Raw genomic sequence first — 115,343 nt, forward strand, 5'->3', positions numbered from 1 at the left:
CGTACCAAGAGTTTTCAGTTCGTTAGTTGCTTTGGCGTAAGGAAAGTTCAGGGAAACGAAGTGTCCGTTATACCAGATAGGGTAATCGTACTGATGCTCTTTATCCGCATTTGCTTGCAGCACATCCAGGATTAACGGGAATTGCAGGAAAGGGGTAGTCACGTAAGCCAGTGTACGTTTCATCTCTATTCCGGGATAGGCATTGGTGTCTTTCGCCACCATTACCTGAAAATGTCCGCCGTTGAAATCATGGTAGATGATGTCTGAATGATAACGGGAAGAGACTTTTATATCTCCGGCAAAGTGGGATGTTTCGTCCACGACCAATGTATTGTGCGCAATTGTCTGTTTGGCAAACGATTGGTTTTCGCGGGTATAATGACCTTTATACTTGGCTTCGATATTCAGGAAGCGGGAAGCACCGTAGTCGGGCAGAATCTCGTTCCCATTGTCGTAATAAGCCATTGTCAGTTTATCAAAATGTCCGTGGCTCAAGCCGTGTGAGGTAGCTTTCAGTGTCAAGGCGCTATTCAGATTAGAATCTGTGGAGCGGATTACGGCTATGCCGCCTTCATCCCCCTTGCGTCCGTCACGGAATACACTGCTGCGATAGGTAATCGGGGCAGCTTCTCCGCGGGCAATATCACGGGCTACTTTGAAACCGCCGATAGTAGGGAGATAGGTATGCTGGTATTTATTTGCAACGGACAATAATGATTTATCCGAAGGATTAACATTATATAATATGTTTACCGCATATACCAGTTCCTGTGCGGAAAGCCCTTTCAGCAAGGCATCATTAATATGGAAGAATTCGCCTTCATAAGAAAGTTGTATCAATGTGGAGAGGGCTTTTGAAAGAATGCTATCCCGGTAGTTGAAGATTTTCAAGTCCGGCAGTTTATTCTCGATGCATTGGGCGAAGATGACGAAAGGCCAGATGGCATAACGTTGATAGTAGGCTCCTTCCGTGAAGTAACCGTCGGGAGAGAACAGGTAATCCATCTGGCGGATAAAGCCACCCCGTTTGCCTGTTCCGTCGGAGCCGTAAAGTGCCTTCTTTACGTAATCTTCACGATTCATCGCAAAGCCAATCATACCGACGGCGGCCGTAGCCCATGTAGCATGGTTGTGCATTTTATTGAATGTCTTGTTATTTGCATGGTTGTCTCCCATACCGTCCATGATGAAGTCCGCCATCGGAACGAAGAGATTCTTCTCGATAGTGGCACGCTGCTTGGGTGAGAGTGTGTTATAGATACAGTCATAAGCAACCGCTGTATGCACCAGCCATACACTTTCATTCAGTGTCTGCCAAAACAGACGTCCCGGGACGGGGGAAAGTTGCAGGGGGTGGAACCCTAAAGTAGGGTATAGTTTTGCATAGGCTTCCAACATATCGCCCACGTAGGCGGCATATTTCTTATCCCCTGTCAACTGATAGGCAACTCCACAATGGAACATGGCATAGTAATTGGATTTATGCTGTTCGTGTACCACACCGCCACCGCCATCTACGGGAACCGGAACGGAGACAGGAGAGTTTACTGCTGCATCGGCTGCGGCCAACACTTCCGAAAGAGATTTGTCGAATGCGGGTACTGTCCCCTTTCCTGCCCTCATCTCGTTCACTTCTTCCTGTGTGAAAAGAAGGGACGGATGTTGGGCAAATGAAAAGAGGTATCCACCTAAAACCATGAATATGCAAATAATAAGTTTTCTCATCTTACATCATTTTCTATTTCAATAATAGTATCGTATGACAACTATTCTACTTCTTTTTCAAGCCGATAGAGAGTTTTTCCAGTTCGCTACCCTCAACCGGAGTATAATCGTATGCTTCGGCATTGATATATGCGGGACGGATATTGTACATCTTTCCCCGTATTGCCTGGGGAGTGGTAGTCATCATTCTACCGGAGTTCCACAGATTACAGTTTGCAATGCGTACCTTTTCCCAAGTCGCCTCATCCAGGCGGATAGTTGCCCCGCCGCGTCCGCTATTATCAAAATTGCAGTTCTCTACTGTCAGTACTTGCGGGCCAATCAGGCGCATGACACTTCCACGTTCTTTGTTGCAACAGTCTACAAAAGTACAATGTCTGACAGTAATATAAGGTCCTGCCGTACTTTCATCGCTTCCGCCACGATAAATATTAATAGGTAAACCCAACAGACGGTAGAAAGAGCAGTTTTCAATCAACATGTCGTCAGCATTATAACGTCCTATATCATCTTTCTCTGCCGCATAGTTGATAGCATCTCCCGACAAATCGCGGAAAAGACAGTTGCGGATGGTAACGCTTTCGGCAAAAGTAGCTTTGGTTCCTTTGATGGCAAAGAATCCGCCTTCTCCGAAGTTCTGGAACTCGCAGCCATCTACTGTCAGTGTATAAGGTTGTATCATATCAAAGGCAGTAGAGATTCCTACTTTAGCCAGCGCTTTTCCGGGCTCCAATACGCCATCGAATGTGATATTCTCAATGACCAGTTCGCCACCATCGGCAATAGTTACCATATTATCCGGCTTATCTCCGTTGAAACGGACAAGCGGCTTGTTGGCTGCGTCGGCTGCACGGATAGTCAACGGTTTGTCAATGAATATAGCACGTTGGATAGAATATGTGCCTTTCGCCAAAATAATGACGCCACCCGGTTCTGCCGAATGAATGACTTCGGACAAGTTCGTACCCGGAGACACATTGTATTCCTTATGAACATTCGCTGCAGGGTGTACCACTTGGTTCTTAAACCAGGAAGCGCCTTTATCCCTACGTATCGCAGCATCGTCGGGCAACTGGGGAGCTTTTACTTTTTCCGTAGTAAATCCCGGAGCCGAGTAGTTCTTTGCCAATTGCACTTTGTTATCTTTGAACTGGATACCCGCTACGTCGTCAACGGCTATATAAGGTTGGTCGAGTTCTTTATTGATGATGATATTATCCATGAATGAGACTTTTTCCGGTGCAAGAGTACGTTCCATATCCTTGCCTGTACCAAACTCTATATTCGTGCAATCTACGAATGTGTTACGGTACATCTTGACATCAACAACTTGACAATATCTATTAGGTAACGAATTGGGTACGGCATCCATAACTCCCAAAGCTGAGAAGAAACGGGTACCTGCCAAGCCGACCAATACATTATCGTAGATCTGATGTCCGGCATTGACGACACGGATACCGCCGGTATTACGACGTCCGTTACCGATAAACAAGTTATCATTCACCGTATTGCGGTCACCGTGACGCAGTGCTACCACTCCTTCACATTCCAACAGCGTATTGTTGCGGATGATGTTATCACTGGATTTAATAGAAATTACTTCCACTTCACCGGAGCAACGTTCGAACAAGTTGTTCTCAATCACCGTATTTGAAGAACTGTAAGCTTGCTGGGAAGTTCCTACACGCATTGTCTCGGCGCCGTTCGAGCCATACACGGGCCTTTCTCCAAAGTAGTTATGGTCAATCCGGTGATGATTCTCCAGGCAGCGTTTGTCGTTGAGGATGACAATCAATGTCACCCCCAAGTTTAGTTTTCCTGTCAACGAACAATGGTCTACTCTGTTGTGACGACCATAAAGCAATATATAGCTGTAAGCCTGGTCCCGGCGGGACGGATTGAATTTGTCTATCACACAATTCGTCAGACGACAGTGATTAGCCAGTTCTTGTCCGTTACGGAATTCTATTACGGAACCTTTGGGAGCATATCCGTCAGTGAAATGCAATCCGCTGACAGATAGCCACTCGCCCGCTATCCGCAAGGTAGAGCCACCTTCTATCTTTACTTTTCCGGGATTCAAGGCTTCTATCGTAATAGGAGATTTCTCCGTTCCTTTGCCTATCCATTTCAACTGCATATCTTTGTATTGGCCATCCTTGATGTAAATCCGGTCGCCCGGTTGGGCAGTTCTTAAGCAGGAAGCTACTTCGGGGAGCGCTACATCGTATCTTTTTGCAAAAGAGACTGACGGTAGCCCGACAAGCAGGAGCGCTATAATTGCCTTATGTATATTTCGTGTCATCATTAATTATTGAACTTTTGAGTAATCGTAATCTTGTTTCTGCCAGTACATATCAAATTCAATAGAACTGGACGAAGGTGCATTCGTGTTATTATACAACTTAAAGTCAACTGTTTTTATGTGTAAAACTCCGATACGTTTTATATTATCAGCAACATTATCGACTGATCCTTTTACATTATAATAGAATACAAGCAAAACAGCATCTACATTGGCAACCTTTTCTTCACCTACCTTAAATATATCTGGTGCCCAAACATCTGTATTAGGCGAAGCCTTTGCACTTGCAATACTAAAACCACGACAAGTTTTAGCTTCCACATCTATTGGGAAAGTAGTCTCATCAATCTTTGATAATGTACCGTTCTTCACTTCATCAATCAGAGTTTTATAGCCTGATTTAGATGGGTCAAGCCATAAGAAAGTTAATGCCGGTGTACCATAACAATCTATTTTTCCTCCTGTCACTTGCGAACTGGAATTTGTTGTAGAATAGAAGTTTCTCAATTGTGTTTTTGAGTTTGCCGGACTATTAATCTGTAATTGCCCTGCAGAAGCTCCTGAGAAGAAAAAATAGGGATTTACTGAATTATATTCGCTCTCTGAAACCGCCGGTTTATTATTAGCAGAACAAGTAGCAGCTTTATATTTCATAGAAACCGGATCTACTACAGTACTCCAATCACTATTTGCATAGACCAATCCCGTTTCTGGAGAGAAGAAAGAAGATAGCTGTCCCTCAATACGTCCCTGACCATATACTTTTCTATTCTCCCAGAAATAAATGAAAGGCACTTTCACCACAAACACATCCGTCAAGGTGTGCACTTCGCGTCCGTCGAAATAGGAAATCTTCAGTACCACCGTATTATCTCCATCTACATAGTTCTCAGATGAAGGTACAACAAACTTCAATTCAGTTTCAGTCTGCAACGTAATAGTACACTCAATATCACCTAACAGCACTTTATCAATCTTATTTAGATATGCTCCCTCCAGCACTACCATATCTCCCACGTTGGCTGGTTCAAACACAGTAGTTGTAACCTCAGGCTGATAACGTTTCACCGTTAACTTGGGTGCGGACGAACTTGACGTCTCCACTTCTTTTGTTCCATTAAAATATTTAAATGTTACAATAGCCTTGTCACTTTCCACATAAGGAACCTTTACTACTATCTCATTCTCACTTTGTGAGATGATCTCTGCCTCATTTCCTTCTGTCCCCCCTTCGGCAGTGAAAAGAACAGCACTCACCACATTCATGGAACTACCGGAAAGCAACAAATTATTGCCCATTTCAACTTCCGAGGGCATCCCGGTCTGTGAAACGACAGGAGCCGGATATTCAAGGGTAAAATCTCCTTCGGACACACCCTCACCTATCGAATTTACCAATACAATTTTACCACTGCGTGCCTGATTTGTCACTTTCAAAGACAAACGCCGGTTGGACACTTTCTGTAGGATAACGGCTTTTCCACCACCGATAGTAGCACTTACCACATCATCCAAATATTCTCCGGTAACAACAATCTCACTACCTATGCTTCCACTCTCGGGCGAGAAAGAAAGGATTTCCGGTGAACTAACCGCCACATCCTTCATCGATGTAGAATCACAACCACACAAAAAGAATAAACAGACAAACAATGATGCCAGACTCCATTTTCTATATTGTTTCATATTCGTAAGCATTTAAAAGATTAATAACCCGTATTCTGTGCTATCTCTGGATTAATGTCAATCACACTCACCGGAATAGGCAGAAATGTTTGCCAATCTTCTATATCATTCACCGTATAAGAATATTCCGTATAAAGAAGCTCGCTGTTCAAGTAGTTGTTTACTATCTGAGTAGCGATACCCCAACGAAGAAGATCAAACCAACGCTGGTTCTCAAAAGCCAGTTCAAGCCTGCGCTCATTACGTACAGCCTTTCTAAAATCATAAAGACCAGGCAGGTCGGTCAGTGTATACGTAGAAACACCGGCACGTTCACAAACCATATTCAAATACTTCAGATTGTCTGCCGAAGGCCCCGAGATTTCATTTGTCAATTCAGCATAAAGTAAAGCAATATCAGCCACACGAATCACAGGCCAGTCACTTTCGCCATCATACTGTGTAGTTACAGGATTTACATACTTCTTACAGTAACGGCAATTACCTTCCGTCACCCACGTCTGAGTAGTTGTATTGAAATATTTCTGGGCGATATTCACATCCAGACGTTTATCAGCTCCCGCACCTCTTTGCTCGTAAGCTGCAATAATGTTGTCAGTGGGAGTATTATAACCGGAAGAAGTACCGATAATCACATTTGCACCATTATTGACCGGAGCAAACATATTGCCGAACGGCGAACCGATACCGGCATTTCCCGAAAGGTAACGAACCGCAAAGATTATCTCCTTATTCATCTCATTGCCAATATCAAAAACCTTATCATAAGCCACAAGATCACTACCCGATTGCGGATTTCCTACAGATTCACTTTCGAGTACTTCCTTACACAGTCGGGCGGCACGGGCATATTTCTCGTCACCCGCCCGGTAGTGCGTAGCATATACTTTGGCAAGCAGCGCTTTTGCCGCGTTCAGGTCAGCACGTCCCAAGTCACCGTCCACCATCTTGCCGGGCAACAGTTCATTATTGACAATATTCTCCAAGTCTCCTTCAATAAGCGCATATACTTCATCCACCGTAGAGCGTTGCATATCACGGGCCACTTCAGAAGGAACCTTGGAAGTAACGATAAATACCGGTCCCCATAAACGGACCAGATTGAAATACTCCAATGAACGAAGAAAAAGTACTTCTCCCTCATATTGGTTCCGCAATGTCTCGTCCGTCACTACATCAAGGTAAGATATAACATTGTTTACCCGTGCAATTGTGGCATAACAGGCATTCCAATACGTTTCCACCCATTCGTTTTCCGGTACGATAGTACCCTGGTCGAGCTGTTCCACCAGTCGTGTAGTATTCGAAGAAGAACCTGCAGCATACATACGTCCGTTATCCGAGCGCAATTCTGTCATGGCCCATTCGTAATACATCACATCATGCAGGGAATTATAACAACCCAGCACCAGATTATTTACCGACGAAGCATCTTTCACATACTTATCTGCCGCCACTTCCGAATAAGGATATTGATCCAAATCACAAGCGGAAAATACCATGACGACTAACAATAATCCTATATAATTTATTTTTTTCATCGTTTTCCTCCATTAAAAATTAATATCAAAACCGGCAGAAATGGTAGAAGTCAACGGGAACCCACCACGCTGATACCCCGAAATCATTGCACTGGAATAATTACCGGATGTTATACGCGACTCCGGATTAATGCCTTTATAGCCACTTCCCCAAATATAGAGCAAGTTACTGCCCGACACATAAAAACGCACACCTGATAACTTAATCTTGCGGGCAGCAGTTGCCGGCAAGGTATATCCCACTGTAAAGTTACGCAGACAAGCATAAGAAGCATTTTGCAAAGGATAATCAGTAAGCATGAGATCATGCCCCGTTTTCACATTCTGATAAGGCGTTTTTCCGTCACCCGGATGTTCTGCACTTACCCAACGGTTCTTTGTGTACTTCTTGTTCCACTTCTTTGTTTCATTATAATATACATCACCATTAAGCACTGTGATGCCCTGTACACCCTGAATAAGGAATGAGATGTCGAAATCTTTAATTTGGAAAGTATTGGTGATGCCCCATGTGAAATCCGGGTAAGGAGTGCCCAACGCAACCCGGTCTTCAGGAGTCAAAGAACCGTCATTATTGGTATCGACAATGCGTATTCCCCCCGGTGCATCGTCTGAAAAATGAGGATTAGCTGCAATCTCTTCCGCACTATTCCATACACCACACGTTTTGTATCCATAGAATTGAATCAACGGCTCACCCACTTTAGCAAGATAACCCTCATTTCTTTCACCCAAAGAAATCATTTGTTGTTCACCGCCTAACTCCAATAATTTATTACGCGAAAGTGAGAAATTTATATTAGTATCCCATGAAAACTTACGGCTTTTCATATTATGCGTATCAAGCTGGATTTCCAAACCTGAGTTACGGACTTTTCCTATATTATTCCAATAGTGTGTGTAACCGGTAAACGATTGCGTCGGTTGTTCGAACAATAACGCACGTGTCACTGAATAGTAAGCATCTATCGCCAGATTGATACGGTTGTTGAAAAGTCCCAAATCCAGACCATAGTTAAACTCATCAGTCTGCTCCCATGTAATATTAGAATTAGCCAGCGAAGAAGAGATATTCGCAGAACCATTAACCAATGAACCCGTACCTTTGCCGGTCACGTAATTCGCACTGTTCAATACCTCGAGGGCTGCATTATAACTGATACGGTTATTTCCTGTCACACCATACGATGCACGAAGTTTCAAGTTAGAAATAGCCTTGATACCCTTCATGAATTTCTCTTCACTCACGCGCCAACCCAGTGATACGGAAGGGAACCAGGCATTACGGTTTCCTTTGGAAAAGAGCGATGAACGGTCCAGACGTAGAGAGGTAGACAACAAATAGCGCCCCAGATAACTATAATTGACACGTCCCAGATAAGATTCCAATACAACATCCGGATATCTGAAAGTTCCCGTACCCGCTGTATTTCCATTACCCTCACTAGCCAACTCGTAAACGGTGGCAGCATTCAAAGTATGGATGTCATCCGTAGCAAATCCCGTCGCAGCCATAGCCACCCGCTGATTCCGTGTCTTTTCTACAGTATATCCCAATAAAGCGTCAAGACTATGGTCTTTATTCTTTCCAAAGTCCAAATGGTAACTCAAGGTATTCTCACTCAACAAATCAATATAAAGTGCACTGGAATAAGTAGCACGGCTTGCTTCCTTGTCTTTCGTAGCGTCCTTATTTGCATAATAATAAGAAGGGGCAAAACGAACATTCAAGCCGTTGGATGTCTTAAACTGCAATCCTTTACAAAGATCAAGCGTGAGATACATGCTGGCCAATCCTTGCATAGTCTCGCTCCAACGGAAAGTATTAGTCATTACGCTCGCCGGATTATTATTGGCAGAGCTAAATGGAGACGATTTTTCCAATACACGGTTACCGTCGGCATCCAACAACGGATTTCCATCGGCATCCACGGCAGTCGGTGTCATAATATTGTTAAAATGGCTACCCCTTGCAAATCCGGTATATCCGGTCAGGTCTGTGCTATATGCATTGTGATAGACCGGTAAAAAAGAGGGAGTACGATAGAAATCAATAAAGTTATTTTTCGGACGTTCCGTCTTGCTATACGTACCGGATATATTAACACCCACCATAGCTATCTTTGAGAGTTTGGTATCCACTTTAGTACGGAAATTCAGTTTGTCCAATGAATTGTTGAGCATCACTCCCTGGTCTTTAGTATAGGCCGCTGAAATAAAATATTTCGTCTCCTTACGTCCGCCCGAAACACTCATCTGCACATTCGTGATACCTGCCATATCACGCAAGCCCTCTTTCTGCCAGTCGGTAGTCCCCATCTGGCTTTCCAAATAAGCAGCCCCGCGAGCAGCACTCGGTACTTTCGGACCACCTAAGGCAGCTTCTTCTTCCAATAAACCCAACCATTCGGAAGAAGTCATCATATCATGCAACTGATAAGCGTATTTAAACCCCTGATAGAACTTAAAAGAATATTTCGGTTTGTCCGGCGTACCGCTCTTTGTCGTCACCATAATCACTCCATTGGCAGCACGTGAACCATAAATAGCAGCCGAAGCCGCATCTTTCAAAATTTCAATAGACTTCACATCCGCAGCATTGATAGACGACAAACCACCGGATACGGGAAATCCATCTATGATAACCAACGGTTCACTATCTGCGGAAATGGAACCCGTACCGCGTACCCGGATAGAAGGAGTCACACCCACTTCCGATGTCTCATTAGAAACCGTCAATCCAGTCATAGCACCTTGCAAGGCAGTAGTGACATCACTCACCGGAGCATTAATCAATTTCTCGCCTTCCAACTTTGAAATCGAACCTGTCAAATGAGATTTCGCCTGTGTACCGTAACCGATTACCACAACATCATCCAACATCTTCGAATCTTCTTCCAACGTCACATTCACAACTGTACGTTTGCCAACCGCTTCCGCCTTATCAACGTAACCGATATACGAATAAACCAAAATTGTCTTGGAATTAGGAACCTTAATGGAGTATTTACCTTCAGCGTCCGTCACAGTACCGGTAGGAACGGCAGCGTCTTTCACTGTCACCGAAGCTCCAATCAACGGACCCTGTTCATCTATCACCTTACCAGTAACTACATGCTGGGAGTAAACGTTCAATGTCCCTACCAACAACAGGAACATCATCACGACTTTTTTTAAAATACAGGAGTTGTTCATAGATTAGTGTTTTAATTTCTGTGACAAACGTAAGGATTAAAATTGGTAAACCAAAATTTTGGTCTACCAATTAATATTTATTAATAATTAGATATAAACCGCTTATAAATAACACGTTACGTGTACCTATATATAAAAGGACAGGAGAATATTTTTACTAGAAAGCTTTACTTTGAAAGATAATATTCGTACTTTTACAGCCGAAACGGAAAAGGTCATCTTTTTAGAATATTTATATCTTATGAAAGACGAAATCAATTCGCAACCAGTTAAGCATGTAATAGAACACATAAAAAAACAAATATCAGAACGTCAGATTTTACCGGGAGAGCGTCTCCCTTCTGAGCGTAAATTATCCGAACTTTTGAAAGTCAGTCGGTCACATGTTCGCGAGGCATTGCAGAAACTGGAATTATACGGTATTGTAAAAACATATCCTCAGAGTGGAACAGTGGTATCCGAATTCTCCAAAGACCAGTTGGATACTATGATTACCGATGCATTGAAAATCAGCAGATATGATTTTTCAAGCTTGGTTTATGTACGTGTACTTCTGGAAATAGAGGTCTGCAAATTATGCGCAGTAAACCGCACAGAAGAGGATTTGAAGAATATCGAAAACACGCTTGTCGAACTGGAAGAAAAGTTTGATACAGACCTTCGTGTCGAAAAAGATTTTGCCTTTCACCAGGCCATTGCGCAAGGCGGACATAATCCGGTTATCAGTTCACTCCTGCTTATTATTACTCCTGATATTTTAAAATATTATCAAAAATACAAAGTTTGTGCCGTTCCTCAAAAAACGGTTCATGCGGAACATAGGGAAATGTTACAGAAGATAAAAGATAGGGACAAAGAAGGAATGAAAGAACTGGTGCTCCGCCACTTGGCCAATCTGATTGATTTTGCTAAAATGTCCGCGAAAGGCGATATCCCGGAATTCGAATACGGACATATCTAAGATACGTAAAAGAATAGATTTAATTAGTTGTATGCGAGAAACTATCCAGTCTCTTGCATACAACTAATTTCGTTTATACATAAAATTAATCATCTGACTATAGTTATTCTTTCGTCTGACTATAGTTAGACGAAAAGTCAACAGTAGTCAGACGAAAGTTCAACTATAGTCAGACGAATAAATTTATTCGATTGAAGAGTTAGTTTTGTGCATACGGAAGGCTAATTGGTAGCAAACTGGCTATTAATCTTATTTGATAAGATAAGTAGCCACTACCGGATAATGGTCTGATTCCTTATCCGCCCAATAACAAACATTATACGCCTTTACCGTAAAAGCCTCGTTTGGCGCATAAATCAACCAGTCACATGCGTAAGCCGGACTTGGAACGGGTACTGTCCATGGAGCACCATCACTCAAACAATTTACGGTGAAATACTTTTGAAAAGCAGCCATGGTAGCAGAACCACGGCGGGAATTCAAATCTCCCCCCAAGATAACAGGTTTATCCAGTTGCTCCACACACGCAAGAATTTCATCAACCTGTTTCAGACGGGTAGCATCTTCGTATTTATGGTCCAGATGTGTCGTAGCGAAATAGAATTCTTTGCCTTCCTTCGCAACTTTCACATAGCCGAAAGAACGGACATAATCGCCTTCTTTCAGTACACTCAACTTAAAACTCTTTTCCTCGGAAACCGGATATTTGGAAAGAATCACATTTCCGTAATCTCCGCCAGTCGGAATATCGAGCGCATGGGCAAAATAATAATATTTCATTCCCGTTAGTTCCGACAGTTTTTTCGGAGTATCCCAAGGGTTAATCTCCGTGTTTCTTTCTATTTCCTGGAGTGAAACGATATCCGGGTTCTCTTTCTTAATGACTTCGGCAATCTTATCAAGTCCTTGTTTACGACCGCTATACGTGTTGTAAGTCATGGCTTTTACTGTGACCTCTTTCGGTTTTTTCACAGGTTTCTGTGCCATTGAAGGTTGTAACAAACAACACAATAGAAACAATGAAATGCATATTCTAAAATTCATATACGACCAATTAATAAGTAAATGTTATCCTGAAAAACAATCTTTCCTACCTGATATAAAATTAATCCTTTTCTATCTTACGAATCTTATGATTCCAATAATCTGAAACGTACAATGCTCCGTCCGGACCAAACTGCACACCTTCCGGATGGTTGAATTGCGCTTTATCCAACGGGCCGTCCGTCGTACCGGAAGTGCCCGTACCTGTGTAATTTATCAACATGCCGTCAGGGGTGATTTTCGCTATACGATGTTTTTTACGGACTGCTACATAAATATTTCCCTCTTCATCCAAATCCATCTGACAAGGCTCTTCCAGTTTGGCTTCATTTCCCTGACCTTCTGTAAAACCTGCTTTCTCATACTGCCCTACCCAGACATGGAGATTAGAAAATTCGCCTGTCGATATATCATAATCCCCTTTATAAATCACATCTTTTTCCTGTGAACTCATATACACGGTAGTCCCTGCCTTGTCAAAAAGGATACAGCGGATTTTCACTTTTGACGCATTTTTACCTTCTGCATCGGGAAGTTGCACACCGGTTGCCACCATCGTATTCTGCTCCGGGTCATATTTGTAAATCATGGCATTTCCATGAGCTACGGAGAAAACCTCTCCCGTGACAGGATGCACACCTACATTAGTGACGCCATTCCCCAAAGAAGGAGTGATTGACCATATTGCAGACAGATTAGCAGCATCATACTGATGCGTAACATTGTTCCATGGCATCGTTGCAATATGTGCATTGCCCGTAGCGTTGGCATCATTGGATAAGAATAAAGTATTGCCATCCGATGAGAAAGCGACATTCATCATCCTGAATACAGTTCCACCGGTTCCATCTCCGCGTAAGAAAGTAGCGACCTGATTGTTTTTCGCGATACGGATATCACGGTCATCATCTTCCACGATATACAAAGCACCTTCCTTGTCGAAAGCGATAGAACCCGGTTTCCAAAGAACCGCTTCCATGAGGGTCCCCTCTTTCTTCTCCGTTTTTGCGGAAGGAACATAACTGCCGATATAAGTACTTACAATAGGAGACTGAGAATACTCAAACTCCGTTTTATATGTCAGTTCCTGCGCAGCTTCTCCCTGACCGAGATACACTTTCACCGGACCGGAGCCGGAACCCCTCTGCACATTGGCAGTAATAATATTCCCCAACGCACCCGTCACTTCGGCATCCACCCCGTTGACTGTCACGCGGATATTATCCAAATCCGTGCCGAAATGCGTACCGTATAAAGTCAGGCTTGTAGACTTCCCGCCGGCTGTCGGCGTGTACATAGTGATTTTGGGAGTAGCTTCGCCCTCGCCGATTTCAGGTGTCATATCCTGCCGGTTCTCATCCTCGCATGCGACAAAGCCGATTGACGCAAACATCAGAGAATAGATAGAAAACCGTTTCAAATGATGTATCAATGTTTTCATGTTTCTGTCTTTTTAGGTTAATCGTTTATACTGAACGTAGCTACCACCGGAAAGTGGTCTGATTCTACATAAGCATCATAATACACATCATAGGCTTTCGGAGACATTCCTTCATCCGGAGTGTACAATACGAAATCAATCGCTTTCACCGGAACGGGCGTTCCCGTTGTCAGTCCATAGTTCCCGTTCAGGCAACCGATTTCAAAACGTTCATACAATATCTTCATCGGGCCGGAGTCGGCTAAAGCATTGAAATCACCAGTCAATATCATTGGCTCATCCAAGCCCTTTGTCTTTTCGATAATCGTTGTAGTCTGGTTGATACGGTTAGTTTCGTTGCCCACATGAGACAGGTGCGTCACTCCGAAATAGAAACCCTTTCCATCTTTTTCTGTTTTCACTACTCCCATCGAACGCGGGTAGACATCTTCCACTGTCTCTATTCTCGGCAAATCATAATTCACTTCATCACTTATCGGATACTTCGAGAGAATCAGGTTTCCATACTCGCCGCCATCCACATCACGGGTTTTGACAAAGAAAGCATAAGGCATTCCGGTCACTTCTTTCATCAGGGCGATAATATCCGCTTTCTCCACCTTGTTAGTCTTCGTCTCAAACTCCTGCAAACCTGCCAAGTCCGGATTTATCTTTTTAATCACTTGGGCAATCGCTTCCATTCCCTTTTTCCCGGAATAAGCTTTCTGCCCGCTATATATATTGTAAGACATGACTTTTACCAATACCCCGTCCTTTTCGTCCGGCGGGGTCACACCGTCATCGTCCGAACTGCAACCGGCAAACAAACCGCCCACCAACAGTACCAGTAATAAATAGAATTTATGTTTCATTGTTACCTTCTTTTTTATCGTTTATCTTATATCATTCACAGTTACTTCCACTACCCGGCTGTAGTTCACGTACGGTTTGCTTTCTGCTGTCACCGTAGCCGCAACACGTACATACACCCTGTTCTTGTTGGAAACAATCTTATAATGATTCTCTATAAATTCAGTATCACTCATCAGGTCGATGACGTGCGTGCCACTGGCCTTTGTCCCCAGTGAAGAGAGGGTGGCATGGTTTGCATTGTTCACATCCACTCCCGGAGCATAATTCCATATCACGGAAACATCCGTCAGTTGCAATGTCTCGTTCGATGTTTTCGCATCATAGGTCAGTGTCAGCTTATTATCAGCCGATACAGCCACATCAAGGCTGATACGCGAGAACGGGATTGTGTACAAATCAACCTGCGTTTGTCCGTTCACGGTGACATACCCTTCACATACCCCGACAAAAGGGCCATCCTTTGCCTGAATACGATAGCTGCCATTGAACACCTTCGTATGCTCAAACGTTCCATCCTGGCGGGCACGGAAATCAACAGAGGCGGTAGCCCCCGTATTCTGCTCGTACAAACTCATCATCACACCGCTACTTCCCGGCACAGGCATAGGAACCGGTTCATTCGTTTCCTTATCATAGATAGTGCCATACACGCCACCGTTCGGTGCATCATAATTATCGATGTCATTTTCGCATGCCGCCACGAAACAGGCGAATAATGCAGTCAATCCTATGTTTATTATTTTATTCATATCGTTTCTTCTTTAAACTTACAATTGGACGTATCAATTACCGTAACCCGGATTCTGTACCATCAACGGATTCGTACTCAAGTCCTCGGCACGGAACACCGTATAGTAGTTCTTTTCAAGGAAAAGACGCTTTCTCTTTTCGGGCACACCGGTTTCAAAGGTGTACTTGCCGCTCTTAACATTGTAATACGGACAGAGAGCCGTGCCGCGGAAATTGGTCAAACCACCTTTGCTTACATCCAGATGAGCCAGGCGCCAACGTTTCAAATCCCAGTAACGATGCTTCTCAAAAGCAAGTTCCACTTTCCGTTCATGGCGCACTTTATCCAGCGTCAGGTTACCGGCAGTCAATAGTTTGATGCCTGCCCTGCCGCGAATCTCATTGATATCTTTCAATGCCACGTCCAGGTGTTGATTCAATTCCATGCAAGCCTCTGCACGATTCAGATAGATTTCTGCCAGACGGAAAACCACCCAGGGAGTAGAAGAACGTTTTGCGTCGATGTCCGTATAGTCCGTCAGACTTTCATCCAGGAATTTACGCTGATAGAAACCCGTCTTGCTGGCGTCACCTACACTTAATGAACCACCGTCTTTTCCCGAAGTATTATAAGTCTGTCCGTCTATTACAACTTTGTTCTCCTTATCCGGTTGGGCGGAAGCTTCATACTTGGTTCCTATCCCATCCTGTCCGTTGATGACACCGCGTATCCATTCGATTTTACCGCCGCCGTATCCTTTATAATCAGCACCGGGCAGGTAAACCGAACCTAATAAACGAGGGTCTTTATTCTTAAAGATATCATACGGGCTATCATAGCTGATAGCTTTTCCACCGCTGTCTTTCATCTTCAGCTTCCCTTCCGTACCGTCAATATATTCAAATTCCTCTACCATTTCCAGTACCGGAGACATGCCGCATCCCCAACCGTCGCCACGATAAGAGAAAGGAACATTCAGTTTATCCCACATATGTCCTTTACCGGCAGCCACATTATACTGTTTCTGGAAAATATATTCTCCGTTATCCCCATTCACTGCTTTGGAGAAGAGATTGTAAAAGTTCTGCGCCAGCTCTTCCGCTTCCGTACCGGTCGATTTATACAAGCTATACACACGGGGAACCATTTCATCCAGAATCTTCGATGAAGCAGTGTAACATTCGTCAAAGTAACGTTCCGCTTCTGTCTCGGGAATATACACATATCCTTTGGAAACAGCCTCGCCTGTCAGAGTCAGCGTTTTGGAATACTTGGCGATAGTACCGGCATACAGTGCGGCACGTGACCACAAGGCAAGCACCGTTCCACGATTTGCGCGGTATTTGGCATCACTGCTGCGTACTTCCGGCAATGATTCATAGATAGCTTTACATTCATTGATAATGAAATCATAGGTCGCGGCTTCCGTATCACGAGCCTGGTAAAGAGCTTCTGTATTTCCTGCGGTATATTCTTGCGGAACAGTCTGCAAAGGAACGCCCCCATAACGTTTCACCAGTCCGAAGTACTGCATAGCACGGATAAAACGGGCTTCTGCTCCGAGTTCTTCTTTCTCATCCTCACTCAATACGGAAGTTTTCTCAATATTCAGCAGGAAGTTGTTTACAATGCGGATTTGCTTGTAGCGGGTCACCATGTCGTCGTTGAATACATAGTCGCCATAAGAATAAGTAGAGTTCGACTTGTCGAATGCGCTCTCTTTCTGATAACTGGCGGTAGCCTCATCCGAAAGGCTGGTCTGATTCGCCAGGTTCGCCTTCTTGCTTCCATACCAGTCGTCGAACTCATCCAGTTTCAGTCCCGAGTCATACATATCCGCCAATACGGCTGTGATTGCTTTCGGATTTTGCCAAATCAAATCCGGTGTGTTGACACCGCTGGTACTCTCACGGTTCAGATAATCATCGCATCCCGTCCATACGAAGATGGATGCCCCGCCTATCAATATATATTTCAGATAATTCCTATTCATTGTCTTTACTGGTTTTAGAAGGTTACATTTACGCCAAAGTTATACGTCTTCATCTGCGGATAATAGCGTATTCCGCTGGAATTGCTTTCGGGGTCGACGTTCTTCATCAGTCCGTCACGCTTGGTGAAAGTCAGCAGATTGTTGCAGTTGATATAGAAACGCACCCGGTCGATAGCCGCCTTTTTTGTCAAGACTTTAGGAAGCGTGTATCCCAGTTCCAAGGTTTTCAGGCGCAGGTAACTTGCGTTGTGCAATGACCACGAGTTACTGGAACGGTTATCGGCGACACCTGCCACGCGTGCGGCAGGCATATATCCCGGAATCCATTTGCTATAAGGGTCGGTCGGGTCTTCCCGGTGCCAGCGGTCGGTCATGATAGCCAGCCCATTACCTAAACCTTGCTGGATAAACGGGTCGAGAATATCCCCGCTAACATAAATATCGTGTCCGGCAGCTCCCTGGAAGAAGACAGTCAGGTCGAATCCTTTGTATTCTCCGGACATATTCAAGCCATAGTACATACGGGGTGTGGCACCGTGTCCGAGTGGTTGCGTATCGTTATCATCAATAATACCGTCACCATTGTAGTCTTCGAATTTCAAATCACCCGGCATCAGCGAACGGTTACCGTCCTTATCCTGAACCGGTGAGTTCAAAATTTCCTCGAAAGAAGTAAACTGCCCGATTACTTTCTTTCCCCAACGGATATCCTTGTAACGCCCGTTGGTGTTATTACGCCAATCATCATACATATTGGTGGAAGCCGCCCGCTCTACATAATCATACTTAATCCGGGTAGTAGAGAAGTTGGCCGACACATTATAATTAAAATTGCCAATCCGGTTTTTATGCCCGACTACAATCTCGAATCCGGTGTTAATATCAGAATTCAGGTTCTCCTGCGGCATTGATTCACCGAAGATAGTAGGCAATGAGCCTACACGGGTGGCAGGCAGACCGGAACGGTTTCTGCGGAACCAGTCGAACTCCACAGAAATCAGTCCCCTGTGGTAAGACGCCTCAAAGCCGATGTTCATAATCTTCGATTCATACCAAGTCAGCCACGGGTTTGCCATACCTACCGTAGTCATGCCCGAAGTCACTCCGTTGCTGCCCATGATATAGCTTCCGTGAGACGTATATCCATCCAGATACTGGAACGCGTCGAAATCCCCTTCATCGCCCACTTTGGCGTACGAAGCACGGATTTTCAGGTTATCCATATCGGGCAACAGTTTCTTGAAAAAAGCCTCTTCGGAAACACGCCATCCCAATGAAACACCCGGAAAGAATCCCCAACGATTACCTGCACGGAATTTATAAGTTCCGTCATAGCGGAAATTGAATTCCACCAGATAACGGTTGGAGAAATCATAGTTCAGACGTCCCACCAAGCCGGTGTGAGCCGTTTCCTGTGTCTTGCCGGAAGCTTCCTGATTCGTTTTATCCCCATAGTCCAGGTCAGGAATCAGCCCGATAGCAAAGTCACGTGTCCCGGTCACCCAGTTCTTCTTGTCATTATACATTTCCCATACGAGCATGGCACCGATATTATGCTTTTTAGCAAACGTATTGTTGTAGTTCATAGAGAACTGATAGGTCGGTTTGTCATAGTTTTCCAGCTTCGATTCCAGATGCGCGGTATTAACCACTTTCTCTATATACTCTTCATTCGCATAATCATACGTATATTCCGAGAGGTCTTTCCGCCACGTTTTCCATTCTTTGTTCGTATAGTCGTAGGCAACCAATGCTTTCGCCATCAGTCCTTTCACCCAGGGAAGTTGCCAGGTGATAGCCAACGAGCTGTTAAATTCGCGACGCAGGCGGTCTTCATAACCACTGTCGTCCGAATCGGAAACATGCACGGGGTTCGCCATATCTCCTACGGCTCCCCAATAATCCGGGTTGTCATTGGCATACATGGAGTAAGTCGGGATAGCCATTTGTGCCGAACGGAACAGGTTATCGCCATTGTAAGGCTTTTTGCGGTTGTCGAAGCGTCCGCTCAAACGCAGTTCCACGTTCAGTCCCTTAGCCACTTCCACGCTCAGGTTGGAACGGACGTTGTAACGTTGGTAATTCCAGTCGCCCGAACGGATAATACCGCCCTGGTCCATATATCCGATAGACATATAATATTTCACTTTTTCCGTACCGCCTGTCAGGCTCAAGTTATGTGAAGTCTGGGGAGCGGTGCTACGCATCGTCTCACTCCACCAGTCCGTACCTGCCGTACCATTCCGGTAAGCTTCCAGTTGTTCTTGCGAGTAAGCGGAAGCTCCGCGCCACGGGTTGGCATTGTGAATCGCTTCATTGTAAAGAGAGGCATACTCATAAGCATTCATCATCTCCGGATAGCGGGTCACTTTCTGAAAGCCTACATAGCCGTTATATTCTATCTTTACCTTCTGTTCCGTCCCTTTCTTGGTAGTAACCAGCAGAACACCGTTTGAACCTTTAAAACCGTAGACCGCTGCGGCGGCATCTTTCAGGATAGAGATGGACTCGATATCATTTGGGTCGAGCTGCGTATAATCACGCTCGATACCGTCCACAATCACCAGCATGCTTCCATATCCGCGAATATCAACGGAAGCTCCATCATCACCGGGGCTTCCGCTACGCTGTACGGCACGCAAACCCGGCAAACGTCCGGCGAGCATATTCGTCACACTGGGAGCTTTTACTTCCATCAACTTATCCGAAGAGATGGCAGCGACCGAACCGGTCACGGAAGCCTTCTTCTGAATGCCGTAACCCACCACCACTACCTCGTCCAGCGTCTCGGTATCTTCCTGCAAAGTTACTTTCAGTCCAGCTTGCCCGTTCACCCGCACTTCTGTTGTTTTATATCCTATATAGGAAATCTGTAACACTCCATTAGCGGGAACCGGCAAGGTAAACTTACCGTCCACATCGGTAATCGTCCCCACACCGGCAGCACCTTTCAGTTGCACCGAAGCTCCGATAACCGGTTCTCCGCCGGCATCAGCAACCACACCTTTCACCGTGATATTCCGAACGGTCTGTTCGATACCCGATACCGAAGGGCTTTCCGCATATACCGTAAACGGCACGCACAGGAAAGTCCCTGCCATTAAAGCTGAAACAGTAGCTATCTTCAGCCGGTCGTTGAACGACTTTAAGACAACCGTGTTCATTTTACAAACATGTTTCATAGATTAAATTAGTTATGTGTTTTAAGTTTCGAATCTATATTATCATCACATATCGCTACTGCAACCTGCGAATCGGCACAGCCATAATAGAGATATAATTTGTTTTTAAAGTAAGCCAGCCCTTCGATAAACACTGTTCCGTCCTTGTACTGACCGCTCTTCTCGAAAGCGGCTTCGGGCACAAAGAAAGGTTTATCCAAGCGGTCGAGTACTTTATAAGGGTCGTTGGCGTCAAACAGGAACTGCCCTGCACAATAAGCGCCTGCGGGGTATGCCGGGTCCCTTTCTTCCTTGTATCCGTTCTTGCCATTGTATAATAATACAATACCGTTCACGGTCTTGATAGCCGGCGGCCCGCACTCAGTCAGGCGGCTGTCGAAATACCCGTTGCGGGGTTTGGCTATCTCCCTTAGTTCGTTGTTTTCGTTCAGTATCGGAGTCCAGTCGGTCAGGTTATCGGAAGTTGCGGCACATACCGAATTCTCCCCCCAATACATAAAGTATTTGCCAGCCACTTTCTCAATGACCAGTCTGCCGTCTTTCACTCCGGTGACAATAGAAGCCGATTTGCTTGCTATATTGGCAAAACGCCCGTTGTACGCTTTCGCAAAAGCGAGTCCGTGTTTCGTCCAGTTTTTCAAGTCTCTGGAAGTAGCCACCGCCAAGCGGGGAAGATTGCGGTTCCAGGCTGTATAAAGCATGACGTACAATCCGTCTTCCGTCATTGCCACACGCGGGTCTTCGCAACCACCTTCCCATTCTATTTCTTTAAAATCGTCTTCGGAAGGAAAGAGTACCGGTGCGTCCGCTTGGCTCATCGTCACTCCGTCCGCACTTTCCGCATAGCCAATGCGGGATGTTCTCTTTCCGATGCCTTGCGCCGAGTTGTCTTCCGCACGGTAGAGTACCACAATCTTCCCGTCTTTGACGGTTGCCGCCGGATTGAAAGTGTCACTCTCTTCCCATCTTACCGGCTGCTTGCGCATCGGGCATTGGAAAGTAGTCGGTTGCGGAGAAATCACCGGATTCACCCCTTCCGGGCGGACAAAAGGGCCGAGTATCCATTGTCCGCTCTGTTCTTCGACAGCTACGGATGCCTGTTTCTGCCCGGAGCATCCGGCTAGTGTCATCATACTGATTAAATAGATTACAGATTTTAGTTTTATCATACGTCGTTTTTTTAGTTTTCCCGAATCGGTCGTTCATCGTTTTTCTGCCAGCAAAACTATCGTACCCCGCAGAAAATAGAGTGTACTATATTCTCAAAAGGGTATATAGGTGCTGTACAACATAATAATTCATCCGTTTGCAATGGCAGCTTAATGGTTTTGAAATATTAGCGAACCGTTTGGTTCTGTTTGATGATGTTCCGGGCCAACGGGTAGGCTATCAACTGCAAGGCTCCTACCAGTATCAATGCGTACTTCAATGCAAAATCCTGTGATATGGCAAAGGCAAGTGCCATAAAAAGGATGAGCCCGAAAGCACGCCCCAGGAATAGTCCGAATTCGTGGCTTAAAATATAAGTGTATTCATTTCTTTTCTCGATTTTAACTACTGCGTCGATGGTTTGCATCATAATGGGATAGTAAGGCAAGTCAAACAAGGGCTGAAAGATTACCTTACAGAGGACAAAGATAATCACTCCGGTGGCTGAAAACAAGACTCCGTTGAACAGAGTACCGATAAAAAAGACGAGTAACCCGGCAATAAATATCTTCGGGCGGTCTTCGGGTTTGGCAATACGCCCCAGTACATAGACCAGTATAGCCGTCAGCGTACCGCTAATTCCCTGTATCAAGCCTAATGTCCCTTCATCACCGACCAGTTTCAGAACCAGGATGGCGGGGGCAGTCACCAGGAATCCCTGTACCATTCCTTTCAGGGAAGCCAGCAACAGCATTTTCTTCCACAGTGTACAGAACCGGAAATACAGAAAGTTCTTCTGTACCGGATTGGCAAACTTACCACGCCACAAGACAGCTACGGCAAACAGGGTCACGACTATGACTCCGACTGTGACCAAACGATAGGCACCATTTATATCAATCAGGCATCCCATGATTTCTTTGCCATCTATCTGGCTGATGAATGCACCAATCAATAAAGGAACAGTTATCGAAGTGATGGAGAAAAAGAAAGATTCCAGTCCGAAAAAGTAGTTCCGGCTACTATCGGTCGTGTTGTTGAGAGTCAATAGATAGCGGTTGGTCCAAAAGAAACCCGATGCGGCTCCAAGGACAAAACCTGCTATGCCTAACTCTACAAAGCCCAATGACTTCACCAGCATCATGGCAAACATCGACAGCCCGCTAACTAATATCCCGCCTGCATACAGTACTTTCACGCTGACATGCCGCAACAGGAAGCCGTTGACAAAAGAGGTCGCAATGATGCCGATATACATAAAAAGTTGATAGAAAGCTACGGAAACAGGCTCGCTCGTGTGACGCATCACATAAGCGCCTACAAATATCTCCACCACAGGAAGCACGAACGCATAGAGCAGGTTAGTCATCAGCAGTACACGTACATTGGGAGTCTGCTGCTTGAAGAATTGATATTCTCTTTTCAATTTATTCATTCTATACCTTTATATATGTCATGACTTTAATGAACGAAGAATCTCTCCTATGGAGAACTCCGCTCCGCAGATTACTTCATCACTCGCACCATAGTAAACAGTCACCGTATCCCCTTCTACCAGATGCCCGTTCGTGAAGACTACATTCCCGAAGAATCCGGTTTGCTCGTAAGGAGCAGTCGGTTCCATTATAGGAGCTTTGCTTCGGGCGATTACCTTTGAGGGGTCGTTCAAGTCAAGCAGAAGGGCTCCCAGGCAATAGCGGTTCTGATAGTCTGCACCATGATAAATCTCCAGCCAGCCTTCCTCTGTACGGATAGGCGCGGCGCCCGCACCCACACGGGCACAGTCCCAGCTATCGGGGCGAGTGGTCGCAACGCAACGGTGGTTACCCCAGTGCAACCGGTCGGGTGATTCGGCAAGCCAGATATAGTTGCCGCCCAGTTCGGGACTACTCGGACGATGCAAGGCGAAATATTTGCCGTTTATTTTCTCTTCGAACAAGGCACAATCTTTATTATGAGGGGGGAAAATCATGCCGTGACGAGTGTAACTCTTCCAGTCACGGGTATGAATCAGCCCTACACCGACGGCAACGGAAGAGACTTCGGTAAACGTCAGGTAATAACCGTCGGCAGTAGTTGCCACCCGGCAGTCCTCGATGCCGAAAGCCTCTAATGCCCCTTTGCCGAAAATAGGCGGATAATCCGGTTCTTCCTTAAAATGGATGCCGTCCTCGCTCGATACCAACCGGAGATAAGACATGGTAGTCAGATAATCCTGTCCCGCATATCCTATCACACGAGGGTCGGAAGCGTCCAGCTCCGGGTCATTCTCGTCGAAAGAAAGCACTTTTATCTTCCCTTCCTTATTATATACGGGGAAACTAATCACTCCCTGTTTCTGTACGGGGCGTTCGGCTACCCGCAGTAATAACCAGGTTTTTCCGTCGAAGCGGAATACGCCGGGATTCAGGAAACAGGTGATTTCCATACCTTCTATTCCCGGTTGTAAATCGGATGGTTTCAATAATGGGTTCTGATGAAATCGTTTTGCAATATCCATTTTCTAATCATTAAATAAGTGTTGTTTTTATTTCTCGTGGCAAAGCTACCCCACACGACGACGGGAAGAGTGTACTATATTCTCAAAAGGGTATACAGGTGTTGTACAGCATATTTTTATCTTTGTTTTCTTATTTTTCCTCTCTATCTTTGCGACATGATTCTACGAAAACACTCCTATTTCCGTTGCATCTGCATCCTTATTTGTTCATGCCTGATGCCTGCTTTATTACATTCGCAGAATGTAGTAAAACAGATTTCCAATGCGGATGGATTATCCAATAATTCGGTGAATTGTTTCCTCGAAGATTCGGAACATACGCTTTGGGTAGGGACATGGGACGGATTAAATGCATATAACGGTCGTAGCTTCAAGACCTATTCTTATAATAAAAAAGATGCAGGGTCTATCAGCAATAATCTCATCTGGCAGATTATCGAGCAGAGCGACTCTATCCTATGGGTATCTACGGACTATGGGGTGAACCGGTGGAAGCGTTCTACTCAACAATTTACTCCTTATTATCTAGGTACACAGAATAATCCGCCGAAACAGGAGAAGTCATTTCTGCTGGGTATCACTTCCAGCAAGCATATTATCTGTTATGTGAAAGAGCAGGGTCTATTCTGTTTCGATGACCGGAGACAGGAGTTTGTATCCTTGAAAAATGACCTGCCCGATGATATCAGGAACTTCGTCATTGATTCCAAAGACCGGATATTCTTTCTCACAGGACATGGACAATTATTGCACTATCAACTGACCGTCCGCAACTCCTGTCCCGAACTCTCGTTCAAAGAAGAAATCAGGCACTGTGCCCCCGTTTCCAATATTTATCTTTCCCAAGACTGCCTCATCATTAACGATGACAGGACGCTGACTGTTTCACAAGATAACCGTATATTGGACAGTATAAATATTCCGGAGAACAAGACTGTATCACAAGCTATCTGCCACGGTGAATATCTCCTTATCAGCTTTATCGAGGGGGGATGCATCAGATATAATCTTGAAAATGGGACTTCAACGGAATTACTCCAATTGCCGGAGAAAGCTTCCATTTTCACTATTTATATCGGCTCGCAGAATATCCTTTGGGTAGGTACGGACGGACAAGGGATATTGGAAGTCTATGAACACAGTTCGCCTTTCCATACCGTAAAAACGAATTATCCTGTCCGCTGTTTTTGTGAGGAAGACAATGGCAATATACTCGTAGGAACAAAAGGAGAAGGTATCCTGCTGCTTGACAAGCAGGAACGGGGAGTCACCCCCTATCTTTCAACAGGCAACGGGTTAATCTCCAACTCCGTTTATACTATCCGCAAAAATATGTCCGGGGATATATTCATCGGAACCGAAGGGGCGGGTATCAATTATATTCCACTCAATGGCAGCCAGGTGAAGAAACTGGGTATTCCCGCTGAATTTCCAGCTTTCAGGGCAGTTTACAGTATCCTTTTCACCCATAATGATTCACTTTTATGGTTGGGAACTTCCGGCTACGGACTTATCAAGCTGAGCCTGCAAAGGGAAGGAAAAAGTTATAGAGTAACGGACATGAAACAATATAAATCTCCCGGCCCTTCTTCGCCAAGCAATAATATCATTTATTCGGTTATTGCCGGATACGATGAGAATGAACTTTGGCTAGGCACGCGAGGGGGCGGAATTAATAAGTTCGATATCGCGTCCGAACGTTTCCGGCAGATGAATGAGATAGACCCCGGCTTGTCCCTGACTAACAATGACGTGATTTATCTGACTAAAGGAGATTCTGCCAGTATTTGGATAGGTACCAGTTATGGTCTTAACCGGTTGTTCCCGACAGCCACACCGCCTTCCATCACCGAATATACGGATAATAACGGATTGCCCAATAATACGATTCACGGCATCCTGAAAGATGAGAACGGGAATATTTGGGCAAGCACCAATCAAGGCATTTCCTTTATCGACTTGCCCTCGGGAAAAATTACCAATTATTCCTCAAGAAACGGGCTTCAAAACGACGAATTTTCTGATGGGGCTATTTTTAAGGACAAAGCCGGATGGTTGTATTTCGGCGGAGTCAGCGGGTTGAACTATTTCGACGAAAATAAGATACGCTTACGGGAACATATCGCATCATTAAGCCTGAACAGCCTGAAGATAAACAATACAAGCCGGAATATCTACGAACGTATCCGTAACCATACACTCCGATTGGACTATGACGAGCCTTATATTACTTTGGGATTTGCCGCACATGATTTTATCAACAATGAGAATTGTGAGTTCAGCTACCGCATTATCGACTTTGCCGACGAATGGATTTACAATGAGAATAACCCGAATATCGTTATCACCAAACTACCGCCGGGAAAATATAAACTGGAAGTAAAATGCACCAATGGCGACCGGGTATGGAGCAACGAAATCTATTCCCTCAATTTGGACATCGCTTACCCCTGGTGGCTCAGTACCACCGCTTTTATTATTTATTTTATCCTGATTGCCATTGCTATCTATATCACGCAATCCGTCATCAAGAATAGAATCCGGCTAAACCGTCAGATTCTACTGGAACATATCGAAAAACAAAACCAGCAACGTATCCATGAATCGAAGTTGAACTTCTTCACGAATGTGGCACACGAGTTTTTCACTCCGTTGACACTGATATACGGCCCGGCACAGCACTTGTTGGAAAAGGCAGACCTCGACAGTTATACAAAAAGATATATCTACATCATCAAGAACAATGCCGACCGGATGCAGAAGCTTATCAACGAACTGATGGAGTTCCGGAAAGCAGAAGCGGGACATACGGCTATCTATGCTGAAAAAGTGGATATTCAGTTGCTCGTCGACTATGTATCGGACAACTATACCGAAATTGCCGAAGAAAACAAGATAGACTTCAGCTTCAAAAGCAAAGAAGTATCATCCTTTACAACAGACCGGAATGCACTGGAAAAAATAATATTCAATTTGCTTTCCAACGCCTTCAAATATACGCCGTCCGGCGGATATATCCGTGCTGAAATACGAGAGAATGTTACTGACGGGACATTGCATTTCCGAATCCGCAACTCGGGCAAGGGGCTGACTGAGAAACAAATGAGTGAGATATTCAGCCGGTTCAAGATTTTTGAGAGCAGTAACCTAAAACATGCGGGAAGCACCGGAGTCGGCCTGAATCTGACCAAGAGCCTGACGGAGTTATTGGGTGGAGAAATCACCGTAGGAAGTGTATTGGGAGAGTATGTAGAATTCAATGTGTCTCTACCGTCCATGCACGTGAATTCCGGAAAAGAAAGTCAGCCGGCAGAAGAAGAGGCAGAAGCCGGTGAAATGCTTTTTGTCCCTAAACAAAAGGAAATTAGTATATTGATTGTAGAAGATGAAAAGAATATCCGCGAACTTCTGAAAGATATCCTGCTTCCTTACTACCAGGTTCGGGAAGCAGCCGACGGGGAAGAGGCGCTGAAAGAGGTAGAACAGAAACAGCCGGATATTATTATCAGCGATGTATTGATGCCCAGGCTGGACGGCATCACTCTGACGGATATATTGAAAGCCAACGAGCGGACTGCCCACATTCCGATTATCCATATCTCCGCCAAGAACTCCATCGAAGACCAGATTAACGCTTACAATCATGGAACGGACTTATATATCCCCAAACCTTTCCATCCGAGACATGTATTGAGTGCGGTAGAGAATATGATTAATAAATACTCTCTGATGAAAGAGTATTTCAAATCCGGTCGTTCCTCTCTCATCGTAAGGGATGGAATCACTATGCATAAAGAGGATGAGCTGTTACTGGACAAGATTATCAAATTCATCGAAGATAATATTGACGACGAATCCATAAACCCGGATTCTCTCGCAGACTTTATAGGAGTAAGCAAAGCGGGATTGTATCGTAAACTCAAAGAATTGACGGAAAAGACACCAAGCGAATTTGTCCGTACCATCCGCCTGGAATATGCAGCAGGCCTATTAAAGACTACCAAGCTTACCGTTACCGAGATTATGTATAAATCGGGCTTCTCAAACAAGTCTTATTTCTACCGGGAGTTTGCCAAGTTATACAACACTTCTCCCAAAGAATACAGGAGCGGACAGACAGAAGAAAAGGATACTTAATAACCATCTAACAATAAAAAACAATGAGAAAACTTTTTATTGTATTGGCGCTCTGCAGTGTGTCAATACTGAATGCGCAGCAACTGAATGTCGCTTCTTATAATGTACGAAACAGTAACCCGAACGATGCCAAAGCCGGAAACGGCTGGGAACAGCGTTGCCCGGTACTCACCCAGTTAATCACCTTTCATGACTTCGATATATTCGGAGCACAGGAAGTGAAACATAACCAACTGGAAGATATGTTGAATGCCCTGCCGCAATACAGCTATATAGGCGTAGGACGGGATGACGGGAAAACGAAAGGGGAATATGCGCCTGTCTTCTACCGGAAGGATAAATTCAAGCTACTCAAATCCGGGAATTTTTGGTTATCGGAAGATACCTCGAAGCCGAATAAAGGATGGGATGCAGCCTATACCCGCATCTGTACATGGGGAGAATTCAAGGATATTACAAGCAAGTTCAGATTCTGGTTCTTTAACCTGCACATGGACCATATCGGAGTAGTGGCACGTCGCGAAAGTGCCAAGCTGGTTATCAGCAAGATTAAAGAGATGTGTGGCAAAGACCCCGTCATACTCACTGGAGATTTCAATGTAGACCAAACCAGCGAAAGCTATCAAGTACTTCATGAATCCGGAATATTATCAGACTCTTATGAGGTCGCGCAACTGAGATATGCAACTAATGGAACATGTGCGGGATGGAATCCGAACACATATACTCCCAACCGTATCGACCATATCTTCGTTACTAAAAACTTCGCTGTTGAGAAGTACGGAGTGCTGACAGATACTTACCGAATTAAAAACGAAGCCACCGGAAAGTATGAAGCACGCATTCCTTCAGACCATTTTCCGGTGAAGGCGGTATTGAAATATACCAAGTAAACAAAGCAGAATTCGAAATGATAATATAAACCTGTCAATGTTCTATTTTTAATATTCTGTTGGGAAATAGCTAGTTAGAAAATAACGAACCAGAAAATAAACTGCATAAATAAATGCATGAGCATACAAAAAATAGCCTAATATTGCATAAAACCAAACAAGATATGCATCTTTCTCTATTCGGAAACTGTTCATTGCTTTAAAACCAACGAGGTGTTCCTCGGTGTGCATCGACTTGTTCCTCACCGGGGAAGCTATCGTTTCCCGGTGAGGAATATAAAAATGGGTTATTAAGAAGCTTTTTCTCTCTAGTTTATCATAATATATCGGAAAGAGAAAAACAATAAAATGATTAATTATTCGGATATATTCTCTCCGAATAACTAAAATAATCAAGAATCTATCACACTTTGAATAGAATATTCTCAAAACAGCAGAAAGAGAGAGTCACGTAATTACAAATGCTTGGCATCTTCCTGCTTTTCCTTATCAAACTGCGATTTACGTCCTTCTCCGATGATTAAATATTCCGTTTTTAAGAATCATCGTTTTTTCAGTAACCGAACTATTTAACAAAAAAGTGCCGGTAACCTTTTACCTTATCCCATCCTCCACGGGTAAAATCGGGAACTGCTACCGGAGCCGAACCGTTTTCTATGGAAATGCGTGTGAGTTCCGCCATGCAACACCATTCTGCTAAGTCATAAACATCCATGTCCAGCGGCAGGCCATTCCGCAGACAGTATACGAGCCGATAATCCATGATATAATCCATTCCACCATGTCCGCCTACCTTTTTAGCTCTCTCTTCCAGTTCTTTATGAATAGGATGTTTATATTTATCCATCAAAACTTTCTTTACTTCTTTTGCGACTGCCCGATGTGTATTTAGATTTTCATGATTAGGAATATCCTCTGAATTAACTTGAGAAGGTCTTAAACAATACTCCTCAATCGGATACTTGCTGGCATATCCATCCGTCCCTACTACCTGATACATCCGACTATAAGGACGGGGAGTCATCACGTTATGCTGAATCAAAATCGTTTTACCATTCTCCGTACGGATAAAGGTAGATGTCTGGTCTCCGTTCTGAAAGTCTTCAACCTCTTTGCCCGTTTGCTTTTTGATATATGCCGGACCACTCACAGCTTTTGTATCCATCGAAACCAAGGTTTTCATGCGATCTCCCCGATGGATATTAAGTATCTGGCATACAGGGCCTATGCCATGAGTAGCATATATATCTCCCCGATGTTTTCGGTTGTAATCCATACGCCAGTTATTCCAATAGCGTCGCCATACATTCTCCAAATTATGAATATAAGCCCCTTCTACATGTAAAACTTCACCAAATACACCTTGTTGTGCCATATTGAGAGTAGTTAATTCAAAAAAGTCGTATATGCAATTTTCTAATTGCATACAGTGTTTACGAGTTCTTTCTGAAGTATTAACAAGTTTCCATATTTCATCCAAAGTCATTGCAGCAGGAACCTCGATAGCCACATGTTTTCCATGCTCCATTGCATATACACCCATTTCGGCATGATGTTCCCAATCTGTTGCTATATAAATAAGGTCGATATCTTTGCGTTTACATAATTTTTTCCATGCATCTTCCGAACCGACATAAGATACTGCTGCCGGCAGACCGGCTTTTCTCAGAACTTTTTGTGATTTCTCTACACGTTCGGGAAGAAGATCGCACAAGGCAATAATTTGTATCCCCGGAATGTGTGTCCAGCGCGCTATTGCACTGGAACCACGCATACCCAATCCGATGAAACCCACACGTACCGTATCAATTTTGGGGGCGGTAAGTTGAATCACATCCAGTTGCCCTGCCGGACGAACAGGTATTTCTGTTTGAATAGGCAACCGGACAACTTTGCTTTTTTGTGCATAACCATCTATACTTGTCAACAAAAATAAGCCGACAATGATAATCAATAATATCTTTCTCATAATTATCTACTAGAAAATAAGTATACCTATAACAGATGCAGATAAACACTTGAAATACAAGTCATACTTACCTGCACCTGAAAATGTAGGGCTTGACAACCTATCAGAAACTTTACTTGTTAGTAGCCGGGGTTTTGAACCCACTGCGGACACTTGTTAATTTCCGGTTGCGGGATAGGCATCAGATATTGTGCTTCTTTGAAAGTACGGATTACGTTCAGTTCCTTCACTTGGAAAAAGTCTTCTTCTGTCTTGCCATAAATGTTCAGCCCCTTGACTTTTTCTCCTAATATTTCAGCTTGTTTCCAACGACGTAAATCCCAGAAACGGTGATTCTCGAGATAGAACTCAATCTGACGTTCACGACGTACAATTTCCCGTAACCCGTCTTGTGTATTGGCTTTTTCCGGATGCGCAGCCTTCTCCCAGGCAACATCAATTGTAGGAATACCAAGAGGAGATATTGACCTGTTGTTTATCGAAGGTGCCGTAAACGACCATACCAACGGGTTCTCTCCACGCGACCAAATCCGGGGAATGGAAGGGGTAGTCCGCCATGCACTGACAGCAAATCCTCATACCGACATTATCATGCTGCACTTTGTATACGAGCCTTTCCTTCAGATGTTCCCCAAAGGGCAGACACCGGATGTTATTCTGAACCACGAAAGGGTTGCCAATCATTATCTGATTCCTTCCATTAATTGTGCACAAGAAGTTTCAGAGCGGATAGAAGATAAAGAATTCACCTGGAAAGAATTCGGCGGTGTACATCCTAAATGGTTCGGACACAAGTTTTATGCAGCCGACATACAAGCACTATGGGACGAAATGTGGTCATTGCCGGAGAATTGCACACGCCAGCCGCACGAAATACCTGCAAAGGCTTTGGACAAATACAGCTACACCAACGGAAAGTTTGTCGACTTGAAAGAAGCCCGGATTGAGAAAGGCTGGAGCATCCTCTCTTCCTGGCAACCGAAAGAGAAAACAGGTACACGAAAAGGGTTTGTCAATGTCCCGATGCTGTACTCCGACACTCCGGGAGCAACTTTCACGTATTCCTTCAAAGGAAAAGCAGTAGGTTTGTTCATGGCTTGCGGTCCCTATTCGGGAATCATCGAATATAGCATTGACGGCAAGGAATTCCGCAAACTGGATACATTTACCAAATGGAGCAAGGGACTCTATCTTCCCTGGCTGTATGTACTGGAGTCGGAACTGGATTCCCAAAAGACGCACAAACTAACCGTACGTATCTCCAAAGATAAAAATGCGAAGAGTAAGGGTATGGAATGTGTAATCCGCAATCTTGTGATTAACGAATAAGAATTGACTTAAATCAAAATTTTTCATACCAAACTCATCCTGGCTGATTTTGTTTTACCTTTGCACCCGCAAAAAAGAAAAGGTAAAAAGTAACAGGTATCAGGTTGAGTTTGGTATGAAGAAAAGTCTTATCGCTTTGGCGTTCGGCACCCTGGGATTAGGTATTGCCGAATTTGTAATGATGGGTATTTTGCCCGACGTGGCAAAAGATTTGGGTATCAGTATCCCTATGGCGGGACATTTCATTTCTGCGTACGCATTGGGCGTTTGTGTTGGTGCTCCCGTACTGACGTTAGCTCGCAAATATCCATTAAAACATATCCTGCTGGTATTAGTCACCCTGATTATGATAGGTAATATCTGTGCGGCAATGGCTCCCAATTACTGGGTATTGCTTGCTGCACGCTTTATCTCCGGACTGCCGCATGGAGCATATTTCGGCGTGGGTTCCATTGTTGCCGAAAGATTGGCTGACAAAGGAAAAGGCTCGGAAGCCGTTTCGATTATGATTGCCGGAATGACTATTGCCAACCTCTTCGGTGTCCCACTGGGAACCTCATTAAGTACCATGCTTTCCTGGCGTGCCACTTTCCTGCTGGTCGGTATTTGGGGAGTCGTTATTCTATATTACATCTGGCGTTGGGTTCCTCACGTAGAAGGTCTGCAAGATACCGGCTTCAAAGGACAGTTCCGTTTCCTGAAAACTCCGGCTCCATGGTTGATTCTCGGTGCTACGGCATTAGGCAATGGCGGTGTATTCTGCTGGTATAGTTATATCAACCCGATGCTGACGAATATTTCCGGTTTTTCCGCCGAAAGTATTACTCCACTGATGATTCTTGCCGGATTCGGCATGGTCATGGGGAATCTTGTCAGCGGACGCCTCTCCGACCGTTATACACCGGGAAAGGTGGGAACTGCCGCGCAAGCATTAATCTGCCTTATGCTATTGCTTATCTTCTTTCTTTCACCCTACAAATGGATGGCTGCCATATTGATGTGCCTTTGCACAGCAGGCTTGTTTGCTGTATCCAGTCCCGAACAAATATTGATTATCCGTGTATCGAAAGGTGGTGAGATGCTGGGGGCTGCCTGCGTACAAGTTGCATTCAATCTCGGAAATGCTATCGGGGCTTATGCAGGCGGATTGGCTGTCAGTGAAGGCTATCGTTATCCTGCCCTCACGGGTGTTCCTTTCGCGCTGATTGGGTTTGTTTTGTTCCTGGTCTTTTATAAGAAATACCAAGTCAAATACTAATATTCTTGAAGGTGTTGCTACTTGCTTTTACAGAATTCTATCAAGGCTTAGCGAGACCCGAAGGGGAGCAAACGGATTTATCCGGCTGTTCCCCTTATTTTTGTAAATCCCATTGGAAACGAGATTGAGTACACTTTAATCCAGCCTGTTCCTCTCTAGCTGAAAGATTCATTTTTAATTAGGAATGAATGAATTCTTTTCGGTAGGGTTATGAATGAAATGATAATTTAGAGTTCATTTCTGTGCAGTTATTTGTTATAAAAAACAAAAATCAAGTAGGGAGAAAACTTCTAGACTTTTCTCCCTACCCCCTATTATCAACTAATTGAAATACCAAAGTTCTATTTATAGCTTACTCATGATGCGTATCTTGGACTATTTTTCTTGATAGTTCTTTTATAAAGCTGTCTCTGTCATTACAACTAAGTAGATAGCTTTTGCCTGTAGTTAAGATAAGAACTTGTTGTTTCGCATTTTTTACATAAGAATAATATCTGCCGTATTGCGTACTCCCCATTACCCCTATATATCCAAGGAAACCATTACTCCCAAAGTAACGAATATCATTCTGTACCTCATTATAGGGAATCACCTTTTTGATAGAAGAATACATAATACTTTTCTTATTGAAAGCCCTTTTTATGAAAAGTTGTTTCTCCCCCAAATAAATAGCCTGTGGAATTACAACTAACATATACACAAAAATTGAGAGCAAAGTTATAGCCAACAATAGACTTAGTAGCTTATCAGACACAGACTGCATCAGATACGATTTCGCTAAGAACACCAAACCGGCTACTAATAAAATAGCTTTCAGCCAGAATTCCATACGCTTCATTACAGGTTGATAATCTGATTTATACATAATAATCACAAATTTAATGCATTCTGAACTAACTCAACAAGTTCCTTATCAGTATATTGTTCTTTGACTTCCGGATGCTTTTCTTTTACTAAAGACACAACATCTTGAATATACAGGTTGTTATATTCATCAGCTAACTTATACACACTTCCATCCTGCGTTTGAGCATCCCATACTTGTAATGCAGTTTCGCTATTAATAGTATTAGTAGCGGCCATGACAGGACCACTAGGACCACCAATTGCATTATATTCAAGCCCTACTCCTGCATACGCAACTCCAATCAAAATCCATTCACCAATCCACCAAAACCCCATTGAAACATCTGTATCTGGTCTTGAAACTCTAGTCATACTATTCTTCAAAAGATTTACATTAGAAGATACTGCATTCTTGAATACATCATTATCTTCACATAAAGTAACAAATCGGCGAATATCTCTCTTCTCAATTGCATCTCTAAATTCAGGCTGACAAATTGCTAATAAGAAACGTACAGTTCCGTCATCTACATTTATCTCTGTCTTCAATCCCAAAGATTGAGCATATCCTACAGGGTCTTTATAAAAAGAATCAGCGGCAGTGGTTTCATTCAAAATCAATTGAGATAGTAACCCCATATCCTGAATATAGTTTCTTTCATACTCTGACAGATTTTTCATTGAAATAGCAGTAACATCAGGATTTACAACCTCATTTTTAGGTAAGTCCACATTCAATATTCCATCTGAATTACTGCAAGATTGCAGCGAAGTAACAGCTATCGCTGCTCCAACACCAATTGACAAAATTTTACTTTTCATTTTTTTTCAGTGTTTTTTTGTTTAACATTATACTTTAATATCACATTGGACGCATATTTGTGTATGTTTTTTCTCACATATTCTATCTTATCACAATCATTAAATAGAGCGAGACAAGCCTCACAATTATGCATATCTACATTAATTTCAATATTTTCATTCCTGTCCTCGGCTATTTTCTTTAAAATAAATTTTGGTCCATCAACATATGCCCATACTTTCAAAAAATCATCAAATTGTTCTGCATATATTTCTTGAATACTTTTGGAATTAATATTACCTAATTTTAAATATTTAACCCTTTTACATGCTAATCCACAGCAAGCATATACATACCCTTCCATATCAATAGGAATACTCTCAAATAAACTACTACATCCATAGGGTACAACAGGACGTTGCAAACATCTACATTGAAGCAATTCATTATAATTTATATCTCGTTTAATTTTATCTTCAGAATTAAATGGAATCCATATACCAGAAGAAAAAGCGACCTTATTATTTTTAATACACTCCTTCAATTCTTCGTGTTCACGAAAATTTCTTTCATTAAAAGTTGAATTGGAGTTTGTTTCAATATTTACCAAACAAACTAAATCTAATTCTGCAGATGCCTTAATTGCATTAACTATATTATTGAAAGGAACCCAAACTTGATGATCATCACCAGTACTCAGATTCAGCTCATTCAAACCTAATGCCTTCATTTTTCTTAATATAGAGTATGCTTTATCATAACTGGAAGCCCAATAACCATTGGAAACAACTCTAGTCATAAGACCTCTTTCATTTGCAAATTGCACGGCATGATATAGATCATCTTTTAAAGAAAAACATTCTCCACCACTAAAGACTACCAATTGTATTGTAGGGAAGGCTTCTGTACATTTATTAATATACATCTTTATTTGTTCAAAAGACATTTTACCTTTACGGTCTTGATTACACTCAAAACAACAGTTTTTACAAGCAGCCGTACAATAATAAGTTGTTAGTAAAGATATTGTTCTTGGAGAAATTTGTTTAATTAGTTCCATTTATTATAATATTTAATGTTGTTATCAACAAGTTCAAGATAGATTAAACTCCACTGACATTATACGACTTTTTGTTTTGAATTTTCAGATATTAGTAGCAACTCATATTTTTTATAGAATGTTCTCAACCCTTCAGAAGAAGAATATATTGGAATAGTGTCAGAACCAAGATATACACACCCTCTGCCAAGTGTTTTTACATCAATAGATAACATTCTCATAATTCGCAATAATTTACTATCCGATTCAGCCAACATATAACTATTGGTGTGACTAACAATTGGATGAATGGCAAGCATCATTAACTGCTTAAAAAGGATCAATGATGAGGCATTGCAACATGAATGAACAGCAAATCTTCCAACATGCCAGAACGAGAATTGATTTGAATTATGAAGTTCTTTAAGAGGATCAATATCAAATATTTTCTGTATCGGAAGTATAGAATGGCGATCTCATGCCATTACTCGAATGCACCCTATCAAATCACCTTGAGCATCTTCTGCTACAAAAAGATATGATGAAGACACATATCTCATTTCCTCTTCATATATATATTGAATTTCTTGCTCAAAATTCACTAAACAAGTATCCCCTATATGGTGTTTATAATTTTCGCGAACTATAAAATTAGCGATTTTATACAAATAAGATCTATCAACCTGAAAGATATTATAATTAGTATTTGTTATTAAAAGTCTTTTCATATTCATTATTTTTTGACTGCATAAAATTAATATGCCACAAAACAAAATCAACTACACAAAAGTGTATAACATGATAAAATCACATAAATAATATACTTTTGTGTAGTAAATAGACACATTTAAAGATTAAAATTTATACTTTTGTAAAAACAATAAATTATGGCTATAATAGAAGATTTCCTTATATCAACAAAACATATAGAGAACATTTCAGAAAAGGAGTATGATAAAGTTAAATCACTATTAGTTATATTAGACGCTATAGCACGCACAACTTATCAAAGCTTTTATATAATAGATTATTTCCGAAACGATTTCCTATATGTTTCAGAAAATCAATTACTATTATGTGGACATACCGCTGATGAAATAAAAGAAATGGGATTCATGTTCTATATAAAACATGTGCCAAATGAGGAACAAAAAATGCTAGTAGAACTAAATAAAAGTGGATTTAATTTTTATGAAAGATTGCCAATAAAAGAACGTATGAGTTACAGCATATCGTATGACTTTCATATTATATCAAACAAGAAGAAAACCCTCATTAATCATAAACTGACACCAATCGCCCTAAGCAAAGATAATAGAATTTGGCTGGCGGTCTGTGTCGTATCGCTATCCGCCCATGAATCACCTGGTCACATTGAAATACGAAAACAAGGACAAACATCATTCTGGGAATATGTATTAGATAATCACAAGTGGATAGAAAATTCAGGAATAATTCTAACTGAAAAAGAAAAGGATATTTTATTATTATCAGCACGAGGATATACCATGAATGACATAGCTGATTATTTATGCGTAGCAATAGATACAGTAAAATTCTACAAACGAAAATTATTTCAGAAATTGAATGTTAAAAACATTGCCGAAGCCATATCTTTTGCTACAAATTACAAATTATTATAGCTTAATGATTATCATAAAAAATAGAAGACAAATAAAATTTCGGGAAAAACTTAAGTTCTCTGCCTGTCGCTAAATTATATAAAGCGTGAACACAATGCCCAGCGGCAATCCAGGATCCTACAGAAAGCTGCGGAACTGGTGAAATACCATATTCTTTTTGATACGTGTCTATTACTTGTTCAAGCCAGTTTTTGGGCATATTCCAAAAATTACCATAATGAGTAACATATTTCGCTACCTCCAAATCAAATCTTTCTGGCGTGCTTGCCAACTGCGATAATTTAATTCCATCAGGCTTAACTATCGTCAAAAATCCAGCCCATCCAAAATTATACGGATGCAACACAGATATATTATATTTCTCACAAATATTATCAAATACGAATGGTATATCAGATGTAAAATCCAGCGCATTAATTGCAACATCGTGATCCCTAATCAAGCTTTCTACATTATCTTTATTAATAAAACAATTATGATAATTAATACTCGCAGACGGATTGATATTCAATAGTCTTTTGGATAGACATTCAGCTTTATATTTCCCAACATCTAACATATCATAATTCTGTCTATTCAAATTACTAAGTTCAACCCTATCCCCGTCAACAATAGTAATAGACTCAAATCCAAACCTTATGGCACATTCAGCAATAATACTTCCAATACCGGCTCCGCCTAATATTATGCGATATTTTTTAAGCAAATTCTGTTCCGCTTCACTTACATAAATCCAATTACGGCTATATCTTTCTTCCATAAAAACACTACTTTGTGTAAAGATAAGGCTTAACTTTAATTTTATTACTACACAAAAGTGTAAAATTTGATTTAAGATAAAGAACAACGCATACAATCCAACGAATAAGAATCCAATTAGCAACAAAATAAAGAAAGCAGAAATGAGATAATCAGTACTCAGCCTGCCCCAATTCAAAAACTACCCGGTGGGAATCGTCGTACAAGCTTATCTGCCGAACGCATACGACTTTCAAACCGAACTGTTTGAATTCGCCAAAGCCCGCGTAACCGAATGCGATATTCTCTTGTCTTAACTTTCCTATTGGAAGTAGTCAGGAATAAGGAGAAAAGACAGAAAGTGCACCAAATTTCCTTTATTAGTTCAAAAATGATTATCTTTGCAAACTTAAATGAGCAACTTGGTAATAAAAGTAATAATAGATTAATATGGCATTGCAATGTGGTATTGTCGGACTACCGAACGTGGGTAAGTCGACACTTTTCAACTGTTTGTCGAACGCGAAAGCACAGGCGGCAAACTTCCCTTTCTGTACAATTGAACCCAATGTAGGTGTAATCACCGTTCCCGACGAACGTCTGAATGCACTGGCAGAATTGGTGCATCCCCAACGAATTGTCCCTACAACCGTAGAAATCGTAGATATAGCCGGACTGGTGAAAGGCGCAAGCAAAGGTGAAGGACTGGGAAATAAGTTCCTTGCCAATATCCGTGAGACAGACGCAATTATCCACGTACTCCGTTGCTTCGACGATGAGAACGTGACACACGTAGACGGAAGCGTAAATCCCGTCCGCGACAAAGAAATCATCGACTACGAACTTCAACTGAAAGACTTGGAAACCATCGAAAGCCGTATCCAGAAAGTGCAGAAACAGGCACAGACAGGTGGCGACAAAGCTGCAAAACAGGCTTACGATGTGTTGGTTCAATATAAAGACGCACTGGAACAGGGAAAATCTGCACGTACCGTTACTTTCGAAACCAAAGACGAACAGAAGATTGCCCGTGAACTGTTCCTGCTGACCAGCAAACCGGTAATGTACGTTTGTAACGTTGATGAAGCAAGCGCGGTAAACGGTAATAAATACGTAGATATGGTACGCGAAGCCGTAAAAGACGAGAATGCTCAAATCCTGATTGTCGCAGCCAAAACAGAAGCGGACATCGCCGAACTGGAAACGTACGAAGACCGTCAGATGTTCCTTGCCGAAGTAGGCTTGGAAGAATCGGGCGTAGCACGTCTTATCAAATCGGCTTATAAACTCCTGAACCTCGAAACTTACTTCACAGCCGGCGTACAGGAAGTACGTGCCTGGACTTACGAAAAGGGATGGAAAGCTCCGCAATGCGCTGGTGTTATCCACACCGATTTTGAAAAAGGCTTTATCCGCGCGGAAGTTATCAAGTACGAAGATTATATCCAGTACGGTTCGGAAGCAGCCGTGAAAGAAGCCGGAAAACTGGGTGTGGAAGGAAAAGAATATGTCGTACAGGATGGCGACATCATGCATTTCCGTTTCAACGTGTGATTATCGGCAATCACCGACGACTTATTAATTACTAATTCGCTAACAATATGAAATATCTCATTGCAGGAACGGGAGGTGTAGGCGGCAGTATCGCAGGATTCTTGTCGCTGGCAGGCAAAGATGTAACCTGTATTGCCCGTGGAGCTCATTTGCAGTCGATTCAAACGGACGGTTTGACACTGAAGTCGGATTTGAAGGGCGAACATACGCTCCGGATTCCGGCAACTACCGCTGAAGAATTCAATGGAAAAGCAGATGTGATATTTGTATGCGTAAAAGGTTATTCGGTCGATTCTATCGTAGAACTGATTAAAAGAGCAGCGCACAAAGACACGGTTGTCATCCCTATTCTGAATGTATACGGCACAGGACCACGCATACAGAAACTGGTTCCGGGAGTCACGGTTCTCGATGGATGCATCTATATCGTAGGTTTCGTATCCAGCACAGGAGAAATCACCCAAATGGGAACAATATTCCGTCTGGTATATGGTGCTCACCACGGCACGGTTGTGAAACCCGGATTACTGGAAGCTATCCGCCAAGACTTGCAGGAAGCAGGCATAAAGGTAGACCTCTCACCGAACATCAACCGGGATACGTTCATCAAATGGTCGTTTATCTCCGCAATGGCTGTGACGGGTGCTTACTACGACGTTCCGATGGGAGAAGTGCAAAAACCGGGAAAGATACGGGATACATTTATCGGACTTTCCACGGAAAGCGCCGCCTTAGGAAAGAAACTGGGCGTCGAATTTCCCGAAGACCCAGTCAGCTACAACCTGAAAGTGATTGACAAGCTCGCCCCCGAAAGTACCGCTTCTATGCAGAAAGACCTGGCACGCGGACACGACTCGGAAATACAGGGATTGCTCTTCGACATGATTGCGGCAGCCGAGGAACAAGGAATAGACATACCGACCTATCGGATGGTTGCGGAGAAATTCAAAGAATCTAATCATTAACATTAATCCAATATAGAATGAATACCATGCTATTATCCATCAACTGGAACCCGAATCCCGAACTATTCAACCTGTTCGGCATTTCTATCCGTTATTACGGATTACTATGGGCAGTAGGAATATTCTTTGCTTATATGGTTGTTCACTACCAGTACCGGGATAAAAAGATAGAAGAAAAGAAGTTTGACCCGCTTTTCTTTTACTGTTTCTTTGGTATTCTGATCGGTGCGCGCCTGGGACACTGCTTGTTCTATGCCCCGGGATATTACCTGTCTCATTTCTGGGAAATGATTCTTCCCATCAAGTTCATGCCGGACGGAAACTGGAAATTCACCGGATATGAAGGACTTGCCAGCCACGGCGGTACATTGGGATTGATAATCGCCCTTTGGCTGTATTGCCGCAAGACGAAGCTTCATTATATGGACGTGCTGGATATGATTGCCGTAGCTACTCCTATCACTGCCTGCTTCATCCGCCTTGCCAACCTGATGAACTCCGAAATCATCGGCAAACCGTCTGATGTGCCCTGGGCGTTTGTTTTCGAGCGTGTGAAAGAATATGGAGCAAACGGTGAAATACTTCCGGCAATCCCCCGCCATCCGGGACAACTCTACGAAGCCATCGCTTATCTCATCCTGTTCTTCATCATGATTTACCTGTATAAGAATTACAGCAAGAAACTGCACCGCGGCTTCTTCTTCGGGTTTTGCCTGACTTACATATTCACTTTCCGCTTCTTTATCGAATTCCTGAAAGAAAACCAGGAAGATTTTGAAAACAGCATGATGCTCAATATGGGACAATGGTTAAGCGTTCCGTTTATCATCATAGGCGTCTATTTTATGTTCTTCTATGACAAGAAGAAAAAGAAAATAGCTTAAGGCAACAAAAAAGGGATTAGCGACTCAAATATCGCTAATCCCTTTTTTCTTATTTCATTTTTCAGCTCTTCTTATTTCCCCCTGACTATCTTCTTAATATCATTCAGCTTATTCAATGCTTCAATAGGAGTGAGATTATTCACATCAAGATTCAATATCTCATCACGAATCTGACAAAGAATCGGGTCATCTAACTGGAAGAAGCTCAACTGCATACCACCACGGTTCTCGCCCACTTCCGCCAATGGCTTGCCTGCTATTCCCTGTTGGCGATTATCAGATTCAAGCTGTTTCAATATCTCATTCGCACGCTTCACGATGCTTTTCGGCATACCCGCCATCTTTGCCACATGGATACCGAAAGAGTGTTCACTACCACCACGTTCCAGTTTACGAAGGAAGATTACCTTGTTATCCACTTCTTTCACCGATACATTATAGTTCTTGATACGCTTGAAGGATTTCTCCATCTCATTCAATTCATGGTAGTGCGTAGCAAATAAAGTACGTGCTTTTGCTTTCGGATGCTCATGGATATATTCTACAATTGCCCAGGCAATGGAAATACCATCATAAGTAGAAGTACCACGACCCAACTCGTCAAATAATACCAGACTCCGGGAAGAAACATTATTCAGAATATCCGCTGCTTCATTCATCTCTACCATGAATGTAGATTCGCCCACAGAGATATTATCACTTGCTCCTACACGGGTGAATATCTTATCCACCAGTCCGATATGCGCACTTTCCGCAGGAACAAACGAGCCGATTTGTGCGAGTAACGTAATCAACGCCGTCTGACGCAGGAGTGCTGACTTACCGGCCATATTGGGACCGGTTATAATGATAATCTGCTGCGTAGTACTGTCCAGCATTACATCATTGGCAATATACTTCTCACCGATAGGAAGCTGCTTCTCAATCACCGGGTGACGCCCCTGACGAATATCCAGTACGTCATTATCCTCAATGACCGGACGGATATAATGATTCTCACGAGCCACATTGGCGAATGACAACAGACAGTCCAGGCGGGCAATCTGATTCGCGTTAATCTGTATCTGCGGAATAAACTCCATCAATGCCTGTACCAAATCCGTATATAGCTGCGTTTCCAGCACCAGAATCTTATCTTCCGCCCCTAAAATCTTCTCTTCATACTCTTTCAATTCCTGCGTGATATAACGCTCTGCATTGACCAACGTCTGTTTGCGAATCCATTCGGGTGGAACCTTATCCTTATGTACATTACGGACTTCAATATAATAACCGAATACGTTATTGTAAGCCACTTTCAAACTCGGAATACCCGTCCGTTCACTTTCGCGCTGCTGTATCTGAAGCAGATAATCCTTTCCCGAATATGAAATCCGGCGTAGTTCGTCCAAATCTGCATTCACCCCGTCTTGAATCACTCCTCCCTTATTAACAGCCAACGGCGGGTCATTCTTAATCTCTTTGGCAATCCGGTCGCGAATAGTGACACAGAGGTTCAACTGCTCCCCTATCCAGTTCAGACTTGCGTTATCTGCCTGGATACATGCCAACTTTATCGGCTCGATAGCCTGCAGAGCCACCTTTAGCTGCACCACCTCACGAGGTGATACACGCCCAACGGCCACTTTGGAAATGATACGCTCCAAATCCCCTATCAGATGCAACTGCTCTTCAATCAATTCCTTAAAATCCGGTTGACGGAAGAAATACTCCACCACATTCAACCGTTCATCAATCGGCTTCTTATCCTTCAAAGGAAAGACCATCCAACGTTTCAGCAGACGTGCCCCCATCGGGCTGATAGTCCGGTCGATGACATTGAGCAAACTGCTTCCGCCATCATTCATATTGCCAATCAACTCAAGGCTGCGCACCGTAAACTTATCCAGGCGGACGTATTTGTCTTCCTCAATACGGGCCAGAGAGGTGATATGCCCAATCTGCGTATGCTGCGTCATCGTCAGGTATTGCAGGATGGCACCGGAAGCAATGATACCATTCTTCAAATGCTCCACGCCGAAACCTTTCAGATTCTTCGTTTCAAAATGCTTCAGCAACTTCTCACGGGCAGTAGTCTCCGTAAATACCCAGTCGTCCAACTCGAAGGTAAAGAACTTGCTGCCGAAATTTCCCTCAAACATCAGGCGTTTGCCACGTTCGAAAAGAATCTCTTTCGGAGCGAAGTTATTCAACAGTTTGTCCACATAGTCAAAAGGACCTTCCGCAGTAAGAAATTCGCCGGTAGATATATCGAGAAAGGCAACTCCACAGGAAGACTTTCCGAAATGGACGGCAGCCAGGAAGTTGTTCTCCTTATAATTTAATACATTGTCATTGATGGAAACACCCGGAGTCACCAGTTCGGTAATCCCCCGTTTCACTAATTTCTTGGTCATTTTCGGGTCTTCCAACTGGTCGCAGATAGCGACACGTTTTCCGGCACGAACCAGTTTCGGAAGATATGTATCGAGAGCATGATGCGGGAAACCCGCCATCTCAATAGTTTTTCCTTTTCCGTTGGCACGTTTTGTCAGTGTGATTCCTAAAATTTCGGATGCGACGATGGCATCCGTAGAATATGTTTCATAAAAGTCGCCGCAACGAAACAGCATCACTGCATCCGGATGTTTTGCTTTCAAATCCAGAAACTGTTTCATCATCGGGGTGAGGACGATTTCTTCTTCGTTCACGGTTCTCTCCTTTTCTTTTTATTGAGTATATACTGCGATTATCGGAGCAAAGATAACGGTTTTTCGGCAGAGAATCAACGCTATCCCCCGTTTCAATTTTCAAAATAAGTGTTGCATAGATTTAAAAAGGAGCTGCATTTTTCTTAACAAACTAGAGAAAATTATTAAAACGTGTTATAAAACATACTATTTTACTTGGATAATTTGCTATTTTCACAAAAGTACGTACCTTTGCAATGTGTTTTTCATAGTATTAGATTTAAGGTTAACAAAGGTTGGAGCAAGGCGTTGCTCCTTTTTTTATGCCCGTACGCTTCCTATCAGAACGGTTATCCTTAAAATCCACAGTTTTTTTGGACTGCCCCCCCTTTACAACAGCTCGTTTTTGCACGGTTTTTAGTTAAATGAGAATTTAATACAGACGGAAGAACATAAGAACAAAAAATAAAATAGCAGTTCAATAAGCAACAGGAATAAGTGTTAAAGCGCAGCATTTATGTTCTTTTGTTCTTATGTCTAAAAATAAATGATCATTTGGTTCATTTCAGTACAGAAATGAATCAAATCTCCAATTATCTGTATCCAAACCAGCTAAAAACTCTCTTACTGATTTTTTATGCTATAATCCGGTTTCAGCCGTTTCAGTTTTATTCGCAAACGCCTTGGCAAAAGGGAATAGTGGCTGAAGGCGGAAAAAAACACCCCCTGCGAGAATAGGTTGTAGCCAGGGGGGAGTGCTTTCAGCGCATTCAGCTTTTTCAGACTTGACAGTGGAGCTATATATTCACCGTGGTAGGTATATATACTCACCATACTGAATCTATATGCCCACCACGCGGGGTATATAGATCCATCACCCGGATAAAAGTGGGTGGCACGTGGTTAAGTTATACACTTTTGCATTCAGGGGTGACTTCAGCCAAAAACACCGATGAAAAGGGACTTTTTTGAAGAACTGAAAGCTGAAAGCGGTTTTTTACTTTTTATATTTGGTAGGAGATTTAGCTGTAACAAGTAGGAGACTTGACTGCAACAAGTACTACACTTAATGAAATGATATAGGAGACTTGAGTAAGTCAAGTACATGGTTCGGCTTACTTCAGTACTGCTTTGATTCATCCCCGTACTGTTATGAGTGAAATGATAAATAGTCGTCCCTTAAAAAGTATTCTATTTTTTCTCCGCCAGATAAACGCCCCAAATGATACAGCCCGCTCCCATTAAAGTAATCCACGTAATTTGTTCGTGGAGAATGAGTACCGACGCCACCATTGTAACCAGCGGGTTCAAATAGATATAGTTGGAAGCCTTCATCGTCCCCAACTGTTTCAATACTACATTCCAAAGGATATAGCAGATTAAGGAAGCAAGAACTGCCAGGAACAGTAGATTGGACGAATGATAATTCATCGGGGAGTCTAAAAGGGAATTTATATCTCTATAAAATAAACGGCTTATAGTTATTAGTCTAATAATTTTACCATATTAGAGAATAAAATGAAACATATTAACTCCGTCAATATTTCTTCTTTACACTTTATCTCCGATATTGCATAAACCGGCTTCAAGTTTATAATAAATAATGAAACAGTTTATTATAAACGGGTCTCAAGTTTATTATAAACTATATTTTAGACGCTTCCGATAGCTGAAATAGAATTTTCGCAACAAAAATAGGCAAGAACCTTCACAGTCTCTTGCCTATTCGTTATCCTTATAGTGCATTACGCACCCCTAACCTATTGAATTCATGTAATAATATTTATATATTTCATCTTTTATTTTCTGTTTTAATTTCTCCAAATATACGAAATAAAAACGAGAAAGTCAATAGAGAAAGCGTGGTTATCTGAAAATAAACACGTAAATTTGTGCCTAAAATCAGATATAACTGTATAAATCACTATAAATAAAAACTTTATCACTATGGAGTACAATTTCAGAGAAATTGAAAAGAAGTGGCAGAAAAGGTGGGTGGAAGAGAAAACCTACCAGGTTACGGAAGACGATTCGAAGCAAAAATTTTATGTACTAAACATGTTCCCTTATCCATCAGGAGCCGGCCTACACGTAGGACACCCGCTGGGATACATCGCTTCGGATATTTACGCCCGTTACAAACGACTGCAGGGCTTCAATGTACTCAACCCGATGGGATATGACGCTTACGGTCTGCCGGCAGAACAGTATGCCATCCAAACCGGACAGCATCCTGCCATCACTACCGTCAACAATATCAACCGCTACCGCGAACAATTGGATAAGATAGGTTTCTCTTTCGACTGGAACCGTGAAATCCGTACGTGCGACCCGGAATATTACCACTGGACACAATGGGCTTTCCTGAAAATGTTCAACAGCTATTATTGCAACGATGAACAGAAAGCCCGTCCTATCGAAGAACTGGAAAAAGCCTTCGCCATCTACGGAAACGAAGGACTCAATGCCGCTTGCAGCGAAGAAATCAGCTTTACCGCCGACGAATGGAACGCAAAGAATGAAAAGGAAAAGCAGGAAATCCTGATGAACTACCGTATCGCCTATCTGGGTGAGACAATGGTAAACTGGTGTGCCGAATTAGGAACGGTATTGGCGAACGACGAAGTGGTGGATGGTGTCAGCGAACGCGGCGGTTTCCCCGTTATTCAGAAGAAGATGCGCCAGTGGTGTCTGCGTGTATCAGCTTACGCCCAACGCCTGCTCGACGGACTGGATACCATCGACTGGACAGATTCTCTGAAAGAAACTCAAAGAAACTGGATAGGACGTTCGGAAGGTGCTGAAGTTCAATTCAAGGTGAAAGACAGTGATATCGAATTTACTATCTTTACTACCCGTGCAGACACGATGTTCGGTGTCACCTTTATGGTATTGGCGCCTGAAAGCGAACTGGTGGCACAATTAACCACTCCCGAACAGAAAGCGGAAGTAGACGCTTATCTCGACCGCACCAAAAAACGTACGGAACGCGAACGTATCGCAGACCGCAGCGTTACAGGTGTATTCAGCGGCTCATATGCTATCAACCCGTTCACAGGCGAAGCAGTGCCCATCTGGATTAGCGACTACGTACTGGCAGGATACGGAACAGGAGCCATCATGGCTGTACCTGCCCATGATAGCCGTGACTATGCATTTGCCAAGCATTTCGGACTTGAAATCCGCCCGTTGGTAGAAGGTTGTGATGTCAGCGAAGAAAGTTTCGATGCCAAAGAAGGTATCGTCTGCAACTCTCCGCGTCAGGGCGTCACTCCCTACTGTGACCTTTCCCTGAACGGACTGACTATCAAAGAAGCGATTGAAACAACCAAGAAATATGTGAAAGAACATAACCTGGGACGTGTAAAGGTGAACTACCGCCTGCGCGATGCCATCTTCTCACGTCAACGCTATTGGGGCGAGCCGTTCCCTGTGTATTACAAGGACGGAATGCCTTACATGATTGATGAAAGCTGCCTGCCGCTGGAACTTCCCGAAGTTGCCAAATTCCTGCCTACCGAGACGGGGGAACCGCCATTGGGACATGCCACTAAGTGGGCTTGGGATACAGTGAACAAATGTATCGCAGACAACGAGAAAATCGACAACGTGACTATCTTCCCGCTGGAACTGAACACGATGCCGGGATTCGCCGGTTCTTCCGCTTATTACCTGCGTTATATGGACCCACGCAATCATAAGGCATTGATCGACCCGAAAGTAGACCAGTACTGGAAAAACGTAGACCTCTACGTAGGTGGTACGGAACATGCTACCGGACACTTGATTTACTCCCGTTTCTGGAATAAATTCCTGTACGACCTAAATGTGTCTGTTATGGAAGAACCATTCCAGAAGTTAGTAAACCAGGGTATGATTCAAGGTCGCAGTAACTTTGTATATCGTATCAAAGATACCAATACATTTGTTTCACTGAATTTGAAAGACCAGTACGAGGTTACTCCTATCCACGTAGACGTAAACATCGTATCCAACGACATACTGGATTTGGAAGCATTCAAAGCATGGCGTCCCGAATACAAGACAGCGGAGTTCGTTCTCGAAGACGGAAAATACATCTGCGGATGGGCTGTTGAAAAGATGAGCAAGTCCATGTTCAACGTTGTCAACCCGGATATGATTGTCGAGAAATACGGTGCGGATACACTTCGTATGTACGAAATGTTCCTCGGCCCGGTAGAACAATCCAAACCTTGGGATACGAACGGTATCGACGGTGTACACCGCTTTATCCGTAAATTCTGGTCGCTGTTCTACAGCCGCACGGACGAGTACCTGGTAAAGGACGAACCGGCAACGAAAGAAGAATTGAAGAGCCTTCACAAACTGATTAAGAAAGTGACGGGAGACATCGAACAGTTCTCTTACAACACTTCTGTCAGCGCATTCATGATTTGTGTGAACGAACTATTCAACCTGAAATGCAACAAGAAAGAAGTACTCGAACAACTTGTTATCGTGCTCGCTCCTTTCGCTCCGCACGTTTGCGAAGAGTTGTGGGATGTACTCGGACACAAGACTTCCGTATGTGATGCCGGGTGGCCTGCATACAACGAAGAATATCTGAAAGAAGATACCATCAACTACACCATCTCTTTCAACGGAAAGGCACGCTTCAACATGGAGTTTGCAGCGGACGAAGCTTCGGAAGCTATCCAGGCAGCAGTACTGGCGGACGAACGTTCACAGAAATGGATTGAAGGCAAGACTCCGAAGAAGATTATCGTTGTTCCGAAGAAGATTGTAAACGTTGTAGTATAAAACAAATGAGGCACGAATTACGCGGATAGCACGGTTTGGAATTAATCAGAACCGCGAAACCCGTGTAATCCGTGCCTTAACAAATTATAAACCCTATGCATAAACTGGCAAAAGCAGAAATAATGAGAGAAGTGAAAGACTATCTCTACATCACTCTCGGATTGATTAGTTATTCTTTGGGATGGGCGGCATTCCTTTTACCCTATCAGATAACTACCGGAGGAACTACCGGTATCAGCGCTATCATTTACTATTCTACCGGATTTCCCATCCAATGGTCATATTTCATTATCAATGCTGTTCTGATGACGTTTGCTTTCCGAATATTGGGTCCACGGTTCAGCATCAAAACGACATACGCCATCTTCAGCCTTACTTTCCTGCTTTGGTTATTCCAACTGTTGGTCAACAATTACGTCGTGGCGCCGGACATGACTCCCGAAGGTCAACCGTTGCTACTCGGACCGGGACAGGACTTCATGGCGTGCATCATCGGTGCAGTCATGTGTGGCATAGGACTGGGTATTGTATTCAACTATAACGGAAGTACCGGCGGAACGGATATCATCGCTGCCATCGTCAACAAATACAAAGACGTGACGTTAGGACGTATGATTATGCTGTGCGATATTATCATCATTACTTCCTGCTACTTCATATTCCACGACTGGCGCCGTGTCATCTTTGGTTTTGTCACGCTGTTTATCATCGGCATCGTGCTCGACTGGATTATCAACAGTGCCCGGCAATCGGTTCAGTTTCTCATCTTCTCCAAGAAATATGATGAAATAGCCGATAGCATCATCAAAGACGCCGACCGTGGGGTGACGGTGCTCGACGGAACGGGATGGTACAGCAAGAAAGACGTAAAAGTACTTGTCGTATTGGCGAAGAAACGCCAGTCACTCGACATCTTCCGCCTGGTGAAACGCATCGACCCGAATGCCTTTATCTCACAAAGTTCCGTCATCGGAGTATATGGGGAAGGTTTCGACAAACTGAAAGTGAAATAACTGATTGGAATAACTATCGGATAACTTTGCTAAAAAAAGAAATAGAATGATGAAACGCAAACTTGTATTTGCTACCAATAATGCTCATAAACTGGAAGAAGTGGCCACTATCCTGGGAGATCAAGTGGAATTACTAAGCCTGAATGATATCGACTGTCATACGGACATTCCCGAAACGGCTGCCACGCTGGAAGGAAACGCCCTGCTGAAATCTTCCTTTATCTTCAAAAACTACGGTTTGGATTGCTTTGCCGATGACACCGGTCTGGAAGTAGAGGCACTGGACGGAGCTCCCGGAGTTTATTCCGCACGCTACGCAGGTGGAGAAGGACACGACTCACAAGCCAATATGCTTAAACTACTCCGTGACCTTGAAGGAAAGGAAAACCGCAAAGCGCAATTCCGCACCGCCATTTCATTGATACTCGATGGAAAAGAATATCTCTTTGAAGGAGTGATAAAAGGCGAAATTATCAAGGAAAAACGGGGTGATTCGGGCTTTGGTTACGACCCCATATTCAAACCGGAAGGTTACGACAAGACTTTCGCCGAACTGGGAAATGATATAAAGAATAAAATTAGTCACCGTGCGCTGGCTGTGCAGAAGCTCTGCGAATTCTTGCAACGCTGATTATACGTACTCTTTAAAACATAAAACGCAATGAAGAAAATTACTCTATTTACTCTACTTACCCTCTTATTATGCACTTCATGTGTAACAAAAAAGAAGTTCATGCTTGCAGAAATGGCGGCTACCGCAAGTAAAGATAGTCTGCAAGGGTTATTGACCGACTGCCGCCATACAAACGCCCAAATGTCGGCACAAATCAAGAATCTTTTGCGTGATACGACAAAGATGGGAAACAGTATCCGCCAGTATCAAAGCATGCTGAACGTGAACATGAGCGAACAGGAGAAACTGAATGCCCTGTTAAACCAGAAAAAGAATGAACTGAACGAAAGAGAACGCACCATCAACGAACTGCAACAGATGATTAATGCTCAGAATGAGAAAGTACAGAAACTGTTGAGCAGCGTAAAAGATGCGCTATTAGGATTCAGCAGTGATGAACTGACCGTTCGCGAGAAAGACGGAAAGGTATATGTAGCAATGTCGGACAAGTTGCTGTTCCAGTCGGGAAGTGCCCGTTTGGACAAACGTGGTGAAGAAGCGCTTGGCAAGTTAGCCGAGGTTTTGAACAAGCAGACGGATATCGACGTATTTATTGAAGGGCATACGGATAACAAACCTATCAATACGGTACAGTTTAAGGATAACTGGGATTTGAGCGTGATTCGCGCCACCTCTGTTGTCCGTATCCTGATTAAGAATTATCATGTGAATCCGTTGCAGATACAGCCTAGCGGACGCGGTGAATATATGCCTGTCGATGATAATGAAACAGCCGAAGGCAGAAGCAAGAACCGGCGTACGGAGATTATCATGGCTCCGAAACTGGATAAGTTGTTCCAGATGTTGCAGAGTTCGGAAGAAGCCCATTAAGAAAAAATTACTATTTCTTAGCTGTATTTCTAAGGAATAATAATAAACAAAATAAAAAAGAGAAGTACGGAATCCTTTCGAGTTCCGTACTTCTCTTTTTTATTTAATATCCGAATGGAAACTACAATCCCAACTTCGATGAAATATCCAGCATCCGCTGAATCGGCTTCACCGCCTTTTCCGCTACTTCAGAATCTACCGTAATTTCCGGTGCTTCATTTTTCAGACACTCATAGAGCTTCTCTAACGTATTCAACCGCATAAAGCTGCACTCGTTACATCCGCACGTACTGTCGTTCGGGGGAGCAGGAATAAATGTTGTCTGCGGACACTTCTTCTGCATCTCATGCAAGATACCCGATTCGGTAGCCACGATATACGTATTTTCCGGATGGTTCACAGCATACTTCAACAGAGCAGCCGTAGAGCCTACTACGTCAGCCAGTTTCAATACCGTGCTCTTACACTCGGGATGAGCCAACACCAATGCTTCGGGATGCTGCGCTTTCAGTTCCACAATCTTTTCAACCGAGAACTGTTCATGCACATGGCAGGCTCCGTCCCAAAGAAGCATATTCCTGTTCGTAACTGAGTTGATATAATTACCCAGATTCCTATCCGGTCCGAAGATTATTTTCTCATCTTTGGGGAAACTTTCCACGATTTGCTTCGCATTAGTAGAAGTCACCACCACATCTGTCACAGCTTTCACCGCAGCCGTCGTGTTGACGTACGAAATAACAGTATGTCCCGGATGCTCTTTGACAAACTGCGCAAACTTGTCCGCCGGACAACTGTCTGCCAACGAACATCCTGCCGCCATGTCGGGAACCAGTACTTTCTTTCCCGGGCAAAGCACCTTCGCCGTCTCACCCATAAAATGAACGCCGCACATCACAATAATGTCCGCTTCCGTTTTCGCTGCCCATTGAGCCAATGCCAAACTATCACCAACGTAATCGGCGATGTCTTGTATTTCACCCTTCTGGTAGTAGTGCCCCAGAATGATTGCATTCTTTTCTTTCTTCAGCTCGTTTATAGCTTTTATTAGTTCATTCATTATAATATTCTTTTTTCCTTCTTTTAAAAAAAATCCTTTGTTAGTGATGATAGCCTGTTAATAATGTTAGCAAATAAATACGATTTTTCTTGTCGGATAAGTTATTAGTCCATACTCTCGCTTTATGAGTCGGTTATGAACTGATGTAAAAGACAAGATAGCCTATCCTACTCGCTTCATTATCAATGAAAGCACCGTCAAATGCCATCAAATGGAAGTTTGCTATTAACTCCCTGTTGATAAAGTGCAAAGTTAAAAACTTTATGGATATAAACAGGCAGATAAGTGCTGAAAAATATGTTTATGTCTGTGTAGAAAGTTTAGGGTTAGTTTTTTGGAATGTTCATAACGAAGGCCTCTTATACCTTCTTTTGAATAATGCAAGGATTATTTTTCAAAATCTTTGCCGATAGTTTTGACAGGTTTTAAACCGTTATCAACACCTCTGTTAACAGAAAAGGATTACCTTTGCACACAAGAACAATCTAAAAGAAAAGACGCATGCGTAAACTGAAAATAACAGAGCTGAACCGTATCAGCGCCGAGGAGTTCAAACAGGTTGAAAAACTGCCCCTGGTGGTAGTGTTGGACGATATTCGTAGTTTGCACAATATAGGTTCCGTGTTCCGTACATCGGATGCATTCCGTATAGAATGTATCTACCTATGTGGCATTACGGCCACCCCGCCACACCCCGAAATGCATAAGACTGCTTTAGGTGCTGAGTTCACTGTCGATTGGAAGTATGTTAATAACGCAGTTGATGCTGTTGATAACCTCAAAAATGAAGGGTATATCGTTTATTCCGTAGAACAGGCGGAAGGAAGCATTATGCTGGATGAACTCGAACTGGATAAGACAAAGAAATACGCCATCGTAATGGGAAACGAAGTGAAAGGGGTGCAACAAGAGGTTATTGACCATTCGGACGGCTGCATAGAGATTCCCCAATATGGAACCAAGCATTCTTTGAATGTTTCCGTAACTACCGGTATTGTGATTTGGGATTTGTTCAAAAAGCTACGTTAACAGGCATAAACAGGATTGGTTAATAAGTTGTTTATAATGAGTTAATATCTTAGTTAATTCACTAGTAATCAATAGTTATGTGTTGTTTATAACTATACAAGTTCATGTAGATTCAATAGCTGTTGGGTAGTTATTATTATAGTTGTTAATAGCCCGTTTCTTGGCTGTTAATACTTGAGTTTTCAACTATTAATACTTATCATGTAGGCTATTAATACCTGACAACTCAAGTATTAACTTCTGAGAAAGCAGAAATTAACACCTTGCGGAAAGCCTGTTAACGCTTGAAATGATAACCAATATGGTTTGAGTAGTTGATAAATAGGTTTGTATAGTATTGATAAACTTATAAATCCTTGTCTATTTTAGATTTGTCCATTCTCCACTAGCAGTACGACGCGTTCCGTTAGTTTATCCTCACCTTCAGGGTCATACTCCTTTTTCAAACTGGCACCGAACAGCGCAGCGAATGTCTGATAGAATCCCGCTTTGAAAGGTCCCATAAATGCTTTTACCAGTTCATAACTGGTAGAATTACTTTGTCGGTCTATTAATTTAATCAACAGTTTTCCCTGTGTAAAAGAGAGTTTTTTCATTCGGGGAGTATATTGTTCTTTCAGACCTTTTTCCACCCGTTTGATATGTTTCTGACGAGCCTTTTCATTAGGTAGAGTTTGCAGGTACTCGTAAGTTTCAATAATAGCCTGGTTAATTTCTTTTGATATGGGATATACCTTTTTTACATTCCGTACCAGTCGGTAGTATTCTTGGCGTTCCTTTTCGTTCTTGAACTTTAGCGGGCGGAAGATATATACAGTTCTTAACTGGACACATGGAATCGTATCTCCATTATAGATACACATCGGAACCAAGTATCCATTAATGCTTTGCTTTTCCTGAGCCTGTACATGCAGTGTACAGCAAACAATAGCAAACAGCGTCATTATTACTATGTTAAGCCTTCTTTTCACGATACAAAAATAGGATTAAAATTTTATTATTTGGTCTTTTCACAAAGATGTTAACCTATTTAAAGTATCTTTGCGCCCTTGCTCGTAAAAAAGCAAGAAGATAATACACATTATATTGATGAAAACGACTCAATTAATCTGGTTGATAAGTATTATAAACAGCCTGTTCATAATTCCTGCTTGTAGTGCTCAAAACCCTTCTGAAAGTCTTTTAGAAGATATTCTTGAAGATTTGTCTGTTAATAACGATATTGATAACTCTGTTAATACCTTGAATTGGGAAAATGAACTGGAAGAACTTTCCACCCGTCTGCAAGAACCGGTTAATCTGAATACCGCCACCCGTGCACAACTGGAACAATTTCCTTTTTTGAGCGATATTCAAATAGAGCACTTATTGGCGTACATCTATATACACGGACAGATGCAGACTATTTATGAACTTCAGTTAATAGAGGACATGGATAGGCAGACTATCCAGTATTTATTGCCTTTTGTCTGTATAAAAGCTATTAACAATGAACCTGCATTTCGGTGGAAAACTATGTTGAAAAGCGCAGCGAAGTATGGTAAGAATGAAGTGCTAACTCGCATGGATATACCTTTTTATAAGCAAATAGGTTATGAACATACCTATCTGGGCCCTGCTGTTTATAACTCAGTGAAATATAGCTTTCGATATAGTGACCGGCTTTACGCTGGAGTCGTTGCCGAGAAAGATGCGGGAGAGCCTTTCGCCGCTTTGCACAATCGTTACGGATACGATTATTATTCCTTTTATTTGTTATTGAAAAACTGTGGACGGTTGAAAGCATTGGCTGTTGGTAACTATCGGCTCAGTTTTGGTCAGGGGTTGGTGATTAGTACAGATTATCTGATGGGAAAGACAATTTATGCTTCTTCTTTCAACAATCGCAGCAGTGGGATAAAGAAACACTCTTCTACGGATGAATACAATTATTTCCGGGGAGTGGCGGCTACTGTTGTTTTAACAAAGCATTGGGACGTATCCGGCTTTTATTCACACCGTTCCCTGGATGGTGTGATAACGGATGGAGAAATCACTTCTATCTACAAAACCGGACTACACCGGAGCCGGAAAGAAGCGGATAAAAAGAACTTGTTCACATTGCAGTTAACAGGTGGAAACGTAAGTTATCAACAGAACCGTATCAGACTGGGTATCACCGGTATTTACTATGTTTTCAACCGACCTTATGAACCGGAATTAACAGGTTATTCCAAATACAATCTTCATGGAAATAATTTCTATAATCTTGGAGTGGACTATGCATATCGCTGGCATCGTTTTTCTTTTCAGGGAGAGACAGCCATAGGAAAACAAGGTTGGGCTTCTTTGAACCGTCTGCAATATTCGCCGATTCAAGATGTTCATCTTATGTTGATACACCGGTTCTATTCTTATGATTATTGGGCAATGTTCGCCCATTCCTTTGGAGAAGGAAGCACAGTTCAGAATGAACATGGATATTATTTAGGAATGGAAACCTCTCCCTTTGCTTATTGGAAATTCTTCGCTTCATTTGACTTGTTTTCTTTTCCCTGGAAAAGATACCGGGTCAGTAAATCTTCCCGTGGAATAGACGGACTGCTCCAAGCTACTTTTACCCCGCGCACTAATCTCTCAATGGATTTGAAATATCGTTATAAACAAAAAGAGCGTGACCTGACAGGAAGTAAAGAAACGCTAACGCTTCCTATTTTTCATCACCAATTACGTTATCGTTTGAACTATTCTTTTAAAGATGTGTTTAGCAGTCGTACAACTTTAGATTATAATCATTTTCATTCTCAGGACAGAGCTGCTGACATAGGATATCAGGTTACACAGATGATATCCTCCCAACTGCCTTGGACCAGGCTGTTTGCTGACGTTCAAGGCAGTTACTTTTCTACAGACAGTTATGACTCTCGTATATATGCATCCGAAAAAGGATTGCTTTATACATTCTATACCCCGTCATTCCAAGGTCGCGGATTCCGGTGTAGCATCCGTTTAAGATATGAACTGAATAAACACTGGTTGTTCATCACCAAGTTCGGGGAAACCGTTTATTTGGACCGTAATGAAATAGGTTCCGGCAATGATTTAATTCATGGGAATAAAAAAGCGGATATACAAATGCAACTGCGTATTAAGTTTTAATGTATATTTGTCTGCTGAAAAAAATTAAAAGAATACGATATTAAATGGATGACAGAGCGGCTTTTGACAAAATGTTTAATGAATGGTATGCACAGTTTGTATATTTTGCATACTATTTCATAAATGACGCTGAGGTATGCAGGGATATCGTAAGTGATGCTTTTGAGTATTTATGGCGTAATTATGAAAAGATAGAAGAATCCACAGCTAAAACTTATCTTTATACAATCATCCGTACACGTTGCATTGACTATATGCGCAAGCAAAATATCCATGAAGAATATGTAGAGTTTACTTCGCAATTAACCGATAAAATGATAGAAGTCGATTCGCAACATCTTGATTCCCGTATTCTGCGTATTCGTGAAGCTATGAAAAAGTTGACTCCTTATAATTATCGTATACTGGAAGCATGCTATATTCATCATAAGAAATATAAAGAAGTGGCCGAAGAACTGAATGTGAGTGTTGCGGCCATCCATAAGAATATAGTGAAAGCTTTGCGTATTCTTCGCGAAGAATTGGGGCAAAAGGGTAACCGGAACAGACTTTAAATCGTAAATATATATATTGAATACATTATTTATGGATGAAAAGAATATAAATATAAGCAAGTCGGAAGAAGAACTCCTGGAGATTATGGAGAATCGTTCGCATATAACTGCTGACCAATTGCATCATTTGAAAGAAGATGAGGAATGCTTGCAAGCATGTGCTGATTTGGCAGAGGCTGTGATAGAAATGCAGAAAGAGAAAAATTTACTGGCAATTGATGTTCGGAAAGAGTTATCAGATTTTCGTAAAAAGCATTCTCAAAACGACAGGAGAAAAAATACGCGTATACTGTGGACTAGTGTTGCAGGTATAGCGGCAACTGTTGTCGTAATATTGGTTTTACGTGCAATGATGATTTCATCACAACCGGAAACCATTAAAGTGTTTCAAGCCGATCACATTGCTCAAGAAATCACTTTACAAGTGAATGATGAGGAGGAAATAAAGCCGTTAAAAGAAGTAATAGAATCTCTTTCGCCTTCCTCTACTGCACAGTTGTCTTCTAAAGAAATAGATTATAGCCGTGCTCTTCTTCAGACAGAAATCAAGGAAGTGGGAAAGCAGAAAGCACAGATACATAGATTAAGTATTCCTAGAGGCGAAACATTCAAAGTTGTTTTATCCGAGGGGACTGAGGTTTTCTTGAATTCAGACAGCCGTTTGGCGTATCCTACAGTTTTTAAAGGAGAAGAAAGAGTCGTTTCTTTGGAAGGTGAAGCTTATTTTAAAGTTGCTAAAGATACAGAACATCCTTTTATTGTGAAAAGTGGAAATCTGCAGGTTCGTGTATTGGGGACGGAATTTAATGTGCGTAGCTACTCTCCAACTGATGTCCGTGTTACGCTCATTACAGGAAAAGTAGCAGTTAGCGATACTTGTGGGGTTCATAGTGTTGAAATGAAACCGGGACAAAGTGCACAACTTTCTTCTAACGGAACATTTGTAGTGGATGAAGTGGATATTGAATCATTCTTGTATTGGAAGGAAGGATTTTTCTATTTTGATGATGTGACCCTAGTTGACATGATGAAAGAAATAGGACGTTGGTATAATATAGATATAGAGTTCCGTAGTAGCAAAATCATGGATCTTCGTATGCATTTCTTTGCAAATCGTCATCAAGACATCTTTCACTTGGTTGAATTATTAAACCGAATGGAGAGAGTTCATGCCTATTTTGAAACAGGAAAACTAGTTATCGAATAAAAAGCAAGCAAAAAGTCATAAATCTGGATGGAAATATATATTTCTGAAAAAAAATCTTTTTAAGGGTAACCATTCTTTTTTAAACTTCGTATACAATTAAAAGAATGAAATATTATTTAACTATTCAGGTTTATGAAAAAGAATCAAGCACAAAAGTTCATTGTCTTATTCTTGTTTTTCCTTTTTGCCTATTCATGGCGTGCTGAAGCACAAACAGGTAAGGAAAAGCAAATAACAATGGAGTTTAAAAATGAAGGGTTGCCTTCTATTTTTAAACGTTTTGAAAAGGTATCGGGGTATAAAGTACTTTTTATCTACGATGAAATCAGTTCTTATACTTCTACCGGAAAAGTAGAAAAAGCTACAGTCGATGCTGCATTGAAAGTGATTATTGGAAAAAATCCGTTGAAATACCACATTGACGGACAATTCATAAATATCACAAAAAAAGATTCTAAGAAGTTTTTCTCACAAGTAAAAGGAAAAGTTCTTTCCGAGGAAGACGGGCTTCCGGTGATTGGTGCCACTATTATAGTGGAAGATCCTAGTAGTAATATCCGTACTATTACAGATAATAATGGTAATTTTCAGCTCTCTGACGTTCCGAAAGATAGCCGGGTCAAAATATCGTATGTAGGTTTGGAAACCCAGTTCTTGAATCCTTCATCTCAGATGTCGGTAGTGATGAAAGCCGATACGAAGGCGTTGGATGAAGTAGTGGTGACAGGTATGTTTAATAGAAAGAAAGAGGGATTCACTGGTTCTGCCGTTACTATTAAAGGAGAAGATCTGAAAAAGTATAGTACAAATAATGTAGCTAAAGCGATAGCCGCTGTTGCTCCCGGACTTCGTATTGTGGATAACATCAATATGGGATCTAATCCGAATGGTTTGCCTGATATGCGTATGCGTGGCGGTGCAAATATGGATATGGCTACGCAGTCGGCAGTAGAGTTTAATTCTACCAGTAATGATGTATTGGCAGTTCAGGGTGAATATGAGACTTATGCTAACCAACCCTTGCTTATCATGGACGGATTTGAAATCAGTATACAGACGCTTGCCGATATGGATCCCGACCGTGTTGCTTCTATCGTTGTGTTGAAAGATGCGGCAGCTACGGCTATTTATGGTTCGCGTGCGGCAAATGGAGTAATTGTTATCGAGAGCAAGACTCCCAAACCGGGGCGGATTTGGGTGACGTATGGTGGGGAACTTCGTATTGAAGCTCCGGACATGACCGGATATAACCTGATGAATGCAAGAGAGAAGATAGACGCAGAGTTGCAAAGCGGGCTTTATACATACGGTGGCGAGACTGTTGAAAAATGGAAGCTCTATCAATCTAAATTGCGTGAAGTATTGGCAGGAGTCAATACGTATTGGTTGGACAAACCTTTGCAGACAGCTTTCCAACAGCGGCATACGGTTACGTTGGAAGGTGGTGACGAAGCTTTGCGTTATCGGATGTATGTCGGATATAATAGTTCTCCGGGTGTGATGAAAGACAGTAAGCGTGATGTATTGACCGGTTCACTTGATTTTCAGTATCGTCTGAAAAAGGTATTGTTAAAGAATAGCATTACGTTGGATAATTCGGTAGCTAATGAGTCTCCGTGGGGAAGTTTTAGTGAATATACCCGTTTGAATCCTTATCTGCGTCCGTATGGAGAGAACGGAGAAATACAAAAACGACTTGATAATTTTGAAGGAGTAGGTGGTGAGTCGAGCTATCTGAATCCGATGTACAATACAACATTCAACAGCAAAGATCAAAGCAAGAACTTTACCGTACGTGAACTTTTCAGGGTGGAATATAATCCTACTAATGAATTGCGGTTTGAAGGAGCTTTCAACTTGTCCAAGAGTGTGGGACATCGTGATATTTTCCGTCCTGCACAGCATACGCTTTTTGATAATGTGACTGATCCTACTTTAAGAGGTGATTATCGCAGAAGTCAGAGCGAAGCTGTCAATTGGGGTATAGATTTGACAGGAAGCTGGAATAAGCAACTGGAAGATCACTACCTGACTGCTAATGCACGTATGAGTGTATTGGAGAGTAATTCGGAAACTTATGGAAACTATGTGACTGGTTTCCCGAATGATAATATGGATAACTTGCTGTTTGGTAAGAAATATAATGAAAAAGTGACGGGAGATGAGAGGACCACACGCTCCATTGGTTGGGTGGCTGCCGGAGGCTATTCTTATAAATATAAGTATTCGTTCGACTTTAATATACGTTTGGACGGCTCTTCACAGTTTGGAAGAAATAACCGTTGGGCTCCTTTCTGGTCAACCGGATTACGTTGGGATTTGAAAAAAGAGAACTTCATGAAAAATGTATCTTTTATTTCTGATTTCATTTTGAGGGGTACATACGGTACGACTGGTTCGCAAGGTTTTGATCCTTACCAGGCACACGGTTATTATACATATTCTAATCTGCTGCTTCCTTATTACTCATCGGATGCAACAGGGTCGGAAATCCTGGCCATGCATAATGAAAATTTGAAATGGCAGACTACCAAAAGCGCTAATCTTGCCTTGGAACTCGGTTTCTTAGACCAACGTCTTACCGCCCGTGTGGAGTATTACCGGAAAATAACAGATAATATGGTTACTTCGGTAAGTCTTGCCCCTTCTCTTGGTTTCAGCAGTTATCCTGAAAACCTGGGAAAGATAGAGAATAAAGGTTGGGAAATTTCTCTGTCGGCTATTCCTTATAAGAATACTGCCAAACAGGCTTATTGGACAATTACAGTAAACGGTTCCCGCAATACTGACAAACTGTTGGAGATATCAGAAGCAATGAAACATAGGAATGACATGAATGCATCCAATCTGAAAGATACACCGTTGCCACGTTATGAAGAAGGAGAATCTCTTTCCCGCATTTGGGTAGTACGTTCATTAGGTATCGATCCCGCTTCCGGAAATGAAATATTATTAAAGCGTAACGGAGAAATGACCAGCGCCGTTAACTGGAATGCGAACGATGTAGTTCCTATTGGTAATACAGAACCTACATGGCAAGGATATATTAACTCTTCCTTTACCTATAAAGGTTGGGGAGCAGATGTCAGTTTCAGATACCAATATGGCGGTCAGGTATATAACCAGACTTTGATTGATAAAGTGGAAAATGCCAATCTGAAATATAATGTAGACCGACGTGTGAGCCAGTTGCGTTGGGCTAAACCAGGCGACAAGGCACAATTCCGTGCCCTTAATCCTAGCGGTTGGGATACGAAGGCCACCTCCCGGTTTATCATGGATGAAAATATATTCCAGGGAAGTTCGTTGTCTGTCTACTATCGTATGGATCGTACCAATACTAAATTTATCAGCCATTGGGGATTGAGTTCTGCCAAAGTAACGTTTAATATGGAAGACTTTTTCTATTGGTCTACCGTGAAACGCGAAAGAGGTTTATACTATCCCTATTCCCGTCAGTTTACATTTGCTTTGAATGTTGCTTTCTAATTAAAAACATATTTGTATGAAACAGTTAATATATATATTATTGACAACAACCATGCTGGGACTTATGTCTTGCAGCGACTGGTTGGATGTATCTCCGAAGACTTCTATTCCTACCGACAAGCAATTTGAGTCGGAATCCGGATTTAAAGATGCTCTTACGGGTATTTATTTGAAGTTGGGCACCAAGACATTGTATGCCGGAGACTTGACTTATGCATATTTGGATGAGTTGGCAGGATTATATTCCGATTATCCGGGATATAATACAAACGCTGTTTTCAATCAAAGTATCGTATTTGATTATGAGAACATGTTTTTGAGTAAGAAAAACGGGATTTACTCGGCAATGTATAACATCATAGCCAATATTAACAACTTCCTGGAGTACGTAGACAAAAATAAAGATGTCTTGGTGACCGAACGCTATTATGAAACCATGAAGGGAGAGGCTCTCGGGCTTCGTGCTTTTCTCCATTTTGATTTGTTGCGCATGTTCGGTCCTATTTACAAGGAACATTCTGCATCCAAAGCTATACCCTACCGTACAGCTTTTGATAAGGACGCTACACCTGTTTTATCGGCCAGCGAAGTGGTTGATGCCATTCTCAAAGATTTGAATGCTGCTGAAAAATTGCTGGAAGAGAGTGACCCTCTTGACTTCTTTACCGATCAGATGGGTGAAGATGCTACAGAGGTAAATCCTTTTCTTGTCAATCGTGAATTTCGTATGAATCTATATGCGGTGAAAGCTATGCTGGCCCGTGTATATTGTTATAAAGGGGATGCGGAAAGCAAAAGATTGGCTGTGGAGTATGCTAAACAAGTGATTGCTGCCTCTAAATATTTTACGCTGTACAAATCGCAGACAGCTTCCAATTACAATTCCATACGTTACGCAGAGCAAATATTCGGAATAACAGTCAATGAATTCTCCAATCTGCTTATTGGAAACTATATGGATATGGAGAATACTAACACCCAGCAACATTTCTACTTGGATGGAGATAAATTTAATGCTTTCTATGAAACAGCCAGTGCGGGGAATACCGATTGGAGAAGAATTGCAGAAATGTTTGAAGTTGTTGACGGAGGAAACCAGGCAAATGTTTTCTGTAGAAAATATAACCAGAAACCTTTGAATAGCGGATATACTTATTCCGGTGCCAATGCCGTTCCGTTGATACGTTTGCCTGAAATGTACTATATTGTAGCAGAGTGTGCATCTTCTGCATTGGAAAGTGCTGATGCACTGAACACCGTACGTTTTGCTCGGGGTATTTCTTACAGCGATGAGATACCGACTACCGGATATGATGATCTTGATACTACTTCGGAAGAAGACAAAAACCAGACTAAACGTATCAATGAAATAATGAAAGAATATAGAAAAGAATATTTTGCAGAAGGACAACTTTTCTATTTTTTGAAAGCGCATAATTACAGCACTTATTACGGCTGTGGGGTAGAAACAATGACTGAAGCCCATTATCAGATGACATTGCCGGATGATGAGTATATTTTTGGAAACAACTCTAAATGATGAAGTTTTATGAAACGTATTATATATTTTATTTTAGCTATTCTTGTTTGTGGCATCTATGCAGGATGCAGCGAGAATGAGATAGACTTGTATGATCAGACATCTCGTATCAATTTCTATGGAAGTCTGCATATCCGCACATTGGTTGATACAGACTATGTGAAAAAAGATGATCCTTATGCCATAGACAGTTTTACGGTGAAAATACAGGGGGATCTTTTGAAAGAGAACCGTGATTTCTGTGTGAAAGTTAGTCCGAATAGTGATTATCAGAAGCCGGTAGATGTATTGTTGGAAAGCAAGTATACATACACTGAATTGGATACGGTTTGCCAGGTATTCTATTATAAAATTAAACGTCCGGCAGTAGAGGTAGGTAGAAAAGTCTATGGCTGTTTTCTGGAGTTTGATTTGAACAATCCTCTTCATCAGTTTGACAAAGGGCTGGTTGAGCAGCATCAAATACCTTTAAATGTCAGATGGGAGTTGAAAACGGATGAATGGGGTTGTTGGAGCGGATATAAATATGGCAGCTATAGTGACGAGAAATATATGTTCATTATGGATGTATGTGGGTGTGTGTATGAGGAACTGGAAGAGGAGGATTATGACAAAGTCAAACAAGCTTACAAGGAATATAGAGAAGCGGGAAATCCTCCTATTTTAGGTGAAGACGGTGATGAAATTGTTTATGAATAAGATTAAAGAAAAAACGTTATGAGGAAATATATCATCTATATAGCAAGTTTTATCGGAGCGGCTTTATTGCAAACAGGCTGTTACGATGACAAGGGAGATTACGATTATCATGATGTGAATATGATGGAAATTGTAATACCTGAAACCAAGTTGCGTATGCCGAAGGAAGAAGCGGTGGAAGTTTCTATTATGCCGCAGATTTCTCAGACATTGGAACAGAATGAAGAAAATCTTGTATTTCAGTGGAAGCGTCTCAATCCGAATGCCACGTTGGGTTCGGACCGCTTGTCTGATTATACGGATTATTCTGTAGGAAAAGAGTGTAAGATAACTGTTGAACCTAATGAATCTGATAATATAGGTTTGATGTTGGTTGTTTCGGATGAAAAGAATGGAACTATGTGGTATCAGCAAGGACAGGTGACAATAATCAAGCCATTTAATCCTTGTTGGTTTGTCCTTCAGGAGAAAGAAAATAAGGGAGTGCTTGGAGCTATTGAAGGAACATCGGAAGGGTATTATGTATATCCGGATGTATTTCTGTCGGAAACAGGAAATACGTTTCCTCTGGATGGAAAGCCATTAGCTGTGACTACCCGACGCAAATACGGTCCGATTGATCAGATGTCTGCTATGATTATAGGATTAAAAACTGTTCCTGTTCTTACGTTAGTGACAGATAAGGATGCGGCTTTATTTACTCCGAGTTCGTTAATAATGAAATTTCAGGCGGATAAGATATTATTTGAGCCGGTTCAACAAGGCAAAGCAATAAAAATTGATACTTATAAAATGGATAAACATGGCGAATTGTTTGTGAATGACGGTAAGTCTTATTTCGCCTATATGGATGGTTGTTGCGTACCTTATTCTATTAAGAATAACGCTACTGGTGATTATCCTTCTGTTTCTGTTTATGGTTCTTATGGAAAAAAATTGCTTTTTTTTGATTCTTCTACACATTCTTTCTTGAGGCGTAATGCTTTGTCTAGTTATGGTGATTATCTCAATCCTTCTAATAATGCTAAAGCTATTCGCGAGAGGGGTACTATATGGGATGATAAATATCCGATACAAGCTTCTGCAATTGATTTTAATGATGGAGATGGAAGTGCCTTTGATCCGAATAACATTGATCCTTCTCTACAAGTGAGAACGATTGTCACAGGAGGAAGTGGTGGTAATAATGCTTATGCCATTGCTTCTACTCAGAGCGGGAAAGATTTGACGGTATTTAAGTTTAGCAATGATACTCCTACTTGTGCAGGTTTATATACTGTTTCTTTACCGTCGGATATAAATGTGGAAACTGCAAAGTTTGCTGCTTCTTATGCTTATACGGCAGATCTTCTGTTTGTAGCTTCCGCTAACAAGTTATATCGAATAGACTTGAATCGTAGTCAGGTGACAGAACTTTATCAATATGAAGCAGACCCGTCAGCACAAATCACGTGTTTGAAGTTTAAGGATGCTGAAAATGAAGAAGAACTCGGTATGTCTCTCGGATTGGGTGTCAATACTGCTGACAAGGGTTTAGTTGTCGAATTACAGCTGACAGTGGCGGGAGATGTATCCCGTGGAGAAAACAGTATTTGTGTTTACGAAGATCCCAATCAGCCTATCGGAAAGATTGTTGATATTAGTTATAATTACGAATAGTATGAACTAATCCTTATGCTAAAAGGAATGATCAGTGCAATATTTCTAGCTGTTGCCTGTACTTTTTTGTACGGGCAACAGCCAAGTATTGCTACTTTCTTAAAGGGGAGAGCCCCTGTGGAAGTTATTCCCGGTATGTTTACTACCTATCGAAGTGACAAACATATATATTGGGAAATTCCGGATTCATTGGTTGGACGTGAATTTGCTGTAACGACTACCATTCTGACTGCTCCTGCCCGTCCGGACCGGGATATGGAAAAGAAATTCGGATATTCGGGTGACATGATAGGTCCGGTATTTTTTAGTTTTCAAAAACAGGGTGACGAGTTGTGGATAATGGATCCACAATATGAAAGAGTGATAGAAAACCCTGAGGGAGTATATGCCAAGATTGCCGCCCAACAGGGAAATGGCAGACTTTACAAGAGATTGCCGATCATAACAAAGACTCAAGGAAGTAGTTTGGTAGAGATTGGTGAAATATTAAAAGATTTCCCTTTGTTTACTCTCGATATTGTATCTTTTGATTTATCAATAGGTACGCGTTTAAGAGAGAAAGATTCTATCAAAGAAATTAAAGGATATGACAACCGCCTGTTAATACACGCATCACGAGCTTATCGAAGTTCGTCAATGAGAATGCCTGGCAAGCCTGTTGCACCTCCTTATATTGGAGATTGGGATACGGGTATTTGCATTAAATTATTATCCAAGAAACCGTTGGAGGCAGTTACTGCAAATGCCGGAACTTATTTTACGATCGGCAAGGAGTGTTTTCAAGGAGATCAGCCTGCTATTCGGAAATCTGTTGTCAAACGATGGCGGCTGGAAATAAGGGCGGAAGATGAAGAAAAATACATGAGGGGCGAACTGGTAGACCCCATCCAGCCTATTATTTTTTATATAGACCGTAATACACCGGAAAAGTACATCGGCTGTATCATTGAAGCGGTGCGCGACTGGCGTCCGGCTTTCGAGAAAGCCGGGTTTAAGAATGCCATCGATGCACGGCTGGCTCCCACTGCCGAGGAAGATCCTGATTTTAGTATTTATGACAGCACTTATCCGTTTATTTCATGGAAGATATCAGGGCAAAATAACGCTTATGGACCTACTCCATGCGAACCCCGGTCCGGTGAGATTATAGCTTGCCACATCGGTATTTTTTGCAGTGTCTTGAATTTGGAACAGAAATGGTATTTCGCCCAATGTGGAGCGAATGATCCGCAGGCATGGAATATAGAGCTGCCGGACTCTTTGCAATTCGAACAGATAAAACAAGTGCTGACACATGAAGTGGGTCATACATTAGGGTTGGAACATAACTTTTTGGGTAGTTCTCATTACTCCATCGATCAATTACGTGATAATGACTTTTTAAGTCAATATAGTATCGGTAGTTCCATTATGGATTATGTGCGGTGTAATTATGCTTTGCGTCCTCAGGATAAGGTCGATTTGAAAAACAGGCGGATACGTGTCGGTGAATATGATAAGTGGGCTATCGAATGGGGCTACCGGATATTTCCGGGCAAGAATGCTTCCGAAAGAGAAAAGAACAGGGCCCTTTGGAATCAGGAAAAACAGAAAGATCCCTTATTGCATTTCTTGGGCGGAATAGATGTACGTGCCCAGGCGGAAGATTTGGGCAATGACCATGTGGCGGTTAATACACAGGGAATAGAGAACCTGAAATATTTGTGTGAACATCCGGATGTATGGAATGTGACAGATAAAACGTCCTTGCGTGTATTACAAGGGCGTTATGAAGCGGTATTGGAGCATTACAAACAGTGGGTGCAACATGTGCTGTCGCATTTAGGCGGAAAGCGTCTTGCCGAACCGGATGAGGAGCATATTTACATACCCGAAAAGGCTGATTACAATAAGAAGGTTATGAGCTTTATACAAGCTTACATATTACAACCGCCTGTGTGGATGTTTGATGAAAAACTTACCGCTAAATTAGAAATAGACGGTAGCCGGGAGTTCGACCGCTTTTATGAAGAGCTGATGTCGGAAATGATTCGTTCCCTCCGCGAAGTGGAAAGAACGGAGAATGTTGGTGAGGATATGTTGTCTGTAGATGAGTTTTTGGAAAGCATACATAAAGAATTGTTTTCCGAATGGGCTGACAATATTCCTGTAAGTGATGCCAAGTATAAAGTGCAGCTGCTTTATGTGAGTAAACTTGCTAAATTGTTGGATAGATCAGAAAAGATAACTTCGTCGAGATTATTGGTTTCCATTATGCAGGCTTTGAATAGAATAAAGGAGGAAAGTCTTGATTATAGCCATAAGATTACGGATCTGGTTGCCCAAAAACGGGCAATGTTTCTTGTAGATAGTATTGGGTTTGAATGATGAAAAGTAAATAAAGAAATTCATGAAGAGAAGAAGATATGTGATTGGTATATTGTTGTGTGTCACAGCTTTGCTTCAGGCACAGGATTCCGTCAAGCCGTTTGACGAGTTTTTTGTTGCCGGGATGGATAAGATCGACGGTGTGTTTCCTGTATATGTAGCGGAAAAAGAAATCTATTTGGAAATACCCGAAAAATATATCGGGCGGGAAATTGAAGTCAGCGGACAGATAGACCGGGGGTTTGATTTGTTGAATCGTCCGGTTGACGGACTGGGAGTAGTGCGTATTATCTCTCCGGATAAAGCTACAATATGCTTTCAAAAACCGTTTTATACAGAGCGTATTTTAGATGAAAAAAGCACATATCAGCAATCTTTCTCGTTGTCGAACAGGCAACCTGCCGGTAAAAGCTATCCGGTGGTGGCGTATTCAAAAGAGCAGGGAGCTATTATTCGGATAACAGAGTATCTGACGACTGGCGATGACTGGTTCAGCTATAATCATAATTTTATTCGTTCCTTGGTTCCGGAACTGTCGGAAATAATGAAAATACATCCTTTTAAGGAAGGCGTGTCGTTTACGGTCAGGCGTTATCATGGAGTTGAAGCGGAAAGATATATGCTGTCCAGTTCTGCCGTTCTATTGCCTGAAGGTAGTATGCCTTTGGAAGTCACTTGTGCGGTACGCTTGCTGCCTCTGAAAAAAGATCAGATCCGCCTGGCAGATTACAGAATACCCTACCGGACATTGAGTTTCAAAGATTATTCGCAGAGTCCTTATTGTATGGTAGAAGATTCATTGATTCTTCGTTGGGATATGTCGCAACCGCTTACTTTCTATGTAGATACCCTTTTCCCGAAGGAATATTTTCAGGCAGTAAAGGAAGGAGTGGAAGCATGGAATACCGCCTTCCATAAAGCTGGTATTCATGATGCTTTACAAGTGAGGTATGCAGACCGAAAGATCATTCCGGCAGAACAACGTGCTTTTATATCTTATGATTTGAGACTACCGGGAGTCAAGAGCGGCTTTACCTGCCATCCTCGTACCGGAGAGATACTTTCATGTCGTCTGAATATCGGACATGGATTCCTGAAAGGAAAATTAGACGACTATCTGTTAAGGTGCGGTGCCTCGGATTCGCGTGTTCTGGCTGACCGTTATTCTAAAGAAGTGGAAAAAGAATTGTTGCAAAATGAAATAACGGAAGAGATTGGATATCTTTTAGGTTTGCGCAGAAGTTTATCGAAAAGTTCGTGTGGAAAGACTTTAAAAGTGGGAGATGATGATTGCCGGATTGTTTATTTTGGCTATCATCCTTTCAAAGGAGACAAAAATTGTTATGATGAACGGGAGAAGCTCCGCCAGTGGATAGATCATAATTTACCAGACCACATTCGTTTATTCCAACCATCAGGGAAGGAGAATGCTGATTCTTCATTTTCAGAAGATTATGCGGTCAAAATATCGGATTTGCAGACGGTAGTGAGTCGGTTGGATAAGATTGTGTATAAGGGGAAGAAATACGACAAAGGGAGTTCGCTCACTGATATATACAGAAAGGCTATTCGTCTGTATGGGAGTTATCTGATGGAAATGGCAAAGGTGGTGGGTAGTTCTCAACCGGCAGATGCGCAGCGTCAGGCAATGCTTGATTTGGACAACTGCTTATTTCATCCTGTTAAGGAGATGGAATGTGCCTATGTAAAAGAGAATTTGTTGGAAACAAGAAACAAGCTTCTGTATCCGGAACTGGCGAAGTTGTTCAAACAATTGTTGAGTGTAAAGACAATTTCTGCTCTTCGATTGCAGGCGTTGCAGAGTGACGGGAAGGGGTATGGCGATATTGATTTTTTCCGGGATCTTTATAAGGGGTTGTTTAACGATTTTGATCCGCAGTCTGCCGTTAGTTATGAACAGATGGATATCCAGCTGATATGTTTGGAAGCGTGGCTGGAGATTATACAGAAAAATGCTGAACATAACAGTACGGTAAAGCGTTTGAAGGACGAATTGCATAGTCTGTACGATAGGCTGGAGAAGCTTAGCACAACGCACTCCCAAGTAGAAGTACGTGATATGTATATGCTGTTTTTGCGAAGAATGGACCCATATTTCCGTGCGGTTCCTTGAGTGGCGTTAGAGTCATAATTTGTTTGGGGTGATGAAAAAATGGTCGTACAGATAGAATAACCTATAAGTTTTGGGTTATCTTTGTGCGCGACTAATTGGAGAAATTAGTAGACAAAGTGAGCAGTTTAATTTTGCAGTATTGACTAGAAATGATTGGTTGATAAAGTATGTAAATTGTAAATGATAAAATTAGAATAAGATGACTATTATTTTTCCTTCGCCCATCTTCGGCCCTATTCATTCCCGCCGTTTGGGCGTTTCTTTGGGAATCAATTTATTGCCGGACGACGGTAAGGTTTGTTCATTCGACTGCATTTATTGTGAGTGTGGTTTCAATGCCGAACGTCGTACGAAGAAACTTCTTCCTACCCGTGAAGAAGTCCGCACAGCTCTCGAAGAGAAACTGAAAGATATGCAGGCAAATGGTCCCGCCCCCGATGTATTGACATTTGCCGGAAACGGTGAGCCGACTGCGCATCCCCATTTCCCGGAAATCATAGAAGATACACTTGCGCTTCGCGACAAGTATTTCCCAAAAGCGAAAGTAAGCGTATTGAGTAACTCTACATTTATCGACCGTCCTGCCGTATTCGAAGCACTGAACAAGATAGATAACAATATCCTGAAACTGGATACGGTGGATGAAGAATACATTCATCTGTTGGACCGTCCTAACGGAAAATATTCTGTTAAGAAGATCATCGAAAGAATGAAAGAGTTCGAAGGAAACTGCATCGTACAAACGATGTTCCTGAAAGGAAGTTATCAGGGGAAAGATGTAGATAATACATCTGATAAGTATGTACTCCCTTGGATAGAAGCAGTGAAAGAAATCGCTCCCCGTCAAGTGATGATTTATACGATCGACCGGGAGACTCCCGACCATAATTTGCAGAAAGCTACGCATGAAGAGTTAGACCGTATTGTGGCTTTATTGGAAAAGGAAGGTATTCCGGCAACAGCTTCTTACTGAATATAATAAAAGGTTAGCTTAAAATAGCATACTTAATAAGAGCAAGTAATATTTAATAGAGTAATAGTAACGGCAGCATTAAAATTCCATTCTGGTGGAATTAATGTTGCTGTTCTTCTATTCTCCTATTGTTTCCTCATTATTACCCTTGAATAGTGAAAAAAAGCAATAAGAACAAAGAATAGTTAAAAAACGGCTATAAAATTAGGGTAACAGGTGATTTACGTGTATTTATCATTGTATTACGACAAGCATCTTATGTCTAATTCTAAATAAATAAAGCATGAAAAACAGTCATTCTCTTTCTTTGCGGTATCTCAAGTTCATCGCATTACTAGTATTGTTATTACATCCCATTTCATTTCTTTCCATACAAGCATCCGAAACTTCGGGAATCCTTCGGGCGGAAAGGGTAAATCCGACTACAGTCGATGTGCTGTTTACAAACAACCAGCGGATGACTATTGACTTCTACGGAGAGAACATCTTCCGTGTCTTTCAGGATAACTCCGGCGGCATTATTCGTGACCCCGAAGCGAAACCTGAAGCGCAAATACTTGTCGACCAGCCCCGCCGCAAGGTATCCGCTCTTACACTGGACGAAAAGGACGGTCGTATCATCCTGACTACCGGAAAGGTACGGGTTGAGCTCGACAAACAGACATCCCTGATGAAAGTCTTTAACCTCGAAACAAACGTATGTGTCATCGAACAGACTGCCCCGGTGGCATTCAGTCCGAAAGAAGTGACCGTCACCCTGAAAGAACAGCCGGACGAATATTTCTACGGTGGCGGTGTGCAGAACGGACGCTTCTCCCACAAGGGCAAAGTGATTGCCATCGAAAACCAGAATAGCTGGACAGATGGCGGAGTCGCTTCCCCCACCCCTTTCTACTGGTCAACAAAAGGCTATGGAATGATGTGGTACACCTTCAAGAAAGGCCAATATGACTTTGGCGCAACAGAAAAAAACGTAGTGAAACTATCCCATAATTCTTCTTACCTTGATTTATTTTACATGGTCAACGACGGAGCCGTTGCCCTGTTGAACGATTTTTACCAACTGACGGGAAATCCCGTACTATTGCCCAAATTCGGTTTCTACGAAGGGCACCTTAACGCCTACAACCGCGACTATTGGAAAGAGGATGAGAAAGGAATCCTCTTCGAAGACGGAAAACGTTATAAGGAAAGCCAGAAAGACAATGGCGGCATCAAAGAATCCCTGAACGGTGAGAAAAACAACTACCAGTTCTCAGCACGTGCCGTTATTGACCGTTACAAGAACCATGACATGCCCCTCGGCTGGCTGCTACCCAACGACGGTTACGGCGCCGGCTACGGACAGACGGAAACGCTGGACGGCAACATCGCCAACCTGAAAAGCCTGGGCGATTATGCCCGTAAGAACGGAGTGGAAATCGGACTTTGGACACAGTCCGACCTGCATCCGAAAGAAGGTGTAAGCGCTCTGCTGCAACGTGACATCGTGAAAGAAGTGCGTGACGCAGGCGTACGTGTACTGAAAACCGACGTTGCCTGGGTGGGAGCCGGATACTCCTTCGGGCTGAACGGTGTGGCTGATGTGGGACATATCATGCCTTATTATGGCAATGATGCCCGTCCTTTCATCATTTCGCTCGACGGTTGGGCAGGCACGCAGCGTTATGCCGGCATCTGGTCGGGCGACCAGACAGGCGGCGTATGGGAATATATCCGTTTCCACATCCCGACTTATATCGGTTCTGGTCTTTCCGGACAGCCCAATATCTGTTCTGATATGGACGGAATATTCGGCGGCAAAAATGAAACAGTCAATATTCGTGATTTCCAATGGAAGACATTTACCCCCATGCAGTTGAATATGGATGGCTGGGGCGCCAATGAGAAGTACCCCCATGCTTTAGGCGAACCGGCTACATCCATCAACCGAATGTACCTGAAGCTGAAATCCGAATTAATCCCCTACACATATAGCTTTGCCAAGGAAGCGGTGGACGGAATGCCGCTAATCCGCGCCATGTTCCTTGACTACCCGAATACGTACACTTACGGTCCTGCCACGCAGTACCAGTTCATGTACGGTACGGACTTCCTCGTGGCTCCCATCTATCAGAATACCCAAGCCGACGAGAAAGGCAATGACATCCGTGATGGTATCTACCTGCCCGAAGGAACCTGGATTGACTACTTTACCGGTGAGAAGTACGAGGGCAACCGCATCCTCAACAACTTCGATACTCCTATCTGGAAATTGCCCGTATTCGTGAAAAACGGCTCTATCATCCCGATGACCCACCCCCACAACAATGTCAGCGAGATAGACCCGTCCCTGCGCATCTATGAGCTTTACCCGAACCGCCATACCGCTACCGTTGAGTATGACGATGACGGCGTGACGGAAGCTTACCGTCAAGAGAAATCCGTATCTACCCTGATTGAATCCGACGTGAATGCCAAAAAGAATACATTGACGATTACCATTCATCCGGCAGCCGGCAACTTCGACGGCTTCGTGAAAGATAAAAAGACGGAACTGCGCATCAATGTCACCGAAAAGCCGAAGAAACTATCAGCCAAGATAAACGGCAAAACCGTGAAACTTACAGAAGTGAACACAGCTGATGACTTCCTGAAAGGTGAAAACGTCTTTTGGTACGAAGAAACTCCGAACTTGAATAAGTTTGCAACAAAAGGCAGCGAATTCGAGAAAGTGACCATCACGAAGAATCCGCAAGTACGTGTAAGACTGGCTGCTACCGATATTACCGCCCATCAGACCACGGTAAACGTGGAAGGCTTCCGTTTTGAGCCCGCCGACCGTTATCGTGTAAGCACCGGTACTCTGACAGCTCCGCAGAATGCGCAGGTAACCGAAGAAAACCGGGAAGCATACACCTTGAAACCGACTTGGGACAAGATAACCAATGCCGACTTCTATGAAATCGAGTTTGGCGGAATGCTCTATACAACCATCCGTAACACTTATCTTCTGTTTGAAGGACTGGAAGCCGAGACTCCTTATTCTTTCAAAGTGCGTGCGGTCAACAAGGACGGCGTTTCCGACTGGACTGCTATCCAGGTAACTACGAAAGCGAACCCGCTGGAATTTGCCATCCATGGCATTGAAGGTGAATCTACTGCTCCTTCACAGGGAGGATTCGGTGTCAACCGCTTGTTCGACTTTGCCGAGTCTGGTGACAACTGGCATACAAAATACCGTACCAACGCTATTCCTCTGGATTTGATTATCGACCTCAAGACCGTTAACCAGCTTGACAAGTTCCACTACCTGCCACGCACCGATGCCGGAAACGGTACGATACTGAAAGGTTCCGTATCTTACAGCATGGATAAAGAGCATTGGATGGAAGCCGGAGCATTCGACTGGAAACGGAATGGTGAAGTGAAAGTCTTTGAATTTGCCAACCATCCTACCGCACGTTATATCAAGCTTAATATAACGGCAGGTGTGGGCAACTACGCTTCCGGTCGTGAGCTTTATGTATTCAAGGTGCCGGGAACAGCCAGCTACCTGCAGGGAGATATCAACAACGACGGCAAGATTGACCGCAACGACCTGACTTCCTATATGAACTACACCGGTTTGCGCCGTGGAGATTCGGACTATGAAGGATATATCAGCAAAGGTGATATAAACATGAATGACTTGATAGACGCTTATGATATATCCGTAGTAGCCACCCAACTTGAAGGCGGTGTCGGCAGAAAAGATACGCTTAAAGTATCGGGTTCTTTGTCAATCAGCACCCCGAAACGTCTGTATCAGAAGGATGAAATCGTTGAAATCCGTGTGAAGGGCAATGACTTGAAAGCGGTAAATGCGCTCAGCTTTGCCTTGCCTTACGACCAGAATGATTATGAGTTCGTAGGTGTAGAGTCATTGAATATGAAAGCCATGGAGAACCTTACTTACGACCGCTTGCATACCAACGGAATGAAATCACTCTATCCTACGTTTGTCAACTTGGGCAAACAGGAATCATTGAATGGTTCGGAAGACCTGTTTATTCTGAAATTGAAAGCGAAACGTAAAGTGAAGTTTGAATTGACTTTAAAAGATGGAATATTGGTTGATAAGGAATTGAGGATGCATCAGTTCTAGTATATATTTTGAGTAGAGTATATGGCACTTTCGACCTATACTCTACTCGAAATTTTAATTATAATCCGTATTAAAATAATTACACTATTAAAGTACCGGATTAAGTTCCACACTTAAACCTAAAGCATTTACTATTCTATAAAATGTAGCAACACTTGGAACTGTAATTCCCTTTTCAATTCGAGAAATATAGGACTTATTTGCTCCGATTCGCTTAGCAAGCTCCTCTTGCGTTAAACGTGCATTTTTACGTGCATCAAGTAGTATTTGACTAGTATAGAAAGTGTATGCTTCTTCATCAAACTTGGCACGTTCTTCTGTACCATGTTTGCCGAATTTCTTTTCAAGAACCGCACTGTAGTCAACGATTTGATGATTGTTTGTCTCCATAATAAGCCTCCTTAATTTTTAATGCTTTCTCTATTTCGTTTGATGGAGTTTTTTGAGTTTTCTTCTGAAATCCATTAAATAACACAACTATTTGTCCATCATCAAAAATAAAAAATACTCGGTAAATATTACTATTATATTCCATACGTAGCTCATATAATCCATCACGTATAAATTTGATGAATTTGACAGGCATTCTATCTTCTGATTCCTATAGTTTAATTTCAGTAACTCTTTGGTTGAAAGAGTCGATATGAATCTCTCAAAATAGCCACCGTATGTTGTAATCTTACGTTTCATGTAACAAAGATATATTAAGTTGCACAATTATGTAACATCCTGAATAAAAGAGGTTAGGTTATTATTATTTTTTTATCTTTTGGCTCAGATACCGACAGTTCCTAAAATCCTTCCCCTACAAAGCTTTCAATTCTTGTGTCTACCCTCTGATAACGGCACATCAAATATACATCATATTTCAAATTTGAGATATAAATGTTTGTATATTAACAATTTACATTCTTCTGTAATCTATAAATCCGTAATATACTTTTTAGTGATGAAGAAAGCCCAACATGTTTTATGAATATATTTCTACCGTATTTATCGTTCAATTTATAGTATATTTTTATTTATCCATCAGGTAGTATTAATGATTTCTTCTATATAAACTAATGACTTCTTCCTATCTGTTAACCGATTCTTCCGCATATATTCATCAAATGCACTTGAGCAACTGTGTTGTTGCACTTGTGTATCCGGATGGTTGCCCAAGTCCGTCGTGGAAGTTGCACAAGTGTAAGCAGATACTGCTTTGGAAGGAACGTTTTTGGGGGGAAGAAAGCCCCAAAAGCGGTAATAGATAGGATATTATAAAGAAAATGCAGTTTTCTAGCGGAAAAAAAGCAAAAACATGCGGTTGTTTTTTGTAAACTTCTCTTAAAATAAGGCCTTTTTTAGGTATAAATGATTGATTATTAGTTCTGTGACATTTTTGTTTTTCCCCGTATAATACTTAAAATAAGAACAAAAATGTCACAGGTAATTTCAAGGTTACAGTTGCCCGATGGTAGTAGCGGAAAGTTCGGTACACCCGGCTACATTGAACGCATCAACATTTCCCGGAATCAATATAATAACAATAAACTGAAAGAAAGATTTGATGATTGTAAAGGGGGAGGGACTTATATTAAAGCCTATCCTCCTTTCTTCACATAGTCTTTCGGCAATATCCCGAACTGTTTCTGAAAGCAACGGGCGAAGTACGAAGGATTATTGAATCCTACAATGAAACAGACTTCATTAATCCGGTACTCCCCTTCCCGCAAAAGTTCTCCCGCAGTTTTGAGCCGAATCAACCGGATATAGTCATTGGGCGGCATTCCGGTCAGTCCTTTCAATTTGCGTTGTAAGTTGGAACGGCTGATAGCCATTTCTTCCGCCATCTTGTCGATGGTAAATTCTTCATTGGTGAAATTGCGGGTAATGATTTCATTGATCGTGTTCAGCCATTTCACGTCTGTTTTGTTCATTAATGTCTGGTCGTATGACATATTCGGAACCGTTGTAAAGTGGTTGAACAGCATGCGCCGGTTTTCAAGCAGATTATTGATAGTGGCTTTCATGTGGCTTAGCGAGAAAGGCTTTTCTATATAAGCGTCCGCACCATAGTCAAGACCCGCAATTTTTGAATCGATGCTGTCGAGTGCCGAAAGCAGGATAAACGGGATATGGCAAAGCATATTGTCGGAACGGATGGACTTTAATAATTCGAATCCGTCCATGTGAGGCATGACGATGTCGCTGATAATAAGATCTACTGTCGTTGTCTCCAGACATTCCAACGCTTCCTTGCCATTGGCGGCTGTATGGATGGTATAGGTATTTCCCAGATTCTTAGCCAGAAACTCCAGCATATCCGTCGTGTCTTCCACTACCAGAAGAGAGTAACCGGCGGGTTCGCTCTCTTCCTCCAGAGCGGGAACCTTGTCGGGCATGGAAGTAATGGAGGGGCTGACAGAGATGCTTTTCTCCAAATACGGAATTTCCACACATACTTCGCATCCTTCCGTATAGCCGGGATTGATATAAACCTTTCCTTTATGCTTTTCCACCAACAATTTGACGAGACTCAATCCGATTCCTACTCCCGAACCGTTGTTTCCTGTGTTTCCCACCTGATAAAACGGTTCGAAAACCTTGCTGCATTCCTCTTGCGGAATACCCGGACCGTCGTCGCGTACACACAAGGAGAGCGTACGCCCTTCTGCAGACAGATGTTCGTCCAAAATCACCATAATGCGGGTGCGGGCATATTTCATGGCATTCGTCAGCAGGTTGCTGACAATTTTAGTCAGCGCCTCCTGGTCTACATTATATTGCAGATGTTCTTTCGGCAGAGAGACACTGAAAGAGATTCCGGTCAGGGAGATGGCACGGAAACGGTCGATGATGTCCTCTATCATCCGGTTGATATCCACTTCATTGAATGAAAGCGTATAACCTTCCTTGTCCACTTTGCGGAAGTCGAGCAATTGTTTGATAAGCTCCATCAGCCGGTTGGTATTCTTTTGTATCACAGACAGGTTGCTTTCCACTTCACTGTTCCATTCATGTGTTTCCAAAATCGCTTCCAGCGGAGCTTTGATAAGACTAACCGGAGTCTTGATTTCATGTGCCACTTGGGTGAAGAATGTAATTTTCGACTGGAACAATTCCTGATTCTTGATTTGTTCCATCTCTTTCATCTTTCTTGCTTTCACAGCCTGCTGTTTACGCAAATAAAGCTGTATCAGAAAATATGCGAGGCCACACGCTATTAGTAAATAGAAAATCTTGGCATAAATGGTCTTCCAGGGTGGAGGAAGAATTTCAATATGCAGGCAACAGTCGTCATTGCTCCAATATTCATCGTTGTTACTGGCTTTCACACGGAAAGTATATTCACCCGGAGGCAGGTTGAGAAAAGATACGTTATGTTTATCCGTATATATCCATTCTTTGTGAATACCGTCCAGTTTGTAGGCATATAAATTCTTGCTGGGAGCCACATAACTAAGACTTTCGAATGCGATGTCGAACGATACCACCTGATAAGGAATCGTTACTTGTCCGCTAAGAGCAGGTATACGCTTGCTAAGGCTTACTTTGTCGTCGGGGCTGTGCATATATACCGCCGAGATAGACGCCGTAGGCCTTACCTTATTAATCGATAATTTGAACGGATAGAAACTATTGAACCCGTTCACCCCACCGAAATAGAATTTTCCGTCACTGGCTTGCAGGGAAGAGCGGAAATTGAACTGGTTGCTTTGCAATCCATCCTCGATGGTATAGAGCTGTGCCCGTTTGTTCTGCGGCTCATACCGGATTAGTCCCCTATTGGAAGAAAGCCAATAGTTACCCGATTGGTCGTCCAGTATGCCATAGATGATATTGTTCGGCAGATTCTCTTTGGTTGAGAAGTTTTCAAAACGGTCTTCCTGATAGTGATAACGACAGATGCCACCGCCTTCGGTACAGAACCATAGATGCTGCTTATGATCGATATACACACGGATTACCCAGTTGCTGCAAGGAGAATCAGGGTTATCCGGGTCGTTGCGATAGTTGTGCAATTTACCGGTTTGGCGGTTGTAACGCCAGATACCGTCCCTTTTGCTTGCCAGCCACAAGTCTCCGTGTTGGTCTTCAACCATATCGTAGATAAAGATATGGCTTAAAGGTTCCAATGTCCGGAAAGAGTCACTTGCCGGGTCATACCGGCAGAATCCGGAAAGCGTTCCCAGATAAATGCTGCCATCCTTCGTTTGATAGATAGAGTAGATATGGTCGTTAGGAATTGAATGTAGGTTTGCGCGGTTATGGCGATAGTTTTTCATTTTTCCCGTTTGAGTATCCAGGATATATAATCCCCGTGAGAAACTGCCAATCCACAATTTTCCTTCATTGTATAGTAGTGCATGGATATTGTGATAACCGATGTTAGGGTTACTGCTTCTCAACAGATGGTTTTTGAACTTCTTCGTGCGGGGATCAAAGAGATTCAGTCCCCCGTCTTCGGTAGCAATCCAGATGTTACCGTCGGGAGCTTCGCAGAATTGGCTGATTACATTTCCCGAAAGAGAATTTTCCGTACCATTGGGATAATACCACTCGATATCCTTATGCTTGGGAGACAGGTAACTTACTCCACTGAAATAAGTCCCGATCCAGATTCCCCCTTCCCTATCCTGATAACAGGCATAGATACTTTCTTTATTTTGTTCGTCGTCGGTAGGCAGACATTCTCCTGTCGTGGTGTTGAATGTATAAAGTCCGTCGTCGGAGCCGAGATAGAAAGAGTTGGCTGTCCGTTGAAACAAGGTGCGGATGCGCGGAATGGTAAGCGTGTCCCCTTCTCCGAAGTAATAGCGGAATTGCCCTGTCTCTTTATTGAAACGTGCCAGTCCCCCGTACCATGTACCCGCCCATAATACTCCCTGCGAACTTTCCATCAAAGAGATAATCTCGTTGCAGGCAGGACGTCCGAAAGAAGTGCCCTCGGATATATATCCTGTGAAGTTGTCCGTACGTTGGTTGTATTTCGCCAGCCCATTCCGGGTACCTATCCAGATGGTCCCGAACGAGTCGTTATAAATCACCCATATGTGATTATCCGGCAATGAATGAGGATCGGAAAGAGAATGCAGATATTGCCTCAACGTACCTTTTTTCTCGTTGTAGACAAACAGCCCGTTGGTTGTTCCGATCCATAACTGCCCGTCATTGTCGTATGCCATTCCGAAGACGCTGTTGACTGACACCCCGTCTTCCGTCTGTTTATCGAATACGGAGAACTTCTCTTCCCACGAATCGAATAAATACAGCTTCTCCGTACTGGCCACCCAAATCTGATTGTTATCCTGATGGCGGCAGATCGTTACTATATTCATATAGCTGTTTCCGCCGTTTTCTGACGAATGTCCGTAGTTGGTGAACTCGATGCCGTTGAAACGATTCAGCCCGTCCTGCGTTGCAAACCACATATATCCGATGCTATCCTGAAGGATGCTCCGGACACAGTTGCCCGATAACCCCGATCTAACGTCATATTTCTTGTAGATATTGGCGAAGACCAGAGAAACCGATGACAGCAGTATACATATAGATAAGATGGATCGTTTCATAATTTCCTTTCTTTATATCCCCTGTTTGCAGGAGCTATATATCCTGCGTAGTGGATCTATATGCCCAATACGTTGGATATATATACCCAACACGCTGGGCATATATGCCCAACAGATTGGATATATAGCTCCTGTAAACAGGGTAATTATCCCCTTTATAGAAGCCTTTATTTCACATCATCCCACGTATCTGTGCGGAACGGGAAAGCACTCAATCCGAAAGTATTCCGCAGCGTGATATTTCCCACATAATTGCGGAAAGCATAGCGCACGGCAACCGGTTGTGCTACCTCTTCACTCCACACTTCTACTGTGTTGGTACGTCCTACAATCTTTGCTTTCGCCGGATAGAACTTCTTGTCCGCTCCCGCAATCTCAAATCCTTCCAGTTCGGAGAAAGTAGGGAACAACCCCGCAGGTGCATTATCGAATGTCACTATGGCCTTTTTGTCCGCATAGTCCACTTTGGTCATCATCGGACCGTTGGATGGCAACCGGCGGATACCGTATGTCTTAGTCAGTGCAAGCGTAGCCAACCGAAGTCCTACTACATCCTTCTGTGGCGGATGGATGCAGAATTCATCACCGATATCCGTAGTGGGTACAATGCCCGAATTAGGGATTGTTTTCAGTGCTTCTACTTGTGCTTCACGCAATAAAGCGGCTCCCGTATTGCTGCTGTTTTCATATTTGTAAGGAGCAATCTGCACATAATAGAAAGGCATATCGGGTGCTTCCCACATATTTCTCCATAGTTGTACCATAGCACTCATCATCGGTGCGTAAAATTGGTAATTGGATATATTTGATTCTCCTTGATACCATAGGAAACCGCGTGCCGTGAAGTTTTTTATGGGGTACAACATAGAGTTGTACAAACATTCCAGACGTTGGTGTATATCCCGTTTAGGGCTTTTGGCAGCTTCCATGTCCATCCCCTCGATAGTACCCAAAGTCGGTTCGTCCATCCATGCTTCGATTCGTGAACCACCCCAACTGTTGATGACCAGTCCTACCGGAAGATGGAGACTTTCAGTCAGTTGGCGGGCAAAGAAATAGGCGGCGGCACTGCAATCAATCGTGGTTTCGGGTGACGATACTTCCCATTTCCTTTTTTCAAAATCCGTGCGACGTTTTGTTTCTTTTGTTCTCGGTACGGTGATGAACCGGATACGGTCACGGTAGTTACCTGCATTCAGCAGTGTTTCGAGCGAGTTGTTTATGGGTTGTGCCGTATTTCCCATCATGCGCATTTCCATGTTCGACTGTCCGGAGCAGATCCACACCTCCCCTATCAGTATATCCGAGAGAGTGACCGGAGTGCCGTCACTGATCGTAATAGAATAAGGAGTATAGCTTCCTTCGGGAGTGTCTACTTTCACCAGCCAGCTCCCGTCTTTATCCGTAGATGCCTGATAAGTCCGGTTGTTCCACGAAGTGGTGACGGTTACTTTCTTGCCGTCCGCCCACCCCCATAACTTAACGGAGCTGTTCTGTTGGAGTACCATGTGGTCTCCCATCATTGCAGGAAGTTTTACTTTGCCTTGTGCAATCGGCAGGAATAAAAATGATAAAATAAGAAGTAGAAAATGTTTTTTCATACTGTTTTTATTAGATATTCGACGAATAGTGATTAGGTATCGGGCAAAAATACAACCTATTTTTAAATATGAAATAAAACTAGCTAGTCATTTTCTGATAAAAGCTGGTCGAAATCTTAAAAGCTTGATTTTCCTTTTCATTCTCCGCCGAATTTTCTTAATTAGTGGCATCAATCGCCTAAACAGTATTATTAGGTTGGCTAAATATCCCATTTCTTTGCAGGGTGAGTATTTAACAACCTAATTGTTTCATTAAATCTAATAAAATGAAAAAGAAGCATTATCTATTATTTTTATTGGCTTTGCTCTTTTTACTGACAGATGTGGTGTGGGCACAAACATCTGTTACGGTAAGTGGAGTAGTGATCGATGAGAATGGAGAAACCCTTCCGGGTGTTTCCGTCGTCGAAGTAGGTACAACAAACGGTGTCCTGACAGACCTGAACGGACACTACACCTTAAAAACAACTTCTGCCAAACCTTCCGTTTCTTTCAGTTACATTGGTTATCAGACCACCACGCTTCCCCTGAACGGGCGTACGAAACTTGATGTACAGATGAAAGTGGAGACGAAAGTGCTGGATGAAGTAGTGGTAGTGGGCTACGGTGTACAGAAGAAAGTGAACCTGACCGGCTCCGTGACTTCCATCAACTTTGCCGACCAGACGGAAGGACGACCCATCATGAGTGTTTCTTCCGCCCTTTCGGGACTCGCCGCCGGTATGAACGTCACACAAGCTTCGGGACAACCCGGCTCGGACGGTGCCACCATCCGCGTCCGCGGTAACGGTACGTTCAATACCAACTCCCCATTGGTCCTGGTGGACGGTATCGAATGGAGCATGGACAATGTGAACCCCAACGACATCGAAAGCATCTCCGTACTGAAAGACGCTGCCTCCACAGCTATTTACGGTACGCGCGCCGCCAACGGAGTCATCCTTATCACCACCAAAAACGGGAAAGGCAAACCGCAAATCTCCTATTCTTATTCGGGAGTCGTGCAGATGCCCTACAACAACCTCTCTTTCGTAAGCGACTATGCCCGTTATATGGGACTGGTGAACGAAGCTTGCGACAATGTGAATACCAAAGGCATCTTCTCGCAGGAAAGCATCGACCGCTGGAGGGCTGCTTCTGCCGATCCGAACGGGCTGAACGAGTACGGAGTACCCAATTACGTGGCTTATCCCAACACCGATTGGTTCGACGAAGTATTCGACACCGGATATTCGCAAGAGCACAACCTGTCTGTCTCCGGCAGTTCGGAGAAAGTGAAATACATGCTTTCTTTGGGCTATCTTGACAATCAGGGAGTCATGAACCGCTGGAACCTCGACTCAAGTACGCAGAAAATCAATTTCCGTACCAACCTGGAAGCCAAGATAGTGAAATGGATGACCGTCGGCACCCGTCTCTACGGGCAAAAGCAAGATTACGGGATGGCTAATATCAGCAACGGATTCAAGTATCTCTATCAGACCACTCCGGGTGTATACCCCGGCGAACCTAACTACTGGGGACGTGCCGCACTGGCCAGCGAAGAATCTTCCAATGCCAATAATATCTTCGGTCAGATGGCAGGAGCCACCGGTTTCAATACCGTCTGGCGTCTCAACGCATCAGTCTACGGAATTATCACTCCCTATAAAGGGCTCAACATTGAAGGTACATTCAACTATTCACCGACATTCACCGACAAGTCTTCTTATAGCCGCCAGAATGGTTATTGGGACTACGTCACCGACCAGCGTGTCAGCGAAAGCGCGTTGGAGAACGCTTCCATCACCAATACGAGCGCACGCACCTGGCGTCAGAGTGCCGAAATACTGGTACGCTACAATACAACCATCAAGAAAGACCACGACCTGGGCGCACTGCTCGGATATTCCGCACAGGAATATTACAGCAAGAGCTTTGCTGTTTCTCGTAAAGGCGCTACGGACTGGACGCTGAACGAATTAAGCACTTACGAGACGCTCGTCAGATCTTCCAGCTCGGCACCCGCCAAATGGGGATTGCTCTCTTATTTCGGCCGTGTCAACTACGGATATAAAGGGCGTTATCTCTTCGAAGCCAACCTTCGTGCCGATGCCTCCTCCCGTTTCGGTGTGAACCAGCGTTGGGGATATTTCCCCTCGTTCTCCGGTGGATGGCGTATCTCGGAAGAATCGTTCATGCAGGGAGCATCGGACTATCTCTCTAACCTGAAACTTCGTGTTTCCTGGGGAAAGACAGGTAACAACTCTACGGGCAACTACGACTGGCAGGCAAACTACGCCACAGGCAATGTCGTAATCGACGGTGAAGGAACCAAAGGACTGGTACGCAAGAAACTAAGCAATGACAAGCTGCACTGGGAAAGTACCGCTACCACCGACATCGGACTTGATTTCGGCTTTTTCAACAACCGTTTGACGGGTGAGATAGACTATTATAATAAGTATACTTCGGACATTCTCTACCATCCCGAACTCTATCTTTCGATGGGTGTCGTAGGCTCTGCTCCCGAGAATCTGGGTGAAGTGCGCAACCGTGGTGTTGAATTTACCCTCAACTGGAACGACCGCATCGGAAAAGATTTCGAATACCGGGTGGGTATGAATTTCTCTTTCAACGCCAACAAAGTAATGAAGTTCAAAGGCGAACTCCAGAAATACTGGACGTATGATGCGCAGGGAAACAAAGTGAGCTATGTCAATAACTTCAGTGATGTCTCCGAATCCGGTTTCGGAGGTTACATCTGCGAAGGCCGCCAACTTGGGGAAACCTATATGTATAAGGTGTACAGAGGTTCCGGCGAAGGCTATACCGGAGGTGCGGTGGATATCCACGCGGGGCCGAAGGACGGAATGATACGTACAAAAGAAGATATGGTATGGGTGCAGGCTATGATTGACTCCGGTTATTCGTTCGGAGGAATGAAGACAGTTGCCAAAGACCAGCTTTGGTATGGTGACATACTCTATGCCGACAGCAACGGTGATATGAACTACGGCGATACCAACGACCGGGATTTCTCCGGACACACCAGTGTCCCGAAATTCAACCTGGGTTTCAACTGTGCTTTCTCTTACAAGAATATTGATTTCTCCATGTTATGGTCGGGAGCTTTCGGGCATTACCTCAACTGGAATACGGATTACTACAACTCGACACTGGTCAGCCACGGATATGGCATTATCGAGCATATCGCCGATAACCATTACTTCTTCGATCCTTCCAACCCGGACGATCCGCGCACCAACCAGTGGGGCAAATATCCCCGCCTGACATACGGTACTACCTATAATAACAGAATCCAGAGCGACTGGAACGAATATAAGGGCGACTACTTCAAGTTGAAGAATATCCAGATTGGCTATACGTTGCCGCAACGGATTTCCAGCAAGTTCTTTGTTAATAAGCTCCGTGCTTTTGTGTCGATGGACAATATCCTGACGATCACCAGTTATCCGGGACTCGATCCGGAAATAGGAACTGCCATCGGTTATCCGTTGATGCGTCAGATCTCTTTTGGCGGACAGATTACCTTTTAATGATGTAGAACTAAAAAAAACAGAATCTGATATGAAAAAGATATTAATGATTTTAACGATGGCGCTGGCGGCTACCTCCTGCATGGATATTCTCGATGTGGCTCCGGAAGACCAGATTGCAAGTGAAAACATGTGGACCACGGAGGAGCTTGCCGACAAGGGAATGGCAGGACTCTACTTCCCGTTCTATGCCACCCAACTCTCCTCTACCCAGCTTCGCCGTGCCGACGGACTGAACCGTCAGGGAATCGAAGCTATGAGCTTTGCAACCGATTATTATTCCAACAACTATCCGGTGGAACTGCTTTCGCTGGCCACCAAGCCTGCCAATGACTTTCAGGTGTGGTATGAATGGAAGTTCTGTTACACCATTATCCATGCGTGTAACGATGCGATTGCCAATCTGCATAAAGCGGATATGAGTGCTAATAAACTGGCGCGTTACCAATGCGAAGCCCGTTTCCTCCGTGCTTGGGCGTACAATCGTCTGAATATGCTTTATCAGGGTGTTCCCGTTTATCTGGAACCTATCAATAACGAAGACTGTACCCGTGGCCAATCTTCGGTGGATGAGGTATGGCAAGTGATTCTGGATGATTTGACGTATTGCATCAACAATCCCGACTTCCCCAATAACACGCTGAATGAAAACTACGGCCGTCCTTCTAAAGGTGCCGCTTATGCCCTACGTGGTATGGTATATATGTGGAAGAAGCAATACAAGGAAGCAGGCAACGATTTCAAAGAAGTGGAAACGTGTGGTTATGGCTTGTGGACAGGCGAATATGCCGATTTCTTCAAATATGAAAACGAAAAGGATAAAGAAATGATCTTCTCGCTCCAGTTCAGCGAAGAAACCGGTTATTGTGATAACATTCAGCAAATGACCGGTGCCCGCGATACGTATGATGGCTGGACGGAAATAAAACCTTCCGCAGACTTTGTGGACTACTATAAGAACGCAGACGGATCGGACTTCAAATGGTCGGAAGTAGACGGCTTACAAGACTGGGACTTGCTGACTCCGAAACAGCGTGAAATCTTCTTCTGCCGTGACGGACTGGAATCCATGTCCTCACAAAAGAATGCGCTTATCAAACGGGTAGGCGAAGATATCTATCAGAAATATTACCTGAACAGCGGTAATGAAGCCCGCATCAAAAAGGCGTATGACAGTCGTGACCCGCGTCTGCAACAGACCGTCGTCACTCCTTATGTGCCAGTGGACTGCTACAAACCTAATTACGCAGGAGATGCCAACCAGATCGGTAAACAACTCCGTTGGCCGTTGAAGGAGCAGGGCACGAATGGTGGAGACTTCTGGCTCGATAAACGTACTTCTGCTTTCTACTGCTATCGCAAGTACAATGAGTTTGAGAAAGACCGTTTGATTAGCCGGAGCCGTTGCCATACCGACTGGCCGTTGATTCGCTATACCGATGTACTGTTGCAGTATGCCGAAGCATTGGCGCAGACCGATCAGACGGGAGAAGCCATCCGCCTGGTGAATAAAGTACGTACCCGTGCCCACATGCCTGCGTTGACAGAGGGCGGAAGCGGCCCGTGCGCAGTGAACGGAAAGGAAGACATGCTCGAAAGGATACGTTATGAACGTCGCGTGGAATTCTGTCTGGAAGGAATCAACTTCTTCGATGAAGTACGTTGGGGAACCTACAAAGAAACCAAATTCCAGGGAAAAGATGTGAATGGCGGCAAGTCCTGGTGGGGCGAACTGGTAGAGTATAACTGGTATTACACCAATTACATGTGGCCATGGACTGCTCCTATCTCTGAAACGCAAAAGAACCCGAACCTGACTAAACGAAGCGGTTGGGCGTATTAATCATAAAGATTTGAATAAGGATGAAGAAAATACTTTTACTATTACTCATTTTTGTATCCGGTTGCGCGGGTGCAGTTGCGCAACAGTTTGATTATGGCAAGATAGCGCCTCATCCCCGGTTGTTATTGCCGGCGGGAGGAGAAGAAGCCATCAGGAAAGCTATTGCGGAGTATCCCCCGTTGGCCACTGTTCACCAGCGTATCATGGAACATTGTGACCGGACACTTACGGAACCACCTGTGGAACGTATCAAAGAGGGGAAACGCCTGCTGGCGATTTCGCGCATCGCGCTGAAGCGTATCTACTACCTGTCTTACGCTTACCGTATGACGGGAGAACGGAAATACGCTCTCCGTGCAGAACAGGAGATGCTGGCCGTCAGTCGTTTCACCGACTGGAACCCCACTCATTTCCTGGATGTGGGTGAGATGGTAATGGCATTGGCTATCGGTTATGACTGGCTGTATGACTCTTTGCAGCCCGACACCCGCCGGGTGGTGCGCGAAGCAATCATCGCGAAAGGGTTCGACGCGGCAAAGAACACCCGTCATGCCTGGTTCTATACAGCTAAGAACAACTGGAATTCCGTATGTAATAGTGGATTGGCGTATGGCGCGCTGGCTCTTTTTGAAGAGATTCCGGAAGTATCGAAAGGCATCATAGAGAAATGCATGGAGACAAATCCGAAAGCGATGGTAGGTTATGGTCCCGACGGAGGTTATCCCGAAGGATTCGGATATTGGGGGTACGGGACAAGTTTTCAGGTAATGCTCATTGCTGCGCTCGAAAGTGCTTTCGGCACAGACAATGGGCTCTCCCAAGCCCCCGGCTTCATGGAGTCTGCCCGTTTCATGCAGTATATGACGGCTCCGGGCGGAGACTGTTTCTGTTTCTCGGATTCTCCGGTAGAGGCGGAGTGCAACATGATGATGTTCTGGTTTGCAGGCAAAGCGAAAGACCTTTCCCTGTTGTGGATTGAACGTCAGTATCTCGACCGGCTGGATATGCCGTTTGCCGAAGACCGTTTACTGCCCAGCCTGATGGTGTTCTGTTCGCAACTCGATTTGAAGCATATCGGCAAGCCGAAGAAAAACTTCTGGTTCAGTCGCGGAGATACGCCTGTGTTTATCTACCGTGGCGGATGGGACAGCAAGAAAGATACCTATCTGGGAGTGAAAGGCGGTTCGCCTTCTACCTCTCATGCACACATGGATGCCGGTTCGTTTATCTTCGAGAGAGACGGGGTGCGTTGGGCGATGGACTTGGGTATGCAGAGTTACATCACGCTTGAAAGTAAGGGAGTAGACCTGTGGAATATGTCGCAGAACGGACAACGCTGGGAAGTATTCCGACTAAGCAATATCGCTCACAACACCCTGACGATTAACGGCGAACGCCATTTGGTAAAGAGTAATGCTCCGATCACCCGTACTTTCGAGTCGAAGAAACAGAAAGGGGCGGAAGTAGACCTGTCGAGTGTGTTTGCCAACAGCGTAAAGAAAGCCGTCCGCACCGTGATATTGGATAAGAAAGACCATCTGGAAGTAACCGACCGGTTGCAGACGGGGGACAAGGAAGCTACCGTATCCTGGATAATGGTCACTCCGGCGGAAGCCAAAATTACAGGCAAGAACCGGATGGAATTAACCAAAGACGGACAACGGATGCTATTGACGGTAGATGCCGATACGGAAGTAGAAATGAAAACCTGGTCGAACGTGCCCCCGCATGAATATGATTTCCGCAATCCGGGAACCATCCGCGTTGGCTTTGAGACGGTGATTCCTGCCAATCGTGCCTCGCAACTGAAAGTACGACTTATTCCTTTGAAGTAGTAATACAAATAAATTCATTGAACCATGAAAACGATTCTTTTTAAAACAATCATCATAGCTTTCTTTGTAGGAACAGCCGTTAGTTGTTCCGATGAAGATGAGAACAGATTCCGTCCGGGATCTACCCATGAGAAACCGAATCCCACGGAGCCGGAGGGCGGATTGGATTATTCCAAACTGACCGCGGACAATCATCCCCGCCTGTTGATGAACGCCGAGGCCTTCACTGCGTTGAAAGCCAAAGTGGATGCTAATTCGAGTGCCAATCTGACCTTGCTCCATAATACCATTATGGGGGTATGCAACAGCAAAGGGATGAACGCCACGGCACTGACTTATAAATTGGATGCCAGCAACAAACGTATCCTCGATGTATCCCGCGACGCGTTGCTGCGTATTTTCACCTGTGCTTATGCCTACCGGATGACCGGCGATGCCAAATACCTGACTAAAGCGGAGACGGATATGAACGCTGTCTGCAACTTTCCCGACTGGAACTCGAAACGCCACTTTCTCGATGTGGGCGAAATGGCTACGGCTGTTGCATTCGGCTACGACTGGCTCTACAACGAACTAAGCGCAGCCACCCGTACAAAAGCGGCCAACGCACTGTTGAAGTTTGCCTTCCAACAGGCACAGAACAAGAACTGGAACCTCAACTTCTACGAAGCCACCAACAACTGGAACCAGGTTTGTAATGGTGGACTGGTCTGTGCGGCACTGGCTTCTTATGAAAACAATCCTTCCGAAGCAAAGGACATGATTGAAAAAGCATTGGAATCCAACAAACCTGCATTGGAAGTGATGTATTCTCCCGACGGCAACTATCCGGAGGGCAGCGGTTACTGGTGTTACGGCACGCTCTATCAGGTATTGATGCTTGCCGCCCTTAACAGTACGCTCGGCACGGATAACGGGCTTTCTGATACACCGGGATTCTCCAAGACGGCAGAGTATATGCTGTATATGACAGGCTTGAACAGTAAGTTCTTTAATTATTCCGACTGTGCTCCCTCCTCTACTGCGGCATTGGCTTCGTGGTGGTTTGCCGATAAATACAGTAATCCGTCCTTATTATATAATGAGCTTAAAATGCTGAAGAACGGTGAATATGCTTCCTGTGCCGAAAACCGCCTGTTGCCGATGATTATGGCGTTTGCCAATAATCTGAATCTGGACGCGATCTCCGCTCCTTCCAATAAACTATGGAGTGGAAAAGGGGAAACGCCCGTGGTGATGGTACATACCGACTGGACGTACACCGATACGGATAAATACCTCGGAATCAAAGGCGGCAAGGCAGGTTCGAGCCACGGACACATGGATGCCGGTTCGTTTGTGTACGACGCGTATGGAGTGCGCTGGTCAATGGATTTCGGTCTGCAAAGTTATACAACGCTCGAGTCGAAATTGGTAGCTTTGGGTGGTAATCTTTGGGATATGGGACAGAACTCGATGCGTTGGGATGTATTCCGCCTGAATAACTTGAATCATAGCACGATTTCAATCAACGACGCCCGTCACCGGGTAAATGGGGCGGCTACACTGACTACTACCATCAATACCGCTACGGAGCTGGGAGCCACTTTCGATCTGACTGAAGTAGTGTCCGATCAGGCGGCGTCCGCTACCCGTACCGTGAAAATCGTGAATGATAAAGATTTAGTAGTCATGGATGAGATAAAGGCGAGAACGGATAAATCCGCTAAAGTGCGCTGGTGTATGGTGACGCCTGCCGTTCCGACGGTGGAAAGTAACCGCATCGTACTAACGAACGGAAGCAAAGTGATGTATCTCACAGCCAGCGGAAGCGTGAAGCCTACCTACAAGCAATGGAGTACTACCAGCGAGAACTCTTACGACCAGGCTAATCCGGGCACCTATATGGTCGGCTTTGAAGCAACGGTCACCGCCAATCAGACCGCCACATTTACCACAACCCTGTCCCCTAAATAAAAAGAATGGAACGTATGAGAATCCTATTAATATCTATACTCGGACTTTTGACATTGGCCTCCTGCACGAAGCAGGAGCCGATGGAGGCATTGATTGACCGTGTATTTGCCGTTGCGGAGCAACAATACACGACTATGGACACCCGCTTGACAGAAAAGACACTTCCCCGCACGCTCTCTGCCGACGGTGAGTTTGTTCCCTCGAATATCTATTGGTGGTGCAGCGGCTTCTATCCCGGTTCCCTCTGGTATATCTACGAATATACCCGGAAGGACGCAGTGAAAACACTGGCCGAGAAGAACACGCTGAAACTCGACTCTATACAATACGTGACCAAGGACCACGATGTCGGTTTCCAGTTGAATTGCAGTTACGGGAATGCTTTCCGGCTGACAGGTAATGAGGCTTATAAACAAGTGCTCTATCAGGGCGCCAAGTCCTTGTCAACCCGCTTCAATCCTGCTGCCGGTGTGATTCGTAGCTGGGACTTTGTGCGCAAAGGCTGCGACTGGAAGTTCCCGGTGATTATTGACAATATGATGAACCTTGAACTGCTGTTGTCCATGTCGAAAGCCTATGCCGACGACTCTTTGCAGAACATTGCCTGTACGCATGCCAATACCACTATCCAGCATCACTTCCGGGATGATTATTCCACGTATCATCTGGTGGATTATGACCCTGAAACGGGTGCAGTGCGCGGCAAGCAAACAGTGCAGGGCTTTTCGGATGATTCCTCTTGGAGTCGCGGACAGGCATGGGCCTTGTATAGCTATACGATGATGTTCCGCTTGACGGGGTATCAGAATTATCTGTTGCAAGCCGGGCATATCGCCGATATGCTGCTCCGCCGTTTGCCTGCCGACGGTATTCCTTACTGGGATTTCGACGCTCCGGTAGAAGCACAGACCTATCGGGATGCTTCCGCTGCGGCTATCATGGCCTCCGCCTTTATCGAGCTAAGCCGTTATATCCCCGGCACGGACGCCAAGGAATCTTATCTTGCCATGGCAGAAAAGCAACTCCGTACGCTTGCCTCGAAAGAGTATCTGGCAGAACCGGGTACGAACGAATGTTTCATCCTGAAGCACAGCGTGGGTGCACTTCCTGATAAAAGCGAAGTGGATGTCCCCCTGACGTATGCCGATTATTATTTTTTAGAAGCATTGCTGCGGTATAAGAATCTACAATAATAAAACTAATACAATATGATTATGAAGAACTTACATATAAATATGGCATTTATCTTCGTTCTACTGCTGATAACTGCCTCCTGTTCGGACAAGGATGATTCGGCTTCGCGTGTCATTCCCACCATGAACCTGACAGTTTCGGAGATTGCGGACAATACGGCTCTGATTACTTCCGAGCAGCAAACAGGTACTACGTTCGGAGCGAAAGTCATTGAATTCTATCCGGTGGCGGACATCGGCTTTGACTATAACATTGAAGTGAAGCTGGTAAAATTCGTAGAAGAGAACGGAGTGCCTGTATCTCTGCCCTATACGCGCAAAATCACCGAAGGATTGCGTCCGGGAGTGAATTACATCAGTGCGATTATCGCCTATAACGCCGAAGGGCGTGCCGTGTGTTCCGCTTTCCAGACCTGGAAGGCATCGGGAACGGAAGGAATGTGGAGTGATGACAACTCTGCCGGTGAGCTGGAAGAGAATGAGTGGTAACAAGAAATAGTGTAACTTCAAAAGAATACATGAATATGAAAAATATATTATTGACAGTCTGCGTAGTAGCTCTGGTAATGACGAGCTGTACGCAAGAGGATATCTTTTCGTCTGACGGGAATAAAGAACTGCTCGAAAAGTCGCAATTCACGTTGATAGGGCTTACTTCTGCCCGGACACGTACTTCTATTGGTGATAAGACGGGAGATATTTATCCGGTACTTTGGAGTGATGGGGATGCTCTCGGACTTTTCTCCCGCACCGAAGGGGCGGATATAGATAATGTGGAGGCTTTATTGAGCGATGAATCTGTCGGACAGAACTCCGGTATTTTTACAGCGGAAGGTGTAAATCCGGCGAAAGAGGGAGAAACGAAAATTCTTGTCTATTATCCTTATAAGGCAAGTACGAAACTGGCAGACGAGGGTAATAAGCTTACTGCTTCTCTCGCCACTGAACAGGAGCAGAGCAAGCCTGGGGATAGTCACCATATCGGTAAATATGGTTTTGCCTATGCAACAACGACAGTGGGCAGTACGAGTAAATCTGCACAGTTTTCTCTGAGGCATCCGATGGCGTATGTGAAATTCAGCATTTCTTCGCAGGAGCTTTCTACTTATAAACTGAAAAGTGTATCTTTATATGATAAGGATACCCGGACACCTCTTTCCGGTACGTTTACTGCCAATCTGGATACGGACGAACTGACTTTCGATTCGGAAAATAAACCGTATGCGACTGTTTCTTTAGCCGTTCCCGAACTACTTGCCACTACTCAGGAGCTCTATCTGACCACGTATCCGGCAGAATTAAAAGATAAGCAGGTCTATATCGTTGTTACTTTGGAAGGTGATAATCAGACGACAGTTACCATTCCTATCTTGAAAGAAGGGAAATCGTTACAGGCAAATGCTGTCAATGTCATTGCCATTAATGACTTGAAACTTTCGGATAACTCATGTGAATGGTATGAACCTGTGGAGACGCGTTTGCTAGCCGGTGGATGGGCATATGGTGAATCAAACTGTATAATGACTACTATTTCTTCTTCCGGCGTGAACAATACGATTAGTGTAAAGGCACGTGGTAACTTTATGGAAGTGGAAGAGCCAAAATATGCCGGAACTATTTTCAATTGTGATTTGAACAACGGTCATAAGATGGTAGGTGTTAACGGCTCTACAACGGATATTTCTCCGATAAGCAGTGAGTATAGTATTACAGTCAATTCTTATAAGGTTTCGAATGGCTATAATGGTGGTTGCGGTCAGGTAGCGATTTACGGAGAAGACCGTTCGACCGTTCTATGGAGCTTTATCGTATGGATGACGCCTGTTCCGGCAGAACATGTTTACGGGAATACCGGTTATATTGTTCAAGACCGTAATTTGGGCACATATACGATAGAAGATAACTGGAAGACGAATGGAGTTTATTTCCAATGGGGACGTCCTACTCCGTTCGGTTGGGGGGCAAATGGGTATTACTCAATGCCCACCGAGGCTACGGATGTCCGTTTCTCCATAGAACATCCCCGTGAGTTGCTTTATACTGCGACAGTGGATAATACGAAGTCCGACTGGTATTTGGGAGCGTGGACAGGTGCGCGTACTGACCGTAAGGATGATTTTTGGGGAAATCCGAACGAATCGAATACTTTTAATAATCCGTCTGACGGTCATAAGTCTATCTATGACCCTTGTCCGAAAGGTTACCGTGTGGTATCTCCGGGAGTATTGGCAGAGGTGGAAAAGAGTGGTGAGTATGTGAAACAAGCGAGTATCGGAGTGATAAGATACTGTTATGACGGTACGAACTATGCTTATTGGCCGTTAGCTGGTGCTCGCTGGGGGTCTAATCCGTCAGACCGTACTACTAATAATTCTACAACTGCCGCTTGTTATTGGTCGAACTCACCTGCTACTAATTACGGAAATGATAAAGACCAGGGTGGCAGTGCGATATATTATAAATCGGCTGATAAGACATGGACTCATTCCGCGGGGCGTTCCCATGCTTTTTCCGTACGTTGTATGAAAGATACGGAGAACCGTTAAGCTTTTCTGCCGGAACGGAATTATAAATAGAATCAGTTCGATAGAAGTGCTAAAATTATCCGTTTGAATATTAGGAACATAGTGATAAAAGTATTAAATTTATAGTGCTCAATTATAACATTTAAACGATTACCACTATGTTCTCAGAGGCTAAAGTTACAGAGATTTATTGTATGGCAGACGATTTTTTCAAGGAATTTGCTATCCAACAAGAAACATATATGATTAAGGATACATCCCATAAGCATCGTAACAAACCTAACCGTATGAGTGCTGCGGAAATTATGGTCATTCTCATCCTGTTTCATTCCGGCGGTTTTCGATGTTTCAAACACTATTATCAGGAATATGTCTGCAAGCATCTGCCCCATCTGTTTCCCAAACGTGTGTCTTATAATCGGTTTGTTGAATTGGAGAAGGAAGTGTTGCTCCCACTGACAATCTTCATCAAACAGGTACTTTTAGGAACCTGCATGGGTATCAGTTTTGTGGATTCCACTCCCTTGCGTGTGTGTCGTAACCAACGCATATTCGTTCATAAGACATTTAAAGGTCTCGCCGAGAGAGGGAAATGCTTGATGGGATGGTTCTTTGGGTTTAAATTACATTTGATAATCAATGATAAAGGTGAGATTCTCAATTTTATGTTCACACTGGGAAATGTAGATGACCGGGAACCTTTGAAGCAGGGACGGTTCTTAGATAATATAAAAGGAAAACTGTGTGCCAACAAAGGGTATATCGGACAGGCATTGTTTGAAACTCTGTTTCTTGATGGTATACAATTGATAACCAAAGTAAAGAATAAAATGAAGAACTCTCTGATGAACATTGCGGATAAAATCCTGTTAAGGAAACGTGCCTTGATTGAAACGGTTAATGATGAACTGAAGAATATCGCACAGATAGAGCACTCAAGACACCGCTCTTTCAACAACTTCATTGCGAATGCCCTCTCGGCAATTGCAGCATATTGCTTTTTTGAGAAGAAGCCGGTCATTGATATCGAATTCATCAAAGACAGGCAACTTGCATTGTTTTGAATTATATCGAACTGACGTTATTTAAATCTTTTGTCTGATTACCATTGGTAGCATATTAGAGAATATAAAATACCCTAATACAAATGGACTATTTTCTCAGTCAACTTATATCAGGGTAAGACAGTTTGCCTTAAAAATAAAAAACTACTCTAATATATCAGCCAAAAGCTTTATATTAGAGTAGTCATTTATATTCAAAAAAATCCAGTTCTAAGGAGGATAATTATTCAAAACCAGGATAATAGAAGTTGTATTTGCCTGTCTTTATTCGATGAACTATACTATATGGATTTATGACCATTCCAATCTCTGCTTCTCGATTCTTACCTCGCAATTTTCCTACATCTTTAAAGTCATCGTCTCCGATATGCCACACATACCATTTATGAGAGACCTCAAGAAAAGGATCGCCTTCTTTGCGATCTGCTTCATCTGTGTCTCTAAAAATAATATGTTTAATATCTCCTACTTCCGGAATACTCCCGACCTTTTCCCACAGGGAAAGTTTCACTCCCGATTTTGTCACACAATGGGCGTAGAACTCAACCTCACCATTAACTATTTCAGCCAATGGAGGTTGTTCTTCGATTCCATATACCTTCTTGAACGCTCTGATTACATCACTATTCAACTGTGTCAAATCAAAAGCTATCAATTGAAAGTATTTCTTCTCGTTTTCTGAAACCTTCACAGAAAACACATCACCGATTTTTGTGCGTACTCTTTTCATTTTATACCATATTGTTCCCAATATTTGGGAGATATTGAATTTATTTTATTATACAACTGACCGCCATTCTTTTCTAATCAAACTTAGAGAAGAATCAAAACAAAAAGCCCTGATATAGGATAAGGGTTAGCTATAGCCTACATCAGGACATAAATACGAAAATCACGTGTAAGGCAAAATTAAAACAGAATCATTTCTTTTAAAATTTGCGCTGTATTTTCCGTATCACAACACTCTTTTAATCTTTTATTTACATCTTCTATAAAAGAAACTGAAACTTTCTTGTTTTTTATAAGAAACAAATCTTGCATGAATCCATCAATCAAAGACCAATGTTTATAATCCATGAATTCTTTCTCTGTCAATGTTGCTACATGAGCTAACGCATCCCCATTACCATGATATTTCTTGTAAATTTCAAGATGTTCTTTCGTAATCATAATTTTATGGTATTACATGATAAATAATATCAACTCCTTTTTTCTGCAAAATTGGATACTCTATCTTTCCCCAAACACTATTCACATTTATTCCTCCTGCATTCTGAGCAAACTCCTTCAAAGCCGATTCGGGCTTCACTTCCAGTTCGAAATGCTCTTTCGCAAATTCGCGTACCTGAGGACTTTTCTCCACCGCTTCTACTTTCCAGCCACGACGCATCATTGTATTAGCGAAATAACCGATTCCCGTACCTATATCGAGCAAGCGCCCCGTCTTACGATGCGACTCTCTGGCTACCAGACGCGCTTTGCGACCCAGCATATAGGAACGTACATAATGGTAAATGCTGTTCATCGCGCCCTTGCGCGTATCCGTGTGGGAAATGTAGTCGGGAGTCTCATAATACTTGCCTATCTCTGCTTCCACGGGGACTCCTTGTGTGAATGTAAATCCACAGTCCTCACACGAATACAGTTCAAACTGCTCGCCCGAAGCATAAAAATCCGTGCAAGTCATGACGCGTTTCAAGTGCGTACTGCCACACACCGGACAAGCATTTATACTGAGTTTCTCCATTAACTATCTAAGCAAAATTAAGTGCTGCCTCGAATGACAAGACAACACTATACCCAAATTTGGTGTAAAGAAACAAATAAAAAAGTGATGGATTGGGGTTTTGTTAAGGACTTTTAATAGAAGAATTGTCTCTGATACAAGATAAGAGTAATTTTGACACTGTTCATATCGGAACAAGATATTTTTTTGAAGAAAGATTATATATAATTCGTCCCACTAATGCCACCTGTATATCTTGTATCCGCTTGACCTTTCGGCTATTATGTACGTTGTTCGGCACTTTGTTCCCTTGGTATCATAATAGAGAAAATATAAAATACCCTGATATAAATTGGCTTTTTTAGTCAATTTATATCAGGGCAATACAGATTCAAGACATTACCTTAATACAAGAAAGACTCTGGCATAAGTTGAAATCTTATGCCAGAGAAAAGTTACTTTAACAAGGAATGTACCCATTCATGAGGAATACCAATATAATGATCATAGCCAACAATATGATTGTTCAAGGCAATAGATAATATAACAATTATTGCTGTAGCCACACCTATAATTGCTAAAATTATTGTGTATGGCGTATTTTTATATTCAACAATCTCCTTTTTCCTTTTTCTTTCTATATGAGTATTCTTAGTTGTCCACTTCTTTCTTCTCTTTTTCATAAATATATTAATGTTGAATCAATTCAGGCAGGATTCTTCTTGCTGATGTTCCAAATCGGAACCTTTCAGGGTGAAGAAACAATTCTGTCTGTATAATCTCTTTCGGAGATATACCTATTTTATCTTGTATAATTTTCTTGCGTTCTGAAAGCATTTCGAGACTTTCGATCAATGATTTTCCAGTAAAGTCGACTTCTCCTAACCCCTTTTCTATCTCCCTTGCTTTCATTTCGTAATCAAGTTGTTGCATAGCCAATTGAGGATCATCTATCACTATTTCCGTGCTATTTTGAACATTGCCATCTTCTCCATAACGCACAGTGCTAACAAGACTTATCAATTTTTCTCTGAATTCAATATAATTGCTTGTCAAATCAACAAAACCTGACAGCCACATTCCGAGCTCATTATTATTGCTCATCTGCACCTCATTACCACCCGGAGTATTAACCATATTTAAAATAGTCTGAGGTCCCATTCCTACAATCTGCCTTGTGCCATTTCCCCGATAAGTCATAGAAGTTTTTTGTACATAAGACTGCGGTCTCATTCCTCTTGGATAGAAAGCATAAGGATTGGGTCTGCCTCCGTTCCGATATCCTCTTCTCACAGGTGGATGTGTAGGTCTACCTTGTTTCCCGTCAGGGTCTATATATTTAACAGGGTTATCGAAACAATAGTTATACAGGCTTAACGAATAGAACTTCTCTGCCATCGGATCCACCGCATGCCATCTGCCAAGCGCTGCATCATACATACGCGCCCCATAATCATACCAATCAAGACCATTCTTCCTATCAAGTTCCTTGCCATTATACTTGTAAGGCTGAACAGACTGGGACGAAGCAAACGTACCGCCAAACGGATAATAATGATTAACCTCCTCTACGCTTCCATCCTCACTGACAACAACTCGATTGTTTCCCTGATGATCATGTATAAAGTAATGATACTTGTTGTCATTCAAAGACACATAGCCGGCTTCAGTCAACAAAGTCTTTGCTACTCCATTTTCATAGATCAAATTGCCGCAATAATCCGTCACAGTAGTGTCATTTCCTATTATGTGCGCAGTACGGAGTTTCCTGCCGTTCGCATCATACAGATAAGAAATACCATTACCGTCAGCAAATTCTATGCGACAAGGCAAATTTAAAGAATTATATTGAATATCAACAATATTCCTATTCAAATCTTTTGTCAGGTTCCCGTTGGTAACATATGAAAGAATATAAAATACCCTGATACAAATTGACTATTTTCTCAGTCAACTTATATCAGGGTAAGACAGATTTCTTTAAATTCAAGTTATTTTGGGTAGAAATAATAATTACCTTCAAAATCAGATATACAGATAAAGAAAGGCTCTCTTTTTTTTATCTCAATGACTTCACGGGGATAAACAATGGATTCTATGATTGATTTATCTTCAAACTCACCAAGTCTTCGTCGATAATCTGATAAAATCGGTATATATACAAAACGGCTATCTTTAAAATAATTATAAAGTTTACCTATCCAGTCTTTTCCTGAATTTCCCCAATGACGTAAAAAGGGAACAAAAACGGGATGTATTTTTGAATCTTCCACACTTTCAATTGAAGCCCAATAAGCAACAGTATCTTTTGGCGTGCTAAGGACCAAAGAACCATAATCTGTATATAAAGCAATCGAATCAGTACCATTAATCATTAAAAATCGTCCTATTTCTCCATAACTTGAGTTATCCCAATTCCTTTTATAATAATGTCGAGTGTTAGAACCGAACAAAAGAGGTTTGTCAGTATGATTCATGACAAAAAATTCAAAACTTACTCTGACGGGGATAGTATCGCCTTTCACTTTGTGCAACGCTAGAGGACGAAAATCACTTTGGACAACGGTCAGTATTTCCAGTCCTATTGATATTTCACTTTTTTGAGCATATGTATGCATTAGTAGCATAATAAAAAATGTGAAACAGCAAAAGCGCTTAATTATTCCTGTTGATATAAAACTCACGATTTCTTTGTTTGATTTCATTTTGTTGATATTTTGGCAATTTTTGAAACGTAGGATGATGCAACTGAGCATTATAACATTTCCAATGAGTTTTTCTTGTACTCCAGTTCATTATTCCATGTCCATAATATTCATGTACCCCTAGATAATTCTGTATACTTTCCACCGTATATAAGTCATGCTGATTAGAACCTTGTCCTACTGTGACCCTAATTTTTCCATCAACATACGATTGGTTGTATTTAGGTGCATATCTATGACCATCTGGATTATTATACCCTTTCCCAATAAACTCGTCTCCCTTCCTCACCACATTTTCTACAATCGACACTTCGCCATTATAGAGCTGTGACATATCAAGTCTAGTATCTGCACTTTTCTTTAGTACATCTGTATATATATGTGATTCGGCTGCTGATGTTAAAAGTTTATCTTTCATTAAAATTGTATTTTTATCTCCCTGTATATCTTTTGAATTTGCTATTCCATTTCTAGAGTTTTTATCAAAAACTTCTTTATCAGTGATATAAATATTTCCAGTAAATCCATATTCATCTACACCCAGGAACTGACCATTTGTTGTATAATAAGGAGATGTAAAAGTTCCATTGGGATCCACATACATTATGGGATTTCCTAAACAATAAGCATAAGACGACCAACTATAATATTTCTCCGCCAACGGATCCATAGAATGCCATCTATTCAATGTAGCATCATACATCCTCGCCCCATAGTCATACCAGTCCAATCCGCCTTTTCTATCCAGTTCCTTCCCGTTATACTTATAAGGCTGAACAGAACCGACAGAAGAAGCCATCAACCCGCCAAATGGATAATAGTCGTTCACTTCCTCCACGATACCGTCTTCATCGGCAACCACACGGTTGTTGCCCTGATAATCCTGAATGAAGTAATGATACTTATTATCGTTCAAAGAGACATAGCCACCTTCCACTAACAGCGTTTTGGGAGCACCATTTTCATAGATCACATTGCCGCAGTAGTCAGTTACGGTAGTATCATTCCCTATCACATGCGTAGCGCGAAGCTTCGTGCCGTTGGCATCATACAGATAAGAGATACTATTTCCGTTCTCAAACTCTACCTGACACGGCAAATTTAAAGAATTATACTCAATATCAGTAATCTTTTTGTTTTAATCTTGTATTAAATTTCCGTTCGCATCATAGGAGTATTCTGTAGAAAGGCTTGCTCCGTCTTTAAACTCCATTCCGTTGCCATAAACCGAATTGGTTGCATTGTCATAGACCAATTTCAATTGGTTACCCTCATACGCCAGGTTCAAGTTGTCTATCAAGCCATAAGTAGAAGCACCGGTTTGCCCGTAACGCAGCAAGCCTGTGATATTCCCGTTCTTATCATAACCGGTCACTTGTTCATTGAACCGGTCCGCATTAGCGGACAATGACGTTTCTTCTCCATATACGGCATCCGTCAAGCGTGACAGCCCGTCACAGGAATACTTATAACCTTTATCAGCCGAAGAGTCTCCTGTCTTCCATGTCATGCTATTGATATTTCCGTTGTAGCAAGGAACACCAACACCGTCCGTATAATATACCCTCTGGTTAAACAACGGACCGCTTATCCCTTTCATCCACGAGCGGACATTGTAGGCATAATCCGTCTTCAGATTCGAATTGCCGTTGCGCCTGTTGCATTTCAAACGTCCCAGTTCATCGTACTCATTGTCAACGAGCGTAGCACTGGGACCATCGTTCAACTGATGTACGGTCTTCAAAAGGCGTCCCGCATGGTTGTATGCATAATCATAAACCTCACTTTGGGTAGGTTTGTCTTTGGCAGAATGGATATATTTGCGTTTCAAAGGCTGTCCCGTAAAGTTGTAACACAAATATTCCTTTTCCAGCCCACCCGATAAGTGATTGCTAGATTTAGCTTGTACAATTCTACTCTGATGGTCGTAATACATAACACTGTAAAGATACTCGGGTGATGTGGAGAAATCATCCAATTATGCTGTAATGGTTCCTGTCAGCAACCCTTTACTGCTTGTCATATAACGCATCCGGTTCATACCCCACAGATGAATTGGTCAAGGTTGGAATGCCGCTGTATCCTGTGAAAGAATAATCATCATAATAGCTGACACCCAATACAACAGGACGCCAGTCACAACCCGAAAATTTCTTGGCAATACAGCGGTTACGCGAATCATATTGATACATATAGGCATAATCACGTAAGACCGGGCTGTCCGGTCCCGTGAAACTGAGCGAACCGCTTGCCGCAATGGATTACCTGTTGACATTAAAGGATAATCATCGTTCACTGTATGAAGATGTGAAATGTTTGAAAGAGATTGAAGTGAAATCTGAGAAATTATGAATTTCTGCTTTGTGCATGTCCTTGAAAGATATCGGCTTCCTGATAAGTTGATTTATTGGAAATATAAAAAAACACCCTGGTACATAACGATATTATCGTTTTTGTACCAAGGTAGATATTTGTTTACTCAAATGATATCCTTGTATTATTTATTTTTTATGAGACAATGTTCAGGCAAATTTGTTACAAATTGAATCATCTGAATATCTCGGTTTAAAAGAAAAGTATCTAAGGCACATCCTAATTTACTTAGATATGCGTTTGAATTTAGTCTGTTACCTGAAGGATAAAATACTTGATAGCCTTCATCTCTATCATATCTCAAAAGACAAGTTTGAAGTTTGCCTCGTTGCACAGAATCCGTTAAATATTTGTCACGTATTTCTTTTTTTACCGATAAAAAAGACTCTTCGTAATTAAAATCCTTACTATAGTTATTTGGAGATTTGTAGAAATAAGTAAAAAGATAACTTTTCTCTTTTATCATTTCACATAGTTCTATTTTAATCTTCATCCATTTTTTTTCTTTCCAAAGAATATCCATTGATTTATCTTTTTTTTCAAATGAGATATCATCTTTATATAGAGATAAATGGTGTAGCAAGCTTTCTCGTCCCGTCATGTCTTTCTGAGTGGCTTTTTCGAAATCATTAAATGATGCATATTTGTTTCCATTAGCATCGTTTATTATTCCCCAGCAATAATCATATAACTCTTCAATGGATGGGTATTTAAGATTCGCACGATAATACCATTTTACATGACTATATAAATCAAATTTGAAATCATAGCCAGGGAGATTGCTTTCTTTTGAAGGTAGACTTTTGCAACTGCACAAAACTAAAATAAGTCCGCTAAATATGTAAACAACAAATCTTTTCATTTTTTTCTGTTTAAAAATAACCGATTATATTTATTCATTAAAGTATTGGCTGCAGATTTGGAATATTTCAAATGAAGTATGTCAACTCCTTTTTTATTCATAAATCTAATATGATAGGATTTTTGACCGTTTGTCCAACCTCCAATATCTTTGGGCATATCTCTATCTCCAACCCAATTTTCCATATACGCTTTCATTGCAGCCTTGCTGCCTAAAACGTTGTATGTTCCGCTATTGCTACCTTCATATTCCACATTATATTCGTTTCTATGGGTATCGAAACCTAAATATTTGGAATCTTTAGATTCTACTCCTTCAATAGAAAAGTCTGTAGTCGGACTTCCAACATCTTCTCCTCCATAGGCAGGATTGGTATTTGTTTCACTAATAGCATTCTTCAAAATACCATTGTCTATTTTTTGATAAATAGCACCCTCAAAAGAATCTGCTACTTTTTTACTTCCGAACAGACTATAATAAATATTATTTTCAGTGTGAGTAACTCCTAAATATGTTCCGTTTTTCACTATCTTATTAAGTTCTTCTTGAGAATGGATATCCTCCCTATAAGAATATTGCCATATTCCCTCATCATTTTTCACCTTATACCAATCTCTACCATCAAGATCTATAATATTGATAGGATTATTGTTGCAATAAACGTACGGACTAATCGAATAATATTTCTCCGCCATCGGATCCATTGCATGCCATCTACCTAGTGCTGCATCATACTGTCTCGCCCCATAATCATACCAATCAAGACCATTCTTCCGATCAAGTTCTTTACCGTTATACTTATAAGGCTGCACAGCATTACTTACCGAACTTGATAGCAGACCGCCAAACGGATAATAATGGTTCACTTCTTCAACATTACCACTCTGGTCTACAACCACACGGTTATTACCCAAATGATCCTGGACAAAATAGTGATACTTAGAATCGTCCAGTGTAACATAGCCAGCTTCTGTAAGCAACTTGACAGGGGTTCCATTTTCATAGATCACATTGCCGCAATAATCAGTTACTGTAGTATCACTCCCTATGATATGTGTCGTACGAAGTTTTATTCCATCAGCATCATAAAGATAAGAAATGACATGACCGTTTCCAAATTCTATACGACTCGGCAAATTTAAACAATTATATTGGATATTCAATATTTTCTTGTTCAAATCTTTCGTCATATTACCATTTTCATCATATTCATATTCAGCTTCTTTGATTACTCCGTCTTTGAAATCAAAGCCATTGCCGTAAACAGAATTTGTAGCTCTATCTGATACTGATTTTAGTTGATTCCCATTATAGGACATCGCCAGATCATCTATCAAGCCGTATCCGGTAGATGAAGTCTGTCCGGAACGTTTGACCCCTAAAATATTACTCATCTTATCGTATCCGGTTACTTGTTCATTGAAGCGATTCTGATTTTGAACGAGAACACTGCCTTCTCCATACACCGCATTCGTCAAACGATTCAAATTATCATAAGTAAAGCGGTAGCCTCTCATTATATCATCTTCACCCGATTTCCAAACCATACTGCTGATATTACCATTGTAATATGGAATACCCGTTCCGTCCGTATAATGCAATACTTGCTCAAAAGTTGAACCTGTGATACCAGTTAGCCAACTGCGAATATTATACGAATAAGACGTATTCAACAGACCGTTATGGAACGTCTTCCGGGATAAGCGTCCCAAATCATCATACGCATTGTCAATAAGAGTCACTTCCTGAGCATCTCCCAAACGATGCAGCGCCTTTACAAGACGTTCGGCGTGATCATACTCATAGGTATAACTGTCACTCAAAATCTCATTTCCAGCCCCGGTCTGACGGTGTAAATGCCGCAAGGCGTTCCCATTAAAATCATAGGAAAAGAAATCACGGTCCATACCACCTAAATGGTTGTCAGAAACAGTTTGAGAAAGGCGACCACGATCATCATAATACATCACTGAGTAATTGTAGGGAGAATCCACTCCATATTCACCATTACGATACTGATCGTATGTATCCGTATGCAACTTAGCTATTCCTGTCAACATTCCTTTAGCACTGGATGACGTAGCGGCAAAACCTTCTTCACGGGTATATCTAAATTCATCTCTTGCCAAAAGATCTGTCCGATACATAAAGTCATAGTTATCATAATAATTGATTACCTGAACTAATGGTTTCGGCCCCACTAATCCTGCCATAAGACTTCCACTGAACTGGTACCCCCCATATTCAGTACTTCCTACGTATTGACAAACATACCAATTCGACAATCCACTAAAAATAGGTTTTAAATAAGGATTATCAAACGGATCAATCGCAACTTTACATACTCCCTGCAAGCATACACGACCGAATGCATCCGGAATACTAAATTTCCATTCTCCTCTTTTACGTTCCTCGCCATTCTGGCTAAATATAAGATTGTTGTTTACATTATAGACATAGTATTCCCATGAAATTCCTGGAAGCTTTTTAGCCATGAGGTTTCCCGCCACATCATATTTATATAAATATCCATACATATCGAGTTTTTCTGCAGGAATATTACCTACACTCAACTGATCGGACAATGCAGGAGGAAGAACAGCACAGAGTTTTCCCAAATCATCATAAATATAGTAAGTATCCGACAATTGCTTATCCCCTTTCAGTCTTGATTCTATACGACGTTCCAGAACGGTTCTTTCCAAACGGTCTTTAAATTCAAACAAAGTGACTCCATCTTCATCCTCTGAGCGCGTAACAAGCAAGCTTCCATTTTCATACTGTTTACTTACACTAATATTTAATGCTTCTCTTGCCCCATTGATCAATTGAAAACCGAAACAACCTAAAGTATCATAACCAGCGATATTAACGTACTCATCTATTTTCAATGATCTGCCATTTTCACGCCATACTCTCCCCGGATTATGCTGTTTAATTACTTTTTCCAAAGGAGAATTTTCGTAGGTAAAGGTTAAATACGGATAAGCATCTCCTCCATAAGTATTGCGTGCCAATTCTCCACAAGAAGCTACAGATATGAAATCACCTGTGTTTTGTGTCGTTACAGCTGGCAACCATGTATTGGCTTTACGCCCCCACCCATCATATTCTTGTAGGGTTACTAAATCTTTATGACTAGGACTCACACCTTGTTGTACCGTTTCTTTCGAACGCCCCAGCCCATCATAGTAATTTACCACAAGCATACCTTCTTCCTTATTTCCTGTCCTACTCTTGAAAACAGAAACAGCATTTTTGCCAAAACGTTCGGGCAATAGATCATTTCCCCAATTTATTGCAGGAAAAGGAATAGCCGGCATCGGCTGTTCTTCCGGAGCAAGTCCTTTTGTCTCTATTGACAGAGTCATGATATAAAATAAAGGAAGTGGTCGAATTGAGTCCATCGGCAAGACCGGATCTATTGGCGGAAAAGGATCAATCGGCGGAAAAGGCTTTATTGGTTCATGCGGGTCGATCGGTTTAATATCAAAAGTATTAGTTTTCAATACACTTGCAGCATTCACACCATTATCATCAGGAACAAGAATATCTTTGTTCTTTTCTATTACAGTCGATGTCAAACAATATGTACCGGCAAATAACAAAAGAGTATCAGTAAAACTCACTGATGATAAAGAATCCGGATCAACACTTTTCGCATTCTGATAATACACCTGATTAGTGAGCAAATTATCATCTGTTATTTTTAATTGACATTCCAATTGTCCCGGAATTTTCTCCATTTCCATTCCCATAGTGAAATAATTAGACTTAAAAGAAATATATAATGGTTCTTTCACACGAAACAAGTAGTTTGCGCAACTCACTGACGATGTATCAGAAATATTTATATGGTCCAGATGTTTTGTTTTAACCATATCCCTCTTCAACGTGTCATATTCGAGCTTACCTATCTCATTCTGCAAAGAATTCTGCGCAGGTATTTCTATCGAAAATCCTGATAGCAAAATTAGAAGTAATATTATTTTATGCAATTTCATAGTTGTCCTCCTTTCTCTATGGCTACTTCTCCACTTTCAATCTTGGAGCCATAATAATAATTGTAATCATATATATTTAATATCCGTTTTTGATAATCTCCATCTTTAAATTCCATAATATAATTCTCTGTCAGGCGACCCAGAAAATCATATTTATAAAACACAGTGATTCCATTAGGCTTTGTTTCTGAGACCAAACGCAACTCATTTGTATATTTGTAAATATAGAAATGAGTTCCGGATATCTTATGCCTGATATTTTCTATTTTTAGCAAATTAGTTCCAGAGATATCGGATGAAGAGAAATCCTTCACATTCATTCCCAATGCTTCTTCCACTTGATTAAGAGTGGCATTTTCTATCCGTGATATTAACCGTTGACCTTCAGCTCCCCATATCAATACAACGGGCGTTGACTCTTCGTGAAGATATATAGGATTCCCATAACCATCCACAGCTTGCACAGTGTAATGTTTATGCACATAACCATCTCTATCTGTACTAATCTGCTTTATATAAGGTATAGGACCCATATACTGATATACCTCTTTTAAATAAGAGCTGCCTGTCTGTTCTTTTTTACTAGAAACCGGAGATAGTATATGTGCTTCTTCCATCCATTTATATTCCGGTAAAGTTGCAGCATAAACATATTCTGTCAGAGTACTTTTTCCATCGCTGTTTCTACCGGCTATTTGGCTTAACTGCTTATACTTATTATATTGATACGCCTTTTCTATAACAAATGCCGTATTTCCCGATTGAGGATAAAGAGTTTCTATAACAGAGTCGGTCAGATAAGCATGTGTATATGTACGAGTTAAAGTCCCCACTTTTCCTAGCATGAAATTGTCTAAATCTGTACAAAAGAACAACACCATTTGATCAGCTGTTACAAATGAGCCTGGAGTTACCTCTTTGTATCGGTAATTCACCTTCTTTCGCAAACGATCATTGACATCATAGTATTCTTCAGACAGCAACTTTCCTCTCTCCATAGAACGACTGCTAAATGGCATTGTATAGGAGTTCCCTTCAAACATAGAATAAAAAGCAAGCTCGTCATAATGAGTATTACCATAAATATCCTCATTATAGTTAGAGTAATGACGCACAATATAACCTTGCGACTTATTATCTTTGTCGAACGCTTCTTCAATCACACAAGAATAACCTACATCCGGTGTATTCAGATTAGTAACTGATGGGAAAAAACCTCCCTTTGATTTGAGATATAACGATATTGCATTCTTAGGATCAGGCTCCTTATCTCCATCCTTAAGAGTATACACCATCTCATTAACAGGAAGACTTTTCAATATTCCACTACTTTTTCCAAATCGGTCACGAGTATTCGAATAGTAATATTGCTTGGCACCGAGTACATTATCTTCATTATCCAGATTGGTAATACGCCGAATACGCAAACCGCCTGCAGTACCACTTTTGTCTGTTAATGACATCAAAGAAGGAGCTACCACTTTTGAATAGTTGTTCAATTCATATTCAAAACGGCTTTTTCCACCTGTTGGATAAATGACTTCCGTCAAGACCTCTGCCAAAGTATATTGCAAACTACTATAAGTCTGAGAGAAATTAGGTATCTCGGCAAAAACAACACTTCCTCCTGTATAATATCCCCACGAATCGGCAATCGGGCGTACATAATCATTTGGCATACGTTTTTCCGAATTATAAAGAAAACGATATTCAGGTACGCGACCTCCGGTCAAATTCTCAGGTATATTATACCAAGTAAGAAAATAAAATCCATGTGGGTGCCATACATAATTAGGGATCAAATCCGGATTCCCTGAACGTTCCGTAATTAAAGACAATTTAGTACGATTATTCCTTGCATAGTCAAAATATATAGTTTTCAAAGCCTTGGAGTTCTTTCCTTTCACATAAATACAATGAAGAATTTTATGTTGTAGTTTTGATTTAATCGATTGACGCAATGTTGCCTGATCGGTATTATCAATTTGGTTTCCTAAAAATAGAGTAAATTGATTAGCCGGGTCTTCAAAATTCATGTTATCTATATCCTGACGGTCATAATTTGCATTGTCTTTCCATGCCAAATAACTATCAACAAACTTATCTCCATATCCGTATTCATTGTAATAATTGAATTCCAATATCTCGTTAGGTGTTTTTATAGTCTTTAAATTAACTGGGAAAAGCAGATACCCAGTCATCCCTGAACGCCCACTTTGTATACCACTATAAGTGCATGGTATGTTGGTCACCACTTTCTGTTGGGGTACATAACGAAGATCACACATGATAGCTGAAGTGTCATAACTGAATTCTATTACCCGCTTGTCTACGGTCGTTATTTTGGACAACCTCCAGGTAGTAGCTATTAAATCACTGTTATAGCGGGCATAATAAGGAATACTATATTCAGTAGCGTTGATTCCACCAAATTCATACCTGCATCCATCAGGAGTAATCAGCGTAAATTTATTGAAAAAACGATTGTTTCTTGTGCTTGCTCCCCATCTCCTTACATCAAGACGTTTTCCGACTTCCGACAAACTAAGAAAGCCTTCCCCATCAACAGGATTAAATTCCACACGTATATCCTGATCAGAAACAACATTCCACTCTCCATTACCGGCATAGTAGAAATTTCCAGAATAACCACAAACACTAAACGAAAATTCGTCAGCAGTTAATTCATAATAATCATTTTCCGTGCTTTGTATATGCATCGTTTCTGCTTTAAACTGTTCATTACTGATATTTTTCAATTTAGAAGCATGTGCATAATAACCCGGAGCATATCCATTTGATTGACATTTCTCATCATACATTCCACGAACAGAACGTGTAATATAGCCGCCTGCTATAAGATTCCATCCAAGTCCAAGACAACCAGACTGGGAATTAGGCTTTACCGAAGCCAAATGATAACTTGCAGCAAGTGGTAACGAATAGTTACCAGCTTTCAATTCATAAATAGGCACGGATATATCCGGAACTCCCGTATATAAACTAACTGGAACTTTTCCATATTCTCCCAAACCGGCTATTTCCGGACTGGGTACATTTTTAATAGGTATTTGTTGCTGACCTATACAGTTGAAACTGAATATTGCCAGAAAAACAAATACTGATAGTAGTCTTTTTTTCATATTCTTTGATATATAATAGTTTCTTAAATAAAATCACAATACTAAGAAACTCCCTGCCCGATAAAGTAGCGCGCATATTCCCATGACAGGGAGTTCCCGTTAATTACTTCTCTTACAGATTCATCGCATTAGCGCCCAAAACGCCTGCCACGGCCGAAGCCACTGCGATAACCACTTTCAGGATCATATCCCATACGGATTTCTTCATTGCCATAATTTACCTCCTTTCTGTTCTTTTATGTGTTGTGTTACTCTGTGTTCGTCCATGTTCTCCGCCTGTGCTGTGGATTCTCCGGAATCCTTGAATTCCTTATAATTCTTGAACTCCTTGAATTCCTTTGCCACATCGAAGCACGGACACTGTTTAATCCACTCTTCCGGTTCTATCTCACCATTCCCATTGAGATCCGGCGAGAGGTCGCGGTGTCCGCACACCCGACAGCCGGGGAATCTCTCCTGTAGCTGCCCGACGAGCAGCCGGAGCGTGGAGCGCTGTGCCGGAGTCCGGGTATCTGCCGGGCGTCCCCGGCAGTCCAGACCGCCTTCATAGCAGATACCTATCGAGTGAGCGTTGAAGCCTTTCACGTGGGCTCCGATGCGTTCGAGGGGACGGGTGAGGTGCAGCGTTCCATCCTTGCGGATGTAATAATGATAGCCTGTTCCGTTGAACCCGCGACGCCGGTGCATCAAGTCCAAAGCTTCCGGTGAGAGTGTACAATCCCCCCGCGTGGCGCTGCAATGCACCACGATTAAATTGATAATTCGCATGTTAGTGGATAATCAGCTGTTAGTCCGGCCGGAACTTTACTGCTTAGTTTAATCTAGTTTAGTCAGTCATTCGTGTTTGTGTTGTGATATACAGGCAGTCTATGCTGCCGGATCCGGGTCCGGTGTTTCCCCGCCGTCAGCTCCGCCACCGTCGGGGTTACCGCTATTTCCGCCATCCGAAGCCGAAGCATCGGCACGGTCGAAACGTACGCATCGTGCGCCTGTCACCAACGAACGGGTAGCCATGGTGCCATCCAGATGACGAGTGGAGCAAGGAAGAAAGCGGACTGTCAGCGAGGCCTGTGAGGCGGAGACTTCGTCGGCACTCTCGACGCCTTTGCCATTCGACTTCATCACCAGGCGGAACGTGCCGAATCCGTCAAGCGTCACGCTCTCCGATGACTGGAGATGCTGGCTGACTACCGTCACCAGGTTGTCCAACGTATTCTTCACGTCACCCGGAGAAAGGGATGAATAAGCCGCTATCTCTTTAGAGAGTTGTGAAGTACTTACATTACCTGTGCGAAGCACACGGGGATAAAACAGTTGTTTTCCGTTTTTGTCTTTCAGAACGGACTGAAATGAACCATACAATACTGGCATAATCGTGATTTTTTGTGTGTTAATTAATTCTGTTAGTTTAGTTATGTCTTTAAGCTTATCGACACTACAAAGATACAATGGTTACATTCTATATACAAGCGTTTTTCAACATGTGTCTTAACTAAATTCTTAACCGCCAATAAATCTCAGTCCTCTAGCTTCCTTGTCATCAATATTTTTATTAAAGAATAGTCTATTCCCTGTTGACAATGAACCTTTCATGTAACTTCCCCATTGGGTATCATTATGCATTATCTCAGAGTTCTGAGACATTCCATCAATGCTTAAGAAACAAAAAGTAGAATCACTGAACAATTTATACATCGACATCCAGATGTTCTGCTCCGGAAGTTTCTGAAGAAATGAATGAGGGTGTTCACTCTCATACTTCAAAATCTTATATCCATGCGCTTTAACGACTATCGGCAACGAATCCCTTAAATATAAGTTCAAAGTATCTACTCCATTCACAACCGCATAATGCATTTTAATAGTCGAATCACTAGAAAAAGTCAGGGAAGAATCGGTCAGATTCCTCAAAAAGATTTCTCCACTGAATCTATCAATATACTGTTTAAGACTATCAATATCAAGGCTATAAAGCTCCGGGATATACGGTTTCGAAACAATTATATCATGCGAATTCAACACCATTAATGAAGATTTCCCATACGGTTTTCCTCCTGAGAAATAAGGCCACAACTCCGGATAGTCAAAGATAGTCTTGTACGGAAAGTCAGAAAGACCAATTATCTGCGGAACGTCAATCCTTACAAGAGTCTGTTTTTCTTCATATTTCCGACAAGCAAGCAGCCAATAGCAAGTATCCCCTAAGTATAAGTTCTCCCGAAACGCCGAATCTGCAACAACTCCCTGTCGAAACAATTCCGTCCGTGACATCTCCGGCTCATCCAGTTCGATAAAACAAAGAAAACGTTCTTTATATTTCATGACCCGGGAGGGTAGCTCCGCATCCAAAGAAGCAGGAGAGTCAGAACATCCAATTCGATACACAACATTGGAATCATTTGAAACAATTTCATTTATTTCTATATAGGGCATTGTCAGATAACCGCTATCTATCAATAACTCTATCTGTTTTGTAACACGCTGATGGACTTCCTCTAACGGAAGAGAGGGGGACATACATCCCCAAAATAAAATAAATATGACTATGTATACCAATCTCTTCATATCAGTTAGGTTTTATATATCGTAACAAATCATTATCATCAAGAATCGGAACAGACTTCACCTGGCTTTGTTTTTGGGTATATTCATATAACATACCTTTTCTATCTGTCTGAATTTTATTATTTCTCATATAAACGGCATTTTTACAATTAGGCTTAGCTAAATTAAAATCATTACCAGCTCCTCCTTTTGTTCCTCCGGGCTGATGAGAATGGATGTCTATTACTTTTTCCCCCCTTATGGAAAGTTTTTCTTTGGCTTCCGCACCATTATCAACGCCGTGTGTCATTTGGTCTGTTGCAACAACAGCTGTTTTTACACCATTATCATCATACACATCCAATTTCCATTCTACTCCTGTGTAGTCAGCGGCAAATTTAAAGACAGATGCAGCATCATCAAGATTCGCTGTTGAATTGTAAGCCCCTCTTCCTGTATTTCCATGAGCCTTTTGCGTAGCATACATTCCCGGAAGCAAACTCTTGTCATTTACCACAATTGAGATATCCTTATTTCTAGAATAAATCAACCTATCATAAGTGGA

Annotated in this window: 76 protein-coding genes and 4 pseudogenes (2 of these 80 only partly in view); 34 read left to right on the forward strand and 46 right to left on the reverse strand. The window is 42.5% G+C overall.

Annotated elements, in window-relative coordinates; all coding sequences use genetic code 11:
• The 5 genes in view from CLIN57ABFB40_RS12830 to CLIN57ABFB40_RS12850 are tightly spaced (at most 46 nt apart) and all read right to left on the reverse strand, a layout consistent with a single transcriptional unit that may run on beyond the window.
• Positions 1–1,725 carry the 5' portion of a heparinase II/III family protein gene (locus CLIN57ABFB40_RS12830; RefSeq protein ID WP_175630477.1) on the reverse strand. 483 nt of this gene lie to the left of the window's left edge, so only the first 1,725 of its 2,208 coding nucleotides appear in the window; its start codon is at positions 1,723–1,725; its stop codon lies beyond the left edge, outside the window.
• A gap of 46 nt (positions 1,726–1,771) precedes the next feature.
• Entirely contained in the window at positions 1,772–4,036 is a 2,265-nt protein-coding gene (locus CLIN57ABFB40_RS12835; protein WP_175630478.1) for a chondroitinase-B domain-containing protein, read from the reverse strand.
• Between the two features lie 3 nt (positions 4,037–4,039).
• A complete protein-coding gene (locus CLIN57ABFB40_RS12840) occupies positions 4,040–5,719 on the reverse strand; it encodes an IPT/TIG domain-containing protein (protein WP_175630479.1) in 1,680 nt (559 codons plus the stop codon).
• A 20-nt stretch (positions 5,720–5,739) separates the two neighbouring features.
• Positions 5,740–7,260, reverse strand: coding sequence for a RagB/SusD family nutrient uptake outer membrane protein (locus tag CLIN57ABFB40_RS12845; RefSeq protein ID WP_175630480.1), 1,521 nt, complete (start codon positions 7,258–7,260; stop codon positions 5,740–5,742).
• Positions 7,261–7,272: 12 nt separating this feature from the next.
• On the reverse strand, positions 7,273–10,455 hold the full coding sequence (locus CLIN57ABFB40_RS12850) for a SusC/RagA family TonB-linked outer membrane protein (RefSeq protein WP_175630481.1): 3,183 nt from the start codon (positions 10,453–10,455) through the stop codon (positions 7,273–7,275).
• Positions 10,456–10,696: 241 nt separating this feature from the next.
• Between CLIN57ABFB40_RS12850 and CLIN57ABFB40_RS12855 the strand changes: the two genes are divergently transcribed.
• Positions 10,697–11,416 carry a FadR/GntR family transcriptional regulator gene (locus tag CLIN57ABFB40_RS12855; protein ID WP_008641360.1) on the forward strand — a complete coding sequence of 240 codons (720 nt, stop codon included), beginning with the start codon at positions 10,697–10,699 and terminating at the stop codon, positions 11,414–11,416.
• A 249-nt stretch (positions 11,417–11,665) separates the two neighbouring features.
• Here the strand turns inward: CLIN57ABFB40_RS12855 and CLIN57ABFB40_RS12860 are convergent, their stop codons facing one another.
• From CLIN57ABFB40_RS12860 to CLIN57ABFB40_RS12900, 9 genes are all read right to left on the reverse strand, one after another.
• Positions 11,666–12,403, reverse strand: a complete 738-nt coding sequence (locus CLIN57ABFB40_RS12860) for an endonuclease/exonuclease/phosphatase family protein (protein WP_254871770.1) — start codon at positions 12,401–12,403, stop codon at positions 11,666–11,668.
• Between the two features lie 118 nt (positions 12,404–12,521).
• A complete protein-coding gene (locus CLIN57ABFB40_RS12865) occupies positions 12,522–13,901 on the reverse strand; it encodes an SMP-30/gluconolactonase/LRE family protein (protein ID WP_175630483.1) in 1,380 nt (459 codons plus the stop codon).
• 17 nt (positions 13,902–13,918) lie between these two features.
• Entirely contained in the window at positions 13,919–14,752 is an 834-nt protein-coding gene (locus tag CLIN57ABFB40_RS12870; RefSeq protein WP_167960631.1) for an endonuclease/exonuclease/phosphatase family protein, read from the reverse strand.
• A gap of 21 nt (positions 14,753–14,773) precedes the next feature.
• Positions 14,774–15,502, reverse strand: a complete 729-nt coding sequence (locus CLIN57ABFB40_RS12875) for a DUF3823 domain-containing protein (protein ID WP_135036631.1) — start codon at positions 15,500–15,502, stop codon at positions 14,774–14,776.
• A gap of 33 nt (positions 15,503–15,535) precedes the next feature.
• Positions 15,536–17,476, reverse strand: a complete 1,941-nt coding sequence (locus CLIN57ABFB40_RS12880) for a RagB/SusD family nutrient uptake outer membrane protein (RefSeq protein WP_117809034.1) — start codon at positions 17,474–17,476, stop codon at positions 15,536–15,538.
• Between the two features lie 14 nt (positions 17,477–17,490).
• Positions 17,491–20,658, reverse strand: a complete 3,168-nt coding sequence (locus CLIN57ABFB40_RS12885; protein ID WP_175630484.1) for a SusC/RagA family TonB-linked outer membrane protein — start codon at positions 20,656–20,658, stop codon at positions 17,491–17,493.
• Positions 20,659–20,666: 8 nt separating this feature from the next.
• Entirely contained in the window at positions 20,667–21,827 is a 1,161-nt protein-coding gene (locus tag CLIN57ABFB40_RS12890; RefSeq protein ID WP_175630485.1) for a glycoside hydrolase family 130 protein, read from the reverse strand.
• A gap of 167 nt (positions 21,828–21,994) precedes the next feature.
• Entirely contained in the window at positions 21,995–23,242 is a 1,248-nt protein-coding gene (locus CLIN57ABFB40_RS12895; RefSeq protein WP_008646792.1) for an MFS transporter, read from the reverse strand.
• A gap of 18 nt (positions 23,243–23,260) precedes the next feature.
• Complete coding sequence (locus tag CLIN57ABFB40_RS12900) at positions 23,261–24,307, reverse strand: glycoside hydrolase family 130 protein (protein ID WP_175630486.1); 1,047 nt, start codon at positions 24,305–24,307, stop codon at positions 23,261–23,263.
• 156 nt (positions 24,308–24,463) lie between these two features.
• On the opposite strand from CLIN57ABFB40_RS12900, the gene CLIN57ABFB40_RS12905 reads away from it, so the two are divergent.
• Complete coding sequence (locus CLIN57ABFB40_RS12905) at positions 24,464–28,444, forward strand: hybrid sensor histidine kinase/response regulator transcription factor (protein WP_175630487.1); 3,981 nt, start codon at positions 24,464–24,466, stop codon at positions 28,442–28,444.
• 23 nt (positions 28,445–28,467) lie between these two features.
• Positions 28,468–29,337 carry an endonuclease/exonuclease/phosphatase family protein gene (locus tag CLIN57ABFB40_RS12910; protein WP_175630488.1) on the forward strand — a complete coding sequence of 290 codons (870 nt, stop codon included), beginning with the start codon at positions 28,468–28,470 and terminating at the stop codon, positions 29,335–29,337.
• A 565-nt stretch (positions 29,338–29,902) separates the two neighbouring features.
• On the opposite strand, the gene CLIN57ABFB40_RS12915 is transcribed toward CLIN57ABFB40_RS12910, so the two are convergent.
• Both CLIN57ABFB40_RS12915 and CLIN57ABFB40_RS12920 read right to left on the reverse strand, forming a co-directional pair.
• Positions 29,903–31,306: a Gfo/Idh/MocA family protein gene (locus CLIN57ABFB40_RS12915; protein WP_175630489.1), complete on the reverse strand. Its 1,404-nt coding sequence runs from the start codon at positions 31,304–31,306 to the stop codon at positions 29,903–29,905.
• Positions 31,307–31,425: 119 nt separating this feature from the next.
• Complete coding sequence (locus CLIN57ABFB40_RS12920) at positions 31,426–31,812, reverse strand: RagB/SusD family nutrient uptake outer membrane protein (protein WP_254871772.1); 387 nt, start codon at positions 31,810–31,812, stop codon at positions 31,426–31,428.
• Here CLIN57ABFB40_RS12920 and CLIN57ABFB40_RS12925 point away from each other — a divergent pair.
• Complete coding sequence (locus CLIN57ABFB40_RS12925; protein WP_175630490.1) at positions 31,778–32,635, forward strand: SGNH/GDSL hydrolase family protein; 858 nt, start codon at positions 31,778–31,780, stop codon at positions 32,633–32,635. The two genes, CLIN57ABFB40_RS12920 and CLIN57ABFB40_RS12925, sit on opposite strands and share 35 nt — an antisense overlap.
• Positions 32,636–32,750: 115 nt before the next feature.
• Positions 32,751–33,893, forward strand: coding sequence for an MFS transporter AraJ (araJ, locus tag CLIN57ABFB40_RS12930; protein WP_175630491.1), 1,143 nt, complete (start codon positions 32,751–32,753; stop codon positions 33,891–33,893).
• A gap of 352 nt (positions 33,894–34,245) precedes the next feature.
• On the opposite strand, the gene CLIN57ABFB40_RS12935 is transcribed toward araJ, so the two are convergent.
• The 4 genes from CLIN57ABFB40_RS12935 to CLIN57ABFB40_RS12950 all read right to left on the reverse strand — a co-directional run bounded on the left by CLIN57ABFB40_RS12935 (position 34,246) and on the right by CLIN57ABFB40_RS12950 (position 37,308).
• On the reverse strand, positions 34,246–34,758 hold the full coding sequence (locus CLIN57ABFB40_RS12935; protein WP_254871773.1) for a PH domain-containing protein: 513 nt from the start codon (positions 34,756–34,758) through the stop codon (positions 34,246–34,248).
• Between the two features lie 5 nt (positions 34,759–34,763).
• Positions 34,764–35,561: a hypothetical protein gene (locus tag CLIN57ABFB40_RS12940; RefSeq protein ID WP_175630492.1), complete on the reverse strand. Its 798-nt coding sequence runs from the start codon at positions 35,559–35,561 to the stop codon at positions 34,764–34,766.
• Entirely contained in the window at positions 35,558–36,601 is a 1,044-nt protein-coding gene (locus CLIN57ABFB40_RS12945; RefSeq protein WP_175630493.1) for a radical SAM/SPASM domain-containing protein, read from the reverse strand. Before CLIN57ABFB40_RS12945 ends, CLIN57ABFB40_RS12940 begins: the two co-directional genes overlap by 4 nt.
• Positions 36,602–37,056: 455 nt before the next feature.
• A complete protein-coding gene (locus CLIN57ABFB40_RS12950; RefSeq protein WP_175630494.1) occupies positions 37,057–37,308 on the reverse strand; it encodes a hypothetical protein in 252 nt (83 codons plus the stop codon).
• Positions 37,309–37,467: 159 nt separating this feature from the next.
• On the opposite strand from CLIN57ABFB40_RS12950, the gene CLIN57ABFB40_RS12955 reads away from it, so the two are divergent.
• Entirely contained in the window at positions 37,468–38,223 is a 756-nt protein-coding gene (locus CLIN57ABFB40_RS12955; protein ID WP_175630495.1) for a response regulator transcription factor, read from the forward strand.
• A 1-nt stretch (position 38,224) separates the two neighbouring features.
• Here CLIN57ABFB40_RS12955 and CLIN57ABFB40_RS12960 read toward each other — a convergent pair whose 3' ends face one another.
• Positions 38,225–38,983 carry a ThiF family adenylyltransferase gene (locus tag CLIN57ABFB40_RS12960; RefSeq protein ID WP_175630496.1) on the reverse strand — a complete coding sequence of 253 codons (759 nt, stop codon included), beginning with the start codon at positions 38,981–38,983 and terminating at the stop codon, positions 38,225–38,227.
• A 428-nt stretch (positions 38,984–39,411) separates the two neighbouring features.
• Between CLIN57ABFB40_RS12960 and ychF the strand changes: the two genes are divergently transcribed.
• From ychF to lgt, 3 genes are read left to right on the forward strand one after another with little or no spacing between them, the layout of a single operon-like run.
• Positions 39,412–40,515, forward strand: coding sequence for a redox-regulated ATPase YchF (gene ychF / locus CLIN57ABFB40_RS12965; protein WP_175630497.1), 1,104 nt, complete (start codon positions 39,412–39,414; stop codon positions 40,513–40,515).
• Positions 40,516–40,562: 47 nt separating this feature from the next.
• Positions 40,563–41,480, forward strand: a complete 918-nt coding sequence (locus CLIN57ABFB40_RS12970) for a ketopantoate reductase family protein (protein ID WP_175630498.1) — start codon at positions 40,563–40,565, stop codon at positions 41,478–41,480.
• Between the two features lie 17 nt (positions 41,481–41,497).
• On the forward strand, positions 41,498–42,364 hold the full coding sequence (gene lgt, locus CLIN57ABFB40_RS12975; protein ID WP_175630499.1) for a prolipoprotein diacylglyceryl transferase: 867 nt from the start codon (positions 41,498–41,500) through the stop codon (positions 42,362–42,364).
• A gap of 71 nt (positions 42,365–42,435) precedes the next feature.
• Here lgt and mutS read toward each other — a convergent pair whose 3' ends face one another.
• Complete coding sequence (gene mutS, locus CLIN57ABFB40_RS12980; protein ID WP_175631216.1) at positions 42,436–45,024, reverse strand: DNA mismatch repair protein MutS; 2,589 nt, start codon at positions 45,022–45,024, stop codon at positions 42,436–42,438.
• 1,200 nt (positions 45,025–46,224) lie between these two features.
• Positions 46,225–46,449 (reverse strand): annotated as a pseudogene (locus CLIN57ABFB40_RS12985) (EamA family transporter); the annotation flags it as partial.
• Between the two features lie 531 nt (positions 46,450–46,980).
• Between CLIN57ABFB40_RS12985 and leuS the strand changes: the two are divergent.
• The 4 genes from leuS to CLIN57ABFB40_RS13005 all read left to right on the forward strand — a co-directional run bounded on the left by leuS (position 46,981) and on the right by CLIN57ABFB40_RS13005 (position 52,332).
• Positions 46,981–49,815: a leucine--tRNA ligase gene (leuS, locus tag CLIN57ABFB40_RS12990; RefSeq protein ID WP_175630500.1), complete on the forward strand. Its 2,835-nt coding sequence runs from the start codon at positions 46,981–46,983 to the stop codon at positions 49,813–49,815.
• 95 nt (positions 49,816–49,910) lie between these two features.
• Positions 49,911–50,828, forward strand: coding sequence for a YitT family protein (locus CLIN57ABFB40_RS12995; RefSeq protein WP_175630501.1), 918 nt, complete (start codon positions 49,911–49,913; stop codon positions 50,826–50,828).
• A gap of 49 nt (positions 50,829–50,877) precedes the next feature.
• Complete coding sequence (locus CLIN57ABFB40_RS13000) at positions 50,878–51,459, forward strand: non-canonical purine NTP diphosphatase (RefSeq protein ID WP_175631217.1); 582 nt, start codon at positions 50,878–50,880, stop codon at positions 51,457–51,459.
• A gap of 30 nt (positions 51,460–51,489) precedes the next feature.
• Complete coding sequence (locus tag CLIN57ABFB40_RS13005; protein ID WP_175630502.1) at positions 51,490–52,332, forward strand: flagellar motor protein MotB; 843 nt, start codon at positions 51,490–51,492, stop codon at positions 52,330–52,332.
• Between the two features lie 121 nt (positions 52,333–52,453).
• Here CLIN57ABFB40_RS13005 and nadA read toward each other — a convergent pair whose 3' ends face one another.
• Positions 52,454–53,392, reverse strand: a complete 939-nt coding sequence (gene nadA, locus CLIN57ABFB40_RS13010; RefSeq protein ID WP_175630503.1) for a quinolinate synthase NadA — start codon at positions 53,390–53,392, stop codon at positions 52,454–52,456.
• Between the two features lie 501 nt (positions 53,393–53,893).
• On the opposite strand from nadA, the gene CLIN57ABFB40_RS13015 reads away from it, so the two are divergent.
• Positions 53,894–54,421 carry an RNA methyltransferase gene (locus tag CLIN57ABFB40_RS13015; RefSeq protein WP_175630504.1) on the forward strand — a complete coding sequence of 176 codons (528 nt, stop codon included), beginning with the start codon at positions 53,894–53,896 and terminating at the stop codon, positions 54,419–54,421.
• Between the two features lie 365 nt (positions 54,422–54,786).
• Here CLIN57ABFB40_RS13015 and CLIN57ABFB40_RS13020 read toward each other — a convergent pair whose 3' ends face one another.
• The gene (locus tag CLIN57ABFB40_RS13020; RefSeq protein ID WP_175630505.1) at positions 54,787–55,365 is read right to left on the reverse strand and encodes a DUF4294 domain-containing protein; all 579 of its coding nucleotides are present in this window, start codon (positions 55,363–55,365) and stop codon (positions 54,787–54,789) included.
• A gap of 145 nt (positions 55,366–55,510) precedes the next feature.
• Here CLIN57ABFB40_RS13020 and CLIN57ABFB40_RS13025 point away from each other — a divergent pair, with 145 nt between their 5' ends.
• The 11 genes from CLIN57ABFB40_RS13025 (at position 55,511) to CLIN57ABFB40_RS13075 (ending at position 76,307) form a co-directional block, all read left to right on the forward strand.
• The gene (locus CLIN57ABFB40_RS13025; protein ID WP_175630506.1) at positions 55,511–57,559 is read left to right on the forward strand and encodes a helix-hairpin-helix domain-containing protein; all 2,049 of its coding nucleotides are present in this window, start codon (positions 55,511–55,513) and stop codon (positions 57,557–57,559) included.
• 44 nt (positions 57,560–57,603) lie between these two features.
• Positions 57,604–58,113 carry a sigma-70 family RNA polymerase sigma factor gene (locus CLIN57ABFB40_RS13030; protein WP_175630507.1) on the forward strand — a complete coding sequence of 170 codons (510 nt, stop codon included), beginning with the start codon at positions 57,604–57,606 and terminating at the stop codon, positions 58,111–58,113.
• A gap of 31 nt (positions 58,114–58,144) precedes the next feature.
• Entirely contained in the window at positions 58,145–59,320 is a 1,176-nt protein-coding gene (locus CLIN57ABFB40_RS13035) for a FecR family protein (RefSeq protein WP_175630508.1), read from the forward strand.
• A gap of 132 nt (positions 59,321–59,452) precedes the next feature.
• Entirely contained in the window at positions 59,453–62,809 is a 3,357-nt protein-coding gene (locus tag CLIN57ABFB40_RS13040; RefSeq protein ID WP_175630509.1) for a SusC/RagA family TonB-linked outer membrane protein, read from the forward strand.
• Between the two features lie 16 nt (positions 62,810–62,825).
• Positions 62,826–64,349 carry a RagB/SusD family nutrient uptake outer membrane protein gene (locus CLIN57ABFB40_RS13045; RefSeq protein ID WP_175630510.1) on the forward strand — a complete coding sequence of 508 codons (1,524 nt, stop codon included), beginning with the start codon at positions 62,826–62,828 and terminating at the stop codon, positions 64,347–64,349.
• A gap of 9 nt (positions 64,350–64,358) precedes the next feature.
• Positions 64,359–65,048 (forward strand): DUF4843 domain-containing protein, encoded by a 690-nt coding sequence (locus CLIN57ABFB40_RS13050; protein WP_175630511.1) that lies wholly within the window; start codon positions 64,359–64,361, stop codon positions 65,046–65,048.
• An 18-nt stretch (positions 65,049–65,066) separates the two neighbouring features.
• Complete coding sequence (locus CLIN57ABFB40_RS13055) at positions 65,067–66,707, forward strand: PKD-like family lipoprotein (RefSeq protein ID WP_175630512.1); 1,641 nt, start codon at positions 65,067–65,069, stop codon at positions 66,705–66,707.
• Positions 66,708–66,722: 15 nt separating this feature from the next.
• Complete coding sequence (locus CLIN57ABFB40_RS13060) at positions 66,723–69,074, forward strand: zinc-dependent metalloprotease (RefSeq protein ID WP_175630513.1); 2,352 nt, start codon at positions 66,723–66,725, stop codon at positions 69,072–69,074.
• 22 nt (positions 69,075–69,096) lie between these two features.
• Positions 69,097–71,208, forward strand: coding sequence for a DUF5117 domain-containing protein (locus CLIN57ABFB40_RS13065; RefSeq protein ID WP_175630514.1), 2,112 nt, complete (start codon positions 69,097–69,099; stop codon positions 71,206–71,208).
• A 199-nt stretch (positions 71,209–71,407) separates the two neighbouring features.
• Positions 71,408–72,181, forward strand: coding sequence for a radical SAM protein (locus CLIN57ABFB40_RS13070; protein WP_065539907.1), 774 nt, complete (start codon positions 71,408–71,410; stop codon positions 72,179–72,181).
• A 283-nt stretch (positions 72,182–72,464) separates the two neighbouring features.
• Complete coding sequence (locus CLIN57ABFB40_RS13075) at positions 72,465–76,307, forward strand: TIM-barrel domain-containing protein (protein ID WP_175630515.1); 3,843 nt, start codon at positions 72,465–72,467, stop codon at positions 76,305–76,307.
• Between the two features lie 87 nt (positions 76,308–76,394).
• Here CLIN57ABFB40_RS13075 and CLIN57ABFB40_RS13080 read toward each other — a convergent pair whose 3' ends face one another.
• Positions 76,395–76,697 carry a helix-turn-helix domain-containing protein gene (locus tag CLIN57ABFB40_RS13080; protein ID WP_175630516.1) on the reverse strand — a complete coding sequence of 101 codons (303 nt, stop codon included), beginning with the start codon at positions 76,695–76,697 and terminating at the stop codon, positions 76,395–76,397.
• A pseudogene (locus tag CLIN57ABFB40_RS13085) lies at positions 76,669–76,997 on the reverse strand (type II toxin-antitoxin system RelE/ParE family toxin). The gene CLIN57ABFB40_RS13080 and the pseudogene CLIN57ABFB40_RS13085 overlap by 29 nt, the downstream one beginning before the upstream one ends.
• Positions 76,998–77,729: 732 nt before the next feature.
• Here CLIN57ABFB40_RS13085 and CLIN57ABFB40_RS13090 point away from each other — a divergent pair.
• Positions 77,730–77,915, forward strand: coding sequence for a hypothetical protein (locus CLIN57ABFB40_RS13090; RefSeq protein WP_175630517.1), 186 nt, complete (start codon positions 77,730–77,732; stop codon positions 77,913–77,915).
• On the opposite strand, the gene CLIN57ABFB40_RS13095 is transcribed toward CLIN57ABFB40_RS13090, so the two are convergent.
• Entirely contained in the window at positions 77,894–81,865 is a 3,972-nt protein-coding gene (locus tag CLIN57ABFB40_RS13095; RefSeq protein WP_175630518.1) for a hybrid sensor histidine kinase/response regulator transcription factor, read from the reverse strand. The two genes, CLIN57ABFB40_RS13090 and CLIN57ABFB40_RS13095, sit on opposite strands and share 22 nt — an antisense overlap.
• A 167-nt stretch (positions 81,866–82,032) precedes the next feature.
• Positions 82,033–83,466 (reverse strand): sialate O-acetylesterase, encoded by a 1,434-nt coding sequence (locus CLIN57ABFB40_RS13100; protein ID WP_175630519.1) that lies wholly within the window; start codon positions 83,464–83,466, stop codon positions 82,033–82,035.
• A gap of 266 nt (positions 83,467–83,732) precedes the next feature.
• On the opposite strand from CLIN57ABFB40_RS13100, the gene CLIN57ABFB40_RS13105 reads away from it, so the two are divergent.
• The 8 genes from CLIN57ABFB40_RS13105 (at position 83,733) to CLIN57ABFB40_RS13140 (ending at position 97,421) form a co-directional block, all read left to right on the forward strand.
• Positions 83,733–87,005 carry a SusC/RagA family TonB-linked outer membrane protein gene (locus CLIN57ABFB40_RS13105; protein ID WP_175630520.1) on the forward strand — a complete coding sequence of 1,091 codons (3,273 nt, stop codon included), beginning with the start codon at positions 83,733–83,735 and terminating at the stop codon, positions 87,003–87,005.
• Between the two features lie 31 nt (positions 87,006–87,036).
• Entirely contained in the window at positions 87,037–88,848 is a 1,812-nt protein-coding gene (locus CLIN57ABFB40_RS13110) for a RagB/SusD family nutrient uptake outer membrane protein (RefSeq protein WP_175630521.1), read from the forward strand.
• A 20-nt stretch (positions 88,849–88,868) separates the two neighbouring features.
• A complete protein-coding gene (locus CLIN57ABFB40_RS13115) occupies positions 88,869–90,683 on the forward strand; it encodes a heparinase II/III family protein (protein WP_175630522.1) in 1,815 nt (604 codons plus the stop codon).
• Between the two features lie 24 nt (positions 90,684–90,707).
• Positions 90,708–92,639 carry a heparinase II/III family protein gene (locus CLIN57ABFB40_RS13120; RefSeq protein ID WP_175630523.1) on the forward strand — a complete coding sequence of 644 codons (1,932 nt, stop codon included), beginning with the start codon at positions 90,708–90,710 and terminating at the stop codon, positions 92,637–92,639.
• 14 nt (positions 92,640–92,653) lie between these two features.
• Positions 92,654–93,832 carry a glycoside hydrolase family 88 protein gene (locus CLIN57ABFB40_RS13125; protein ID WP_175630524.1) on the forward strand — a complete coding sequence of 393 codons (1,179 nt, stop codon included), beginning with the start codon at positions 92,654–92,656 and terminating at the stop codon, positions 93,830–93,832.
• 15 nt (positions 93,833–93,847) lie between these two features.
• Positions 93,848–94,321: a hypothetical protein gene (locus CLIN57ABFB40_RS13130; RefSeq protein ID WP_175630525.1), complete on the forward strand. Its 474-nt coding sequence runs from the start codon at positions 93,848–93,850 to the stop codon at positions 94,319–94,321.
• Between the two features lie 35 nt (positions 94,322–94,356).
• Positions 94,357–96,378 (forward strand): hypothetical protein, encoded by a 2,022-nt coding sequence (locus CLIN57ABFB40_RS13135; RefSeq protein ID WP_175630526.1) that lies wholly within the window; start codon positions 94,357–94,359, stop codon positions 96,376–96,378.
• A 137-nt stretch (positions 96,379–96,515) separates the two neighbouring features.
• On the forward strand, positions 96,516–97,421 hold the full coding sequence (locus CLIN57ABFB40_RS13140) for an IS982 family transposase (protein ID WP_175630527.1): 906 nt from the start codon (positions 96,516–96,518) through the stop codon (positions 97,419–97,421).
• 223 nt (positions 97,422–97,644) lie between these two features.
• On the opposite strand, the gene CLIN57ABFB40_RS13145 is transcribed toward CLIN57ABFB40_RS13140, so the two are convergent.
• The 17 genes and pseudogenes from CLIN57ABFB40_RS13145 to CLIN57ABFB40_RS13220 form a co-directional block, all read right to left on the reverse strand.
• Positions 97,645–98,151: a hypothetical protein gene (locus CLIN57ABFB40_RS13145; protein WP_175630528.1), complete on the reverse strand. Its 507-nt coding sequence runs from the start codon at positions 98,149–98,151 to the stop codon at positions 97,645–97,647.
• Positions 98,152–98,330: 179 nt separating this feature from the next.
• Positions 98,331–98,591: a hypothetical protein gene (locus CLIN57ABFB40_RS13150; RefSeq protein WP_175630529.1), complete on the reverse strand. Its 261-nt coding sequence runs from the start codon at positions 98,589–98,591 to the stop codon at positions 98,331–98,333.
• A gap of 55 nt (positions 98,592–98,646) precedes the next feature.
• A pseudogene (locus CLIN57ABFB40_RS13155) lies at positions 98,647–99,168 on the reverse strand (methyltransferase domain-containing protein); the annotation flags it as partial.
• A gap of 434 nt (positions 99,169–99,602) precedes the next feature.
• Complete coding sequence (locus tag CLIN57ABFB40_RS13160; RefSeq protein ID WP_175630530.1) at positions 99,603–99,830, reverse strand: hypothetical protein; 228 nt, start codon at positions 99,828–99,830, stop codon at positions 99,603–99,605.
• A 637-nt stretch (positions 99,831–100,467) separates the two neighbouring features.
• Positions 100,468–101,052: pseudogene (locus tag CLIN57ABFB40_RS20305) on the reverse strand (RHS repeat domain-containing protein); the annotation flags it as partial.
• A gap of 86 nt (positions 101,053–101,138) precedes the next feature.
• Positions 101,139–101,852, reverse strand: a complete 714-nt coding sequence (locus CLIN57ABFB40_RS13170) for a hypothetical protein (protein ID WP_175630531.1) — start codon at positions 101,850–101,852, stop codon at positions 101,139–101,141.
• On the reverse strand, positions 101,803–102,951 hold the full coding sequence (locus CLIN57ABFB40_RS20310) for an RHS repeat-associated core domain-containing protein (protein ID WP_254871774.1): 1,149 nt from the start codon (positions 102,949–102,951) through the stop codon (positions 101,803–101,805). Before CLIN57ABFB40_RS20310 ends, CLIN57ABFB40_RS13170 begins: the two co-directional genes overlap by 50 nt.
• Positions 102,952–102,990: 39 nt before the next feature.
• The gene (locus CLIN57ABFB40_RS20315; RefSeq protein ID WP_254871775.1) at positions 102,991–103,788 is read right to left on the reverse strand and encodes a hypothetical protein; all 798 of its coding nucleotides are present in this window, start codon (positions 103,786–103,788) and stop codon (positions 102,991–102,993) included.
• 73 nt (positions 103,789–103,861) lie between these two features.
• On the reverse strand, positions 103,862–104,044 hold the full coding sequence (locus CLIN57ABFB40_RS13180; RefSeq protein WP_175630532.1) for a hypothetical protein: 183 nt from the start codon (positions 104,042–104,044) through the stop codon (positions 103,862–103,864).
• 305 nt (positions 104,045–104,349) lie between these two features.
• Positions 104,350–105,087 (reverse strand): hypothetical protein, encoded by a 738-nt coding sequence (locus CLIN57ABFB40_RS13185; protein ID WP_175630533.1) that lies wholly within the window; start codon positions 105,085–105,087, stop codon positions 104,350–104,352.
• The gene (locus CLIN57ABFB40_RS13190; protein WP_254871776.1) at positions 105,084–109,091 is read right to left on the reverse strand and encodes a DUF6443 domain-containing protein; all 4,008 of its coding nucleotides are present in this window, start codon (positions 109,089–109,091) and stop codon (positions 105,084–105,086) included. Before CLIN57ABFB40_RS13190 ends, CLIN57ABFB40_RS13185 begins: the two co-directional genes overlap by 4 nt.
• On the reverse strand, positions 109,088–112,234 hold the full coding sequence (locus CLIN57ABFB40_RS13195; RefSeq protein ID WP_175630534.1) for a hypothetical protein: 3,147 nt from the start codon (positions 112,232–112,234) through the stop codon (positions 109,088–109,090). The genes CLIN57ABFB40_RS13190 and CLIN57ABFB40_RS13195 overlap by 4 nt, the downstream gene beginning before the upstream one ends.
• A 112-nt stretch (positions 112,235–112,346) precedes the next feature.
• Positions 112,347–112,442, reverse strand: a complete 96-nt coding sequence (locus CLIN57ABFB40_RS13200; RefSeq protein ID WP_149932071.1) for a smalltalk protein — start codon at positions 112,440–112,442, stop codon at positions 112,347–112,349.
• Positions 112,439–113,002: an N-acetylmuramoyl-L-alanine amidase gene (locus CLIN57ABFB40_RS13205; RefSeq protein WP_175630535.1), complete on the reverse strand. Its 564-nt coding sequence runs from the start codon at positions 113,000–113,002 to the stop codon at positions 112,439–112,441. Before CLIN57ABFB40_RS13205 ends, CLIN57ABFB40_RS13200 begins: the two co-directional genes overlap by 4 nt.
• A gap of 99 nt (positions 113,003–113,101) precedes the next feature.
• Positions 113,102–113,605, reverse strand: coding sequence for an HU family DNA-binding protein (locus CLIN57ABFB40_RS13210; RefSeq protein ID WP_175630536.1), 504 nt, complete (start codon positions 113,603–113,605; stop codon positions 113,102–113,104).
• A 129-nt stretch (positions 113,606–113,734) separates the two neighbouring features.
• Positions 113,735–114,799, reverse strand: a complete 1,065-nt coding sequence (locus CLIN57ABFB40_RS13215) for an Imm65 family immunity protein (protein WP_175630537.1) — start codon at positions 114,797–114,799, stop codon at positions 113,735–113,737.
• A gap of 1 nt (position 114,800) precedes the next feature.
• Positions 114,801–115,343 carry the 3' portion of an RHS repeat-associated core domain-containing protein gene (locus tag CLIN57ABFB40_RS13220; RefSeq protein WP_254871777.1) on the reverse strand. It continues 708 nt past the right edge of the window, so only the last 543 of its 1,251 coding nucleotides appear in the window; its start codon lies off the right edge, out of view; it ends in the stop codon at positions 114,801–114,803.

Origin of the sequence: Bacteroides acidifaciens (assembly GCF_903181435.1) — a bacterium.
Lineage (GTDB): Bacteria > Bacteroidota > Bacteroidia > Bacteroidales > Bacteroidaceae > Bacteroides.

Bases quoted from the DNA above. Each gene is read 5' to 3' on its own strand.
- CLIN57ABFB40_RS13070 (WP_065539907.1), top strand. From the start codon at position 71,408: ATGACTATTATTTTTCCTTCGCCCATCTTCGGCCCTATTCATTCCCGC.
- CLIN57ABFB40_RS12855 (WP_008641360.1), top strand. From the start codon at position 10,697: ATGAAAGACGAAATCAATTCGCAACCAGTTAAGCATGTAATAGAACAC.
- CLIN57ABFB40_RS13115 (WP_175630522.1), top strand. From the start codon at position 88,869: ATGAAGAAAATACTTTTACTATTACTCATTTTTGTATCCGGTTGCGCG.
- CLIN57ABFB40_RS12915 (WP_175630489.1), bottom strand. From the start codon at position 31,306: ATGAGAAAGATATTATTGATTATCATTGTCGGCTTATTTTTGTTGACA.
- CLIN57ABFB40_RS12950 (WP_175630494.1), bottom strand. From the start codon at position 37,308: ATGAAAAGACTTTTAATAACAAATACTAATTATAATATCTTTCAGGTT.
- CLIN57ABFB40_RS13150 (WP_175630529.1), bottom strand. From the start codon at position 98,591: ATGATTACGAAAGAACATCTTGAAATTTACAAGAAATATCATGGTAAT.
- CLIN57ABFB40_RS12890 (WP_175630485.1), bottom strand. From the start codon at position 21,827: ATGATAAAACTAAAATCTGTAATCTATTTAATCAGTATGATGACACTA.
- CLIN57ABFB40_RS13145 (WP_175630528.1), bottom strand. From the start codon at position 98,151: ATGAAAAGAGTACGCACAAAAATCGGTGATGTGTTTTCTGTGAAGGTT.
- nadA (WP_175630503.1), bottom strand. From the start codon at position 53,392: ATGAATGAACTAATAAAAGCTATAAACGAGCTGAAGAAAGAAAAGAAT.
- CLIN57ABFB40_RS13055 (WP_175630512.1), top strand. From the start codon at position 65,067: ATGAGGAAATATATCATCTATATAGCAAGTTTTATCGGAGCGGCTTTA.
- CLIN57ABFB40_RS13030 (WP_175630507.1), top strand. From the start codon at position 57,604: ATGGATGACAGAGCGGCTTTTGACAAAATGTTTAATGAATGGTATGCA.
- CLIN57ABFB40_RS12940 (WP_175630492.1), bottom strand. From the start codon at position 35,561: ATGAAAAGTAAAATTTTGTCAATTGGTGTTGGAGCAGCGATAGCTGTT.
- CLIN57ABFB40_RS13090 (WP_175630517.1), top strand. From the start codon at position 77,730: ATGTCACAGGTAATTTCAAGGTTACAGTTGCCCGATGGTAGTAGCGGA.
- CLIN57ABFB40_RS12945 (WP_175630493.1), bottom strand. From the start codon at position 36,601: ATGGAACTAATTAAACAAATTTCTCCAAGAACAATATCTTTACTAACA.
- lgt (WP_175630499.1), top strand. From the start codon at position 41,498: ATGAATACCATGCTATTATCCATCAACTGGAACCCGAATCCCGAACTA.
- CLIN57ABFB40_RS13000 (WP_175631217.1), top strand. From the start codon at position 50,878: ATGAAACGCAAACTTGTATTTGCTACCAATAATGCTCATAAACTGGAA.
- CLIN57ABFB40_RS12840 (WP_175630479.1), bottom strand. From the start codon at position 5,719: ATGAAACAATATAGAAAATGGAGTCTGGCATCATTGTTTGTCTGTTTA.
- CLIN57ABFB40_RS13160 (WP_175630530.1), bottom strand. From the start codon at position 99,830: ATGAAAAAGAGAAGAAAGAAGTGGACAACTAAGAATACTCATATAGAA.
- CLIN57ABFB40_RS13130 (WP_175630525.1), top strand. From the start codon at position 93,848: ATGATTATGAAGAACTTACATATAAATATGGCATTTATCTTCGTTCTA.
- CLIN57ABFB40_RS13170 (WP_175630531.1), bottom strand. From the start codon at position 101,852: ATGAAATCAAACAAAGAAATCGTGAGTTTTATATCAACAGGAATAATT.
- CLIN57ABFB40_RS13015 (WP_175630504.1), top strand. From the start codon at position 53,894: ATGCGTAAACTGAAAATAACAGAGCTGAACCGTATCAGCGCCGAGGAG.
- CLIN57ABFB40_RS13210 (WP_175630536.1), bottom strand. From the start codon at position 113,605: ATGCCAGTATTGTATGGTTCATTTCAGTCCGTTCTGAAAGACAAAAAC.
- CLIN57ABFB40_RS13025 (WP_175630506.1), top strand. From the start codon at position 55,511: ATGAAAACGACTCAATTAATCTGGTTGATAAGTATTATAAACAGCCTG.
- CLIN57ABFB40_RS13075 (WP_175630515.1), top strand. From the start codon at position 72,465: ATGAAAAACAGTCATTCTCTTTCTTTGCGGTATCTCAAGTTCATCGCA.
- CLIN57ABFB40_RS13120 (WP_175630523.1), top strand. From the start codon at position 90,708: ATGAAAACGATTCTTTTTAAAACAATCATCATAGCTTTCTTTGTAGGA.
- CLIN57ABFB40_RS13205 (WP_175630535.1), bottom strand. From the start codon at position 113,002: ATGCGAATTATCAATTTAATCGTGGTGCATTGCAGCGCCACGCGGGGG.
- CLIN57ABFB40_RS13045 (WP_175630510.1), top strand. From the start codon at position 62,826: ATGAAACAGTTAATATATATATTATTGACAACAACCATGCTGGGACTT.
- CLIN57ABFB40_RS13190 (WP_254871776.1), bottom strand. From the start codon at position 109,091: ATGAAATTGCATAAAATAATATTACTTCTAATTTTGCTATCAGGATTT.
- CLIN57ABFB40_RS12835 (WP_175630478.1), bottom strand. From the start codon at position 4,036: ATGATGACACGAAATATACATAAGGCAATTATAGCGCTCCTGCTTGTC.
- CLIN57ABFB40_RS13135 (WP_175630526.1), top strand. From the start codon at position 94,357: ATGAAAAATATATTATTGACAGTCTGCGTAGTAGCTCTGGTAATGACG.
- CLIN57ABFB40_RS13185 (WP_175630533.1), bottom strand. From the start codon at position 105,087: ATGAAAAGATTTGTTGTTTACATATTTAGCGGACTTATTTTAGTTTTG.
- CLIN57ABFB40_RS12880 (WP_117809034.1), bottom strand. From the start codon at position 17,476: ATGAATAGGAATTATCTGAAATATATATTGATAGGCGGGGCATCCATC.
- leuS (WP_175630500.1), top strand. From the start codon at position 46,981: ATGGAGTACAATTTCAGAGAAATTGAAAAGAAGTGGCAGAAAAGGTGG.
- CLIN57ABFB40_RS12845 (WP_175630480.1), bottom strand. From the start codon at position 7,260: ATGAAAAAAATAAATTATATAGGATTATTGTTAGTCGTCATGGTATTT.
- CLIN57ABFB40_RS13065 (WP_175630514.1), top strand. From the start codon at position 69,097: ATGAAGAGAAGAAGATATGTGATTGGTATATTGTTGTGTGTCACAGCT.
- CLIN57ABFB40_RS12910 (WP_175630488.1), top strand. From the start codon at position 28,468: ATGAGAAAACTTTTTATTGTATTGGCGCTCTGCAGTGTGTCAATACTG.
- araJ (WP_175630491.1), top strand. From the start codon at position 32,751: ATGAAGAAAAGTCTTATCGCTTTGGCGTTCGGCACCCTGGGATTAGGT.
- CLIN57ABFB40_RS13105 (WP_175630520.1), top strand. From the start codon at position 83,733: ATGAAAAAGAAGCATTATCTATTATTTTTATTGGCTTTGCTCTTTTTA.
- CLIN57ABFB40_RS12870 (WP_167960631.1), bottom strand. From the start codon at position 14,752: ATGAAACATAAATTCTATTTATTACTGGTACTGTTGGTGGGCGGTTTG.
- CLIN57ABFB40_RS12995 (WP_175630501.1), top strand. From the start codon at position 49,911: ATGCATAAACTGGCAAAAGCAGAAATAATGAGAGAAGTGAAAGACTAT.
- ychF (WP_175630497.1), top strand. From the start codon at position 39,412: ATGGCATTGCAATGTGGTATTGTCGGACTACCGAACGTGGGTAAGTCG.
- CLIN57ABFB40_RS12970 (WP_175630498.1), top strand. From the start codon at position 40,563: ATGAAATATCTCATTGCAGGAACGGGAGGTGTAGGCGGCAGTATCGCA.
- CLIN57ABFB40_RS13110 (WP_175630521.1), top strand. From the start codon at position 87,037: ATGAAAAAGATATTAATGATTTTAACGATGGCGCTGGCGGCTACCTCC.
- CLIN57ABFB40_RS13200 (WP_149932071.1), bottom strand. From the start codon at position 112,442: ATGAAGAAATCCGTATGGGATATGATCCTGAAAGTGGTTATCGCAGTG.
- CLIN57ABFB40_RS13195 (WP_175630534.1), bottom strand. From the start codon at position 112,234: ATGAAAAAAAGACTACTATCAGTATTTGTTTTTCTGGCAATATTCAGT.
- CLIN57ABFB40_RS12850 (WP_175630481.1), bottom strand. From the start codon at position 10,455: ATGAACAACTCCTGTATTTTAAAAAAAGTCGTGATGATGTTCCTGTTG.
- CLIN57ABFB40_RS13100 (WP_175630519.1), bottom strand. From the start codon at position 83,466: ATGAAAAAACATTTTCTACTTCTTATTTTATCATTTTTATTCCTGCCG.
- CLIN57ABFB40_RS12960 (WP_175630496.1), bottom strand. From the start codon at position 38,983: ATGGAAGAAAGATATAGCCGTAATTGGATTTATGTAAGTGAAGCGGAA.
- CLIN57ABFB40_RS13215 (WP_175630537.1), bottom strand. From the start codon at position 114,799: ATGAAGAGATTGGTATACATAGTCATATTTATTTTATTTTGGGGATGT.
- CLIN57ABFB40_RS13060 (WP_175630513.1), top strand. From the start codon at position 66,723: ATGCTAAAAGGAATGATCAGTGCAATATTTCTAGCTGTTGCCTGTACT.
- CLIN57ABFB40_RS20315 (WP_254871775.1), bottom strand. From the start codon at position 103,788: ATGTATTACGACCATCAGAGTAGAATTGTACAAGCTAAATCTAGCAAT.
- CLIN57ABFB40_RS13095 (WP_175630518.1), bottom strand. From the start codon at position 81,865: ATGAAACGATCCATCTTATCTATATGTATACTGCTGTCATCGGTTTCT.
- CLIN57ABFB40_RS13035 (WP_175630508.1), top strand. From the start codon at position 58,145: ATGGATGAAAAGAATATAAATATAAGCAAGTCGGAAGAAGAACTCCTG.
- CLIN57ABFB40_RS12905 (WP_175630487.1), top strand. From the start codon at position 24,464: ATGATTCTACGAAAACACTCCTATTTCCGTTGCATCTGCATCCTTATT.
- CLIN57ABFB40_RS13050 (WP_175630511.1), top strand. From the start codon at position 64,359: ATGAAACGTATTATATATTTTATTTTAGCTATTCTTGTTTGTGGCATC.
- CLIN57ABFB40_RS13140 (WP_175630527.1), top strand. From the start codon at position 96,516: ATGTTCTCAGAGGCTAAAGTTACAGAGATTTATTGTATGGCAGACGAT.
- CLIN57ABFB40_RS13040 (WP_175630509.1), top strand. From the start codon at position 59,453: ATGAAAAAGAATCAAGCACAAAAGTTCATTGTCTTATTCTTGTTTTTC.
- mutS (WP_175631216.1), bottom strand. From the start codon at position 45,024: ATGATGAAACAGTTTCTGGATTTGAAAGCAAAACATCCGGATGCAGTG.
- CLIN57ABFB40_RS12955 (WP_175630495.1), top strand. From the start codon at position 37,468: ATGGCTATAATAGAAGATTTCCTTATATCAACAAAACATATAGAGAAC.
- CLIN57ABFB40_RS12900 (WP_175630486.1), bottom strand. From the start codon at position 24,307: ATGGATATTGCAAAACGATTTCATCAGAACCCATTATTGAAACCATCC.
- CLIN57ABFB40_RS13005 (WP_175630502.1), top strand. From the start codon at position 51,490: ATGAAGAAAATTACTCTATTTACTCTACTTACCCTCTTATTATGCACT.
- CLIN57ABFB40_RS12875 (WP_135036631.1), bottom strand. From the start codon at position 15,502: ATGAATAAAATAATAAACATAGGATTGACTGCATTATTCGCCTGTTTC.
- CLIN57ABFB40_RS13020 (WP_175630505.1), bottom strand. From the start codon at position 55,365: ATGACGCTGTTTGCTATTGTTTGCTGTACACTGCATGTACAGGCTCAG.
- CLIN57ABFB40_RS13180 (WP_175630532.1), bottom strand. From the start codon at position 104,044: ATGTATCAATATGATTCGCGTAACCGCTGTATTGCCAAGAAATTTTCG.
- CLIN57ABFB40_RS12865 (WP_175630483.1), bottom strand. From the start codon at position 13,901: ATGAAAACATTGATACATCATTTGAAACGGTTTTCTATCTATTCTCTG.
- CLIN57ABFB40_RS12935 (WP_254871773.1), bottom strand. From the start codon at position 34,758: ATGTATAAATCAGATTATCAACCTGTAATGAAGCGTATGGAATTCTGG.
- CLIN57ABFB40_RS13080 (WP_175630516.1), bottom strand. From the start codon at position 76,697: ATGGAGACAAACAATCATCAAATCGTTGACTACAGTGCGGTTCTTGAA.
- CLIN57ABFB40_RS12885 (WP_175630484.1), bottom strand. From the start codon at position 20,658: ATGAAACATGTTTGTAAAATGAACACGGTTGTCTTAAAGTCGTTCAAC.
- CLIN57ABFB40_RS13125 (WP_175630524.1), top strand. From the start codon at position 92,654: ATGAGAATCCTATTAATATCTATACTCGGACTTTTGACATTGGCCTCC.
- CLIN57ABFB40_RS12895 (WP_008646792.1), bottom strand. From the start codon at position 23,242: ATGAATAAATTGAAAAGAGAATATCAATTCTTCAAGCAGCAGACTCCC.
- CLIN57ABFB40_RS12860 (WP_254871770.1), bottom strand. From the start codon at position 12,403: ATGGCACAGAAACCTGTGAAAAAACCGAAAGAGGTCACAGTAAAAGCC.